This window comes from Prevotella communis (assembly GCF_022024175.1).
Classification (GTDB): domain Bacteria; phylum Bacteroidota; class Bacteroidia; order Bacteroidales; family Bacteroidaceae; genus Prevotella; species Prevotella communis.
In genome coordinates, this window is the sequence record NZ_CP091794.1 from 57,672 (window position 1) to 173,014 (window position 115,343).

A 115,343-nucleotide genomic window follows, 5' to 3' on the forward strand; every position below is an offset into this window, starting at 1 on the left:
ATGGCGGATGGATTGAGGCATCCACAAAATCCAATCCACAGAAGATGACGTTGATACCCGATGGAACAGGATATTATTCCATACAGGTGGACGGACAAAAAGCTTTCCTGTCGCAGTCGAGACAATGGAACACGGGTTTCGTTGCCGACTCTTCTCTGGCTGAGGCAAAATTCCTGATTGAACCAGGCATGAGCCAATACGTAAAACTGCGTTGCAAATCCAATAACAAATATCTGGGTACAGACAGTAACGACGGTCACCAGAAGGTGTTTTCCGACAAAGACGGGTCGGACATGAAGCACCTATGGTATTTTGGCAGCAAAGTCAATGCCACGCCCCCTGTTGATACCCTTACTTATATGGTTAATCCGCAGGTGGTGCGTCAGCATTTCGATGGCTGGGGCGTGTCGCTTTGCTGGTGGGCAGGCCAGTGTGGCAAGTGGTCGGACGAGAAAATCACGGAAATCGTGAAGTGGCTTGTCAGTCCCACCGGCCTTAATTACACCCATTTCCGCTATAACATTGGCGGTGGCGACGACCCCGAGAACAGTCATTGCGACCTGCACCATATGGGCAGAGGCAAGGGCCTGCGTGCTGAGATGGAAGGTTTCAAGGACTTCAGTGGCGATGAGTATCATTGGGACCGCGACGCTGCCCAGCGAAAGATTATGCTGAAAATCAAGGAGCTGCGCCCCGATGCCGTGTTTGAAGCCTTCAGCAACTCCTGTCCTTATTACATGACCTACAGCGGTTGCTGCAGCGGCAATGTGGATGGCGGAAAAGACAATCTGAAGCCAGAGTATTACGAGGAGTTTGCACATTATCTGGTGGATGTCTGCAAGCACTACAAGGACGAATACGGCATTGAGTTCAAGACCCTGGAGCCCTTTAATGAGTCGGTCACTAATTTCTGGTATGCCAACGGTCCGCAGGAAGGCTGTCATTTCGACTATGCCTCGCAGATAAAGTTCATCCGTGTATTAGAGCCTATCCTAAAAGCCTCAGGACTCAGCACGGTTATCTCGGCATCCGACGAGACCAATATAGGACTCTCCGTAGAGGGCTTCAAGCAATATAAGAATGCCGGTGTGCTGTCGAAGGTGGGCCAGTGGAACACCCACACCTATTCCGGCAATAATGCCGACCGTTCGCGCCTGGCATTCCTGGCCCATCAGTCTGATATGCCCCTTTGGATGAGCGAGACGGGTAGTGGTGGCAACGGCATTGGCGGCAATCTCAGCATGGCGCAGCGACTGCTTGACGATATGCGCTACATACAGCCTGAGGCGTGGATTGACTGGCAGTATATGGAAGAGGCCAATGACCAGTGGTGTACCATTCGCGGCAGTTTTGCCGACCAGACTTACGCCAAGGTGAAGAACTACTACGTGCGCCAGCAGTGCTCACGCTTCATTAAGCACGGCTACGACATCATTACATCGCCCTGTCCGAAGACGCTGGCTGCCGTTAATGCCGCCCGCGATACGTTGGTGCTCGTGGTGCTCAACGAAGGTACAAAAGCAATCCACAATATTGACCTGTCGCTCTTTCCCGACCTGCCTGCGCTTACAAGTATCAAGGCTTACCGCACTTCGGCCAGCGAGAATCTGACCAGCACGAAGAGTGGCGTTACCCTTAATGGCAGTGAAATGAAGGTCATCATGCCTGCCCAGTCTATCATGACATTTATTATACCTACCCAGTGTGCGGTCGCAGAACCAGACAGCCTGCTGCGCGACGGGTGTGAATATCTGATTATTCCTCGACATGAGACCTCGCGGGCCGTCTCGGCAACGGGCAGCAGGGTGACTATTCAGGACATAGACTACGGTGATGCCCAGCGCTGGATGCTCTCCGACCTTGGCAATGGTACCTATGGCTTGCAAAACGCACTCGGACTGCGGCTCACGGCTCATCGTAACCTGAGCAGCTCTACGCTTACCGCTGCGAAGAGCGAGGCCGACGAGCAAGATTTCTATATAGAAGTCGTTGACTATCCATATTATAAGATTCTGGCTAAGAAGGGGCATAGTCACGCCTTCGACCTCAATAATGAGTCAACAGCCCCGGGAACCGCAGTCTCTGTTTGGCAGTATCAGGACGGCAACGCCGCCCCCATTCATCGTCAGTGGATGCTGTTTCCGCTTAACGGTTCACAAAAGACTGATGCCATTTACGAACTGCCTATGTCGCAGGAAAGGATGATGCAGTCTGCTGAAAAACGAATCTATGACCTGTCAGGTCGCCGCATGGGCAACCGTGGCGGGCTGAATAAGGGACTTTATATTATAAACGGTCGTAAAGTGGTGATACCTTAGGGCATTTCCGTTTTCCCTCTGCGAAATAGGAAATTCCCTACTGAGGTTTAGGAAAAACACCTTGCGTAGCAGCTGCATAGTTTGTATCTTTGCAATGTGAACAAGAAGTTGAACCCTTTAAAAAGATACAGCTATGAAGAAGTTTTTTACCTATACAGCAATGATCATCCTGACGATGACTCTGTTTACCAGTTGCGATATTGAGTTCTGGGAGGATATGGAAGACCGCAGCGAGGCTCGTACACTCGACGGCACTTGGACTGGCTATATCGATACCTACTATTACGACCGTTGGGGACTGACTGGCGACAGCTATCGTACCACGATGTACTTCGAGCGCACCAGTGCCTATAGCGGATGGGGCTATGAGGTTGACTACGACCTGAACAGCCGCTATTCTGACTATTACTACTGCGAGTTCGAGTGGGATATCTACAAGGGAAGCATCCGCATTCGCTATGCCGACAGTTGGAACGACGTATATATCAACGACTACCGTCTGAGCAGCAACCGCTTCGAGGGCTATATGGACGACGGCACCTCAAAGGATATCATCTTCCGTCTGAACTATGACAGTAAGTTTGACTGGGGCTACTGGAACACACGCGGCATCACTCGCAGCGCCAGCGACAGCACCACCACCACTTCTACCAAGGTGATGGCCAGCGGAAAGTTTGCTAAGTAATCCTGCCGTTGTTACACAGAAAAAGCGTATCTTTGCAGGCAAAAAGGTGCAAGGATATGAAGATACCAAGTTTGCAATACTATCATATAGCTGAGGGCCTCACCGCCTTCAGCTCTATGCGTAAAGGGGGCTATAGCTCGGGGCGCTATGGCGAGTTTAATATCAACAGATACTGTGGTGATAGCGATGAGGCTATCCGCCAGAACCGCGAAGCGCTGTGCCGCCTTCTGGATATTACCGACGACCATCTGCTGATGCCGCATCAGGTCCACAAGGCCGAGATAGCCGTGATTGGCGAACAGCGGGATATAGACCTTGAGGGTTATGATGCGCTGATGACCAATGTGGAAGAGGTGTGTATCGGCGTCTCTACAGCTGACTGTATCCCCGTGTTGCTCTATGACCCCAGACAGCGTGCCGTCTGTGCCGTTCATGCCGGCTGGCGAGGCACGGTGATGCGCATTGTGGAGCAGTCCATAGCCAGGATGACGGAAGTTTACGGCACCAACCCCGCAGACCTTATCGCACAGATAGGCCCAGGCATCCACCTGGAGAGTTTCGAGGTGGGCGACGAGGTGTATCAGGCTTTTGAAGATGCGGGATTCCCGATGGAAAAAATCAGCAAGAAATATGAGAAATGGCACATCGATTTGCCAGAGTGCAACCGCTTGCAGTTGATTGCCGCAGGCGTGCCAGATGCGCACATCAGCGTGTCGCCCGTGTGCACCTATATGCAGGCGGACACCTATTTCTCAGCCCGCCGACTGGGCATCGAGTCGGGTCGCATCTTCACAGGTATTATCCTAAGAAGAAGAGGCTGACACCTACTACCGAGACTACGGCACCCACTACGGCGCGCCACGTAATCTGCTCCTTAAACAGCCAGTAGGACGGCAGGATAATGATGATAGGCGTCGTAGCCATCAGTGTAGAGGCGATGCCAGCACCTGTGTATTGCACAGCCATCAGTGAGAATCCCACACCCACGAAGGGACCGAATATCGTGGTAGCCGTTGCTACCGCCAGGCCCTTTCTGTCGTGCAGCGCCTCGCGCAGCGGAGCCATTCCCTGACGCACATACATCAGCAATGAGAAACCAATGATGCCTGCCACGCAACGATAGAAATTGGCACTAAAGGGAACAAGCCATGAGGGCATGTCTGCCGTCATCTCGTAGTGGTCCATACCAATCTTGCTCAGCACCAAGCCCACGCCCTGACACATAGCGGCGCCCACAGCAAAGAGCACACCGTTCAGGGGCAACTTCAGCGACACCTTATGATGCTCACCCCGGCCCAGCACGGAGATGCTGATACCAAAGAGCGTCACCAGCATGGCCACGATGCTCATCAGCGTCATCTGCTGACCCAGTGTGACCCATGCCATCAGCGCAGCCGCCAGTGGTGCCATCGTCATAAACAGTTGTCCGAAGCGCGAGCCAATGATGATATAGCACTGGAAGAGGCAGAAATCGCCTATCACATAGCCCACCAGACCTGATAGCAGCATCCATCCGCCGGCCTCCCATGAGGCCCCGGCGGGCAACGGACTGCCCGTTACCACCATAAACAACACTCCTGAGAACAGCAGCGCCAGCGCCATTCTCAGCACGTTCAACGTAAGGTTTCCCAGTCTCTTTGAGCCAAATTCGCTCAGCAGCGCCGTAGCCGTCCACGAGAACGCTACGCCAATAGATATCAATTCGCCAATGTAAGTCATAGTTTTCGTGCCGCAAAGGTACAAAATAATGTGGAAACAGCCAAATAGTTGGGAAAAAGTTGTTATCTTTGCAACTAATTTCTATCCCAAACTTTGGGATGTACATTTCAAAGTCTGGGATGTGTATCCCAAAGTTGGGGATGGAGATTTCAAAGTTTGAAACGTAAAAAGATAAGTGATATGGCTAATTATGTAATTAAGGAAATGCCTGAGGGTATGGGCAACGGCAAAAAAGGAAGGATATTCCCAAAGATGCAAGTCTATACGGAATATGACTACGATAAGGTAGTGGAACTCATTCACAACTATTCGCCTGCTTTCAGTGAAGGCACGGTGCGTGGCGTACTTGATACGCTTTCAGAGGTTATGAAGACATATCTTCCCATGGGTCACACCATGAAAATAGACAATCTTGGTGTCTTCTCGTTGGCTCTCCAATTTTCTGATAATCCAGCGGAAGACGATAAGCAAGACGAGCCCAAGATGAAGTATCGTCGTGTAGAGGCTAAGGGAGTGAACTTTAAAGTTGATAAGAAACTGGTAGATGATATTAACAGAGACAACACCTTTGAGCGTGCGTCCTATAATCCCGCTACCACCTCACCCTATACACCAGAAGAGCGTCTGCAGCGTGCGTTCCGTCATATCGATAAGCACGGATTCATCACCCTGCAGGACTATGCTAATCTCAACGGTCTCAGCAGCAGTTCTGCCTCGCGAGAATTGGCTAAGTTTGTCGCCGACCCTGCATCCGGAATAACTGAAAAAGGTGCCGGATCGCATAAAGTGTGGGTGAAGGGATAAAATAAGAGGATGTGTTGCACATCCTCTTTTGTATTTATTCCTTTTGTCTCAAATCGCCTATGATATTTTTAGCCATTTTTAGGTTTGATTGTATAGGTTTATCTGAAAGAAAACGCCATGCTTCCTCAGAACGTGTTGCAAATTTTGACGTCTGGTCTAACATCTCATCTACAAACTTTCTGTATTCCAAGAGTTTTTCGTGATTTCTTGGTATGGCGGCCTCTTTGAGGAATGTTTTCATAAACCCGTTATATAGTTCCTCTCCTTTTGTTCCTGCTGTGAAGAAATAGATTGAAACAAGCCCAGTAACGGGGCCACCAGTCTCTGCTTCTGCCGTCGTTTGAAGAGAATCGAGAATAATCCTGCTATATCGAGTTCCTAACTCCAGAATATCCCATTGTATCTGCGCTACCTCAAGGTCAAATGAATCACGTACTACTATGAATGACTGAAATTTGCTAAATGCAGCACAAAAATAAGCCTGCTCTTTTATTCCTTTCCGCCATCCAGATTTTTTCTTGGGAACGTCTAATACCTTCCAAAATCCCAAGTAGGGTAAGGAGTGACGATGTTCTTTCTCTATCGCAGCTAAATCATGCGCATTTGGGTGGGTGTTCTGAAACATATCGAAAGTCAGTTTCACACCAGGCTGCCATATAATATGTTTTTCATTTTCAGTCTGGTGAATAGGTTCTTCCTGAGCCGTTAAAGTCAGACAACAGAACAATAAAACTATTAATGATAAAGGTTTAAGCATCATTTATTAGCTGATTAATTTGTTTCTGTCGGCAAATATACGAAATCTTTCCGAATTATGAAACGATGTTGGGAAAAAGTTGTACTTTTGCATCTCAGATTATGGACAGGACAACATTTGATAGCCGGAAACCTTTTGCGGGAAAGAAGAAAGCCTCGATGCAACGACGCAGTGTGTATAATGATTATACGGCACGGCGTATGTATATGATAACGATGGTGACGGAGGGAAGAAAGCCCCTCTTTGGAAAAGTGGTAGGGAGAAGTGATGCTGAGGAGAAATCGGCAGAAGTGCCACATATTGAGTTGTCACCCTTAGGAGAGCGCGTTAAGGAGATATGGGAATCTATCAGCAGCTATCATCGGGAGGTGAAGGTGGTGGCGCTGCAGATGATGCCTGACCATCTGCATGGCATTCTCTTTGTTACGGAAAAGATGGAGCAGCCATTGGGCAAAGTGCTGTTGGGATTTAAGCAGGCCTGCAACAGGGCGTTTAGGGAGGTGATGCCAGTGGAGTTCGTCGCTGTGGCACAGCGACATGCACAACAGACAAGAGACCGCGGGCTGCTATTTGCCAAAGGCTATAACGACCAGATACTGCTGAGGGACGGACAGCTGGCGCGCTGGCTTCACTACTTAAAGGATAACCCTCGACGCCTGTTGATGAAACGTGAGAATCCAGAGCTCTTTCGTGTGCAGAGGGGACTCGAATATGCTGGTCTTTCTTTCTCGGCTATCGGCAATCGCTTTTTGTTGGAGCACCCAGTGAAGTTGCAGGTACAATGCTCAAGGCGTATTAGCGAAGAGGAGTTAAGAGCAAAGCTTGAGGCCTGTCTCAGTGAAGCCAGAAAGGGTGCTGTGCTTGTGTCGCCTGCTATCTCTAAGGGTGAGAAAGCGATTATGCGTGCTGCCTTTGATGAGGGGTTACCACTCATTTTTCTTGAGGAGAATGGCTTTACGGATTTGGCAAAGCCTGGGGGAAAGCTAATGGATGCCTGTGCTAAAGGTCAGTTGCTGATTCTGGCTCCCTGGGAGCATCATAACGAAAAACAGACTATTAAGAGGGGACAATGCTTGGAACTGAATGATATGGCACGAATACTTAGCGAGGGGGATAGACCTTGAATCTATCTCCCTCGCTATTTTGTGACCGCTCGACCTTTGGTCGCTTGCTACCAACGGAACGCAAGAATTGTGACAACTGTGACAGTTACTTCCGCTTCCATGTCTGCGTCTCGTACAGGAAACCGATGTAGCCGCGCACTTTCAATTTGCCGTCTTCCAGCCAAATAGAGCATTTATAGTCCTTGCCGTTCTTGGGATTGTAGATGCGACCGCCTTCCCACTTCTCCTTCTTCTTTGAGAGACCAGAGAGGATGTTTACGCCCATCAGTTTACGACTGCGCAATTTCTCGTCAGGGTTGTGGGTATCCTTGGTCTCAGGGCCCTGTTTCAGCCACACAATCTTACCGTTTACTTTGCCGTTGGCCTCATAGATTTCCACCTGGGCATCGCCTGCCTCAGTCAGCCATTTCCCTTTGATGTCTTGTGAATAACCAGTCTGGGCGAACACGGCCAATACTAAACTTAATACAAATTTTTTCATCATTTATTCTGTTTATATTGGTGATAATTTCGACCGCAAAGGTACACACTTTTTCTGAATAGTGGGGCGATATGGTATAAAAAAAAAAAGCACCGCAAGGATGATTTCCCTGCGGCGCCTCTTATATAAATAATGTACGTGCGTATTAGTCGGCGAGCTTTGCCTTAATCATCTCGCGGTTCAGGCGAGCGATGTTAGCGATGGTCTCGTTCTTAGGACATACAGCCTCACAAGCACGGGTGTTGGTACAGTTACCGAAGCCCAGCTCGTCCATCTTGGCAATCATGTTCTTCACGCGGCGGGCAGCCTCAATCTTACCCTGGGGAAGCAGGGCGAGCTGAGAAACCTTTGACGAAACGAAGAGCATGGCAGAACCGTTCTTACATGCTGCAACGCAAGCGCCGCAACCAATACATGTAGCGCAGTCCATAGCCTCGTCGGCATCCTCCTTAGGAATCAGGATAGCGTTGGCATCCTGAGCCTGACCGGTGCGGATAGTGGTGTAGCCACCTGCCTGGATAATCTTATCGAAGGCGTAGCGGTCAACCATGCAGTCCTTAATCACGGGGAAGGCAGCTGAGCGCCAAGGCTCTACAGTGATCACGTCGCCATCGTTGAAGCGACGCATGTAGAGCTGACAGGTTGTAGCGCCACGCTCTGTGCGACCGTGAGGTGTACCGTTGATGTAGAGTGAGCACATACCGCAGATACCCTCGCGGCAGTCGTGGTCGAATACGAAGGGCTCCTTGCCTTCGTTGATGAGCTCCTCATTCAGGATGTCGAGCATCTCGAGGAACGAGGTATCATCGGGAATATCGTGCATCTCGTGAGTGTCGAAATGTCCCTGGTCCTTGGGGCCGTTCTGGCGCCAGAACTTTATCGTAAATGAAATATTTCTTGCCATAATTTTAATTCATTAGTTATCTTACGATGACTAATGGCTTCGCCTCAGCAGAGTTCAAGCGAGCTTGACTCTGCCTTCGGCTTGCACATTAGTTCTTATAGTTACGTGTCTGTACCTTGATTGCCTCGTACTCCAGTGGCTCCTTGATGAGCTCAGGCTCGTTGCCCTTGCCTTTATACTCCCAGCAGCCTACGTAGAAGTAGTTCTCGTCGTCGCGCTTAGCCTCGCCTTCCTCGGTCTGGTACTCCTCACGGAAGTGACCACCGCAAGACTCGTTACGAGAGAGAGCGTCGAATGCTACGAGCTGACCCATTGTGAAGAAGTCGCGCAGGTGGATAGCCTTGTCGAGCTCCACGTTGAGACCTTCCTTAGTGCCAGGAACGAAGAGGTTGGTGTCGAACTCCTTCTCGAGCTCGTGCATCTTCTTCAGACCTTCCTTCAGGCCCTCAGCGGTGCGACCCATACCTACATATTCCCACATGATGTGACCCAGTTCCTTGTGAATAGAGTCAACAGAACGCTTACCCTTGATGTTGAGCAGACGGTCGATCTCGGCGTTAACGCCCTTCTCGGCAGCCTCGAACTCAGGCAGATCGGTAGAAACCTTTGGCCATACAGCCTGATCTGCGAGATAGTTCTGGATGGTGTAAGGCAATACGAAGTAACCATCGGCCAGACCCTGCATCAGAGCAGAAGCACCCAGACGGTTGGCACCGTGGTCAGAGAAGTTACACTCACCGATAGCGAAGAGACCAGGGATTGTGGTCTGCAGTTCGTAGTCAACCCAGATACCACCCATTGTGTAGTGGATAGCGGGATAAATCATCATGGGCTTATAGTATTTCACGCCATTGATTTCCTTACCGAAGTCACCAGGATAAACGTCGGTAATCTCTTCGTACATATCGAACAGGTTGCCATAGCGCTGCTTCATGGCGTCAAGACCAAGACGGTTGATAGACTCAGAGAAGTCGAGGAACACAGCCAGACCAGTGTTGTTCACACCGAAGCCCTTGTCGCAACGCTCCTTAGCGGCACGTGAAGCCACGTCACGGGGAACAAGGTTACCGAAGGCGGGATAACGGCGCTCCAAATAGTAGTCGCGATCCTCCTCGGGAATATCCCAAGCCTGAATCTCACCTTTCTGAAGTTTCTTGGCATCCTCGATATTCTTTGGAACCCAGATACGACCATCGTTACGCAGTGACTCAGACATCAGCGTCAGCTTAGACTGCTTGTCGCCGTGAACGGGGATACAGGTGGGGTGAATCTGAACGTAAGAGGGGTTAGCAAAGTAAGCACCCTTACGATAGCACTGAACAGCAGCGGTACAGTTACAACCCATAGCGTTGGTAGAGAGGAAGTAAGTGTTACCGTAACCACCAGTAGCGATAACTACGGCGTTAGCTGAGAAACGCTCCAGCTCGCCAGTAACCAGGTTCTTGGCGATGATACCACGAGCGCGGCCATCAACGATGACTACATCCTCCATCTCGTAACGGGTGTAGAGCTTCACCTTGCCAGCGTTAACCTGGCAGCTCAGTGAGCTGTAGGCACCCAGCAGCAACTGCTGACCGGTCTGACCCTTAGCGTAGAACGTGCGGCTTACCTGGGCACCACCGAATGAACGGTTGGCCAGCATACCACCATATTCACGAGCGAAAGGAACACCCTGAGCCACACACTGGTCGATAATATTGTTTGATACCTCAGCCAGACGATAAACGTTGGCCTCGCGAGCACGATAGTCACCACCCTTTACAGTATCGTAGAACAGACGGTAAACAGAGTCGCCATCGTTCTGATAGCACTTGGCAGCGTTGATACCACCCTGAGCAGCGATAGAGTGAGCACGACGGGGAGAGTCCTGAATGCACAGGTTGATCACGTTGAAGCCCATCTCACCGAGTGAAGCTGCTGCAGAAGCACCAGCCAGACCGGTACCTACTACGATAATGTCGAGCTTCAGCTTGTTCTTGGGGTTAACCAGTCGCTGATGAGCCTTATATTCCTTCCATTTCTCAGGCACTGGTCCTGCAGGAATCTTTGAATCTAATACTTTTGCCATAATAATATTCAGTTTTCTATATCCATTAAACAATTTACTGACAGCAGGCAGCTACAGCATCACAGCAAGCAGCATCGGGACAACAGTTGAGTGAAGGAGCACAACCGAAGGCAAAGCCCAGCACTACAACAGTGAAGCCCAGCATAAGGAGGGTCACATAGATGAGACCGAAGCACTGCATGCGCTTCTGCCAAATTTTACCGCTCAAGCCTAAAGTCTGCATAGCTGACCAGAAACCGTGTGCCAGGTGGAACCAGATGGCGGCGAACCAAACGAGGTAGAGCACTACCAAAGGCCAGTGTGAGAAAGTGTCAATAATGAATGCGAAACCGTCTGCGGGGCTGTGACCATTGGTGAAGCCTGCAATCTCGGCAAACATCATGTTGTACCAGAAATTCTGCAGGTGAACCAGCAGGCCAATCAGGATAATCAGACCCAGCACGAGCATGTTCTTAGAGGCCCACTCAACCTTACCGGGATTGACGGTAGTTGAAACCTCATAACGGCTGTTACCGCGAGCCTTACGGTTTTGAGCCGTGAGGATAAACGCGAAAACAATGTGAATGACAGCAAGGGCAGCCAAACCCATAGTAGCTACGAGAGCATACCAGTTGGCACCCAGCAATTCGCAAATGGTGTTGTAAGCCTCACCAGAGAAAAGCGCTACGATGTTCATTGCACAGTGGAATGTCAAGAACAGAATGAGCGCAATGCCAGTAACAGACATTACCACCTTTCTACCAATTGATGAATTAAATAACCACATAAATGATTGAAAAATTAATGAATGAATTATTGTATTTAGATTTATTTAGGGCACAAAATTAATCAAAAATCGTGAAATTACAAACGATTATATTAAGAAATATAAGAAAAATGTGTAATTTTGTAGCCGACAAGGACGATTCTTCGTCAAAAAACATCTGCTAAAAACGTATATGAAAATTCAATTATTAACTTTGGCACTGGCTGGCATATTGTCTGCACAAGCTCAATCGAGACAAGAATTTATTTTACAAGACAACTGGCAGTTCTCGCGTGATAAACAGGCGTGGAAAACGGTGAGAGTACCCCATGACTGGGCTATCAGTGGCCCCTTTGACAAGAAGTGGGACCTGCAAACGGTTGCCATTGAACAGAATGGTGAAAAAAATGCGACAGAGAAGAGCGGGCGCAGTGGGGCTCTACCTTGGATAGGTGAAGGATATTACAAAAGAGTTATCACGATTCCTAAGGATTTTAGCGGTCATGCAGAACTTGTATTTGATGGTGCAATGTCTGAACCTACAGTCTATATCAATGGCAAACAGGCTGGCTATTGGGCTTATGGCTATAATACATTCCGTGTGGATATCACGCCTTTTATCAAAAAGGGTGAGAACCTGATGGAGGTGCATCTGAAGAATGTGGAGGAGAGCTCGCGTTGGTATCCTGGTGCAGGCATCTATCGACCTGTGACACTTGTCCTTACTCCAGAGCAGGCCCGTATTGACGACTGGGGTATCACCACCAGGACAGTGTTGCACGCTCAGAGAAAAAATGGTACGGATTATACTAAATTGGTGGTGGAGGTTCCCATTATTAATGCTGGCCAAGGACTGCCTGTTGTCATGGAACTCATTTCGCCTGATAATAAAGAGAAAAAATGGGTCTCACCTGCACCTATGAAAAAAGGGTCGGGTAAGGCCGTTGGCACGTTCATGATTCCAGATGCCCAACTGTGGTCTCCGGAAACACCTCATCTTTATGGCTTACGTGTTACGCTTTGTGATGGCAATAGCACCCCCAGCGTATATGACGACTTCGGTAAGGCCATCGACCGGAAAACGATGAAATTGGGCTTACGCACCGTCAGAGTGTCGAAGGAAAAGGGTTTCCAGCTGAATGGTGTGACGCGAAAACTGAAGGGTGTCTGTCTGCATCATGACCTCGGACCACTGGGCGCGGCAGTCAACAAAGCTGCTTTGATTCGCCAGATAAAGATTATGAAGGAGATGGGGTGCGATGCTATCCGCACGGCTCATAATATGCCGAGCCAGTGGCAGATGGATATCTGTGACTCACTGGGAATGATGGTGATGGCCGAGAGCTTTGATATGTGGAAGTATCCTAAGTGTAAGAATGGATATGCGCGCTTCTTTGACCAGTGGGCCGACAAGGATATCACGAATCTGGTGAAGGCGAATAGGAATCACCCGTCCATCGTCATGTGGTCTATCGGCAACGAGATTCCTGAACAATGGAGTGAGGAGGGAAGAGAAATGGCCATTCGCTTGCAGGGACTGGTACATTCTCTTGATGCAACACGCCCAGTTACTCAGGGCATGGATCGTGTGGATAATGCACTGGCCAGTGGTTTCGCGCAGGCAATGGATATCCCTGGACTGAATTACCGATTGAATAAATACCAAAAGGCGCATGATACGCTAACGCATGGCTTCCTGTTAGGCTCGGAAACGGCCTCTACGGTCTCTTCGCGTGGCACCTATTATTTCCCTGTAACGCCTACGGATAAGGGTGTTCACCCTGATGGTCAGTGCTCGGGCTATGATGTGGAATGGTGCTCATGGAGTAACTTGCCCGATGATGACTGGCAATGGCAGGATGATAAGGACTGGGTGATTGGTGAGTTCGTATGGACGGGGTTCGACTATCTTGGTGAGCCCACGCCTTATGATGAGTACTGGCCTTCGCGCTCGTCGTATTTTGGTATCTGCGACTTGGCCGGACTCCCTAAGGACCGTTATTATCTCTATCGCTCGCATTGGAATAAAAAGGAACATACCATCCATTTGTTGCCTCATTGGACATGGGGAAAGGAGAGGGTAGGCAAGGTAACGCCTGTCTATTGCTATACCGATTATGATGAAGGCGAACTCTTTGTCAATGGTAAGAGTCAGGGGCGCATCAAGAAAAACAAAGATAGTCGTCTGGACCGCTATCGCCTGCGCTGGAACAATGTGAAATATGAGCCTGGTGAGGTGAAGGTGGTGGTCTATGATGACGAAGGAAGTGTTGCTGGAGAGAAGGTGATGCGTACAGCAGGCAAAGCTGCTGCCCTGAAGGCGGAAGTATGGACGCAAACCTCCAACCTCCAATCTCAAACCTCAAAGCTCAAAGCCGATGGTAATGACCTGGCTTATGTCACTGTCAGTTTGGTGGATAAGAATGGTACGCTGATTCCTGATGCTACAGACCAGCTCTCATTTGAAGTCAGTGGTGCGGGAAAGTTCCGTGCAGTCTGCAATGGTGACCCTACGAGTCTGGAGGTCTTTACTGAACCCACGATGAAGCTCTTCGCAGGACAGTTGGTCGTGGTTTGTCAGGCTGGAAAAGAAAAAGGTCAGCTCACGCTTACCGTCAAGGACAAACAGCGTAAACTGACCAGGAAAATAAGTATCCCTGTGGAATAATAAAGTCCCTCCGGAATGGAGGGGTTTTTATTTAGAGTTTTTCGCCAAAGCAGAGATCGCCGCAGTCGCCGAAACCTGGTACGATGTATTTGTGCTCATTCATGCCGGGGTCAATGGCTGCGCACCATAGCGTAACATCATCGGATACGCTCTTCTGTAACATTTCAACACCTTCTGGCGTGCCAATTACGCTGGCGATATGCACCTGATGAGGCTTGCCAGTTTTCAGAAGAGCCTCATAGGCAGCTACCATTGATCCACCTGTAGCCAACATGGGGTCAACGATGATGAGGGTCTTGCCTTTCACGCTGGGCGAAGCCATGTATTCTGTGTGGATGCCTACCTCGGTATGCTCACGATTGGTATACATGCGGAATGCCGATACAAAGCCGTTCTCTGCATGGTCAAACACGCGCAGGAATCCCTGGTGGAAAGGCAGTCCGGCACGCAGTACGGTAGCCAGCAGCACTTCGTCCTTAATCATGGGGATGTCGATAGTGCCAAGGGGCGTGGTCACCGTTTTGGGCTTGTAGGTCAAGGTCTTCGACAGCTCATAGGCCATCATCTCACCAATACGTTCAATGTTGTTACGAAACAGCAGACGGTTTTTCTGATAACTCTTATCACGAACCTCGGCCATGAAATGATTGATGACCGAATTTTGCTCTGAGAAATTAATGACTTTCATAAATTTAGATTTTTGATTGCAAAGATAGTTATTTTTGCACGATAATTGCTAACTGCGGGTTGCAAAACCTTTAAACTGACTCTTGTTTTGAGATACTTTAACATAAAAATGGTTGTGTGCGCACAAAATATTCACCTTTCACCTTTCACCTTTCACCAATTATTTGTACCTTTGCAGCCGTTAAAATAGTCGAAAGTATAATTTTTTAAATAAATCAAAAACAAATGGCAAAGTTAGATTTGACACAGTATGGCATCACAGGTTCTACCGTGATTGCTCACAATCCTTCGTATGAGACTCTCTTCGCAGAGGAGACAAAGGCTGGTCTGACTGGTTTCGACAAGGGTCAGAACACCGAGCTGAACGCTGTAAACGTGATGACTGGTATTTACACTGGTCGTTCACCTAAGGACAAGTACATCGTGAAGGATGCACAGAGCCAGGATAAGGTATGGTGGACTTCTGAGGAGTATAAGAACGATAACCACCCCATGAGCGAGGACGTATGGGCTAAGGTTAAGGAAATCGCTGTTAAGGAGCTCTGCAATAAGAATCTGTATGTTGTTGACGCTTTCTGTGGCGCTAACGAGGGTACTCGTCTGGCTGTTCGCTTCATCGTTGAGGTAGCATGGCAGGCTCACTTCGTTACCAACATGTTCATCCAGCCTACTGCTGAGGAGTTGGAGAACTTCGAACCTAACTTCGTAATCTATAACGCTTCTAAGGCTAAGGTTGAGAACTTTAAGGAGCTGGGTCTGAACTCAGAGACTTGTGTTGCTTTCAACACTACAAGCCGCGAGCAGGTTATCATCAACACATGGTACGGTGGTGAGATGAAGAAGGGTATGTTCTCTATGCAGAACTACTACCTGCCTCTCCAGGGCATCGCTTCAATGCACTGCTCTGCTAACACCGACATGGAGGGTAAGAACACCGCTATCTTCTTCGGTCTGTCTGGTACAGGTAAGACCACTCTGTCTACCGATCCTAAGCGTCTGCTGATTGGTGACGACGAGCACGGATGGGACGACGAGGGTGTGTTCAACCTCGAAGGTGGTTGCTACGCTAAGGTTATCAACCTCGACAAGGAGTCTGAGCCCGATATCTACAACGCTATCCGTCGCAATGCTCTGCTGGAGAACGTTACTGTTGACGAGGCTGGTAAGATCGACTTCGCTGACAAGAGCGTAACTGAGAATACTCGTGTATCATATCCTATCGATCACATCGAGAAGGTTGTAAAGAAGGTGAATGGTAAGAGTGCAGGTCCTGACGCTAAGAACGTAATCTTCCTGTCAGCTGACGCATTCGGCGTACTGCCTCCCGTTTCTATCCTGACTCCTGAGCAGACTAAGTACTACTTCCTCTCTGGTTTCACAGCTAAGCTGGCTGGTACAGAGCGTGGTATCACAGAGCCTACTCCTACATTCTCTGCTTGCTTCGGTCAGGCATTCCTCGAGCTGCACCCCACAAAGTACGCTGAGGAGCTGGTTAAGAAGATGGAGAAGAGCGGTGCTAAGGCATACCTCGTTAACACTGGTTGGAACGGTACTGGTAAGCGTATCTCTATCCGCGATACTCGTGGTATTATCGACGCTATCCTGGGTGGCGCTATCCTGAACGCTCCTACCAAGAAGATTCCTTTCTTCGATTTCGAGGTTCCCACACAGCTTGAGGGCGTAGACACCAACATCCTGGATCCCCGCGACACTTATGCAAATGCTGCTGAGTGGGAGGAGAAGGCTAAGGATCTGGCTGCTCGCTTCATCAAGAACTTCAAGAAGTATGAGGGCAACGAGGCTGGTAAGGCTCTCGTAGCTGCTGGTCCTAAGCTCTAAGCCTTAGGTCCTACGACATAACGATAAAACAGGCGTCTACACGGAATGGTGCAGATGCCTGTTTTTGTTTTTTACTAACCATTAGAAACAATGAATCTGAAAGAGAAATACCGTGTGTTCAAAGAGTGGCAACAGCGTCCTTATCAGGTGGCTCCACTCACACAGGAGGAACATACCTGTGCCACCTGCGGCACCAGTTATCAAGGTAATTATTGTCCGCGATGCGGACAGTCGTCACGTATCGGACGTTATTCGATGAAGACGGCTTTTCTGTTGTTTCTTGACGTCTGGGGACTGGGTAATCGTGGTATGTTTCGTAGTATTCGCGACTTGTTGTTGCGTCCCGGCTATATGATTCGCGATTATCTGGGCGGTATGCAGATGGCCTATTTTCCACCGTTTAAGATGTTTTTCCTCTTGGCAACTTTATCTATCGTGGTTAATAGTGGTCTTAATATAAGAGGTGAAAATCAGTTGGTGAAGGTTGTACAGGCTTACGAGAGAAGTATTGATATGGATATACGGACTGCCCCTGCTGAGCAGAAAGCTGGAGTGAAGTCAGGCACAGATAATGAACGTCTGGACTTCGGAGAAAAAATAAATGGTACGCTCAAGGTCTTCATCAGATTCCTTATCGACCATCAGACAGTGGTAGAACTGGTTTGGTTGTTGGTGCTCTCTTTGCCACTTTATGTGCTCTTCAGGAATTGTCCGGCAATCCCGGATCTGTATTATACTGAGTTCTTTGTGGCGATGATTTATATTACTAATATGATGAATATCGTCTCAATAGTATTCAGTTTCTTCTGCGTGAACTTGGATACCATCGGCTTTATATCCCCGATATTGAGTATTGTTGCACTCAAACAACTCTGTGGTTATTCGTACCTTCGTACCATCCTGGGCCTCGTTGCTTCATTCGCTATCATCACAATTGCGGTTTTGATTATTGTGGTGCTGGTTGGTATAGTTGTAGGGTTAACGATGGCAATGAACGCACAATAAAATGCAAAATTACACACATAAACTTGATTTAAATCAAGAATTGTGGGTGTTTGCGCAAACTAAAGCGTTTATCCTACACTTGTAATACAAAATAATTTGTACCTTTGCAATGTAGTCGTGATGATTACACACACGTTATTCATTAGGTTAGTAGTTTTATAGAATTAAGGTAAAGATTATGTTATTAGATTTTCAAACAACGTGTGTGTTGGTATTAGTGGTTATTTCCACAATTCTGAGTGTTATCACTCTGATGAATACTAACATCCGTTGAAAGGAGTGCGGGGTGAGCGATTCATACCGCACTCTTTTTTTATGCTCATTTTACCAGTAAGTCTGCCATATAGCGGTAAATAAACCATACAAAATCCTAAAAACAACTTAAAATCAGGGCAATAATGATATATTTTGTTTAATTAAGTGGTGAAAATGTCCGCTTTTTGCAGATTTGTGCTTAACTTTGCAACCAAATTGTTTAAACAAGATTAGATGAAAAAACTTTTTAAGCCGCTGTGTGTGATGCTTGGCGCATTAGTGACGATGACTTCGTGCCTTGGCAACGGCGACGATGATACAACAGTATATAGTGATATGGCTATTACGGCCTTCACTTTGGGTACGCTGAACAGATATACCCATTCAACCTCTTCTGACACTGGTAACGATACCATTATCAAGTCTACATTGACAGGCTCGAACTATAACATGGCTATCGACCAGAACAGTTATCGTATCTATAACCAGGATCTGTTGCCATCGGGTACAGACTTGGCTCACGTGACCATCAGTAGTGTCTCTACCCTGAATAATGCTATTGTAACCTTGAAGTCACTTACTAGCGACAGTATTCGTTTCTTCAGTACCAGTGACTCTATCGATTTCACTACACCTCGTGTCTTCCGTGTCTTCCCTACGAATATGGAGGGCTATCGTGATTATACAGTAACTCTTTTTGTCGATGAGAGTGCCGGTCTTTCTTTCGAATGGAATAAGGTGGATACGCGTGCTGATTTGCAGGGATGGAGCGAAAACCATCTGGTGGCTTTTGGAGATAGTGTCCGTTTGGTTGACCAGAACGTGGTGACTGCAGATAATTGTGCTTTCAGACTGAATGGTACCAATGTGGAGCGCTCTGAGGATCTGGATAACTGGACTGTCATGGGTACAGCAGCTTTGAAGCAGTTGGTTGGCGTAGGCACAAAGGGCCTCTTTGCTTTGGGTACCGACGGCATGATGAAGCGTTCAGAAGATAATGGCGCAACTTGGTTGGATGAGACGCTTGACGAGGATGCTTCTCTGTTGCCTGTTAGCGATATCGCTATGACATCATGGGATTATACTCCACTGGATTCTACCGATTACCTGCTGATGGTGGGTAACGATGCACAGAATCAGGTTCGTGTATGGCGTAAGATTAATCAGTATGGTGGTGTTTCGAAGGGTGGAAAATGGGTATATATGCCTGTTGACCTGAACAATCCTTATGCTTTGCCTGTGCTGCAGCATTTATCACTGGCCTATTATAATAATATGGTATTGGCGCTTGGCAGTGATAAGGTGATTTATCAGTCAGCTGATCAGGGCATCACATGGAAGGAATCTTCTAAATATGCGTTGCCTACAGATTTGCAGGGAACTGTGATGAGTCTTGCTGCCGATAGTCAGAACCGCCTTTGGGTGGTCACCGATGCTGGTGAGGTATGGCTGGGAAAGAAATGATGATGTAAGATATAAGCAGTGATGAGCGAAGGTAAATATCATATCTCAACAGTATGGGTGAAAATACTATTTGTATGCTTCACACTTCACTGTTCACTCTTCACTCAGACTATATTGGCTCAGGACGAGCCGGAATATAAGATGGAGTTGGGTGCCGGTGTTGGCCTGATGAACTATCTGGGCGATTACAATGGTAACCTTCTCAAGAAGATGCAGCCCATGGGGGGACTGGTGGCAAAATACAAGATGAACCCCCGTATGGCGTGGGCAGCTACGTTGAACTACGGACAACTGAAGGGTGAGGCAGAGAATGCTGGCACGTGGTATCCTGGTGGTACTGATGTCCCTACGTCGTTCTCTACGAAGCTGGTTGACTTGAACGTCAAGTATGAATATAACTTCTGGCCTTTCGGTACAGGACGGGAATATCACGGTGCACAGCCGTTGACACCTTTTATCACTTTGGGCGGAGGCCTCGCTTTTGCTAAAGGAGATAAGTCGGTAGTGGCTTTTCAGGTACCTATCGGTTTTGGTGTGAAGTATAAGTTGATGGACCGTCTGAACCTCACGGCAGAATGGTTGATGCATATCTCGGGCAGCGATAAACTGGATGGTATTCGTGATCCCTACGGCATCAAGAGCAGCGATCTGTTTAAGAATACCGATTGCTACACCACTTTGCAACTCTCGCTGACCTATGAGTTCATGGAGAAATGTAAGACTTGTCATAACGATAAGGACTAACGGAATTGATAATTGAAACTGTAATATAAATATGACAGCAGAACTGGATATGACGCGCATCCCACAGCACATTGCCATTATTATGGATGGTAACGGTCGCTGGGCCATGGAACGTGGCAAGGAGCGCACCTATGGTCATCAGGCCGGTGTTGAGGCCGTACGTCGCATCACGTCAGAATGTACACGACTGGGTGTGAAGTACCTCACGCTCTATACCTTCTCTACTGAAAACTGGAACCGCCCCGATGATGAGGTGGCTGCACTTATGGGATTGGTTCTCTCTTCACTCGAGGATGAGATCTTCATGAAGAATAATGTGCGTTTCCGTGTGATAGGCGACTTAGGTCGACTGCCTGAGGCTGTACAGCAGAAACTGCGTGAGACGGAAGAGCATACGGCAAAGAATGATGCGATGACAATGGTTGTGGCATTGAGCTATTCATCGAAGCTTGAGATTGTACGTGCTATGCAGAAGATGGCACAGGAGGTGAAGGATGGGACCCTCACTCCAGAGTCTATCGATGAGAAAACCGTCGATGAGCACCTGTGGACAAGTTTTATGCCCGATCCCGACCTGCTGATCCGTACGGGTGGCGAGGTACGTATCTCCAACTACCTGCTATGGCAGATAGCTTACTCAGAGCTCTATTTCTGCGACACCTACTGGCCCGACTTCGGTGAGCAGGAGCTGCGTAAGGCTATTCAGAGTTTCCAGAGCCGTCAGCGTCGTTTTGGTAAGACCGAGGCGCAGGTGGAAGAGGAGGAAAAGTAATAAGGTAAAAATGTTAAAGTCAAATTAAAGTGACCCATTATTATATTATAAATAAGGTGAAAGGATTGGTGAAAGGTATCTTGCCTCTTTGCCTTCTTACCTTCTTGCCTTTGTATGCTTCAGCACAGAATAAGATAGTAAACCCCGATATCTCCTATGCTGGTACTCCCCGTCAGTGTGAGATTGGTGGTATCACCGTAGAAGGTGTAGAGGGCTATGAGGATTTCGTATTGATTAACCTGTCGCAACTTCGTGTAGGGCAGAGTATCGAGGTTCCTGGCAGTGAGATTACGGAGGCTGTGAAGCGTTACTGGAAACATGGCTTGTTCTCAGATGTCTCAATCACCGCCGACTCTATCGTGGATTCTAAGGTCTATCTTTGTATCCATCTGTCCCTGCGTCCTCGTATCACCAATATTGAATATCATGGTGTGAAGAAGAGCGAGCGCGAGGATTTGGAGAACAAACTGGGTATGGCCAAGGGCATGAGTCTGACGAAGAACCTCATTGACCGTGCTAAGATCCTGGCCACAAAGTATTTTGATGATAAAGGCTATAAGAATGCTGAGATTGATATCCGTCAGAGCGATGATGTAACGGGTAAGAATCAGGTGGTGCTCGATGTCTATATCGATAAGAAAGCCAAGATGAAGGTTCGCCGCATTATCTTTGATGGTAATGAAAAGGTGGCTGACAAGAAAATCAAGGGTGGTTTCTTCTCTAAGGGTGCCTTTGGTAAGATTCATGAGGCAGGCAAACTGGGCAATTTCTTCAAGGCCAAGAAATTTACTCCAGAGCGCTATGGTGAGGCTAAGCAAGCCCTTATCGACAAGTATAACGAGATGGGTTTCCGTGATGCAACAATCGTTGAGGACTCTGTGTGGACGGTTGACGACAAGCACGTCAACGTGTATGTCAAGATAGAGGAGGGTGAGAAATACTATCTGCGTAATATCACTTGGGTTGGTAATACCGTTGCCAATACCGATGCTCTGAATAAGACGCTGGGAATGGTGAAAGGCGATGTCTACAACCAGCGACTCATGAACAAGCGCTTGATAGAGGATGATGATGCTGTACATAACTTCTATTATAATAATGGTTATGTGTTCTCTAGTGTGGAGCCAACAGATATCAATGTTGTGGGTGACTCTATAGATGTGGAGGTACGTATCACAGAAGGTCCGCAGGCTCACTTGAACAATGTACGTATCTTTGGTAACGACCGCCTCTATGAGGAGGTAGTGCGCCGTGAACTCCGTACCAAGCCTGGTGATCTCTTCTCAAAGGATGCCCTGATGCGTTCTGCTCGTGAAATCGCTTCTATGGGTTACTTCGACCCTGAGTCGGTGAGCCCAGACGTGAAGCCTAACTATCAGGATGGTACTGTTGACGTAGACTGGAACCTGGAGCAGAAATCTAATGACCAGTTGGAACTCTCACTTGGTTGGGGACAGACTGGTGTCATCGGTCGTGTAGGTGTCAAGTTCAATAACTTCTCTTTGCGCAACCTCCTTGGTAAGAACAAGCTGCGCCGTGGCTTCCTGCCTGCTGGTGATGGTGAGCAGATTGGCTTGAATTTCCAGACAAATGGTCGTTACTATAGCAGTTATAGTGCCAACTACTCTACGGGTTGGTTTGGCGGAAAGCGTCCTAACGCCTTCAACGTAGGTGTCTATTATTCTAAGCAGAGTGACGTGTCGAGCACCTATTACAACTCAGCCTACATGAACAATATCTATAGTTACATGTATGGCACGGGTTCATACAACAGCAGCTACTATAACTATGATAGTTTCCTTGATGACGATAAATATGTGAAACTGTTGGGTATCTCCGTTGGATGGGGTAAGCGTCTGCGCTGGCCTGATGACTATTTCCAGTTCTCGGCTACCTTGGCTTATCAGCGTTATATGCTGAAAGACTGGCAGTACTTCCTGATTTCCAATGGTAACTGTAACAATATCAACCTGGGATTGTCGCTGACACGTAATTCTACCGATAACCCCTTGTTCCCACGTCATGGTTCAGAGTTCTCACTCTCTGTAACCCTTACGCCACCTTGGTCTTTGTTTGATGGCAAGGATTATAAGAATCTGGCTACCCAGGATACTTATACCAACGATTATGAGCGCTACCAGAGCGAGCAGTCGTCAAAGTATAAGTGGGTGGAGTATCACAAGTGGAAGTTCAAGAGCCGTACCTATACAGCCCTCTCAGATGGTCAGAAATGCTTCGTGCTGATGACTCGTGTAGAGTTTGGTTTGCTGGGCTCTTACAATAAATACAAGAAGTCACCATTCGAAACCTTCTATGTGGGTGGTGACGGTATGAGTGGCTATAGCACCAGTTATGCTGAGGAGACCATCGGTCTGCGTGGTTATGATAATGGTTCTATCTCTTCTTCTGCCTATGTAAAGGGTGGTGAGTGGAGTGGCAGTCGCTATAGTGCCTATGATGCCTATGCCTACGACCGCTTCACGCTGGAGTTGCGCTATCCCTTTATGTTGGGCAACACTACTATCTACGGACTTGGCTTCCTTGAGGGTGGTAACGCATGGGCAAAGACTCGTGATTTCAACCCCTTTGATATGAAACGTTCGGCTGGTGTCGGTGTACGTATCTTCCTGCCTATGGTGGGTCTGATGGGTATCGACTGGGCCTATGGTTTCGACAAGGTATACAATGGAGGCTGGCAGCGTGGTGGCGGTCAGTTCCACTTCATACTTGGACAGGAATTCTAACCTATAAAATTAATGATAATGAAGAAACTGATAATCCTTTTTATCTGTGCTGTCTGTGGTCTCTCAACGGCCTCTGCACAGAAATTTGCTTTGGTTGATATGGACTATATCTTCAAGAATATCCCTGCCTACGAGCGTGCTAACGAACAACTGTCGCAGGTGTCGAAGAAATGGCAGGCAGAGGTGGATGCCATAATGACTGAAGCTCAGACTATGTATAAGAACTACCAGAACGAGGTGGTTTTCCTCTCTAAGGAGCAGAAACAGGCTAAGCAAGATGCTATTATGGAGAAGGAGAAATCTGCTGCCGACCTGAAGAAAAAATATTTTGGTCCTGAGGGAGAGCTCTTCAAGAAGCGCACAGCCCTAATGAATCCTATCCAGGAGGAGGTCTATAATGCTATTAAGGATGTTGCCGACCTGCGTGGCTATCAGCTGGTACTCGATCGTGCCAGCGATACAGGCATCATCTTTGGCTCGCCTAAGATTGATATCTCTGATGAGGTGCTGCGCAAACTGGGCTACGCCAATTAAACTCATACGACATGATAACGTCATAACGATATAATGTTCTAACGAAAATAACTTAATAAAAATAAAACAACAACAATGAAAAAGTTTATTATCTGCGCTCTTTGCGCAATCTGCGGTTTCACTACCGCCAACGCACAGGCTAAGTTTGGTCACGTGAACACACAGGAGATTGTCCAGGCTATGCCTGAGTTTACTACTGCACGTACAGACATCGAGAAGCTTACTCAGCAGTATGAGGCTGATTTGAAGTCTATGCAGGACGAACTCCAGAAGAAGGCTGAGGCTTTCGAGAAGGAGGAGGCTACCCTGCCCGAGAATATCAAGACTCGTCGTAATCAGGAGCTGCAGGATCTCTATCAGCGTATCCAGCAGACCTATCAGGACAACCAGCAGGCTCTTGCTAAGGCTCAGCAGGAGAAGATGCAGGCTATCACCGCCAAGGTCCTTGATGCTATCAAGGCTGTTGGTCAGGAGGGTGGCTATGTATACGTGATGGATATGAGCGCTGGCATTCCTTATATCAGCACTACACTCTCAAGCGACGTTACCGCTCAGGTTAAGGCTAAGCTGGGATTGAAGTAAAATCTATAAGACGAGATTATATAAAAGGCCGACATCACGAATGTCGGCCTTTTATGTTGGAGCATTTTGCTCACAGATATCATTGGTTATTTCTGTTCAGACGTGATGCCTACAATGTTGAGAAATACATAAATTCGACTGGGAATGTCTGTTTGGTTGCTGTTTTTGAGAATCTTGACCTTTAACTCATAGGCAGTATTCTCTGCGTAGAGAGAGTCAAAGCCGTCAATCTGCGACAATGTCCATTCCCCGGATTTATTCTCCCTGACCTGGTAATAGGACACAGGCAGCCCGTCAAGACTATAGCCCTCTGAGCGGCTGTTGGCAGCCACTTCAATAGTTCCAACTGTGTACTGCTCGTTTTCGGTGCTCTCATCGTCTGTGCATCCTGCAAAGGCTAGTACTAATACCATGAGCATTGGGATAATCCATATCCCTTTACTCCACTTCAATTTCTGTGTATTCATCTTCTATAGGATTGTTATTATAATAATGATCTTTGTTGTAAACACGTCCAATATATAGTAAGAACTATTTCCTGCTGGCACAGTAATATTTTGGAATTCAATATAATCACCATTGCCTTTTGAGTTTACAAAATTACATATTTTTATAGTATAAAACAAGAAATTGAAGAAAAATATAAAGCTTTCTCGTAGTTTTTCCTGTTTTATTATTGGTGTTCACTAGTGTCCACATATATATATAGTATCAGCAAATAAATGATGAAATAATTTGAACTCTCCCTGCAGATTATCCCCAGAAGTCCTTGATGCGCTCAATATAGCGTTCACCAATGGCACGACCTATCTGGTAGACGTGCTGCATCTGTTGGGGATTATGCGAGATATGACCAATGGGAATTTTCGCGTCAGGACGAATCACCAGACAGCGACCCTCACGCTCGGCCTGAGCCACATATTCCAGCTGTTTGTTATACATGATGTGACGATAGTCCAAGGCTTTGATCATCTCTGGATAGCGTCTTAGGGCAAGGCGCATCAAGGGCATCAGGCGGTTGTGCTCTTTCTGATACCCCAACGGTTGGGTGAGAACCACCACATTGCGGTCGTAACCAATCGATTCTGTGTAGGCCAGGGGAATAGAGTCAGCCACGCCTCCGTCAAGCAGTTTGCGTCCCTGTATGCTGACCACTTTAGAAACCAGGGGCATCGATGCCGATGCACGTATCCATTCATAGGTGTCATAGTTGGCTTCCGTCAGTGGTTGATAGACAGCTTCTCCTGTTTCCACATCCGTACACACCACGATAAACTCCATGGGGTTATGGTTGAAAGCATCGTCGTCATAGATCTCATACTGCTTAGGTACAATATGATAATCAAACTCTGCGTTGAAATAGTCGCCTGTGGTGAGTAGTGAGCGGATGCCACTGTAGCGACTATCCTTGGCAAAGCGCATGTTGTAACGGATGGCACGTCCTATCTGCCTGGATTTATAGTTACAGCCGAAGGCAGCACCAGCTGATACACCAATGAGCCCGTCGGGCCATATGTCGTGTTCCATCATCACATCGATGATGCCTGTCGTCCATAGTCCGCGCATGGCGCCTCCTTCTAAAACAAGTCCTTTTTTCATATTGTGTTGAATAGTCTGGTTCTTATGAATATTTCCTTGGATAACGGAACAAAATAGCCAATACAAGGGCTATGCCGATGAGCATGGGGTAGAACAGGTGAGGGATGATAATGATGGGATTCAGACCTGATAGCCCAGCTGCAATCAGCACTTGTGCGCCATAGGGCAGCATTCCCTGGGTGAAACAGGAAGCTGTATCAAGGATAGAGGCCGATTTGCGTGGGTCGATACCAAAACGCTTGGCCACATCCTTGGCTATCGGGCCGGTGGTGATGATAGCCACGGTGTTGTTGGCTGTACAGATATTCACCAGACAGGTCAGGACTGCGATGCTCATCTCGCCGCCACGTGTTCCATTGATATTCCTTGTCAGGGCTTTGATGATGAGGTTGATGCCACCGTTGTGACGGATAATCTCCAGCATTCCGCCTGCCAGGATGGTGACGATAATCAGTTCCGACATGCCCATCATACCTTCGTTCATGGCGCTGAACCAGCCAAAAAGGTCGTAGGTTCCATGACTGATGCCGATGATACCAGTGAGGATAATGCCGATAGTCAATGTCAGCAGGACGTTGATACCACATACGGCTAAGATGACAACAGCGAGATAGGGCAGTACGAGCCAGAAGTTCACCTCGCCCACCTCTGCACTTGTGTTGAGGCTGGTTCCCAGGAAGAAATAGACAACAAGCATCAGCAGGGCTACGGGTGCTACGATGCGGATGTTGACGTGGAACTTATCCTTCATGTTGCACCCTTGCGTCTGTGTGGCCACAATGGTGGTGTCGCTGATAAACGAGAGGTTGTCGCCGAAATATGTGCCGCCAACCACCAGTCCTACCATCAAAGGAACGCTGATGCCTGATTGTTGGGCGATGCCCACAGCCAGAGGCGTAAGGGCAGCAATGGTACCACAGCTGGTGCCGATACTCAGGGAGATAAAGCATGAAGCCAGGAAGATGCCTGGGAGGATAGCCTGCTCTGGCAGATAGTTCAGGGCCAGGTTCACGGTGGCATCCACAGCCCCCATTGTCTTTGCCGCTGCAGCGAAGGCACCTGCCAGGATGAAGATAGCCAGCATCAGCACCATCGTAGGATTGCCTGCTCCCTTCGCAAAGATATTGATACGCTCATTCATCGTCCCTTTCACCGTGAGCAGGGAATAGACGGAACTGACGAGGAAGGCTACGGCGATAGGTACTTTATAAAAATCCTGAGCAACGATACTTGTGACCAGATAGAGCACCAGGAATACGATTAATGGACTTAATGCTTTCATCTGCTTAGTTTTATTTCCTGTGCAAAGATACGATTAATAATTGATAAAAACGCTAAATCATTTCGTTATTTGGGAAAATATGCCTAATTTTGCGGCTGAATCATTAGACTGTTTATAATAAGGTATGAAAAAAATTCTCTTAGTGATATTTGCCTGTATCGCCATGGCAGCACAGGCACAGGACAATGCGCCAGCGTTGAAGTTTGGTTATCTGAGTTATGACCTGGCGTTGAAGTCAATGAAGGAATATGCCACCGTACAGATGCGTATGGACTCCCTGCGCAGTGCCTTTAATGCTGAGATGCAGCGTGTGGAGGACGAGTTCAACCGTAAGTATGAGGACTTCCTCGACGGACAGAAGGATTTTCCACGTACCATCCTCTTGAAGCGCCAGACGGAGCTGCAGGAGATGCTCCAGAAGAATGTTGCCTTTAAACAGCAGTCTGTTCAGGAGATGAAGGATACAGAGGCCCAGCTGATGGCACCTCTTCGTATTCATCTGAATGAAGCCATTGCTACGATTGCCCGTGAGCAGGGACTGGCCCTTGTCATCAATACCGATGCCAATGCCTGTCCGTTTATCGAGCCGGCAATGGGTGTCGATGTCAATGAACTTGTTGTTAAGAAACTGAATCGATGAAACTCTCGCAGGCTCCAGGTCCTATAGGTGTCTTTGACAGCGGATATGGCGGACTGACCATCCTGGATGGCATCCGTCAGTTGTTGCCCGAATACGATTATCTGTATCTGGGTGATAATGCCCGTGCCCCTTACGGACCGCGTTCCTTCGATGTGGTTTATGAGTTTACCCGCCAGGCTGTGCAGCGCCTGTTTGAGATGGGATGCCATCTGGTTATCTTAGGCTGTAATACTGCTTCTGCAAAAGCCCTGCGCACCATCCAACAGGTTGACCTTCCCAAATGGGACAAGGACCGCCGCGTATTGGGCGTGATTCGTCCTACGGCTGAGGTTATTGGCTCGCTCACAGAGAGCCGTCATGTTGGAGTGCTGGCCACCGAGGGTACCATCAAGAGCGAGAGCTATAACCTAGAAATCAAGAAGCTCTATCCTGATGTCCAGGTGTCGGGCGTTGCTTGTCCTTTCTGGGTGCCATTGGTGGAATACAATGAGGCCGATTCCCCAGGAGCCGATTATTTTGTGAAGAAGCGTATTGACCAGATTATGGCTCTAGATCCGCAGATAGATGCCATCATCCTTGGTTGCACGCATTATCCCCTGCTGATGCCAAAGATTTTGAAGTATCTGCCAGCAGGTGTGATGGTTGTGCCTCAGGGTGAGTATGTGGCCGAGAGTCTGAAGTCATACCTTGAGCGCCATCCTGAGATGGAAAGGCAGTGCTCTAAGGGGGGCACTGCCCATTACCTCACCACCGAGAATCCTGATAAATTCAAGGAACAGGCTCAGATATTCCTCCACGAACCCGTTGAGGTGGAGAATATCACCTTAGGATAACAGACGTTTGGAGAAATAATGTACGGGATACCAAACGCTGAGGAATCCTACAGCCAATACTGTGATAAAGATGATGATGATATCCAGCGGGTGTACGCTCACTGGATAGGCATTGATGACAAATGCACCCTCACTGCTGCCCAGTGAGATGATGCCGAATGTCTGCTGAATCCAGCAGAGCAGCAGACCTATCAGAATACCGATGATGGCACCGATGGCCGAGATGATACGTCCCTCAAACAGGAATACCTGTGTAATCTGTCGGTCTGTAGCACCCAGGTTGCGCAGCGTCACCACGTCATCCTTCTTGTCGATAATCAGCATGGACAGCGAACCGATGATATTAAAGCATGCCACCATCAGGATAAAGGTCAGGAAGATATAGGCAATGAGCTTTTCTATCTTCATGATGCGAAAGGTGTCATCCTGCTGTTCGTAGCGATCCATCACCTGATACTTCTCGCCTGCAATATCCTTGATTTTCTCTTTCACCGCCTCAAAATCGCAACCCTGTTTCAGGCGCAGTTCCAATGAGGATATCATGCCCTGCTGGTCAAAGATGCGACGGGCAAAGCCGATGCTTGTCAGGATGTAGTTGCGGTCGTATTTCGCCTGCATCACCTCAAACACCACGCCAGGCGAATAGAGTTCATCCTGCACAAACCCATCGGCAGGGTCACTCATATCCAGTTGTCCCTCACGTCGTGGCGCATAGATCTGCAGGGGTTCGCTGTAGCTGATACCCATGCCCAACTGGTCGGCCAGTTGGATGCCCGGCACACCATAATGCAAATCGGCTGCATGCAGTTCAAAGGTGCCGTCGCCGTATAGAATACTCCTGATATGCGTGAGCTGTTCGAAATTGTCCTCTACGCCCTTCACGTGAACCATCGCCTGCCTGCCGTGATAGACCGCCATAGCCTGATCCTCCACGCACTCCGTGGCCACAGCCACCTCGTCAAGTGTCTTTATCTTTATCAGCTTGGGGTCGTCGGCAGCAACCGTCTTTCCCTCTACGGGCACAATCTTGAGTTGTGGGTCGAAGGCCGTGAAGAATGAAGCCACCAGGTCGCTGAAGCCATTAAACACGCTCAGCGTCACCACCATCGCCATTGTGGCCACGGCAACACCAAGCACCGAGATGCCACTAATGATATTAATGGCATTCGTAGATTTCTTAGAGAATATGTAACGACGAGCTATATAGAAGGGAAAATTCATGTGGCGGTAGCAAATTTTTCACTCTTCACTCTTCACTTTTACTTTTTGAGCAATTCATCAATACGTTCGATATAGTCCAGCGAGTCGTCGATAAAGAAGCGCAACTCTGGTACGATACGCAACTGATGGCGTACGCGCTGGCCCAATGCATAACGTATCTGCTGACTGCTCTTCTCAATATTCTGTAGCAATTCCTCACCCTTTTCAGAAGGGAATATGCTCAGATAGGCTGTGCAGATGCTCAGGTCTGGCGAAATCTTCACTCTCGTTACGCTGACCATTACGCCATGCATGGCGCGAGTCTGCTCCTGGAATATCACGCTCAGCTCTTTCTGCAGCAGGCGTGCAATCTTGTTTTGTCTTGTTTCTTGCATTTTATAACATTAAAGATTAAACATTAAAGATTAAAGATTAAGCATGAAACATTAAATCTTTTACTCTTTTATTTCTTTCTAATAAGTGTCAGTCCGTCGCGCAGGGGCAGGATAACCTGTTCCACTCTTGTGTCCTGCGCTATGTGGTCATTAAAGCGGCGTATGCCCTGTGTCTGGTGGTCGCGGTCGTAGGCTGGGTCAGTTACGTGTCCGTCCCACAGTGTGTTGTCTGCCAGAATAAATCCGCCTGGCTTCAAGATGTTGAGCACCATCTCGTAAGTCTCTACATAAGTGCGCTTGTCACCGTCGATGAAGGCCATGTCGAATTCCAATCCCAGTTTGGGCGCCTCTTTAATGGCATCGCCGATGATGAACTCCACCTTGTCTGCCATTGGTGACCCCTCTATCCACGGTCTTGTAAAGTCTTCCTGTTCGTCGTTGATCTCGAAGGTATAGACCTTGCCGCCTTCCTCCAGTCCCTCGGCCATGCAGAGTGCGCTGTAGCCACTGAATGTGCCCACCTCCAGGATGCGCTTGGGACGTATCATCTGTACCAGCATCTTCAGCAGTCGTCCCTGCAGGTGTCCGCTGGCCATTCGTCCGTGCAACATATAGATGTTGGTGGCGCGCCACAGACGATACAGATAGTCGGGCTCCGGCTCTATGTGGGCCAAGATATATGTATCGAGCAATGAATTATTCACTTTTCACTCTTCACTTTTCCTTTATCGCCTCTATAGCCAGGCGATAGCTATCCAGTCCAAATCCACAAATCACACCCTTGCAGGCAGCAGAAATCATGGACTTGTGGCGGAACTCCTCGCGCTGGTGTACGTTAGAGATATGCACCTCTATCACAGGACATCTCAGCGAGCGGATGCAGTCGTGCAGCGCTATGCTGGTATGCGTATAAGCCCCTGCATTCAGCACGATGCCGTCGCAGCTGAAGCCCACCTCCTGCATCTTGTTGATCAGTTCGCCCTCCACATTGCTCTGATAGTAATCTATCTCAATATCGGGGTATCTCTCCTGCAGTTTAGGTAGGAAAACTTCGAACGACTCACTGCCATAGATGCCTGGCTCGCGCACCCCCAGCAGGTTCAGGTTGGGCCCATTGATAATCTGTATTTTCATCTTCTCTTGGTTTATTCGCTGCAAAGATACGAATTTATTTATAAAACCACAAATTATTTCTTTGCTATTGATATATCTGTTTTTCTTCTACGCTTCAATGTGTTGTAATATGTTGTTTACTGCGATAGGGCTTTTTTATTTGAAATAATTAGGTGGTATAAAAAATAATTGGTATATTTGCATCGTCTTTTAACATAAAATAAAAATGGAAAATACTAACCGATTATTGATTTGTGCTCGAGCCATTTCCCGTTCGACACTCCGTTTAGGTCACTTTTGCGCTCACTCAGTAGCAGTTTTTATCGTTATCATGTCCTGTGTCTTTACAGGAAGTATAATGACCTCGTGCTCTGACGATGATGATTCTGTATCCCAAGACTACCAAAAGAAATTGATTGGTGAGTGGATGGCTATGGTTAATCCTGATTTAGAACTTGGTGACGAGAATGATGTTGTGTACGTGCTGCTCTCCTTCAATGAAGATGGCGTGCTTTTTCAAAAAAATTACGATGGTAATACCACAGAACCTCTCAACTGTTGGGAGCGTTCGTGCCGTCATGGCATTTATACCGTGAACGAAGCAGCTCATACCATCCAGTGTGAGTTGTTTGAGGGTGAAGCAAAATTCAGTTTCGTAGGTGACCAGATGATATTTACCGATTCTTCCAATGATGTAGAGATGTCGTTAACCTTCCATCGTCCTTCTAAGGCAGAAAAGGCTCTTCTTTCCATGTATGATCTCTCTTTGGAGGGCAACGACTACTGTGGCAAGTGGTTTATGGTTCAGGAAGAGAATGGCAAATCCACTTATACCATGCTTGATTTTACAGAGGACAGCGGTCTGAAGACCACGCGTTATACTGTGACTGGTGACGAGTGTATTCGCACCGATTGTAGCCAGTTTTATGGTGAGAACAGCTCAGATGAAGATGGACCGATGCTGGAGATTTACAACTCCAATGACTATTTTCAGAGAGAACTGTACTGGTGGAAGGTGAGTGGCAATACGCTGACATTGGAAAAGTGTGATGATAGTGATGAAGAAACAGTCTCAACTTATCATGCTCTTACGAAGGCAGATGCTGCATTGTTGGCAGAACTTGAAAAGAAATGTCCTCTTATTGATAACCTTACAGAGAAGATTAAGGGAAAATGGATGATGGCCGAAGTCAATGGTAAGCCTGTGGTGACAAATTCCAAGCAGGTACTGACTTACGAGACGGCAACGAAATTCTATTATAGTCTTTCCATTAGTGCTATCAGTGACCTGAATGTATGGGTAAACCACTGTGAAGGTCGTTACAATGCCAATGGTACCACTTTGGTACAGTTGGTGAAACTGCCAAATGAAGACATCAAGTTTTCTCAGCAGTTTAATATCCTTTCCGTTACTGACGATGAGATGCAGGTTTACGCCATGAGTGAGACATTTATCGACGACCAGTCATACAGGCTGACGAAAGACTTGAGAGAGCGGAAAGTACGCGTGAAGCATGACTACAGCAATGATATTATAGGTACATGGGAAGGCCGTCTCACCAGCGATCAGGATACCTATAGTGATAACGAGTTGCATCGCTGGGAATACAAGGCCGACGGCACCTTTGTCTATTACCGACAGAATAGCCATGGTGAGTGGGTAGCCGATGTGAACACGATGGCTGAATATTTCGTTGATGGTGTGTTGCTTTGCTCGCGTTGGAAGAATGTGGGCGACGATACCGAGAAACGTGAGAGTTGGGAGATTGCATCTATAGAGAACGGCGTGATGAAATGGACTGCTCTACGTCAGAAAGAGGATGGCTCCACTTTTACTGCCCAGTTCAGTATGACTCGCGTGAATCCGTAAGAGTGTAAGCCTTTTTTTCAAGGCAAGTAACGCTTGCGAAAGCTGAGATACTTAAAAACAATGAGCAGAGTTTCCTTTTTCTGGGAAGCTCTGCTTTATTTTTAATAATTTTTGTGTATTGTGGGTATAATGAAAAACCCGTACCTTTGCACCCGCAAAACTGAACAACGACAATAGGTATTAGGATGACACAAAAACTATTCTTCGCATGTTTGCTGCTTGCAACATGCCAGAACATATTTGCCGACAATGATGATAACGGCAGTAAAAAGACCAACAGCAAACTAGACACATCAACTCCCATTCAACTCAAGGAGGTTACGGTAGTATCAAGTAGCGTGAAGCGTATCAACGAGTCGGCTTTCAATGCCGTCGGGGTAGATACCAAATCACTTCAGAACACCACGCAGAACCTGAGTGACGCCTTACGTCAGGTGCCAGGTGTCAAACTGCGCGAGACGGGTGGCGTGGGTTCCGACATGCAGTTGATGCTGGATGGTTTTTCTGGCAAGCATGTCAAAGTGTTTATCGACGGTGTGCCTCAGGAAGGCGTCGGCCAGTCGTTTGGTCTCAACAATATCCCCGTTACTTATGCCGACCATATAGAGGTCTATCGTGGTGTGGTACCAGTGGAGTTTGGTACAGATGCCATTGGCGGTGTAATCAATGTGGTTACGAAGAAAACTGCCCGCCGTTGGTATCTTGATGCTTCCTATAGCTATGGCTCTTTCAATACCCATAAGTCTAACGTTGATTTCGGACAATATTTCAAAAACGGACTGACTTATGAGATCAATTTCTTCCAGAACTATTCTGATAACAACTATCAGATTGACGCTACCGGTGTGAAGCATTTCCTGGAGGGCGGCGGCAGTCAGCAGAATGCTAAGAAAACAGAGCGCGTAGAGCGTCTGCACGATGCCTATCACAACGAGGCTCTGGTGGTTAAGTTGGGCGTGCTGAACAAGTCGTGGGCCGACCGCCTGATGCTGTCGGCTACACTATCACAGTCGTACAAGGAGATACAGACCGACACCCGTCAGACGGTGGCCTTCGGTGAGCGCCATCGCAAGGGATGGTCGGTGATGCCTGCCCTGGAGTATCGCAAGCGTGACTTGCTGAAGGGGCTGGATGTGGCGGCTACGTTGAACTATAACCGCAACATGACAAATAATATCGATACTGCTACCTACGAGTATAACTGGTTGGGCGATCGCCGCTATAAGAACGGACGTAAGGGTGAGGTGTCTTATCAGGATACCAAGGCCTATAATGACAACTGGAACGCTACCTTTCGTGCCGTCTATCGTCCTGTAGCAGGTCATACCATCACGCTGAACCACCTGATTCAGTCGGTGGACCGAAAGACCAATACCGCCATCGTGGACCTCTCCAATAGTATTAATAAGGTGACGGTGAAGCGCATCACGGGACTGTCGTACCAGTTGGCACCCAACGACCGCTGGAACGCTACTGTTTTTGTGAAAAACTACGACCAGCGTAACTCGGGGCCGCTGGCGCTGAGTGGCAACGACAACACAAGTTATGTGAAGACCCACAACGACGTGAGCACACTGGGCTATGGTGCGGCTGCTGCCTACTATATATTACGTGGTTGGCAACTGAAACTGAGTTATGAGCGTGCCTGCCGTCTGCCAACAACCGATGAATTGTTTGGCGATAACGACCTGGAGCGCGGTAAGTTCGAGTTGAGGCCCGAGCGCAGTCACAACTATAATCTGAACATGAACTATAGCCACACCTTCGACCGCCAGCATGCTCTCTATCTAGAGGGTGGTCTTATCTATCGCCTGACCAAGGACTATATCAAGCGCACCACAGAGAATGTGAGCGGCACCTACTATGGTGCTTACTCGAACCATGGACGTGTGGAAACCAAGGGTTACAACGTGGGACTGCGCTATGACTATCAGCGCTGGTTGAGCGTTGGAGGCAACTGGACGCAGATGGATGTGCGCGATGATGAGAAGACACAGGAGACGGGCTCAAAACAGGCCAACCTGACCTATGGGGCACGCATGCCCAACCTGCCTTACCAGTTTGCTAATGCTGACATGACGCTGCGCTGGCACGACCTGGGTGGCAAGGGCAACCTGCTGAGTTGCACCTACGACCTTTTCTATACACACAGTTTCCCGTTGTTCTCGGAGGTCTATGGCAGCGCATCGAATAAGATGACAGTGCCCACGCAGACGGCCCACAACCTGACGCTGACCTATGCCATGAAGCATGGTAAGTACAATTTCTCCTTGGAGTGCCACAACCTGACGGATGCCAAGCTCTATGACAACTTCAATCTGCAGAAGGCCGGACGTGCTTTCTATGGCAAGGTGCGTATCAACATTGGAGGGTAACAAGCTTTTTCTTCCGACCACGAATTTAATGAATTATTCGAATTGAAATTAATAATAAAATTAAGCGTTAAGTACAAATGAACTACAACATGATTTTCTCAAAGTCTGTACTGGCTGCGGTGGCTATGGCTGCCACTCTGACAGCTTGTAGCAGTGACGACGACACAGTAAACAATGATGAGAATGGCAGCGTCAGCTCGGCCTTCATCTTCAGTGCAACCAATAGCGAGGGCAATGCCAACTATATCGCTACTGTTGGTTCGCTCGACGAGGGTGAGAGTAGTGTGCTGAACAATGGTTTTGAGACCTTCACCGCCACGGAGTGGTTTACCTATAAGAACAAGTACCTGTTCCGCTTGCAGTACAACCAGGGAAATGCTGGTGGCACATCAGCTTACTTCCTGAACTGCAAGGGTGAGATTGAGCAGACCGACTATACCTTTGACATCCAGCGATTCACCACCTATGGTGTCTATGGTGATTATGTCATGACGGCTGCCGCTGCTGCCAGCAGTAAGGTGGATGCTAAGGGTAATGCTGCCTACGGCATCTCAGTGACCTATCTTGATGCAGAGAAGGGCACCACCCGCAACCGTGACATGATTATGTCAGAGAACTTCCTGGGCACAGGCGAGTATGTCACCCTGTCGGGTATGGTTGAGGCCAATGGCAAACTGTATTCTGCTGTGGTACCTCTGGGTCTGAGTGCTTATGGCAGTGAGGTGGAGAACGGAAAGTATATCAAGGCTGGCAATGAGGACCTGTTGGCTGTGGCTGAGAGCGGTGCACGCACGCTGAGCACTACCCAGTATCCTGACTCTAGTTTCGTGGTGATCTATGACAATGAGAAGATGGAGAATCCAACCATCATCCGTACCAACAAGATGAGCTATGCCAGCGGTCGTATGCGCTCACAGTTCTACCAAACCATCTGGGCCGCAGAGAATGGCGATATCTATGTGTTCTCACCTAGTTATGCCCGTCTTCAGACGGATGCCCGCCTGAAGTCAACCCACACGTCGAAGGTGATGCGTATCAAGGCTGGTGCCACCGAGTTTGACGAGACCTATGGTGCTGTGGATCTCGAGTCAAAGGCTGGTATGCCCCTGTTCCGCTGCTGGAGCATGTCTGGCGACTATTTCCTCTGCCAGTTCTATGGAGCCGGTATCAACACCATGGGTACTGGTGCCAATGTGTTGGGCATCTATCAGGGCTCTACCAAGGAGTTTAAGACGATTCAGGGTCTGCCTTCTACCGACGTAATCACTTCTTACAGTAAGCGTCCTTACACAGAGAACGGTCTGACTTATATCGCTGTGCAGACCAATGACGGTCAGAAGCCTGCTGTCTATAGCATCGACCCCAAGACGGGTATTGCTAAGCGCGGTATTGAGATTGAGTGTGGAACCATCAGCTATGCTGGTAAACTATTTGCAGTGAAATGAATATGAATAAGATTATAATGACGCTGGCTTTTATGCTGACAAGCATCGCCAGCCATGCTCAACTGAGCACAGAGGCACAGGCCGTTATCAATAATATTATGACACGTGCCAGCGTGCGTGGGTTTATTGAGAAACCTGTGGAGCAGGAGAAGATTGATCTGATGTTGCGTGCTGCTATGGCTGCACCCACCGATAAAAACAAACAGCCCTGGCATTTTGTAGTGCTTAATACACCAGAGACCATAAGCTCGTATTATGGTGATAATCCACGTGCCGAACGTATGAAGAAGACGCCTCTGGTTATCGTGGTCTGTGCTGACACCACCCGCATGCAGCAAGGTGAGGTGCGTGATATCTGGGTACAGGATCTCTCGGCCTCTACCGAGAACCTGCTGCTGGCTGCCCATGCACTCGACCTGGGTGCTGTGTGGACTACCATTTATCCGCTTGAGAAGCGCGTACAGGATGTGCAGCAGAGACTGAATCTGCCTGGTCGCCTAATTCCCATGTGTGCCATACGCATAGGCTATCCCAACCCAGAACGTCCTGCCCAGCCCAAGGATAAGTGGGACGAGCAGAAAGTAACCTATGGATTATGGAAATAATACTTAGGATGGCATCTCGCTGATAGCGACACGTCGTTTCGCTGATTGTGAAACGACGTGTCGCTCTTCTATTACTTTACATGAACCTTTCTTCCGTTAACGATGTTCAATCCCTTCTGCAAGTGACGGATTCGCTGACCCTGAAGGTTGTAGATTCCTTTCTTGTTTTCTGCCTTGTTATCGTTTATAACTTCTATCTCTTTTGTCTGCATTTCGTATAAGTTGAAATCATCAGCTGTGAAGATACACTTTCCGTCTTCATAGCAGGATAAGAAGTTTTCTCCATGAAGAATACCGTTATAAGGTACTAGGGCATATAGTTCCATGAAGTTCCAGCCTTTTCTACAACCCACACCCTCGACAATTTGTTCAGGACCAATGTACTCGTAAGGCTCTGTAGGGTCATATTGCTCTGATACGTCATAATGTAACACATTGAGAAGTTGATAATATTGGAACCGCATGGGTTTGATGTCAGTAAGCTGATAGCGAATAGGTTCGTCTGAAGGCGTATAGTCGTCGCCAACAGACATACCGAAATCATAGAGCAACTGGTCGCCATCATCACTGGTATACTGCCACACCTTTCTGTCCTCCTCACGAAGAGCGCAATAGTATTCACTGCCCTCTTCGCTTATGCGATACATTTTATAATATGCCTTGCCGTCTATTTCTGTGGTGCCGTTGATGACATACGAGACATCCTTCGTCCATTGCTCATCATCCAATAAGTTGTGATAATACTCTTGATAGTTCCACGTCTTTCCTTCTTTCAAGAAAGGATGGTAAGCCTCATACAGCGTTTGCTCGTCTGCCTTACAGATGCGTAACATCGATATGGCACCAGGCTTCATTCGCCCGTAGGCTCCTTGTACACCTCCATAGAGTGAGCCAATACCTTCAATCCACACATCGTCAGTTTCCTTTGAATCAGACCAACTTAGATACAGGCATTTGCGTGGCGTCTTATCAACAGAGGTAGCTATCACGGTGTCTTTCACGGCCGTTACGACAAAGTCCTCGTAGCCGTCATTCGGGTCACTAGTAAGCGTTTGGCGATAGGTGTCACCAACCTTTAATGTGAAATCCATGACTTGAATAGTATTCTTCGTCTGCTGGTTATAGAGATACACCTTTCCGTCTGCCTCACCCACATACTCATTGGTTTCTTTCCAATTGCTTGGGCCATCTTGGTCATACTGCCAGCTCGAACTGACTATTTGCTTGAACGTCATGCCATCTACCTCTATCGCAGAGCCAAGTTTAATCTGTTGATAACTGAAAGTATGTTGATACTCAGGACTAACAGTTCCCAAAGAAGCCATTGTCCACTCTTTACCGTCTTCTACAAACGGGAGGTAGTCGTTCTGAGCCGGCAGTGCCACGATTTCTTTGAAGTTCTTCCAAGGCTCTGTAGCTTGATATGCGCTGATGGATGCTGCAGGAACATGGAGGGTTACTTTAGAAAGGTTAACGTTGCCAAAAACATTTTGGCTTGTATTGGGTACTATCTTTGCCTGGCAGTATACATTTTTAAGGTTGGAAAGAGATCCAAAAGCAAAAAAATCGATGAAATTGATGCTTTCTGGCAATGAGATGGACTCCAATCTGCTGCATCCTTCGAAAGCAGAATAGCCAATGGTGGTTACTCCCTCTGGAATGACGACAGATTTCAGTTTTGTACAATCCTTAAAAAGGTAAATTGACAATTCTTTGATGCTTGACGGAAGAGTGACTTCTTCTAAGCTTTTGCTACTTGCAAATAAACTATAGCCTAGTGTTTCGATGTTGTCGGGCAATACTATTTTTTTCAGGTACTTGCTATTAAAAAAAGCCCCATCTCCCGCAGTCTTCACGCTGGCAGGCACGGTGTACAACTCTCGAGTAGCCCCCGCAGGATAACCTATAAGAGTTGTCGTGTCCTTATTGAAAAGCACACCGTCAACAGAACAAATCGCAGGATTCCCTTCCTCAACCTCTATTGATTCCACTGAAAAGCAATCTACAAATGGATTGTATTTAAATCCCTCATTACTGCCAAAATCAGTGTTCTTGACGGTTTTAGGTATAATAATTTTGGTGATTCTTGAATTCTTAGAAAATACACTCTGGTTAACACTGGTAACTGTATATTTCTCGCCTTCGTATTCTACTTCAGACGGTATTTGAAGTGTTGTCACATTATTATCCCATGTGTTTTGATATATCAGTTTGGCTTGATGTGAAACCTTCAATAATCTAAACTTCAAACCATCTATGACAACATCTTTTGTCTGATATTCCAAGACTAATGGCTCACCCTCGGTCAGTTCTACCTGTCCTTCATACCACCAGCACGTTAAATAGAAATTGTTTTTCTCCAGATCGCGCACCGTATAGGATATGTTGAAAGGGCAGGTACAGTCCATATAAGCAGGGATAACAGGTGTTACGTTGATGGCTACGGTGGGGTTTTCGTTGTTGCCATCAATTATCTTGTTTTCCACCTCGAAACCTGTTGTACCGCAGTTGCTTGTATAGTTAAGCAGTTCTACTGACAAAATGTTTTCCTCCTTCGTCAGTTTAATTGTTGGCGAAGTGGCAATTTCAGCTCCTCGGCTATGTGACAGACAACCACTGCTAATAGGTTCTGAGGCACTTAATTCCTGTTCTTGTGCCTTTATTGTTTTTATTCCAAACAATAAGACAACGATTAAGGCAAATGCGATCTTCTTCATATCTTTCTTTTTTAGTTATCAGTTTTTCTATGAATATGTACAACGACAGAGTTTATATTGTTATAGGTTATCATGAGTTCTCGGTTGCAAAGATACGATAATATTTCGAAAGTTGTACCAGTGGTCTATGGAAAAATTCTGTTGAGGCAATGGAAAGTCCCCCAAGCACCGATGACATATCTTTAATAAAAAAAACACAGGACCCAAATTTGAGCCCTGTGCGATAATGCAAGATATTAATGTGTAAGTTCTTGCTGTCCACCTAAAAGGAATTCCTTCACCCTTCTCTGTGATGCAAATTGGGGTTTTATCTTTTCGTATCCCTGCATCTGACTCTCGGAGAGAATTTTCTTGATGGCCTTGTCGTATTTCTGCTGTTTCTTGTCGTAGTCGTACGACTTTTCTGCGGCCTGACCTCCAGACATTCCGCCACCCATAGGTCTGCCCATGCCACCTCTGCCGCCTGGCATTTCACCTGGCATGCCTCCGCCGAAGCCACCGCCTCCGAAGTCGCCTCCGCCTCCGAAACCGCCATCAGGACCTCCTTGTGGCATATCACCCATGTCAGGGCGCTGGCGCTCAGGGGCTTTTCTCTCTTCGCCCTCTATCAGCGTCTTGTACTTCTTGTTGAGCTTTGCCACTTTTTTCTGTTGCTTGGCGTCCAGTTGAAGTTCTTTCGTCATCAGCGCCGTCATCTGTTCGTAGCTGACGTGTTTTCTCTTGGGACCCTTTTCCTGTGCCGTCATGCTTCCTGAAATCAGGAGCAGACAAACCAATAATAGTTGGATTCTTCGCATATCAGTATCGTTTTCGTTATTTTATGGTGCAAAGATATAAGGTTGCAACATAACAGCGAAATAACTTCAATGAAGCCTCCAATACTTTCAGCGAATCTCTTCTATTTCTTCATGGCCCATGTATTGGCCAGCACCAAAACGATGATGGTCAGTACAACGATGATGCCTGCAATAGTCAGCCCTAAAGATACATCGTTTTCATCGTTGGGGATGAAAAACAAAGGAGCTATGATAACTGAAAGACCGCCTATCAAGAGCCTCAGTCTCTTAATGTTTACCTTCTCCTTTTCTTCTTCTGATGCCGTATTATACCCTGCAATAAGCATATCGCCTTTTCCTGCAAGTATGATGACGCCTATTACAACCAGAATCGCTGCTATGATACTCTGTACAATCATAATTCTTTAGTTAAACAAATTTACAGGGCAAAGATAGTATATTTTTTTCAATTCTTATTCTCTTCGTGCAATATTTAACGATAGTTTAGAATTTAACCCTCACACCCTCACATTTCTCTGAAAACCCCAGTGTTTATCGGGGCTGAGGCGTGTGACCCTTTTCGAAAAAGGGTCACACGAAGGGTCACATGAACCCTCACATGCTGCCTCAGGCCGACTTCTTGGGAACGGCCTTGTAGAAGGCCACATGACTATGGTCCACAGATTCATAGCCCAGCTCCTTCAGCGTTCGTCCCAGATACATACGGTTCTTCATGCTGACGTCCACAGAACTGAACTTCTCATGAATGATTTCCAGTATCTGCGCACAACTGATAGACTTCACCTGTTCGCCCTCTTTGGGCTTGCGAAAGCAGACCTCCACAATCTTTGCCAGATCTTTCTCGCCCATAAATTGATGGTTGAGTTGCTGTATACGCGCCACCTCGTCGTTGTTAAACCAGTAAGGTGCCTTCTGCTCCCTCAGTTCATAGATCACCTGCGCATAGAGCTGGTCATAGTCTATCTCGCCAGCGTTATCGATATACTGCCCCTGCGGAATCTGCAGACAGATATAGCGGCGACTGCCTGTGACGTCCGACAGCGGATGAGGATTATTCGTTGTAGAGACGAACGAGGCAAAGCGGGCACGGTCTTCCTGCGCACATCCGTAGATAGGACGTCCGTTCACCTTACTCTTAGAGAGCGTCTGCTTCAGGGATGCCTGCTGACTGGGACGGATAGCCTCCAACTCATCCAGACAGACCAGCAGGTTGTTTGTCAGGGCCATCTCCTTATCGAACTTGTTCGACAGGTTCAGATGGTCCAGGAAATACTGGCGCAGGTTGGCTGGAAGCAGGCGCTTGAAAAAGGTGGTTTTACCACATCCCTGGGCGCCGATGAGCGTAGGCACAATCTCGTTGCCGTGCAGGGTGTCCATCTGGAGCCAGTGGGCCACCGTAGAGCGGAGCCAGATGGAGAGGAAAGCCAGCTGCTCAGAACTGAGTCCTGGCAGGCGCGAGAAGAGTTGGGCCACATGGTTCTGTCCGTCCCACTGTGGCAGGTTGTCCAGGTATTCGCGGATAGGATTGTACGCGCATACCTCTTCTGAATGGATAAATTCCACGATATCCGTCTTGGGATTGCTGCCCTCGCAGATATCCTCGCGCTTGGCACGCAGGATGATGCTGTTCAGGGCCTCCTGGGTCAGCGGACGATAGGCAGATGCCTGGCTATCAGCCTGCTTTGTGGCGAACTCCACCTTTCCGTTCAACAGGTTGCGACGGAAACAGTAGTTCTCGGTTAGAAACTGTTCTGCGGCGAGCGCAGACACGACAGGAGCATTGAGAGCCCCACCGTTGATGAGTACTTTGTTTTTTTGCATAAAAAGATTTTTAAATTATGTTTTAAATGGTTTTTTAAGGTCCCCCGTCTCAGGTTATCCTTGCACCCGCAGATACCCCCACGAATGCAACCGCAAAGGTACAAAAAAAATGGCCGGTTTGCAAGAGTTTTACCAAAAAAGTTGCAATTTATTTTGGTTTTAACACTTTATTCTGGACGAAAAAAACTGGGGAACGTCAGACTGGGAAAAATACGTCGTTGACGTACTCTGAGTACGTCGTCCGCGGACTCTCAGTACGTCCCCTACGTACGGGCTTATTGACTATCTTCCAACTTTCATCTGCAAAACAGGTTGAGACGGCATGTGAGGGTTCATGTGACCCTTCGTATGACCCTTTTTCGAAAAGGGTCACATGCCTTAGCCCCGATAAGCACTGGGGTTTTCAGAAAAATGTGAGGGTGTGAGGGTTATCACGCAAAAACTGTATTTGACAGTCAACCCAAATCAGAAAACGTCAGTCACAAAGCCTTTTTTGCAAGAAATCTCATGTCCAGTCAGAAACTATAGGTTAAGGCATCCCAAGTCAGGGATTAAGGACTCGTAAACCTATGACTTAGCAACTGGAAACCATTGAGTTACGATCACTAACTCATTGAGTTGCTACCCCAAACTCAATGAGTTGTAGATCACTAAAATACTGCTGCAATCTTTCGGATAAGCTCCAGGCGCTTCATAAAGGAGCGGTCTTGCTTCATTTTCTGCATGTTATAGTCTGCCTGTAACCCTAACCAAATATTAGCATCCGTGCCGAGAGCAGCCTCCAATAGCAATGCGTATTCTGTAGTCACAGGACGCTTGCCATTCAGTATTTCGTTAAACACAGTATATGACACTCCCATCTGCTTGGCCAAATCCTTCTGAGTAAGGCCACGCGCTGCAATCTCATCCTTTATCATTTCGCCTGGATGAATCAGCATAGATGACACCATATTGTTAGCAACTTTTTCTTTCATGTTATCAATCTTAGCCATACCTTATTATTTCGGGTCAAAGATAATAAGATATATTCAAATTCGCAAAAAATCAAATTCCTTTTTTAAGTGTTTAACAAAAGATTTTCTGAACTTCCAAAGTAATTCATGAAAATAATGAAGGGTAACTCAATGAATTTCAATCTCAAAGTTATTGTAATTTGGTTACAAAGTAATTCAGCTCAAGGTCGTCTGAACACGATGAGGGTGTAGTGTTAGGGGGAGTGTTTGGTGTAGTGTTGGGGTTAGAGTTTCACTAACACTAACCCCTTCGCTTTCGCTTTGTATAAAGGCTTTTCCATAGATTTGGTGGGGATGTAGGGCCAAAATCGAGAAGTATCATTCAAAAAGTCATCCAGAAAAAAGTCTCAGTAATATTTGCAAGGGAAAAATATTTTACCTATCTTTGCAGCATGCAACTGATTAATCACCTCCTAATCATAATATTTTGCATGGCTGTTTGGTCATGCAATGACCATCAGCAGATGCTGAGCCAGCTTGAAGAACTGGAACGACAAAACCTTGCCGACTCCCTGATGACCAATGACTCGTTGGCCATAAACCTCTGTGATTATTTCGACAATCATGGTACTCCCAACGAGCGATTGCGTGCCCATTATATGCTGGCTCGCACCTATACGGATAGAGGAGAAGCCCCACAGGCGCTGGAAGAGTTTCAGCGTGCTATAGAGAGTGTGGATACGACAGAAACGGATTGTGATTTCTCAAGACTTTCTAGAGTCTATGGTCAGATGGCATCATTACTTTATGATAACAATCTACCACGAAACGCTTTGCAGGCTTACCGTAATGCCTATAACTTCTCGTCTAAGGCTAATGAGGGTGCTATTGCTGTGGAATATTATGCTTTTCAGGCAAGTTGTTATTATGACCTAAATTTGCCTGATAGTTTTCTGTATATTTCAGAAAATGCCATTCGTATGTTTAAGGAATATGATGATACGCTTTCTGCTAATACGGGAAAAGGGCCGATTTCTTACCTTATGGTAAAGCGAGGTGAATATACAAAGGCAAAGGCTTATCTTGATAGCTACGAATATCATTCGCATATAAATAAGCAGACCATACAGACATCTGAAAATAGGAAACTGCTCTATTATTATAAAGGATTCTATTTTCAGAAAATTTGCTTATGTGATTCTGCTTTATACTACTATTATAAGACCCTTTATTCGAGTAAATCGCCCAACAATATCTCGCTGGCATGTCAGGGCTTATATGAAACTTATAGTATGCTGCATAAGAGTGATTCAGTTGTAAAATATGCTCTTTTGTATGCAAATCACATAGCAGAAACAGAAAAAACAGCTTCTTCGGCTGCCTTGTTAAGTATACAGCATCTGTATGACTATCACTCTTACAAATCTGCTGCAGAAAGTAAAACCATAGAAGCGATGAAATCAAGACAAAGAATAGTGGTTCTTACTTTGATTCTTGTATTAACCCTAATCGTTTCTGTGTATGTAGTCTATCGGCTTAGAAAATACATAAGATTGGTGAAACAAAGAATCCGTGCAAAATATTTCTCTGATATTCATGAGTATAGTGTGGTTAAAGACGCTTTACGAGAGGCTAAAGGCAAAAATGCTTTTCACGAACATCTTGCTATTCGGGCTCAGTCAAATTTAGAAGACTTCAAAAAAGACATAGAGAATACGCAGAATAAATATTCTGAAGAAGATTGTTGGGGACTTTCAGATGTATTGCAGAATTCTTCCATCGTGATGCTTTTAAGAGATAAAGCTGCAAAGGGTGAAAAGCCCACAGATCAGGAATTGGTAGAGTTTCGTAATAAGGTCTCACTGTTTCTTCCTGAAACTTTAACTACGCTTTTTATGAAAAAAAAGGATATTTCTACAAAAGAAAAGTATATCTGCCTTTTCGTTTTTGCACGTTTCTCTCCAAAAGAGATATGTGTTCTCATGGGTACGAAGTCTGCAAATCTCTCAAATACCCGAAAAAGACTCAATGGGAAACTATTCGGTTCTGACGGTAGTGCAAAGGAGTTTGATGAAAAAATTCTGGGTTTTTCACAAATTTCACATTTGTAACTTATTGATATTTTGGAGTTTGTGATTTTGTGAACTTTGTGAGGCGGCTTTCCGAGGTTCTTTTCTTTCTTTTTTATACTTTTGCATTCGATACAAAAAAAGTAATTTCACATGAGTAAATTTGAACTTCACGCTTTTGATGTAAAGTTAGACAAGACAACGAAAGTCTTGACTGCTATCGTGGTTTTTACTTTGGGCTTGACAATATATTTATTGGTAAATAGGGTGATTCTGTATAGTCATAAAGAGATGTTGCCTGAAAAAATTGGGCTGGCAATAATATGTTTAACCTTGATAACGTGCATTGTGTTTAGCCCACGGAAACTTATTCTTACGAACAAAGAGCTTATAGTAAGATGTCGAGCCTATAGTAAGCATATACCTATAAAGGACATTGTTTCTTTTCATTCAGAAATTATTGACAGTTCATCAATACGATTGTTCGCTTCTGGCGGACTTGGAGGGCACTACGGACTGTTCTGGAATAGTAAATATGGAAAATTTAAAGCTTTCTTTGGTGATCGTTCATCAACGTTTACTATTAAACTAATTACAGGAGAAGTTATTGTTCTTGGATGCGAAAACAGTCAGTCGCTGATAAATGAATTAACATCAATTATAAAAAAATCTCAAAGATGAAAACACGATTTGTTCTTCCGTTTTTTTTAGTCCAATTTTTGCTGATTCCTGTTATTGTGAATGCTCAAATTCACAAAGGCGACTGGAATGGAAAACTCAAAATTGGAATACTAAAGATGTCTCTTGCTCTTCATTTAAATGATGAAAACAAGTGCACATTAGATAGCCCTGATCAGGGGGCGTTTAATATAAAAGGTAATGTAATCTATAATAAAGAAGATTCTCTTGCTTTTGCGATAGAAAGTGTAGGTGCAAGTTTTTCTGGTAGAGTGCATGAGGGAGGCAAGATACATGGTATTTTCAAGCAAAATGGAGTAAGTCTTCCGTTAGTGTTAGAACCTACGAAAAGAGAAGTCAATAGACCTCAGACTCCTTCGTTTCCGCTCCCTTATAAAACAAAGGAGATAGAATTCTCGTCTGACAATACTGATTATCAGTTTAAGGGTATTTTGTCTTATCCGGTGCCAAATGTTGAGTCTTTATCAGCAGTTCCTCTTGTAGTACTTGTTTCCGGAAGTGGATTGCAGAATTGGGATGAAGAAGTCTTTGGGCACAAGCCATTCTTAGTAATAGCTGATTATCTTGCACAGAATGGTGTTGCTTCTTTCAGGTATAATGACCGTGGGTATGGTCAAGATGTCAAACTGGAGAGAGAACCCACTACTTATGATTTCGCTGAGGATGCAGAGGCAGCTGTAAGGGCTGTTAGAAGTCTTAATGAGTTTGGAAGCATCGGTATTTTAGGTCATAGCGAGGGGGCAAGTATTGGCTTTATTCTTGCAAGTAAGGGAGAGATTGATTTTCTCATCAGTATGGCAGGAATAGGAGTGAAAGGCGACAGTGCTTTGTGTGAACAATGCAATGCAATTAATAAATTACAAGGAATTGACCGTAAAATAAGTGTTGCAGAATACAGAGCGCAACCTGAAATAAGTGCTAGTAGATGGCTGGAGACATTTTGTGATTACGATCCTCTTAAAGATATTCGGAATGCCAAATGTCCCGTTTTTGCAATCAATGGTGAAAAGGACTTACAAGTGCTGTGTAATGTTAATCTGAATGGAATAAAAGCAAACTTGCCAGACAACAAATACAGTCTCGTTAAAAGTTATTCGAACCATAATCATTTGATGCAACATTGCAATACTGGCATGCCGTCTGAGTATTATCAAATTGAAGAAACTATATCAGGGGAAGTGCTGACTGATATTGCAAATTGGATTTTCGGAATTGTAAAGAAGAATAACTGATAGACATCATGATATGACAAATGCCTTGTTTCTGTATCCTGTAGAATTCGCCCCGGAGCTACTTAAATCTGCAGGACATTTCTTTGATTCCTCTCACATGATAAGAGATGAAGTAGATCCTCGAGGGCATTTCCTGCGTTTGGAGTGAGGGTTGAGGGTAAAACGTTTTTCTTGCGAGAAACGACGAGTTACATCGAGGCAATGTACATTTGCAAGAACGCAAAGATGTTTTTGAAGTAAAAATGAATAAAAGAAAAAGTGTAGAATAAAAAAGAAATCCGCAAGCTCAGCAGAGCCTGCGGATATTTTTTTTCTAACTAGGACGATGAAGCATCTCCATTGCCTTAGGATGATCTACAGAAAGTAAATTACCTCCTACGATGTAATATGCCCTTGCATCATCTGGATAGTTTTTCAGCAACAAAACAGGTAATCTTACTATATATAGCTGAATTCATGAATTGACCCGAGTGATTTCATGAATTGAGCTCAATCGATGATTTCACTCGAGTGAGGTTTTTGGGGGTATTATAGTACTTAACCTATTTAATTTGTCATTCTTTTTTTGGTGGCAGGTTCTCAGTAGTCGATTTATTTGAAATAAGTGGCCTGTTTAGAACTCCTAAACAGGCCACTTGTATTTTTCAGAATGTCACCGCATTCTTTGTGGGTCCAACCTTAATCACGGCGTTGGCATTGAACTCGAAACTGCGTCCGAAAGTGTATTCACCACTGTCCTCATCTTCCTGAGCTTCGAAATACTGAATGCTGTCGCCTATTTTCACGCCTACCCAGAAAGCTTCGCCATAATCATCTGATACGCTGATATAGAGCGTGGTTCCTGTAGCCACCTGAATACCCTCGCTGTCGATGGCACCATAATAAGCCTGACTCTGTGAGGTTACGCGATACTCCTCGTCATCATAGAAAGCCTTGATGGTGACGTTCGCGCCGCTATTCACATCTTCGAAGGTGGCAGAAACCGTTACGTTGGCATCGGGCATCGTGAAACTGCCGTAAGCACCGTCCATCGTGACAGGGACGTTGCTGCCCTTGGAATCAGCTGCACTTACTGACTTGATTTTCTTTCCTGATGGCACAGCCACGCTGAAGTGTACGGTTTCGCCAGCTGCGTAGTAGTGTCCTCCCTCGAAAACGATGTTGGCGCCGTCAGCGCGGTGGGCTGCTACTGCTTCAGCCTTAATGGTCAGCTTGCTGGCATCTTCAGGCACATGAACCTGAGCATAATAGCCGTAACGATCCAGTCCCTCACCATAAATCACGAAAGGAGCTCTCTCACCCTTGTTGTTGATGGCAACCGAAGGCTTGAAGCCGTTGTCAGCATTGGCAAACAGATAGACATATTCACCTGGAATGGCCTTCTCCGTGGGAACACCATAATAGATATCCTTGTCAGTATAAACCTGGGCATTCTTGATATGTGCACCCTGTTCTGTTTCTACAGCGATTTTCTCCTTGAAGTCGAGTGTTATCTCCACGTCCTGCTCAGGCATGGTGAATACCACGTAGGCACGACTCTTACATTCAGGAACAACGCCCTCAATGTTGGCCGTGGCGCCTGCCAGATAGTAGTCATCCTTGGTATAGAAAGACGCTACCACCTTATCGCCACCAATAGCGCTTTCAGGAAGATTGTTGGGCTCGTAGCCCTCAGGCACCTCGGTATTAATAAAGTCCGTGTTCTTCCATGTAATCTTGCAGCGCTTATGTTGGGTGCCGTTGATGCGTAGCGTCACGTCGGCTGTTACGTCTTGATAGTTGGGGCGCACAGTCACTTTATAGACATTGTTGACTGTAGAGCGCTCAAAATAGCATCCTTCTGTGGCGCTCAGGTCCTGCCAGTCGCTATCGCCCATTTTATATTCCACCTTGTCAATGGTGTAGGCCTCTGGCGTGCGAAGGTAGCAGTCGAAGTATTGGTATTTCTTTTCTGCGCTGACGCCAAACAGTTCGATGCCCTCTTCCTGATTCTCAAGTAAGAGTGTATGACCATCGGCAGCCAGTTTCTGCTGTACGGCGTAAGCTACCACCACAGCGAAAGGTTTGCTGGGGACGGGCACTTTCAGCGTAACCTGCTGCACATTTCCTTCTGCGCCAGCAGGAAACTCGGGCATATACACCTTGTCGCCTACGTGCACGTGGATATGCTCCATGTGATAGTCGGCAAATTCTCCCATAAGGATTTCTCCAGGCGTCAGCGTCAGGGTGATGGAGTCGCCAGGGTTGAACTTCTCTCCCTGCTCAATGCCGCTAATTGTTCCAATAAAATCAGGGGTAAGGTTTGTTACTTCTGTGGCCGTGATATCGACCTTTTTTGATTCATTACTCTCGTCAGAGTCCGAACATGATGCAAGTGTGGTACAAATCATCACCACAGTTGCCAATAGATACTTTAGTTTCATCTTTTTTGATATTATCAGTAAAAACAATCTAGTTGCGTGCAAAGGTACTTCTTTTCTTGTAAACAGCCAATGATAAAGTGATTTTTTTCAATTATTCCTATGCCCTTTCAAATTTTCTTTGTATCTTTGTGCGCTTGAATAAAAATACACATAATAATGAAGAAAAATTTAATCACTTTCCTTTTAACCATCATCGCTATCAGTGCTAATGCGCAATGTAAATACTGTAACACTTACGAGGATTTCATTGCAGACCGTTGGCAAAAACTTGACACAATCTACTGCGACAGTCATAGTAAAACACGACAACTGTGGTGGGGCGGCAATGACTATAAACTGACTACAGGAGAGAAGGCTATCGACAAGATTCTGAAGAAAAAAGCCTTCGCTGTGATGAGAGATGATACGCTATATGTTAACTGTCGCAACTTGAGATATGAAAATACCCGTTTTGGTAACGGATATACTAAAGCAATGCGCATAGGTCAGCGTAGTCTGCTTTTTGTTAATAAAATAATAGGTAGTGAAGCTCAAGGCAATGTCATGAGGTCACAGTTCTTGTTTGGAGTCATTGGAAGTATGATAACAGCCAGTGAACAGATGGACCAACAAGTATGTTATGTGATTTCCTTTGGTGCTAACAGCAATGGAGAGATTGGTATTCGTCTGATAGATGATAGACTGGTAGAACAAATGATAACTGATGCCCATCATTACGATCTGTATGATGAATTCTATGCTGAAAGAGACCCAGAGAAACGTCTTTTGGCTAAGCATGTAATCCCTATTTTGGAAAAGGCAGGACTATTCTCTCAATACTTAAAGAAACAACATTAAGCTCAAACATATCAACCAATGAAAAAATACCTTCTTTTTACAATAGTAGTTACCACGATGGTAAGCTGTGCTCCTAGGGTAACATCTGAGATGCTGACAAATGACTTTCAGGCGCAACCAACAAACAAAGTCATGATCTATGGCCCAAAAGACAATGTGCCAGAAACAGCTAAAGCCATAGGTCAGGTGACAGTTGACGGAAAGAATACCTCATTAAGAAAACAATATACTAGAGCCATCGACCTTGCTGTAAAAGAGACTGCACGTAAGGGTGGAAATGTATTGGTGGTTGATAATCGTGAACTCAAGGAGAACCGTCTGAAGGGTACGATAGCCTATACAAACGAAAAGATTATCGACTCCCTGACGCTCTCTGCCTATCGTGTAAGCCAATTACAGCATATGCCCCTATCCAAAAAGCCTGCGGATGTGAAACAGATGGGCGATAAAGAGCAGCAGGAGATAGCCCAGCAACAGGAAACGACAAAGGCTGTAGAGCAGGAAGAATTAATGTCTGTCTATCTGAAGCGTGATTCCATATACAATGCCAATCCAGAGGCATATTTTGATTTGTTAAATGAGTACGATGATAAAACGGGAAGTGGAACCGTTTCTAATGGTAAGTCAGAGAAGAAGTCTCGCGGTGGTATGATAAAAGTCGGTATTGGACCTGAGTGGAATACTTCGAAAGTATATTATGAAGGTAGTAACTATTTATCGTATATTCGAGGTAATGCCGTTTCCCTGTCTGTAACGAGTACGGAAGGAAAAGCGTATGGTTTTGGATTTGATTTGTATGGAAGTATAACTGAAGCAGACATCCCTTCATATAAATATAGTAGCTATGAAAAATATGATCTGACACTTTTATATCTTGGACCAAGTGCCGTGTTTGGTGGTCATATTACGGATAGGTTACGTATGGATATTGTTGTAAGTACGGGTGTTGCCTACTTTCAGGACAATGATTATACACAGATAGGAATTGGCTTTAAATCAGCTTTGGGTCTGGAGTATATGGTGTCAAAGAATGCAGGTATAGGTTTGGATTTATTGGGGATTACCTCTATCTTTGGTAACCCAAGTGGTGCCCGACTACCTAAGGATGAGTCCTATGGCTATCAGCAACTGGGTCTCATGCTAACTGGTCGATTCCACTTCTAAGAAAATAATAATCCGCAGGCTCTGCTGAGCTTGCGGATTTCATTTTTTTATGATTCTACACTTTCTCTTTTTCTTACTTTAAAAACATCTTTGCATTCTTGCAGATGTACATTGCCTCGATGGCTGCTACAGCCTCAACGGCCAGTGAAAAAATTGTCAACGTCATAATCTTTCCCTTTCTCTAACTTTTTAATTCTTAATATGTTATCCTGTCTTTACTGTTACAGCTCCTCTCTTTGGAGCTCTGTTATCCTTTTGACGATGCAAAGGTACGACACTTTCTGATACGTTGTATCTCTTTGGTGCTATTTTCGAAAGAAAAAGTTATTTTATTTGACGCTTGTCAACACTTTGACATAGGTCAAAACAAGAGAAATACCAAATTTATTCGTTCATTTCAGAAAAAGTACGTATATTTGCAGCCTTAACAGGAAACCAATGGACGAACAGACAAGTAAAATCAGGAAGGACTATCTGCGCTACCTGCGCCTGCAGCGCAGCGTGTCGCCGAATACGTTGGAGGCGTATGCCCTCGACCTGGATAAGTTGCTTGTCTTCCTGGGTCATGAGGGGAAACGGGTGACGGATGTGGAACTGTCGGACCTGCAGACTTTTGCTGCCGGACTGCACGATGTGGGCATAGGTCCGCGCTCACAATGCCGCATACTGAGTGGGGTACGCTCGTTCTATCGCTTCCTTGTGATGGATGGCTATATGGATAACGACCCCACCGAACTGCTGGAGTCGCCTGTGCTGGGCGAACATCTGCCTGAGTTCCTGACGCCTCAGGAGGTGGACCAGTTGAAAGACTCTATCGACCTGTCAAAACCTGAGGGCCACAGAAACAGGGCTATTATCGAGGTGCTCTTCTCCTGCGGACTGCGTGTGTCGGAGCTGGTGAATCTGAAATGGTCGCAACTCTATGCCGACGAGCGCTATCTGCGTATCCTTGGCAAGGGTTCCAAGGAGCGCCTGGTGCCGATCTCTAATACAGCTCTGAGGGAGATAGAGAACTATCTGCCCTGGCGCAACTCGCTGAAGATAAAGCCTGGCGAGGAGGATTATGTCTTCCTGAACCGCCGAGGGGCACATCTCACGCGAGTGATGGTACTCATCATGCTGAAGACACAGGCCGAGGAGGCTGGCATCAAGAAAACCATCTCGCCCCACACCCTGCGCCACTCCTTTGCTACGGCGCTATTGGAAGGTGGTGCCGACCTGCGTGTCATTCAGGCTCTGCTGGGCCACGAGAGCATAGGCACCACGGAGATATACACCCACATGTCCATGCAGACCCTGCGTGACGAGGTGCTTAATCATCATCCAAGAAATATTATTCATTAATCATATCTATTAAAAAACCATTAACTATGATGACCAAGAAATTTTTGCTGACTGCCCTGATGGCTGTTTTCGCGCTGGGTATCCATGCGCAGGTTGAGGCTCCTAAAGACACACCCCAGTTGGAGTTTGCCTTGCAACTGAAGGTGACGCTGGGTGAGACCTTTGGTATCAACAATACGCAACATGGGCGTCGCACGGTGATTCCTATCACAGGTGGCACGTTTGAGGGCCCTGGTATCAAGGGTACGATTATCAGTGGCGGTGCCGACTATCAGTTGGCTAATGCCGACGGACGTACGGAGCTGGAGGCTATCTATTGTATCAAGACGGATGACGGCGTGTATATCCATGTGCGTAATCGTGGTATCATTGCCAACACCAAGGATGCCGACGGCAAGCCTTCGTTCTATTTCCGCTGTGCCCCTCAGTTTGAGGCACCTGCCGATAGTAAGTATGGCTGGCTGAACAACTCGCTGTTCCTCTGTGCTCCCTCGTTCTCGCAGGGCTTCAACGGCATAGTGCTGAATGTATGGCGTGTAAAATAAAATATTAATAAGACAATGAAAAAGTTTTTGATGACACTCGCAGCTCTCCTATGCTGCGTCATGACAACGGCAGTGTTTACCGCCTGTGGCGATGAGGATACGCCAACCACTTACAGGTATCAGGTTGCGTTGGACAAGAGAAGTAGTCAATACGTTGACCAGGTCCTCTATAACGCAACGGAAGAGAAGGAAGTGCTGGATGCGCTCAATCAGGCCATCAAGTACGACGGCACGGTGTACACGCACTATTCTGAGAAGCAGGATGACCTGATGAAAGCTGCCTGCGAGGCTGTGAAGAAGGAGTATGCGGACAAGGTGCCCAATAGTATCTATATGAAGTTCGACCTCTATCGTATTGACAGTGAGACTGGACAATCGGAGATGGCTGAGATTATCGGTTCTTACGAACTGGGGCAGGCGCTTACCAAACCTTATGTGACTTATTCTATCGTCACCAACCACGACGAGGCCTACAAGGCGCTGAAGACAAAGCAGGCTTCGCTCGATACAAAGGTTTATGAAGCCACTTTTAACACGCTGAAAACGCTGGTGGGTCTGCACACTGTGGTGACCGACACGCTTTCCTCTGGTGCCATCTCTACCAAGTATTATGACCTGCACTCTGTTTTCGAGGATCATTTCAAGGATATGTTTGGTAATCTGTATCTAGATTCTGAAAATGGCAGCAACACGATTATCAGCTATTGTGACTCTGTGGCTGACAGTCATGCCAACGATACGCTGACTGTTGAGGCTGTCGTAGCTATCCAGAAGACCAATTTCCTTACCAACGAATGTGCCGATGTATGGCGTAAGACTTTCCAGTCTAACTATCATAAATAAGTAATTGGATTTCAAAAAACAAAGTGGCCTGTCTGGGAATTCCCAAACAGGCCACTTGCTGTTTATTGTGTTTCTAGTCCATGAGGTCTTCCTCTTCCTCAGGTCTGTCTTCCTCGATAACCAGGTTGTCGATGATGAAGTTCTGGCGCTCCATGGTATTCTTACCCATGTAGTACTCCAGTAGTTTCTGCACCTGGTCAGTCTTGTGCAGGGTGACCTGTTCCAAGCGAATGTCTGGACCAATGAAGCCTGCAAACTCCTCAGGTGATATCTCGCCAAGACCTTTGAATCGGGTGATCTCTGGATCAGGACCCAACTCGCGGATGGCATTCACGCGCTCTTCCTCACTATAGCAGTAGCGCACGATGAAGTCGCCCTTCTTGCCTTTGGCATCTTCTGCAGCCAGCACCTGCTTGTTGCGAATCTTCGTGCGACGGTTGCGCACGCGGAACAGCGGCGTCTGCAGCACATAGACATGGCCCTCACGAATCAGTTCTGGGAAGAACTGCAGGAAGAAGGTGATAATAAGCAGGCGGATATGCATACCGTCCACATCGGCATCGGTAGCCACAATCACCTTATTATATCTTAGTGTGTCCATGCCTTCCTCAATGTCGAGGGCTGCCTGGAGCAAATTGAACTCCTCGTTCTCATAGACCACCTTCTTCGTCAGACCAAAGGTGTTCAGGGGTTTTCCTCGCAGAGAGAAGACGGCCTGTGTGTTCACATCACGGCTCTTGGTGATAGAACCACTGGCAGAGTCACCCTCAGTGATGAAGATGCACGACTCCTCCTTGCGGTCGTTTTTAGTGTCGCTGTAGTGGATACGACAGTCGCGCAACTTACGGTTGTGCAGGTTGGCCTTCTTTGCACGCTCACGTGCCAGTTTGGTGACACCAGCCATCGCCTTGCGCTCTTTCTCGCTCTCCTGAATCTTCTGCATCATCACCTCTGCCACATCAGCATTTTTATGCAGGTAGTTGTCCACCTCCGTCTTGATGAAGTCGCCCACATACTTGTTGATGCTTGGTGGGGCGGGATGTTCGGCATCGACCTGTGCAGGCATTGGTGCCATGGTGAGAGAACCGAGCTTAATCTTCGTCTGACTCTCGAACATCGGTTCCTCTACGTTCAGGGCGATAGCTGCCACGATACCTGTACGGATGTCGCCATACTCAAAGTTCTTTTGGAAGAATTCCTTGATAGTCTTGGCGATATGTTCCTTGAAGGCACTCTGGTGTGTACCGCCTTGCGTGGTGTGCTGACCATTGACGAAAGAGTAATACTCCTCGCCATACTGGTTGGCATGGGTGAATGCTATCTCGATGTCCTCGCCCTGCAAGTGGATGATAGGGTAGAGGGCATCAGCGCTCATGCGATCTTTCAGCAGGTCTTCCAGTCCATGGCGGCTGAGGATGCGTCGGCCATTGTACATGATGGCCAGTCCTGTGTTCAGGTAGGTATAGTTGCGGAGCATGTTCTCCACAATATCATTGTGGAACTGGTAGTTGATAAACAACGTGTTATCGGGCTCGAAGTAGATATATGTGCCGTTCTCGTCGTCGGTGGGTTCTGTGGTGTCTGTCACCAGCTTACCTTTTTCAAAGGTAGCCTTGCGCACCTGTCCGTCACGATAGGAGTGTACCTCGAAGTGGCTGCTCAGCGCGTTGACGGCTTTCACACCGACACCATTCAGACCGATAGACTTCTTAAAGGCTTTCGAGTCGTACTTACCACCCGTGTTCAGCACGCTGACGGCTTCAATCATCTTACCTTGAGGGATGCCTCGGCCATAGTCGCGCACAGAGACGCGGAGGTTGTCGTCCACATTAATCTCAATGCGGTCGCCAGCCTTCATCTTGAACTCGTCGATAGAGTTGTCGATAACTTCCTTCAGCAACACGTAGATACCGTCTTCTGCCAATGAGCCATCGCCCAGTCTACCGATATACATACCAGGACGCAGGCGGATATGCTCCGTACCGCTCAGAGTTCTGATATTATCATCATTATAATCAACGGTAGAACCGTCGACCACTGTTGTGAGGTTGTTTTCTTCTGCCATTATAGTTGCTTTTTATAACACCTGCGGCGTTTATGCTGTTCGTGATCGAAGTACATCCACTGGCTCTGTACCTTGCCATTGGTTTCCATCTCCACGTGTGTCTCGCCCCATTTGAAGCCGTACTTCTGATAGATGGGGATGAGGTCGTAGAACAGGAGGGCGTTGGCACCCTTGGCACGATATTCTGGAAGTACACCAATAAGCAGACAGTCTACAACGTCGGTCTTCTTGAACTTCAGGGCACGGATGATGTGCCACCAGCCAAAAGGCCAGAGACGGCCGTTGCGGCATTTCTGCAAAGCCTTGGTCAGCGAGGGAATGGTGATACCCACGCCGATACAGTCGTGGTTGGGTGTGTTCCAGTCCTCGATGACGCAGATCAGATCCAGTTCAATGAACTTAAAGTACATATCCACATACTCGTCTATCTGTTTCTCCGACATCTGAGAGTAACCGTAAAGGTGACCGAAGGTCTTGTTGATAACCTCGAAGACACGGTGACCATATTTCTCAGGACCGAAGATGTCCTGTTTGGTCAACTTCCTGACGTGCAGGTTGTAGCGCTCCATGGTCAGCTCTGCCACGCGTTTCATCTTTTCGGGCATGCCGCTCTCAGGTACAAAGACCTTATACTCAACGTAGTCGTTATCTTTCTCGTAGCCCTCCATCTGCTCCATCAGACGGGGATAGTATTCATAATTATACAGGGTAGCCATGGTGCCGAGCTGGTCGAAACCGTAAGTTAGCATACCCTCTGGATCCATATCCGTGAAGCCCAGCGGACCGATGATTTCCTTCATGCCCTTTTGCTTACCGTATTCCTCTACGGCATTCAGCAAGGCACGCATCACCTCTGCATCGTCAATGAGGTCCAGCCAGCCAAAACGGACGCAGGGGCGCTGCCACTGCTCGTTGTATCTGTGATTGATGATGGCAGCCACGCGACCTACTACCTTTCCGTCGCGATAAGCCAGAAAATATTCTGCCTCACAGAAATCAAAGGCCGAGTTCTTGTCACGACTCAGCGTATTCACTTCATCTCTGTACAGGTTGGGTGCATCAAATTGATTTCCACGATACAGATCATAATGCAACTGAATAAAGGTGTCTAGACCGCGCTTGTCGGTCACACGCTTAATCTCTATAGATGACATTTTTACGGTTTTTTGTTAAATAATGCACAAAGGTAGCAATTTTTCGTGATATATCAACATAAAAAAAGGATTTTTAGCAACTTTTCTTGCCATTTCAAGATTATTTATTATCTTTGCACGCAGAAATTCTAATTTTAACAACAAACCTATAGTGTAATGAAAACCAAGAACCTATTGACTGCAGCTGTAGCGCTGCTCATGGCTGGTGCCGCACAGGCTCAGACCAACACGTGGACCTCGTATTCCTTCATTGAAGCACAGGGTGGTGTACAGCTGACTTCCACCAATGCTCCTATGGACAAACTGATCACGCCTACGGCAGCTCTGTCGTTTGGCCATTATTTCACACCCGTTGTCGGTGCTCGTCTGCACGTCAACGCATGGCAGTCGAAGAGTGGTCTGGCATCTACTGGGCAGTACTACAAATGGAAGTATGTGACTCCAGATTTGGACTTGTTGGTAAACCTGACCAACCTTTTTGGCAAGGGTTCTGACCACGCCCTGAATGTGATTCTGTTGGGTGGTGTAGGTTTGAACTACGCATGGGATAATGATGAGTTGAAGGATTTGAACTTGCCTGCTAACACAATGCCTTTGGCATGGGATAAGAATCGCCTGGGTCACAACCTGCGTGCCGGTTTGCGTCTGGAGACCAATCAGGCTAAACCCTTTGGCGTGTCTCTGGAAGTTAATGCCAACTCACTGGACGACCGTTTTAACTCGAAGACCAATGATAAAGACGATTGGATGTTCACTGCTATGCTGGGCCTGAACTTCCGTTTCGGTCATAAGAAGGCAGCTCCACGCTATGTGACCAAGACTATCGAGGTGATTGACACCTTCGAGGTCGATGAGCCTATCACCATCAAGGTGAAGGAGAAGCAGCCCAAGACAAAGACTGAGACTAAGCATATGAAGATGAATGAGGCTATCTTCTTCAAGATTCGTGAGAGCGATGCCAACGCAGCCAGCGGTATTGATGAGGCTATCAAGAAGGTGGCTGAGCTGATGAAGTGCAGCGACGACGCAATGTTTACCGTTACGGGTTATGCTGATAAGGGTACTGGCTCTGCTAAGATGAATAAGAAATACGCTAAGCAGCGTGCTGACGATGTGGCTAAGAAGCTGGTTGAGCAGTACGGACTGGATGCAAAGCGCCTGAAGACCGACTCAAAGGGTGACACCGTTCAGCCTTTCGAGGAGAACGATAAGAACCGTTGTGTTATCGTGACTGGTGAGGGTACCTTCCGCATCACAACCACTGAGATGGTTGAGGTAGAGGTTGAGAAGCAGAGCACCAAGAAAGTGCAGAAGACCAAGACCCGCGAGGTGCAGATTCAGGAAGAAATCAAGTAATATATTTTCTTAGAGGTGCTGACAGATGATCAGCACCTTTTTTCCTTCTGTGAGGGTGGTAGCGAAGATATAGTCGTTGCCACCCTCACTTAGTTTCAGGCGTTTACGGAGGTCGGCAACGGACATGGGGAAATTACGTACGGAGATATTGGCCTGACGGATATCTCTCAGCGCTTGTTTCAACTCTTGTTTGTTCATCGAGGTGACAGCGGTGACGCGGAATTTCCTTCCAGGGAAATCTTCGATGACCTGGTCTGAGGCAAACAGGTGACTGTTGGGCGCCAACTGGCTAACCTCGAATGCCTGTTCTATCTCAGCAAAACAGCCAGCCTTCATGATAGAGGCATTGGGCTCGTAGAGGAAGGATGAGGGATGAGGGATGAAGGATGAAGGATGAGGGATGAGGGATGAGGGATGGTATGAGAATACGGCATCGTCGTTGACGCAATAGACGGTGAAGGGCTTTGCAGGTTGTTGTTGCATGATGATAAGCAGTTCCTTGCACTCGTTTTGTACAGAGACAATGTGTACTTCCTTGATATACTGTTCTCCCAGGTCGCTGATAGCTTTATGCCAGTCGAGCATGGGCGATAGCTTCAGCATCACCACATCAGCCTTCTGAAGCAGTTCGTCTTTGATTTCCAATACATTGGGTGTGCAGTCGCTGATGCCGTAGGTGCGTGCGCCATGATGATCCCTGCGTGCAGGGTCCATGAAAATCATGGAGACATGATCAAGGCGATGGAGCACCTCCAGTCCGTCCTCGTTAAGACACTTAGCTTTAGGTGCCAGGATCTTCATGTTGGCCGACGATATAGCAAATAACTCACTATTCCTCTCCACATAAGTCGCCTCGTCAAATGCCTCACTCATAAAATCGAAATCCACCCCGAACCCCCCAGTTAGATCCACCAGGGTCTTAGGTGATGGGTGACTGCTGCATATTCTTGCTTTATACCTCGCCGTCTGTTCGCTGGAGCATTGCTCCATATTCAGGTGAGGCGGATAAAGAATGCCGTCGAGAGCTGCCCATGAGGGCAACTTCCGACGGGCTGTCTGTCTGCCCGCAATCTGCCGGATCGCTGCGTCAAGATCTACGTCCTTGTCGCGACACCCTTTGAGTGCCAGCTGACGGATATCGGCATTGAGGTTCTGCTCGATAAAATCGCGGGTCTTATCGTTCATTTACTTCAAAATCACTTTACGGCCGTTAATGATGTAAAGACCCGTTGAGGGGTTCTGTACACGACGACCCTGCAGGTCGAAAATCTTCTTTTCCGTTGACAGGTTAATGTCCTGAATGCCTGAGGGATCGTAGATAGCCAGCGTCACCTTCACAGAGAGCATCTTGATATGATTTGCAGCAGCACCAAATGTTACGCTGTTGGCCAGTCCTGTCCATGTGTAGCCATCGATGGCGCCACCACCATTCAGGAGCAATAGTTCCTTACTGCTATCCTTGGTGACAAACTCCAGTTTCACCATCTCGCCACTGCCAGACTCCACTTTCAGTTCATTACCACCATACATACGAATCTGTTCGCTGTTGCAGTACATATTAGCACTAGACCCCAGAGAGTATGTGATAGTGATACCGTTCTCGCTACCTGTCAGCACATCTGCGCCACTGCTGGGTCTTGACCCCGTCCAGTTGACACCAAAGAAAGTGTTGTTCAGCGCAATCTCACCATCTACCGGTTTATCGCCACTACCTGCCTCGATAACATACGTAGCAGTTGTGGTGGTGCTGTACATACCATCCAGATAGGCCACAGCCTTGATGGTGGTGGTCTCTGTCAGGTTAATACCATCGGTGGTGTAGAGCGTGCTGTTGACAGAAGGCTCTGTGCCGTCGAGCGTGTAGTAGATGCTGGCACCTGTTGTGCTGCACGACAGTTTCACGTTGACACTGTTTGTATAAGTGCCGGCCATGGGCGAGAACGCAGGATCCTCTACACGGTCAGGATCGGGCGGTGTGACGGTGCCCGTGCCGTCGTAGTTGTCATAGCTGAACGCCTCTTCCTTCTTACTGCCCCATACGTACTCCTCCAGTCCAGGGTAATCTACGTATGGGTTACGGTTTCCCTGCACTTCCTGTACCGCATTGTTACGGGCTGTTTCAACAGCATCTACAGGGTCGTTTTTGGACCAGCGCATCATCATATCCATGCACCAAGTCTTCAGACCTTCGTATTTGTTGGATGAGAAGACCTGCGTGGCACTGCCTTTTGTCCAGTTGGTGAAACGGTCCTCGTAGCAGGTCACCATATAGAAATAGATACGGGCGATATCACCTTTGATCTCATCGTTGGGCTCAAACACCGTGCCAGAGTAACCAGGTGTCTTACAAGAGCCCAGTTTTGAGTAGCTGTTATTTGAAGCGTAGGTGACGTTGCCCACCTCGCCGAAAGGAAAGCTGCTACGGCGATTGTTGACGTAACAGTCTGTAGGGAGCACATGCACGATGTCCGATTTCATTGGACTTGCTTCGCTGAACCAACTCTGTGGAACGGAGTGTTCGCGGTTCCACCCAGCCCCTTCACTGGCGTTGCCGTTGCGGTCGTTCCATGTATAATTCGTCGCATTCGAATACCAGTCACGTATTTTCCCGTCAGTACGTGTGTCGGTCTTATGGTAGGCATCAATCAGTCCGTTATAGCTCACCACATCGGGGTTCTTGATAATATTAAAAAGTGCTGTTTTCAGGGCTTCGCCTTTTTTGCCATTGGCTGCCTGATAGTAAGTACCTGAGTTGTTGGGCCCTTGTGCCCAGATGCTGACGACGCATAGTATCAGCAGAAGAGTTAGTGAAAATGTTGTTTTTTTCATAATATGGTTACAAAATCAATCTTTTTCCGTTCTTGATATAGACGCCCTTTGTCAGGTTGTTGTCGTTAATGCGTCTGCCTGAAATGGTATAGGTGCCTTTGTGCTGTGTGTCATGGTTGTTGATGGATTGGATACCTGTTGGCGAGGCAACGGTAATCTTCACCTTGGCTATCTGAATGTGCTTGTTGGCATTCGCCTCCGGCCAACTGCTGGTATAGGTCGATGTGAACATCACCTCGCTGGCTTGTCCTCGCCAAGTGTTACCCTCCATCTGTCCTGTCAGTGGAATCAGTTCTTTGTCGTCGGCCTTGGCAGGAATCGTGAACTCAATACTGGTTATCTCGTTTTTGTGGGCCCTAAAGGTCAGCACGTTCTTGTTGTACAGACGGATATGCGTGGAGTCGCTATACAACTTGCTGCCCTCGATGCCATAAGAGAGGATGATATCTATGCCGTTCTGACTGGCAACCAGCGGTGTGCGGGTATAGTAATTGCGCATGTTCTTATTGCCGGTCCAATCCACGCCGAAAGTTTTCTCATTCAGGATAATCTCACAGTTGGTAGCCGGTTCTCCTTCGTTGGGCGTATCGCCACCGTAGTTGAATGCCACTTCTTTCTTGCTGCCCCAGATATAATCCTCTAGTCCGGGATAGTCAACAAAGGGGTTGCGGTTGCCCTGCAACTGATAGATGGCTTCGTTGCGGTCTATCTCTTTCTGGCTCACGGGGTCTTCCTTAGCCCATCGCATCAGCATGTCAAAAGCCCACTGCGCAAAAGGCTGGTAGCCGTCTTCGCTCTCAGCGTCAAACATGTCACTGGTCCAAGTGCCAGCCACTGGCTCATAGCAGGTGACCATATAGAAATAGATACGTGCCAGGTCGCCCTTATACTCATTGTTGGGCTCAAACACTCGTGTCTTCGAGGCGTTTGCACCCATGTATTCTTTCCATCCTGGAGTGCCGCATCCACCTTTCTTGCTTTGCTTACTAAAGCCATTAGCCGACTGCCAGTCCACCTTTGCCGAGTCTGTAATCTCGCCATAGGCATTATTCGAACGCTTATTGTTCACCGTGCCGTCTGTAGGTATTACGTGCACGATATCCGAATACATCGGTTTCACGTCCGCATAGGTCAGTCCGCTACTGTTTCTCTCCGTGGGGTTAAACCAGCTCTTGGGCATGGAGTGCTCGCGCTGGAATCCACTGACGCCCTCGATGGAGTTTTTATGTGTGGGGAAGTCAATCCTATAGCGCGAGATATCAGAATACATATCCCAGATGATGAGGCTGTCGCCCATGGGTCGTGCATCGGAAATCTTATATGCGTTCCACAAGGAGTCGTAGTGTACCACATCCGGATTCTTCAAAATCTGGTGGAGAGCCGTCTTCAGTTCAGCACCTTTCTTTCCGTTGGCTTGATAGTAGTAATAGCCCGTATTGGCAGGTGCCTGTGCATAGGCCACGCCAACAATCGTCATAATGAGTGCTAATGCAAAAAAATTTTTTTTCATACGTATGGATTTTGAAGACGATGCAAATTTAATCAATTTATCTCACATGGAGAAACAAATATGTAAAAAACTAAAATATTACAAGGCTTTTGAAACATAAACAAAAACATTATTTGAAAAAAAGTCCTACCTTTGCACGCAAAATCGATATTAAAACTATAAAAAAACTATTGTAATGCTTAAATTAAACCAAACCATTTCTTGTCTGGCACTGACAGCTCTCAGTCTTTCGCCCCTGGCGCTGAAAGCACAGCTGTCCTCTAATCCTGACAAATTCTTAGGTAATATTACCACCCGCTATCAGATGGATGCCGGAGGCGGGGTTCCTGTTTATTATAAACTCTGGAATCAGGTGACCCCTGAGAATGAATCTAAGTGGGGCTCTGTGGAGGGTACACGCAACTCCTACAACTGGGGGTGCGACAATGCGTTCAATTATGCCAAGAGTCATAACTTCACTTACAAGTTCCATGCGCTGGTATGGGGAGCACAGTATCCCGACCGTTGGTTTAACAGCAACTTGTCTGTCACCGAACGTTTCATTGCTATTGAAAACTGGTTTAATCAGGTTAAGAAGAAGTACAACCATCTGCCCATGATAGATGTGGTCAACGAGGCTATCGATGGCCACCAGGCAGGCAACCCCCTGATGAAGGAGTCGCTGGGTGGCGGCGGTAAGACAGGCTACGATTGGCTGATCAAGGCTTTCGAGATGGCGGGAGAACGTTTCCCTAACTCTATTCTGATTTACAACGACTTCAATACTTTCCAATGGAACACCGACCAGTATATCACACTGGTACAGGCCATTCGTGACGGTGGTGCGCCTATCGATGCCTATGGTTGTCAGAGTCATGATCTGACCGACTGTAAAGTAGAAAATTTCAAGTCTTCTGAGACCAAGATTCAGAATGCCTTGAAGATGCCTATGTATAGCACGGAGTATGATATTGGTACTGCTGACGATAACCTCCAGCTGCAGCGCTATAAGGAGCAGATTCCTTATATGTGGGAGAAGCCTTACTGCGCCGGTATCACCCTGTGGGGCTATGTCTATGGTGCCACCTGGACAACAGATGGTAACTCTGGTCTTTATAAAAATGGTGTGGAGCGTCCTGCCATGACCTGGCTGAAGGAGTATATGGCCAGCGACAAAGCCAAGAGTGCCAAGAGTCCCTTCCCTGGCATGAAGAAACGTGTGGGCGTGTATATCAAAGCCAAGGACTTCAAGATGGCCAAGGGTGACACGCAGTCTATCAAGGTGCGCACCATCATTACTGACGATGCTAAGGCCGAGAAGGCCGATATCGCCATCGACTCTGTGAAGCTCTACGATGGTACTACGCTCATCGCTAAGATGACCGAGGAACCTTATATTGCTGAATATACTGGCAAGACAGCAGGTACGCGCACACTGAAGGCAGTGGTCTATACAAATGATGAAAAGACCTATGAGCGCACCTCACGTATCACCGTACAGTCTTCTACCATCAAGCGTGAGCCTTATCATGGCGAACCAGTTTCCCTGCCTGGTGTCATCAATGCTGCTGAGTTCGACAAGGGGGCTTCTGGCGTCACCTATAGTAATGCGCCGTTCAATTATAGCACACGTGCCTCAAACTCAGCCACAAAGACCGATGGCTGGATGGAATATACCGTTGACGTGAAGGAGACGGGCATCTATCAGTTTGATGCCGAGGTGGCTGCTGTCAAGACGGGTGGCGCCTTTCATATCTCTGAGTATGGACTCGATGACCTCACCTTCTACACCAGTATTATTGAGGTGCCTGCTACGGGTGCTACCGATAACTTCCAGCAGTTGCACGGCGTGTTCAGAAAAGAGCTTACTGCTGGTCGCCACACGCTTTGCCTGAATACCGACAAGGCTGGCTTTTATATCCGTAATATCAGCATCACTCCTTATGCAGAGGACAAGACGATGACCTGCACCGTGACGCGCACACCTACTACTGTGCAGGTGGGTGAGAAAACCACTATCAAGGTCACTGCTTCCTCGAAGACCAGCACCATTGCCCAGGTGAATGTTTATGCCAACGGCCTTCTTATCGGCACGCTGACCGAGGCTCCCTATACGTTGGAGTATGTGCCTACAGTCTATGGTAAACAGCAAATCACGGCTATTGCTATCGATGCTGATGGTAAGTCGAAGACTTCAACGGCTCAGGTGCTCACCGTCAATCCTAAGCGCGAGCCTTATGCCAGCGGTATCTCTATCCCTGGTACATTGCAGGCCGAGAATTTTGATGTTGGTGGCGAGGGCTATTCTTATCACGATACCAGCACGGCCAACGAGGGTGATGCCAACTTCCGTACCAATGATGGTGTGGATGTGGTAAAGGGAAACAACGGTAAGGCTATTGGCTATACAGAGGCTGATGAGTGGATGGAATATACCGTCAATGTGAAAGAGACAGGTAAATATACCTGCGAGGCTGTTGTCTCTTCTGGCGTGACAGGCTCAAAATTCATTATCCAGCGTGTCTTGGGCAGCTCAAAGACGCTACTTGCCACCATCAATGTGCCGCAGACGGCCAACAACGATTGGGGCACGTATAAATCAGTGACACAGGATATTTCTACCACCCTGTCTGCAGGTGAACATGTGTTACGCATCACCATCAAGGGTAAGCAGTGTAATATCGATAAGCTTATCTTCACCCTGAAACAGAGTACGGGCATTCATGATATCGAGGCTGATGGTCAGTCGACACCTATCTATAACCTGAGGGGTCAGAAAGTGTCTGAGGGCTACAAGGGCTTCGTTATCCGCAACGGCCGTAAGGTTCTGAAGCGATAAGACACCTGTACGGATGATATAATCTGATGGACAAGATAAAAAACAAACGGGTATTCGTTTTCAAGAGGTTACCTCTGAAAAAGGACTATTATGCAATCTGCTTGTTTGGCTTTATCTTGTCCATCAGACCTTTAAATGCCGTAGAGACCAACCATGAGTCCATCCATGCCGCCCAACAAAAGGAGTTGCTCTACGTTCCCTTTTTTATCTGGTATGGCATAGAGTGGCTGGTACTTTACCTTAAATATCGCGATGCCAACAAGGCCTACTTCCATATCCGTTTTGAGGAAGAGGCCTATGCCCATCAGTCAGATCTCAGCTATCTGAAAACCAGGAAGCATTACCGATATAAATAACCCTTTTTATCCTAATAGCTTGCGGGTGTCCTCAAGGATGCCCGTTAGTTCGTCCATCTTGGCAGCACGCAGCATGGCGATGCGTGTCTGACGGAAGTTGGGGATGGCCTTGAAGATGGGGGTGGCTGCAAGGTGGCGACGGGTGTGCAGGATGCCACGGGTCTCATCGATACGTTCCACGTTGATGCGCAACTGCTCTTCCAGCACGTCCAGTTTCTCGTTGAAGCCGAAACTCTCGTCCACTATGTTATGATCCAGATAGTCGCGTATCTCCTTGAAAATCCAGGGGCGGCCAAAGGTGGCACGACCCACCATGATAGCATCGACACCATAACGCTCGAAAGCCTGCTTGGCCTCTTCGGGTGAGGTGATGTCGCCATTGCCGATGATGGGGATATGAATGCGGGGATTGCGCTTCACCTCACCAATCAGGGTCCAGTCGGCCTCGCCAGTATACATCTGGGCACGCGTGCGACCATGGATAGTGAGTGCCTGAATACCACAGTCCTGCAGTTGTTCGGCCAGTTCGGTGATGATCAGTTGGTCCTGGTTCCATCCCAGTCGGGTCTTCACGGTAACGGGCAGTTTCACGGCATCCACCACCTTGCGCGTAATTTCCAGCAATTTGGGGATATTCTGCAACATGCCAGCGCCGGCCCCCTTGCCAGCCACCTTCTTCACAGGACAGCCGAAGTTCAGGTCGATGAGGTCAGGACCAGCCTGTTCCACGATTTTTGCAGCCTCTACCATCGCATCCACGTCGCGTCCGTAGATCTGAATGCCCACGGGGCGCTCTTCGTCGCTGATGGTCAGTTTTTGCTGGGTGGATTTTACATCACGTATCAACGCCTCGGCCGATACAAATTCTGTATATACCATTGAGGCTCCGAACCGCTTACAAAGCAGTCGGAACCCAATATCTGTAACGTCCTCCATCGGTGCCAGGAACACCGGTTGGGGGCCAAATTCTAAGTTACCTATCTTCATTCTGTTTGCAAAGGTAATGCATACCGAGTGAAAATGCAAATCTTTTTGTTACTTCTTCACAATTTTCTTGCCTCCTACGATATTCAAACCTCTCATCAAGCGTGTGCTGCGACGACCCAGAAGATCGTAGATTGTAGATTTGAGATTTGTGACTTGAGAATTGTGGTTAGAGATGTTGTCAACGATGGGGTCGTGACCAAGATACTCCAGGGTGAAGTGGTCGAATTTACAGTCGTTGCTCTGGTAGTCTTTTAATTCTACACCAATGGTGAGCATGCCGTCGGTAACCTCGGTTGTGACACTGGCAGTATTGTCGGTGAGCTTGGTCATATCGGCCTTGTCGCTATTGGCGATGAGTGAAGCACCCGGATGAATGGTCGATTCGCTGGTGCGCACGCCAACGCGGTATTTGCCTGCTGGCAGGCCAGAGAGCTGCTGCATGATAGAGCGATCGGTGAGGTTGCCTGAGCCTTGCCATTTGTTGAAATAGCTGCTGCCAACCTTAGCAGGCAGGTAGTTGGCATACTCGCACTCGAAAGCATCGTCTTGTGAGAGCGTCCAGCCCACGGGGTGCTTGGCGTGGAAGTTGTTATAGCGTGTGCCGTCGGCATTGGTGATGAGGTAAGAGACGTCAATGGGATTCTCTTCCGTTGCCTTGTCGATATTCTCAACGGCGGCAATGTATTTTCCACGCTTTATGGCATAGATATCGAAATGACCGGTATTCTCAGAGGTGGCGTCGCCGCTGATTTCCCTGGTGCCGTCGTAGCGACCCAGGATGCCGCCCTTGTTGTTGGTGAGGGTCCATGAGCCCGACGGAGATGCGTCGGAAGTGGTGGTGGCGGTGACGTAGGCACGGTCGGTCCAACCCTCGCCATTGTTTTCTGTGCGATAGTTCCAGTTGTTGGGGGCATCGTTAGACTGCAGACAAACATCGGGATTGCCGGCATTGGTGATGATGAGCCACTTCAGGTTATCGCCCTTAGCACCAGAGTAGTTGTTGGCATCAAAGGCATCAAGGGTCCACAGGGCGTTCTTGTTACCCTCGGGATAGACATCATCCTCGTACCACATGGTCTGATAGGCAGCCCCCTGCTTATTGCCTGTGGCCAAAACCAGTCCATTGTCTGTATTGTGATCGTAGATGGCAAAGAAAAACTGACTCACATCCTCGGGCAGTGTCTCTATCTTCTGCCAGCCCTTAGCCTCTGCATGGCGCTCGCCAACTTCTTTCGGCGTATAGAGTACCACGCGCTCAGCGCGGAACTCCTGTGTGCCGGAACCATTAAGCAGGTTGGCCTGGAATCCGATATATACCTCTGTCTCTTTATCGAGTTGGAAGTAGAGACCCTGGATCTTCATGTCACCTGTGCAACTGCTGATGGGATAATAGGCCAGGGCTTCAGCAGGGATGTCTTCGGTCTCAGAGAGTTGGGTGCTGACAAACATGTAGGCCTGCTGACTCATGTTATAAGTGGTGTTGTAGGCAGCACCGAAATAGTATTTGCCAGCGGGCATCGTCACCTTACGGTAGATGCGGGCATCCTTCAGACTGCCGGTAGTGTTGTTGCCGGCATCATTCCATACACCGAGCATCAGGGCATCCTTACCGGAATACTTATCCAGTCCGTGTTTGGTGCCGTCGCCACCATTCGGAATGTCGAAGTTCTCCACGGTCCAGTTCTTTGGTGCACCAAAACGACTGTTGCCACCAGCGGAACGGGTGAAGTCAGAACCCTCAATGAGATACTGTGTGGTGACATTCTCTTCAATGACGCCATTAAAGGCACCACCCTTGTTCAAACCATCGTTCTCCAGACTGCGATAGGCATCGGCCAGCGTCTGGCGGGCTGACTCGTAGTCAGCCTCAGGAGAACCGGAGGGCACGGCTTTCGCCTTCTCTATGGCTGCACGCAGCAGGTCGAGCTTGGCGCTGTTGATCTTACCTGTATTGTAGGGGTGAGTCTGGTTAGTGAGCAGAGGAAGGTCCTCCTCCAACTCACTAATCATGGACTGCAACAACTCAGAAGCTGTACGTACTTCTTTCTTGAAGATGATACGGAACACAGGAGCAATGGCATTGGGCTTGCTATCGGGTACGATGATGCTCAGTCCCTGGATGCTTTGTTCGAACGTGATGGGCTTGTCGTAGCCTAGGAGTTCCACTTTCTCCACGTCACCGCTATACGATGACTCGATGATAGAGAAGGCCTTGAAATCAAACTGTCTGGCTTCGGGCCATGCCATGATGGTGGCATAAACGGTATCGTTGCGCTGCACATAACGCACGTCCTGGGCAGAATAGGCCTGCCCCTCGTTGAAACCCTGAGCATTCATGGGGTTGGCAGCCTCGGCAAGAGGACCCTCCCCAAAGGTTTTCCACATACGTGTGCCATAGATACTCTCGCTGTTGATGTCCAACCAGGCCTTGATGTCAGCCAGAACCTTCTTTTCCTTGTCATCAATAGAGCCATTGCCCTTCACGGGGATAGAGAGCAGCAGGTTACCATTCTTTGACACTACGTCGATAAGCATACGAATCACGGTAGCACCACTCTTGTAGCCATTACCATTGTACACATTCTGGTCATAGTGCCACTGACCGATGCAGGTGCAGGTCTGCCAGTAGTCTTCCTGTGGACGATCGGGGATACCGCGCTCCACGTCCCACATCATATAGTCTTTCTGTTGGGTAGTGAGCTGTTTACCTGTGACCACCACCTGTTGTTTTCCATCATGATTGGCAGCGCTGTGGTTGTAGTAGTGCTGCAGGATATTCTTTCCAATCTGGTCGTCACAGCCATAGAAAGGCATAGCAGTGTCATCGAAATAAATCATGTCGGGGTTGTAGTCGTCAATGAGCTCCAGCACACGATTCTGGAACTTCTGCTTGTATGCAGTAGAGGGCTGACTGGCACCGTTGCCCCAGTCCCATTGTGAGTGGATAGTACCAGAACTCTCCCAACCAGTAGAGTGCTCATGATTCTGGGCGTAGAGCTCCTGTGGGTCGAGTCCTTCCCACCATGTTCCTACACCATCGGCCTTGGTCAGGTTGCCATCAAATTTCTGTGAGGGTTCCAACCAGGTCCAGGCATGAGAGGCATGGATAGACACACCGAGAGGCAGGCCTGCCTTCTTACAGGCTTCGCTCCAACCTTTCACGAGGTCTTTCTTCGGACCTACATTTACGGAGTTCCACTCCTGATAGGGTGAGTTCCATAGGTCGAAATTGTCGTGATGATTACCCAAAGCCATGAAATAGCGGGCTCCAACGCTCTTGTAGAGGCTTACCAGTTCCTCAGGATTCCACTGGTCGGCCTTCCACGCGTTACAAAGATCTTTCAGACCAAAAGTAGAGGGGTTGCCGAAATGGCTCACGTGATAGTTGTACTGTCCGCTACCCTCGTAATACATAAAACGGGCATACCAGTCGCCGTCCTCGGCCTGACATTGCGGACCCCAGTGAGCCCAGATACCAAACTTAGCGTCCTTGAACCATTCAGGGCACTCCCATGCGCTGAGCGATTCCCAGTCATTACCAAACGTGCCAGTCTTCACGGTCACGTCTGTCTGTTGTGCACTTGCTGACAAAGCAAATGCCGTCATCAACATAGTAAATAGTTTCTTCATTGTAGTATTTTAGTTAGTTAATATTCTGGCTGCAAAGGTAGAAAATATGTCGATGATAAGGCGTCATTATATTGCATCAAGATAGGACAAAATGTTAAAAAGATAATATAGTCCTACAAAAAGTTCGCTTTATGGTATACAACCAACGGGAAAATATGTTACCTTTGCATCGTCAGAAACTATAATGAATCATAATAAGTGGAAGGCTATATTCAAAAATTATCTAACGGCAAGTTGAAACGCTATGTGCAGTTTCTGGAGATCTCGGATGATCCGGAACTGATGGCGCAGTATCGTTATTGGCACTCAGAGGGACGTCACTGGCAGGAGATACGTGAGGGTATCCGTGCCGTTGGTATCCTTGAGATGGAGATTTATATGCGTCATAATCAGTTGGTTATGATAGTGGATGCTCCTGCCGACTTCAATTGGCAGGAGGCGATGAGTCGTCTGGCTACTTTGCCCAGGCAGGCAGAGTGGGAGGCCTTTGTGGCCCGTTTCCAAGGATGTAGCGCGGATGCTTGTAGCGATGAGAAATGGCAACCGGCAGAGCGTATTTTTCAACTTTATGAAGACTAAGAAATGATGCATTTACCCATAGAGTCATTTAATTTCCAGATGCTGAATGTGGGACTGGCTCACCACGATGGCGACTGGAACTGGAAAAATGTCAGTTCACCCTTCACGCGCATCTTCTATGTGAAGGAGGGTGAGGCACAGTTGCATCTTCCTCAGCAGGTTGTAAGATTGCGCCCCGGTTATCTTTATATCGTACCTGCCTATACGTTGCATTCCTATGAGTGTGAGGGATTGTTCGTACATTATTATCTACACGTGTACGAAGGGTTCAAAAGTGAGATGAACCTGATGGAGCAGTATGATTTTCCAATCGAGGTGGCTGGTTGTCATGATGACGAATTATTGTTGCAACGTATGTGTGAACAGCATCCACAGGCACAGTTGCCATCAAGTAATCCGCAGACGTATGATAATGCAGCGCAGTTTACGGACTATGTAAGGCGTTATCGGGATATACCGTTATGGCAGAAAATGGAATTGCGCGGCAGTATCCTGATGCTCTTTTCCCGTTTCTTGCGCGAGGCAGTACCACATGAATGGACCACGGATGAGCGTATGAAACGGGTTCAGGAGCATATCCATTCTCATATCTGCGAGAATGTGGATATCGAGGAACTGGCTGATGTAGCTTGCATCACCAAACCGTATCTTATCCGACTATTTAAGAAAGAATTTGGTACTTCGCCAGTACAGTATATCAATAGTAAGAAGGTGGAGCGTGCCCAACTGTTGCTTTATACCACCGATATTCCTGTGAAGGAAGTGGCTTATGAACTGGGATTCAATGACCATAGTTATTTCATCCGCATGTTCCGTAAGGTGACGGGCATCACGCCGCAGGAGTATCGCAGACAGTTGCGGGCATAGCAGTATCAGGGAAATGACAAGAGAGGGAGAGATCTATAAAGTGACGCTGGTGGGCAGCATTGGTAATCTGCTGCTCGTGGTGTTTAAGTTTATTGCCGGCATACTGGGAAACAGTGCGGCGATGATAGCTGATGCCGTGCACTCGCTGTCCGACTTCATCACAGATGTTATCGTGATTATCTTTGTGGGCATTAGTGCCAAACCGCAGGATGAGTCGCACGACTACGGTCATGGGAAGTTTGAGACGCTGGCTTCTTTCTTCGTGGCCTTGGCATTATTAGGTGCTGCTGGTGGCATCATTGTGTCAGGAGGAGGAAAACTGATGGATTGGCTCAGCGGCGCAGATTTGGAAGCGCCTGGTATGTTGGCTTTATGGGCAGCACTGCTTTCTATTGCTGTGAAGGAGGTACTGTATCAATATACGGCTGTGAAAGGCAGACAACTGGATTCGCAGGTGATGATAGCCAATGCGTGGCACCACAGGAGTGATTCGCTCTCGTCGATAGGTGCTGCCATCGGTATTGGTGGTGCCATCTGGCTTGGTAACCGTTGGACGGTGCTCGACCCTTTGGCTTCTGTTGTGGTGGGTCTGATGTTGGTGAAGGTGGCGTATGACTTGCTGAAGATCAACATCGGCGAGCTAACAGAATGCTCGTTACCAGCGGATACTGAGGAGGAGATAGTGAGAATCATCGAGTCAGAGCCAGGTGTGAGCGAGCCGCATCATCTGCGTACCCGTCGCATTGGTAACCGTATTGCCATTGATACGCATATCCGCCTGGATGGTAATATGTTGCTGAGTGAGGCGCATCAGAAGACAACAGCCATTGAACACAGGCTGAAGGAACGGTTTGGTGCACAGACGCACGTCACCATTCACATGGAGCCTGTGAAGAGGGCATAGCTAGATACGGATACTCCAGATGGCACGGCTATCACTTCAGCAGATGATAGGTGCCACCAGCCAACGGACGTATCACGCCTTTCATCTCCATTTGGAAGAGGAGGGCAGTAAGTTGACCGATAGGTATATTCGTCTTGACAGATAACTGGTTGAGTTGGAAATCGCCGAATTCATCGAGAATTCTGGCGATTTTCTGTTCTTCTTCGCTTAGTTCTGGGAAGATGCTGCGCTCAATGCCCTTGGCTTGCGCCTGTTTCAGTTGGGCGTCATTCTGCCACCCCATGGCTTTGACAAAATCCTCTGCACAGGTAATCAACGAGGCCCCATTATCACGGATAAGGTTGTTGCACCCCTCGCTATAGGGTGCACCTACTGGTCCAGGGAAAGCAAATACTGATCGGTCATAATCCATCGCGATGCCTGTGGTGATGAGACCACCGCCTTTAGAGGCACTCTCCACCAGGATGGTGGCGTCGCTCATGCCTGCCACGATGCGGTTACGCTTTACGAAGTTGAGCTTATCGGAACGGGTCTCTGTCATATACTCTGTGAGCAATCCGCCTTGTCTCAACATCTGTTTCGCCGTTTCCCGATGAGCACTTGGGTATATCTCGTCAAGTCCGTGGGCCAGTACACCTACGGTCTCGTAACCATTTTCCAGGGCCTGGCGATGGGCACAGATATCTACGCCGTAGGCCAATCCGCTGACGATAAGCATCTCAGGACAGAGACTCTTCAAATCTCTGACGAAGCGGCGTATCAAGTCTTGACCATAGGTGGTGCAGTGGCGGGTACCAATGATATTGATGACACGTCGCTGGTTCAGTGGCGCCGAACCCATATAGTATAAAAGGATAGGGGCATCGGGACACTCGCTGAGGCGCTGAGGATAATCTTCAGCCCCCAATAGTAGCGGTCTGATATCATGCTTCGTGATAAACTCCATCTCCTGCGCGGCACGTGCCAACGGGAGGGTCCAGTCTTTCAGACTCTCTGACAGTCGGTCGCTGCACTCGGGCATCACGTCCTTGATATCAAGGCGATGCTCATAAACGGCCTGTCCGCCTCCCACCTCTCTGTAGAGGTGCAGGGCAGTCTGGAAGTTGAAACCCGTCATACGGGTTAAGGCAATGGTATAGTAGACTTCCTGTTCGTTCATGCCTGGATATACTTCTCAAAAGCTGCGTCATACTCGGCACTATTGCCCAGACGACCATTGATGAGACATACCAATTCGATCTTTCCGCGGAAACAGAGCTGTTCGTCGCTGGCACGATAGATATCCTGATGGAACACGTATTTGATGCCTTCCTTCGTGAGGTTCAGGCGTGAGATAAACTCGTCATCAGGACGCAGGGGCACCTTGTATTGCAGTTGCATGCGTGCCACCACGGCATCCACACCCTTTTCGTGCATCTCAGCAAACGAGAGACCGCACTCCTTTAGGAACAGGTGACGTGTATGCTCACAATAATGTACATACTGCGCATTATTTACAATGCCTTCAATGTCGCATTCATAGTCGCGCACTTCCATGCGTGTTTCAAAGATATATTTCATTTTCTTATAAGATATTCATAACCTATTCTGCAGCGCAGACAGTCCCTGCGGTCGCAGTATTCCTTCTTCAGTTGGATAAGTGCCTGACTGTCACCTGCTGTCTGTACCTCCAGTCCGCATTCCTTCCACATACGTATGATATGATTCTCTTCTGCCTTGAGCTGTTCCAGCAAGTCGAAGGCGCGATCGCACAAATCCTCTCTCTGACGATGCCTGCCCACGGCAAAGAGCATGGGGATGGCGGTGTTGATAATCATCAGGTTTGACGACGTGATGGATGTTTTCTTCGTACTTCGTGGTCCCTCGGCACCAAACATATAGTGCGTCTCCCAATAGGGCGTCACATGCGTTTGCAGCAACTGGCGCAACTGTTCTATGGTCTCACATTCCAACAATGCACTCAGTCCGGCCTTGCGCTCATAGTAGAGGTTGGCCAGTTGGGCGATGCGGATATAGGGGAAGTTCTGCGGACGCAGACGAAGGAAGTGCCAGGGCGCAAAGTCCATTGGCGTCAGCGAGAATTTATGAGCCAGGTAGAGGTATTCGTTGCGCAGTTTAGTGAAGTAACCCTCGTTAAGTGCTGCTATCTGATAGCGCTCAGGGATGCTTTCCAGTTGCAGCAGTCCGGCCTGTCCCATGAAGATTGCCTCTATCTGAAACAAGTCATCACGATGTTTGTCAACAGCATGCAGGGGTATGTTTTTTGCCCACATCTCAAAGGCGTCGCCATTGATGCCGAAGCCATAGTTGCGTGCCAGGGTGACGAAATAGCCGTCTTCCCATGAACCATTACATTGCTCCACACGTTTGAATATGGCCTCTGTCTTCTGTTCCAGTCGTTCCGTTTGCAGGGCTGCCAGCCACGAGTGCACCTGCAGTCGTGTGAGGTCCGGGATGACTTTGTAGCAGGGTGGATACTGGTCGTTATGGAGCAGTTCGTCGTAGTTCTCTTTCAATGTGTCTGGAATCTGCAACACCATCTGTGGCAGATAGTTGCCGTCTTGTGTCTTCACATCCATATCGGCATTGGCCACCACATGGAGTATCACATTATTATAACGCACATCGCGATCGTGTCCATGACGATACCAGTCGCTTGAACTGAGATGTATTTCTATGTTACCTACCCATAGCGTGCCACTGATTTTTACCTTGGCATTAAAGAAGTCTGGCCCTGAATTGCGATTCAGCAATCCAGGATCCAGTATCTCGACGACGCGTCCGTCGGTGGTCTCTAAATCACCGAGAGGCAGCATCTTATGTTTCCAGACGTAATGAAGCAGTCGTTCCATAGTGATAAACGGATAACCCTTATAGCTCTATGACGCGCAAGGAGTACGGGGGCAACGTCGTAGGCTCGTTGGTCTCAATCTCTGTCGTTTTAGCTTTCTGGTCGTCAATAGCACCAGTGAACTGCTGACACTTCACCGTGGCAGGCAGGTTGATGCCCTCAACATGAATCTTCAGGGTAGAGGGGAGGGCGTTGACCAGTTTGAGATAACGCTTGCCGGTCTTGGAGTCGCGCACCACGCTTGCACCAATGCGATGGGCTAATTGAGAATCGAGATTTGAGAACTGCGATTTTATATACCTGTCGCCACCATAAACGCTGAAGAGGCGCTGTATCTCGTAGGCTGGTGTGGTGCGGATATGCGTGTTAGAGAAATAAATCATGTCGGGGTTCCAGTTGGAATGACCGTCCTTGCTGAGCATGGGAGCATACGACGTCATCTCCACCACGTCGCCATTACGCTCAATATCCGTGAGGTAGAGGGCTTCAGCCAGTGCCGTCTCCACGTTGGGACGCTTCACATTGGTAGAGGCTGCCCACTCACCCAGATAGACTTTCGCAGCAGTGCGGTCGTAACTATCATAGTAATCGCGGTTGTGCATAAACCATCCAGTGCTCTCGTAGTAGTGCTCGTCAACCATATATTGCAGGTCGGGGTGCTTCTTGGTGAAGTCCCAACCCTCGGTATAGTCGGCCGAGGGACTATGGAATGGACCTACTGTGCCACATATCTTGATATCGGGATAACGCTCACGCACAGCCTTACAAATCATCTCATAGCGCTCCTCGAAGACCGTAGAGATGATGTCCTCGTTGCCCAGACCCAGGTATTTCAGGTTGAATGGCTTCGGATGACCGGCATCGGCACGCATCTTAGCCCATTCGTTGGTGGCTGGGTCGCCGTTGGCCCACTCAATCAGGTTGCAGATTTCCTCCACATAGGCAGGCATATCTGCCATCGGAATACCTCCCTGCTGTCCACCGATACCCTCTGCGTTATTAGCTGAGTTCTGACAGGGTACGCCTGCTGCCAATACAGGAAGTGGTTCGGCACCGATATCCTCGCAGAACTGGAAATACTCGAAGAATCCCAACCCGCGTGTCTGATGGTAGTTCCAGATGTTGAAGTCGGGCTTACGACTCTGGAGTGGTCCCACCGTATGATTCCAATGGTAGATGTTCTCCAGACCCTGACCATGACTCATACAGCCACCAGGGAAACGCACGAACTTAGGATGCAGGTCGGCAATAACCTGGGCGAGGTCCTTTCGCAAGCCGTTCTTACGGCCCATAAAGGTCTCCTGTGGGAAAAGCGACACCATATCGATACCTACACGGGCCACCTTTTGGGGGATGATGACCAGACGACCCTTCTCGTCGCTGGCTTTAGCCTTGAGTACCGTAGAGAACTGTTGCCAGTCGGAGGCACGGGTCTTTAACTTGCTCTGAGCCAGCACCTGACCTTTCTGGCCAACCAGCTGAATGAGGAAGTCCTGCTTCTGACCTCCAGCAAAGACAAACATGGAAAAATTGTATTTCTTGCCCTTTTCAACGACGATACCATCCCATCCCTCGTTCCATAGTGTGTCAGGCCAGATAAGGGCATAGTGGGGATTGTTGGGATGCAGGGGATGCTCGCTGCTAATCTCGATAGGTTTGTTAGAGTGCCATGCGGTAGAGGCATTCCATCCCCGATGGTCCTTTGAGGTATATTCGAAGTCACGGTTCTGTATGAGTTCGGCATAGAGGCCGCCATCAGCCGCATAACTGATATCCTCGAAGAAGATGCCAATGAGTTTGTCGCTGATGTTTTTTTCCTGATTGGGAGAAACGGTCAGGGTGGTATTTATCACCGATGGAATCGATAATTTTTGCGCATCGTCGTGCATTCTCTCATTGGTAGGTGCCCATTTCTCTCCTTGCAGACGGAAGTCGTCACGTACACGTTGCACTTCAGCATCAGTCATCGTGAAAATCTGACCTGTCTGCTGTTCTCCCTTAATACTAACGGTATCGCGATGCCATAGTCTGACATCTGCCTTAACGGCTTCATCGCCGATGAAATGGCGGAAATCTGCATCTGCGCTGATGCGACGCGTGTCACCATTGGCTGTCTGGTAATACACCTTGAAAGCATCACCTTCAGCTACAACAACAGGGTTCTTGCACTTCTGACTGTTCACGCGGGGGTAGTCCTGTGGGCGCCATGTTACGAGGTCACGACTATATGAGGCGCCGAAGAGTGGAGCGATATCGTTGAGCTGGAACACCAGACGCCAAGAGCCGTCGTTAGCACGACAAAGCGAGGGATGGTACATCTTCTTCTCAGCACCCCATGTGCCATAATCCGAAGAACACAGTCGGCCAAGGTCGTCCCAAGTGTCATTCTCGAGCACGGCCATGCGCAGACCACCATTGGGATTGGGTGAGTAGAAGAATACTTTTTTCTGGGCGTTGAGGCTTGTGGCAGCCAGCGAAACTGCTACAAACAGTAGCATACTCCTGAATTTCATACGTTTTGTCGTTTTAGTCGTTATGGAATGCAAAGGTAATCAATCCTAATCAGACTAAAGGGGGTATTTAAGCAAGTTTAACATATACGTGATCCTACGTATAGAAAAAAATGCATACCTTTGCACCGATTTCTTTAATCTAATGTACACGTGTGATTGTTAAATTAAGAGATATGGAAAGAATTCTGAGATATAGCATGGCTGCATTGGCAATGGCCCTTTTCGTGGGTTGTTCACATGATATGGAGTATTCGCAGCCCTCCAAAGAACAAGTTCAGAAAAACGTTGCTGAGAAACTTGGCATAGAGATTGATCCCAATCAGAACTGGAACGCATCAACGGCTATCACAGCCAATGTGTCGGTAAACCTGGGACTTGATCAGGAGTACACCTTGGTGATTTACGATAAGAACCCGTTGTTTGAGGATGATGTGTTCTATTATGCCAAGACCGTGGTCAAGGAGGGTGATACAGCCACGCTGAAACTTGATGTTCCCTCAGCAGACAGTGTCTTCTATGCTGCCGTGTTCGACAGTAAGTTCCGTCGTCTTGTGCAGAGCGCCTATCGTGAGGATAGCGTGCTGACAATGAATTTCGGTACTGCTGCCAGCGAGTCACGATCTAACCGTGCTGCTGAGAATGATGCCGATGCTGCTCCTTATGCCAAGACATTGAACGACTATCTGAATCCTACAGGTGTAGAGTCATGGAAGACTGTACAGCAGATAAGCATTGCACAGATGAAGAACTACACCGTTATTGACGATGATATCGTTGGTAGCAAATTTGAAGGACGCGGTCTGCAGAATCCCACTTATCCTGGAGGTGTAAGAACCGTGTATGGTGATTTGCAGCACTATCGTGTGCCTGCAAATGTGGAATTGAGACAGTCGTTCAGTACGAACGGCTATTCCAATACTTATAATGGCTTGGTGCTCTATATCGAGGGTAAGGTACATTTGGTGGGTTCAAATAGCCTGAATGACATCACGCTGGTGGTGGCCGATGGCGGTGAGATTATCCTTGACGCTGCGGAAAACCATTTCAGTGGAACAGGTCGATTCGTCGTTTGCCCTGGTGGTAAGATTACAGGTATCAATAATGCCGTTTTCAACGTGAACAATGGTGGATGGTGCTATAATGCCGGAACGATAGACTATCAGGGTACGCTCAATCTCAATGGATCACATTTCTATAACAATAATACTATCAATGTGGATGTGCTGAAGGGTACCTCTCAGGGCACCTACTTTACCAACTTTGGACATATCACAGCCCGTACGAATGCGATGGAGGCTGATGCCTACAACCAGAATATTGTGAATGGCTGTTATATGAAGTTTACTGGAAACGCTGGCGTGGGTGGACTCACTATGCTGAAGAACAGCAGACTGGATGTGGGTGGTCAGCTCTACATCACTGGCAATGGTTTGTGGGGCGGTTTCCGTAACGAACTGCATCATCTTAGTCTGATTACAGCTGGTTCTATCAAGGCCAATGGTGCCACTCTCTATGGACCTACAGCCTATAATGAGTTTGCTGTGGTGAAGGTTGGTAGCGTTTATGCTAACAACGACACAGACCTGCAGACAGCCGATAATCTGTACATGGACTGGAACTCTGCCAATTTCTATATGCATGATGGCACTAAGATTGACCAGAACTTCTACAACTATTACTACATGCGTGGTATGGTGAATAAGATATCGAAGTGGACAAACGAAGACAATTCTACCTTCACCATTCCTCGTGGTGACTGTACAGGAAATGGTTATCATGATACAAGTGAGGTGCCTGCACAGGTTATTCCTGGCGAACCTGCCGTATGGACATACGCCTTCGAGGATACGCCCCTTGGCGACTACGATATGAATGATGTGGTGATTAAGGTCAGTGAGAATGCTGAGGATGCCACACGTCTGGATATCACGCTCTGTTGTACAGGTGCTGCCAATAACCTTACCGTCTATCTGGATGATATGGTCCTGTTTGCCGGTAGTGGCAAGGAGGTTCATCAGGTGTTTGGTCAGGCAGCAGGTAAGTTCATCAATACGGTGAATGATGGTATCAAGGTTGATCCTATTACGGAGACGATTCGCAAACCCGCTAATTTCTCGTTTGAGACAGCCGACTTCTGGATTAAGTCGCCTTCAGGTGATGTCCATGTGGCTAAGCAGGGTGAGGATCCTCATGGCATCGTGGTTCCTGGCAACTGGCGCTGGCCGCGTGAGTTCCAGTGTATCAAGGATGCTTATCCTAACTTCATCGAGTTTGCCAAGGATGCTGCTACCACAGACGATAATATTAAGAAGTGGTACGAGACCAGCAATGGCAATCCTGTAGAAGAGTATATCTACACACCCGCGAACTAACTGATAAGAAATAAATAAAAGTGGTCTTTCCTGTCTGGGGAAGACCACTTTTTTCTTGTTTAATATACCTGTGCCTTAGTGGCATTCTCGTAGAGCCACCAGTCTTTGGAGACGGTATGATTGCGCCCCCACTGTCCAAAGGAGTGGTTATATCGGCTGTAGGCTCCTGATATCTGTCCATCGCGATACATACCCATCGTGATACCCTCTACAGGATAATGGAACGTGGCATCGGGTATCAGCAGAGCCCAGGGCACACGGTCGTCCATGCCGGCAGAACCATTGGTATAGTGCCAGATGGCCTCGTCGTATTTATACCTATAGGTATGCACCTCCACACAAAGACCATTGTTGGATACGATGATAAAGGGATCGATAAGGGCCAACGACTGGTAGTAGGCATTGACATTTGACTTCATATTAATGGTATAGGTGCGCGACACTGCAGGCACGATGGCACTCTCGTTTTCCGCCTCGTATTTGCGGGTGTTGTAGTACATACGTACCACCTGTCCCATTTCCTCCTTGGCATTCATACACCAATGGGCATCGTCAAACAGGTTGATGACAGCCGAGCCGTCACGTCCGCGACTGTAGATCTCATCATTGGATATAAAATAGCGGTTGATGCCATAGTTCTCATCAAAGCGTGTCCCCTCGTCAATGGTCACACTCTTCACATAGTCGAAATTGATGTTGGGCAGGCGGATAGCAGCACCAACCTGTTTGGTGGCACCTACAGCGGCCAGTGTCACCGTGAGTTTCAGGGTGCTGTCGTTGGCAGCATGTTGCGAGATGCGCATCACCACATCATTGAAGTCAAAGTCGCCAGGGAAGGGGTAGTCTTCCTCAAAGAGGTATGTAAACGTCTGATAAGTAGGCTGATAGAGCGTACCATCGTTGATAACCCTGCTACCACCGATGGTCACATCGTTAGCCCCGTCAACAGGCACCACATAATATCTGCCATCGCTGTTGATAGCTGCTGCGTAAAGGGTGGGGGCTACGTTGGGCACTTTAAATGTGGGACTCACATAATGACCTGTTGTGCAAGGACGCTCAGCCAGTATCTCCACACTTTCTGTGATATAGGGATTGCCGTTCAATACCTGGACGGTGGTGATATTAGGGTCAGCAATCTTCACACGAACGGTTAATGCCTTGTCTTGCAGCAGATTCCACGTATGCTGACTGTCGATAGAGTCAACAGGATAGATATTCTGGATAATCTCCCGCCATTGGTCGTTGCTCATCTCCATGTGTCGACAGGATGATAGTGAGAATAATCCGCCTGTCAACAAAAGTCCCAATAAATACTTTCTACTCTTTCTCATGACTTTATTTAATTTGTGGGCGAAATTACAAAAAAACAATCGTTTTCGAGGTATGAGAGGTGATTTTTATCGATAATCTATGCGTATTTTGTACTTTTTAACGCATTTATAATCAAATGCATAGCTTTTTTGACTATCTTTGCACCAACTATTTCTATGGAAATGATATTTACGTAAATTATTTGTATGATAAAGAAATTTATTTTATTTGGAACAGCCGTTACTGCGATAGTAACAGGTCTTGTCAGTTGTTCGCATGACTTTGAAGGTAATAACCTGAGTCAGGCGGAGATAGCTTATCGCACAAGTTTTGTGAAGACATTCGGCGTGCCTGCTGCCGATCAGGACTGGGGCTTTGGCTCAGACGAGACAGCTGGTGCACGTATGACACGCACAATACAGCCCTCTTATAATTTCCCCTCTGATGCTGCTGCCACTAAGTTCCTGGCAGCCGTGCCTGACGGTGTCCAGAAACTGACCCAGAATGTAGGTCGTGCCAATAATTATATTGACGAGACCTGGCAGGGCGATCTGAATATCTGGGGCGGTGCTACTGCCGAGGGTAATTGGCAGGACCGCTCTGGTGGCGTGCTTTATATTAAGGGCAACTGCGACTTCTCAGACAGGTCATTCTATTTCGATGGTAACTCTGAGCTCTATCTGCTGGAAGGTGCTACCCTGACATTGAATGCCAACAATGCTGCTAACTTGCAGCAAAATACCATGATTTATATGGCTGCCGGCTCCAAGATTGTGACACCTGGTGAGCTGAAGCTGAATAATGGCTTGCATATCTATAACCACGGTTCTATCGAGGCTAATAAGTTGTCAACCAACAGTAATAGTCTGCTCTATAATGTGGGTAAGGTGACTGTGGCTACGAAGATTTCTGTGGAAAACAATCTCTCTGTTGTGGTGAACGACGGTATCATCATGGCTGCCGACCTGAACACAGCTGGTAGTGGTAAGATAGAGAACAACGACTCTGTACGTATCACAGGTACTACTTTCGTGAATAGTAACGACAACACATGGGTGAACAATGGTCACTACCACACGGGCAACTTTATCTATAACGCTGCCAGCGATGAGGTGATTAATAACTGTCGCCTTACTGTAGACGAGGACTTCAACATCAACCTGGGTGATAACCCTGGCAATGGTAACTTCAAGATGGACGCTGGTTCAGGTGTTGTCACTAAGAATTTCAATGGTGGTGGCAACTGGGCTAAGAACTACTCAACAGGCAGGAGTGCTTTCAACGGCGGTCCCTTCTATGTCTATATGGGCGCCAACTCTGTGTTCAAGGTTACTGGCACCTGTACACTGAACGCCACCAAGGCCGACTATGGCTTCTATGGTCCTGAGACAGGCGGCTATGCTGTGCTGGATGCCAAGGAAATCAAGAAGGGTGCCGATAACCAGGGCTATGAGGTGACCTATGGTAATAACCTCTATGTCTATACCGAGAACCACTTTGGTAATGGCTATTCCGGTCAGTATCCTTATATCGACTTCAAGGGTAATGCCAAGATTTTCGCACCTGGTTTCGAGGATGGCAAGCCTGCTATCACGATTCAGCCCTCACGTTGCTGTGCTGGTTTCGCCGGCAGTGGCAGCGAAGGTGAAGGCGAAGGCGGTGAATCTGGCGACACACCAGAACTGACGCCTGATGTACGTATTATCGCTGAGGACTTGAGTGCTTCTGAGTCGTCTGACTTCGACTTTAACGACGTGGTCTTTGATGTGACCTTCACCTCAAATACCTCTGCTCTTGTGACGCTGCAGGCTGCTGGTGGTACGCTGCCCCTGACAGTTGCTGGCGTAGAGGTTCACGATATGTTTGGTGTTAGTACCTCTACGATGGTCAATACCCTTGCAGGTCATAAGACTGATTATCCTTCTGTATCTTTTGAGATTACTGGTATCGACAAGTCTAAGCGTGGCCGTGATATTGAGATTCTGGTGCTGAAGGGGGATGAGTGGTGCCCGCTGGAGGCTCATCAGGGTATTCCTGCTGCCAAGATTGCCGTGAAGCCCACCTTCGTATGGTGCGACGAGTACGAGGCAATCGAAAGCAGATATCCTTTGTTCAGGGACTGGGTCCAGAACAGAGAAGTGATTTGGTACTAATAAATTTTACCATAGAATACACAAGGAGGGCGACCGTGAATGCGGTTGCTCTTCTTTTTTGTTAAAGAATTGGTTGAAATTCAATATTTATTCGTAACTTTGCAAGCTGTATGGTACTGAATTATATTTGGATAGCGTTTTTCGTCATCGCATTCATCGTGGCATTGGTGCGACTGATTTTCTGGGGCGACTTCGAGGTCTTCCCCGCTATGATGGATTCTACGTTTTCCTCATCGAAGACGGCGTTTGAGATCTCCTTAGGCCTGACGGGCGTGTTGTCGCTCTGGCTGGGCGTGATGAAGATTGGCGAGAAGGGTGGTGTGGTCAATGTGCTGGCTCGACTGCTGTCGCCTCTGTTCGTGCGTCTGTTTCCTGACGTGCCCAAGGGTCATCCCGTGACAGGCAGTATCTTCATGAATATCGCCGCCAATATGCTGGGACTTGACAATGCGGCCACACCATTGGGCCTCAAGGCGATGGAACAGTTGCAGGAGATCAATCCTAAGAAGGACACCGCCTCGAATCCCATGATTATGTTCCTGGTGCTCAATACCAGCGGACTGACGCTGATACCAGTCTCTATCCTTGTGTATCGTGCCCAGATGGGTGCTGCCCAGCCCACGGATGTGTTTATCCCCATCCTGCTGGCCACCTTCTTCTCTACCATCATGGGTGTGCTGATCACCTCTATCTACCAGCATATCAACCTGTTCAACCGTACCATCATCCTGACGCTGGGTGGTGCCTGTGTGCTGGTGTCTGCTGTTATCTGGGGCTTCAGCCGGTTGGATGGCGAGACGATGAATATCGTCAGCACCACCGTGGCCAATATCCTCCTGATGATGATCATCATGGCCTTTATCCTGGCTGGCGTCTTCAAGAAGGTGAATGTCTATGATGCCTTTATCGAGGGAGCGAAAGATGGTTTCACTACTGCCATCCGTATCATCCCCTACCTGGTGGCTATCCTCGTGGGTATCGGCGTGTTCCGGGCCTCTGGTGCTATGGATTACGTGATTCAGGGCATCGGTTCCCTGGTTGAGGCCTGTGGCATCGACAGCGATTTTGTGGCAGCCTTGCCCACGGCAATGATGAAACCCCTCTCTGGCAGTGGTGCCCGTGGTATGATGGTTGATGCGATGACCACCTATGGTGCCGACTCGTTCGTGGGTCGCCTGTCGTGTGTCTTCCAGGGTTCTACAGATACCACCTTCTATATCCTGGCTGTCTATTTCGGCAGTGTGGGCATCCGCTATACCCGTCATGCTGTGGCTTGCGGCTTGCTGGCCGATCTGGCAGGTATCATTGCTGCGATATTTATATCCTATCTATTCTTTGCATAAAAAGAAATGGCAAATCTTAAATCACTTGTAAAAGACACGGCCATCTATGGTCTTTCCAGTATTGTAGGCAGATTCCTGAACTATCTGCTGGTGCCGCTCTACACACACTACATGCCCAAGGCATCGGGCGACTATGGTGTGAGCACGAATATCTATGCCTATACGGCACTCATTCTGGTACTTCTCACCTTTGGCATGGAGACCACGCTATTTCGCTTTGCCAACGATGAGCGCCATAAGCCCGACACGGTCTTCTCGATGGCGATGGCGGTGGTGGGGTCGCTGACGCTGGTGTTTCTGCTGCTCATCTTTGGCTTTATCACACCTATCAGTAACAGTCTGGGCTATGCCGAGCATCCAGACTATCTGTTGATGATGGCGGTGGTGGTGGCACTCGATGCCCTGCAGGCTATCCCCTTCAGCTACCTGCGATTCCAGAAGCGTCCTATCCGTTTCGCATTGCTGAAGATGCTGTTTATCGTACTCAACATTGGTCTTAACGTCCTCTATTTCGTATGGTTGGGTAAGACATCAGTATTCTATGTCTTCTTCATCAACCTGCTGTGTACAGGATTCATTACCTTCTTCTTCATCCCAGGACTGTTCAGCATCAAGTGGCAGTTCGACGGCAAACTGCTCAAGCAGATGCTGGCCTATTCCTGGCCTATCCTTGTGCTGGGTATTGCAGGTATCCTCAACCAGGTGGCCGACAAGATTATCTTCCCCTTGGTCTATCCTGATGAGGCTGAGGCCAACGTGCAACTGGGTATCTATGGCTCGTGTGTGAAGATAGCTATGATTATGGCGATGATCACGCAGGCCTTCCGCTATGCCTACGAACCTATTGTCTTTGCCAAGAGCAAGGATGCCGACAAGACGGAATACTATGCCTCGGCCATGAAATACTTCTTGATATTCACCCTGCTAGCCTTCCTCTGTGTGGTGGGCTGGATGCCTATCCTGCAGCATATCATTGGCGAGGAGTATCGCGAGGGACTGGGTGTGGTGCCTATCGTAATGGCCGCCGAGATTATGATGGGTGTCTATTTCAACCTGTCGTTCTGGTATAAGTTGATCGACAAGACCATCTATGGTGCCTGGTTCTCCCTGGCAGGCTGTCTGGTGCTCTTTGCCGTCAATATCATCTTTATCCCCAAATATGGTTATTGGGCCTGTGCCTGGGGCGGTGTGGCCGGCTATGGCACGGCGATGGTGCTCAGCTATATCGTGGGTCAGATCAAGAATCCTATTCCTTATCCTATGAAGGAAATCGCTGTCTATGTGCTGATTACGATTGTTCTCACCGCTTTCATATATGGCCATGAGGTCTGGTTCCACGATGGAATCTTCGCCATACCTTTCAATACTATGTGTATTGTTTTCTTTGTGGCCTATATCATCCACAAGGACCTGCCTTTGAGCAGTCTCCCCGTTATTGGTAAAAAATTCAGGAAAACAAAATAAAAAAACAGTTCAACATGAAAAAGATTCTAGTATCACTAGTTACACTCGTAACTACTCTGATTCCCGCTCATGCCGATGAGGGCATGTGGACGCTTTACAACCTGCCCCATGCTGTCTATGAGCAGATGAAGGGCTATGGTTATAGTCTGCCTTACGAAAAACTTTATCAGGCCGACGATGCCATCATGCATGCCGTTGTCAATTTCTCTGGCTATTGCTCTGGTGTCGTTGTATCACCCGATGGACTGGTGTTTACTAATCACCACTGTGGCTTCGAGGCTATCCGCTCTCATTCTACTGTAGAGCACGACTATATGCTGAATGGTTTTTATGCCAAGAGCTATGAGGAGGAGTTGCCTAATAAGGATATGTTCGTGAGTTTTATGGTGGAGCAGAAGGATATCACCGATACCCTGATGGCGCATGGCTTTGATAAGATGACAAAGGAGCACAAGACCGTTTTCCTCGACTCCATCGAGAATGTGATGTCTAAGGAGGTGAAGGCCAACGACTCTACGTTACGTCTGGAAATATTGCCTTTCTACGAGGGTAACCGCTATTTCGCTACCACCTATCGCGACTTCACCGACCTGCGCCTGGTGTTCACCATTCCTAAGTCGATGGGTAAGTTTGGCGGCGAGACCGATAACTGGATGTGGCCCCGTCAGACCTGCGACTTCTCTGTGTTCCGCATCTATGCCGACCCCAAGACCAACGGGCCTGCAGACTACTCCAAGGATAACGTGCCTTATCATCCTGAACACTGGGCACGCATCTCCAACGAGGGCTATCAGGAGGGCTCGTTCTCTATGACCATGGGTTATCCTGGCAGCACCAGCCGTTACCTTTCAAGCTATGGCATTCAGGAGCGCTATGTCCAGAATGCTGTCCGTGCCCAGGTGCGTGGTGTGAAGCAGGAGGTGATGAAGCGCCACATGGATGCTTCTGAGGCTGTGCGTATCAAGTACGACTCTAAGTATGCCCAGTCGTCCAATTACTGGAAGAACTCTATCGGTATGAACAAATGTATCGATTCCATCGGCCTGATTCAGCAGAAACAGCAGTTCGAGGCACAGCTTCAGCAGTGGCTCCGCGAGAGTGGTTATCTGGCTGGAAAACTGGATTTTGCCAAGATGGAGCGTCTGTATAAGAAACGTATGGAGGTGATGGAGGCCTTGATGTTGTGGGGCGAGACTTTCCGTCGCACGGATGAGTTGTCAACCCGCGCCCTCTTCGTGCACAACGGTGCCAGTCCTAAGGGCACCGGCAAGCGTCAGACCATCACCATCAAGGATAATAGTGAGACCTTTGATGCTGCTACCGACTGCGAGACGCTGGGCACCTTGCTGAAGAACTATCGTGCTAAGTTGAATGATCAGCGATTCCTGCCCGATTGTTTTAAGACTATCGACAAGGACTTTGGTGGCGATTGTCAGAAATATGCCGATTACCTCTATACCAAGTCAAAGTTGATGAAGAAAAAGGCACGTCTTTATCCTAATAAGAAATCCTTTATGAAGGATCCTGGTGTCAGCTTTGGTCTTGACATCACCGAGGTGATGCAGGCGCTGCGTGTGGAGATTCAGGCTATCAACGACTCTATCGATGAGCAGGAGCAGTATCTCTGCGCTGCCAAACTGCGTATGGAGGAGGACCTGCCCCACTATAGTGACGCTAATTTCACCATGCGTCTGTCTTATGGACAGGTGAAGGAGTACAACCTTGGCGGAAAGCCTTCTGGCTTCCAGACCTATGCTCCCAGCATGGTGAAGAAGATGAAAACAGGTGACGCCATCGAGGATTATAAGGTACAGCCCGAGATGATTTCTCTGTTGGAAGGTGCTGGTAATATGCCGCTTTGCTTCCTTACCACCAATGATATCACGGGTGGTAACTCAGGTTCGCCTATGTTTGACGCTCAGAACCGTCTTATCGGTCTGGCTTTCGATGGCAACTGGGACAGCCTCTCCAGCGATATCTTCTTCGATAGCCAGTTGGCCCGTTGCATCGGTGTGGATATCCGCTATGTCCTCTTTATGATGGATAAGTGGGGCCATGCCGACCGACTGCTGAAAGAAATGGATAGAAGGTAAAAAGGTAAAAAAGTAAAAAGGTAAGATGGTGAACGTTCATACTAAGTTCGTATGGGTATTGAGTGTTTTACCTTTTTACCTTTTTACTTTTTTACCTTTAAATGCACAACTTGCTCGCTATCGTTATGATTTCACCCTTGATTGTGCAAATTTCGTCGATACCATCGCTATAGAGTGGGAGCGCGGACAGGTACTCCTGCCTGTAGAGATTGGTGGCAGGAGTTATCGTTTTCTCTTTGATACGGGTGCTGCACAGGCTGTGGTCTATGCTGACTCGCCCATCGATGGGTGTCGTCCTGCAGGTCTTATTCGTTCTCAGGATGCTACAGGTGCCATAGATACCGTACAGCTGGTGACGCTGCCTCCAGTCTCCTTGGGACACCTTACTTTGACGGGATGTCAGGCCACCATTCTTCGTCGCCCTGTAGCAGGTAGGAATATTGATGGAATCATAGGCTTTGATCTGATTAATCGCGGGCTGAGCGCAAAGATTGATGTAAACCACCGTCTGCTTATCCTTACCGATTGCAAAGATTTCTTTCGCAACGAACAGACTTTCCCTGCCCGTTATAAACTGAAGTATCACGTACCTTATATTAAGGTCTGTCCTGCAGGACGATTCAAGGAATTTACGCTCTTTGATACAGGCAGTCGTTCGCTCTATGGCATAAGTCGTCAGAGCTTTGATGCCTGTCGTGCAAAGATAGGTGCTGAGGCCGACTCTCTTATAGAGGGGCGCTCTCAGGGACGCCATGCTATCGGTCATTTTGGTAGCGAGCGGCTTAGTGAGGTGTTTTTCCTGCATCTGCAGCGTCTTAGTGCCTTTGATCATGCTTTCTGCGATGTCCATACGGTGACCACGCAGGGCGAGTCTCATCTTGGTGCTGGTCTTCTGAACTATGGTGCTGTGATATTCCTGCCCCACAAGAAGCGCATCTGTTTCCAGCCGTACAACCAGCAGGTGCAGACAACGGTCGGCAACCGTCAACAGGATATCGCCTTTGTGCCTGAAGGGGCTATGCCCTCTGTGGGTTTGATTTGGGAACAGGGTGAGCCTTATCGGTTAGGCTTCCGTCAGGGCGATATCATCACGAAGATAGATGATACTCCTATCCTCAGTTTCACGCAATTTGTGACCTATCCCTTTATCATAGGTCGGGAATATCTCTTTACTGTAAAAGACCCTCGTGGCTTCTCTCGTCAGATTCGTTGGACGCGACTGAGGAATCGCTAATACGCATAAAGAAATCAGGAGAACGCATCACTGCGGTCTCCTGAATAGCTAAGCTAAAACTAAAACTTTTGATGATTATTTACATTATTTGAAGATATTCTGCTTCATCATCTGCTGAACGTCAGCAGGTGGATTCTGTGTCTTGCAGCAGTCAATGAGGTATTTACGCAGCTTCTCAGGCATCTTGACCTTCTTCCAGATGTCGAAACGCTTATGCTCCCATACGCCTTTAAAGGTGTTCTTGTCTATCATTATCATAGCATCCTTGATCTTCTCACGTCCCATCTCGCTGTACCAGCCGTCTTTGAAGGTGTAGGTGCCGTACTCATGAGGAGACACCGCGCACTTGCCGTTCTTGTCCATCGTGATCATAGCACAGGCATACTCGCCATCAGGTCCGTAGTACTTAAACTGTGTGTAGCCCATTTCCTTGCCACATACAATCTTCTTCTCGCCCTTCCACTGCATAGACTCCATGATCCATGTGCCTACGAGTTCTTTGTCGTCAACTTTGGCGTTCTGGGCATCTGCCTGCATCACGCACATAAGAGCAAGTGTCAAAATGAAAAATACTTTCTTCATACGTTTTAAGTTTTTTATTTGGTTAAACATTGATAGAATTGACGCTGCAAAGATATGCACTTTCCAACGAAGAATCAAGTTTTTTATTTCGCATATCCTTCGCATTGTCGATGCGAACAGTTTGCGAACTGCCTTATACACCGATGCCTTGCAGGAAATCGTCCCATTCTTTTGCACCGCCCTTACGTCCGAATACCTTTGTATAAAGGCGACTGCGCATGGTGCTGATAGTGCTGGTGCTGCGAGCCATGACGCTGGCAATATCTGTGGGAGCAATACGCAGTTTGATGAGCATGCATACCTGATATTCTAATTCCGATAAAGGATAGAGGGCGTGCAACTGACTGGAGAAGGCAGGATAGACACGCTTCAGTTGGGCTTCTATGTCCAGCCAGTCCTGTTCTTTCAGTAGCTGTCCGCCTGCTATACGTCGTTGCAGCGAGATATAGTCGTCCGACGCAAAGAATTCTTTCTCCATCGTCTCTACGGCCTGTCGCACCACCTGCGGACGATTCTCCTGCATGTCCTGAATCTGCTGCAGCTGGAATCTCAGTTTGCGTTTCTCCCTGCGATAGACAATGGCAGCTTGAATGGCGATGATAACCACAATGGTAATCACGATCGAGAAGCCTATGAACCAATGAATCATGTTTTCCTGTTGTCGCTCTTTTGACGAGAGTACATAGCTGTGAAACTCTCCTTGATGGTCATCACTCAGGTCGTCTGATATAATCTCACAGATTTCTTTCTTCCATTCCTTAGCTATTTCATCGGCTCTGCGCCACGTGTAGAGGATGCCTCCTTGCTGGATGGTGATGGTGGAATCGTCCAGGATAGTCAGCGGAAACGGGTCCCCATCCTCCAGATAAAGTCGTTCCTTGTCGCCCGTGTCAATCACTTTCACGTCAGAGATCTCACTTGGCTGGATTACGAGTGCCGATTCTGAGCGTGTCAGCCTGCACTGGTACATGATGCTGTCGCCTTCGTAGATGCGCAGGTAGGTTATTCCTTCTGATGGAAATGATTGAGCTTGCCCCGTAGGAAACTCAGCCTCTGAAAGTTGCCAGACCCCCTGTAAGGTAAATGGTTGTTGACGTTCTTTGTGCAAGCTGCATCCGATGCAGACGAATGCAAGTAGAAAAAGGATTGTTTGTTTCATCATTTCTTTTTTTTCGAGACGAGGTGTCTGTATCTTTTGCGTACAAAGGTATGATAATCCGGGCTAAACGGTTAAGATGCCCCTTTGCATTTTGTTCGCATTAAGGGTTGACTATTCTTTAACGGGTACTCTCCTTGTCTTATTGTTTCCTGCTTGTTTTTATTTTGTCTCATGGCGCCAATCAGAAAATACAAGATGTCTGTACGTAGGGCACGGACTCAGAGTTCGCAGGCGTCGGAAATAGAATCCGCTAACTACTTTTTTTTATTCAAATTTGTGATTTTGGTTTTCAAAAGTAGAAAAACATACGTTTTATTTGGTGGTAACAGAAATAATCGCTACCTTTGCACGGACTACGAAAAATTTCGTAACGAAAAAATGCGTAATATGGAAAATCCTTTTAAATTCGGCACTATCGTAGAAGAAGAGTACTTCACAGATAGAGTTCAAGAAGTGGCCTACATTGAACAGTTTATACAAAGTGCAAACCATTTGGTACTGATTAGTCCACGTCGTTTTGGAAAAAGCAGCGTAGTGGCTAAAGCTGTAAAACAAAGTGGTCGTAAAAATATTACTGTAAACTTACAACAGGCTACCTCCGTCTCTGATTTGTCTGCAAAACTACTAAAAGAATTTTTCAAGGTACACCCTCTGGAACGTGTAAGACATCTGATTACTCATTTCCGTGTGATACCAACGATATCAACAAATCCTCTGACTGGGTCTATGGATGTTTCATTTCAACCAGGTGTAGACGGAATAGTGTTGATTGAAGATGTGCTGACTTTAATTGAGAAAGCGCATTCAGAACAAGATCGTATGATTGTGGTACTTGACGAGTTTCAGGAAATTCGTGACTTGGCTCCAAAACTTGATAAGCAACTGCGTTCTATCATGCAAAAGCAGAAAAATATCAACTATATCTTACTTGGAAGTCAGGAAAGCATGATGACGGATATCTTTGAGGATAAGAAATCGCCATTCTATCATTTTGGAGAACTGATGCGTTTAGGCAAGCTACCTCATGAGGATTTTCATCAATACTTGTCGGAGCGTTTGGCAAAATGTTTTGTAGAGACCCACGAAGAATTATCGGATAGGATTCTAGACTACACAGATTGTCATCCATATTATTCCCAGCAGCTAGCTGCCAACGTGTGGCAGATAGGAATGCTTCAGCCTGCTACTTCAGACCCTGTACAAAAAGCCATAGATTATATTGTAACAACTCATGGTCTAGATTATGAGCGTCTATGGATGAATTTTAATAGGACAAATAAATGGATACTCCAACGTTTGGTATCTAATAAGCCTTTGCAGTCAGGTGAGTATCGTACCAGTACTATTTATAGTGCATTAAAACGTCTACAGAAGGATGGTTATGTCATCTATTCTAACCATTACGAAATGGAAGATCCGTTCTTTAAAGAATGGATCTTGACTAATAATAAGTAAAACTATGAAGGAGTATGCCTATATTATTCCGTCCTGACGGAATCAGAGTCCGCTCCCTACGGACTGGGAGTCCGCTGGGGACGGAATTATTTCTCTAACTAGGCAGTAAAAATTCCCTAGTTAGGGAATAATTTTTTCCTAGTTAGGGAAAGAAAAATCTATGGTTAAGCAGTAGAGAAACGTCGAGTTGCTGATAGAGAAACGACGAGTTGCTCATCAAGACTCCACCTTTTAGCATAAAATCTTCAGAAACTACGATAAATGCTGGGTTTGCGCTGGGTGGGGTGTTATGCCAACACTCCCCCTAACACCCCACCCAACACTAACCCCAACACTCCACCCTCTGTAAGCGTATCCGCTTTGACGTCTTGACTCGTATCCCAAAAGTCGGTACCTTTGCATATTCTTAATTTAAATAGACTATGCAATATGGAATTACAGACAGCCGATGCCCGTCATGAGAAGACCTGGCATCAATTTCTTTCAGAATTAGAGAAGCAGCCTCGCTTGCGCCTTGCTGCATATCTTCGTTCTGTCCACGTAAAGCAACGATGTTTCGAGAAGTGGCTTTACGGTCGTGGCTACAGTGTGCACGATGCGAAGAGCCGCGTTCTCCAGTTTCGTAATGAGTCAGACACGTTGGATTCATCTATGTCGTCAGCACCATCGATTCTTCCAGTCCGTCTGGCATCTGAACCAGATGTTCCCATCCGTCCTTGTGACCTTCTTACGGGTATCAGCCTGACACTTCCTGACGGGACGGTGATCAATATTCGTCGCGGCAGTGCCGAGGCAGTCGTTTCATTCCTTAAACTTTATTCCGGGGAGGGCGTGCCATGTTCGGATTAGAGGAAAGCAGACAGTATTATGTGTGCCAGCGCTATGTGCGGATGAATATGGGAATCAACGGACTCTCAAAACTGGTAATTCAGGAACTGAAGCGTCCGCTGCTCAATGGTGATGTATTCATCTTCTTTGGCAAGAACCGTCAGATGGTGAAACTCCTTTGCTGGGACGGCGACGGTTTCCTTCTCTACCAGAAGCGGCTGGAGAGAGGCACCTTCGAGCTTCCCCGTTTCAGGCCTGGTCAGAAGGCCGTAGAGATGCCCTACAGGACACTTTCCGCCATCATGCGGGGTGTGAGCCTCAAGAGTGTCAGATATCGCAAGAGACTGAGAATTGAAAATTCTTGTGTTTTGCAATCGTCTGATTATCAGTAAATTAATTTAAAAATAGTTTGGTTTTTCTTTGGTGCTCTCGTCTTTTTTTTGTACCTTTGTGGTATGAAAAAGGACGAGATTATCAGTATGCTCCAGCAGCAGATTGCCTTTCTCCAACAGCAGCTTGGAGATGCCAACCGTAAGGTGGATGAGCTTCTCAGGAAGGTGTCATCGCTGGAGGACCTGCTCGTCCAGAAGAATGCCGAGGAACAGAAACAGCACAACATCATCAAGGGACTGACGAAGATACAGCAGAACAGGTCGGAGAAGCAGACTCCGTCAGTCGCTGCTTCCAATGAGCCTGCTCCAAACTCCAACGATGTGCAGGCAGATCCAGAGCCGAAGCCGAGGGAGAAGACCAACTACGGTGCCAGGCGTAAGGAACACTACGAGGTAGAAATAGAGGAAGAAGACGTCTATCCCACCGATGCCCGTTTCGACGAGATGAAGGCACGCCTGATCGATACCCGTGACGTGGTACGCTATATCCTCGTACCCATGCGCTTCATCAAGAAAATATATCACGTACATGTATATACCCAGGACGGAAGCATCATGGAGGGCAGGGCTCCCCTTGCTCCTCTGCAGGGCTCCAACTACGACGGCTCCTTCATTGCAGGCATCGCCCAGCTGCGCTACATCTACTCCATGCCCGTGGAGCGTATCGTGAAGTATTTTGCTGAGAACGGCTTCGATATGGACAAGGGGACGGCCCACGGACTGCTGCGCAAGACAGAGGCCATTTTTGAAAACCTGTACAAGGCGATGGGGCAGGCAGTCAAGGAGGACGACTATCTGGCAGGCGACGAGACCTATCACCGCGTGCTTGTCAAGGTGCCTGGCGGAAAGGGCTCGAAGAAAGGATATATCTGGGTAGTGACAGCGATACATACAGGCCTGGTCTATTACTTTTATCATGACGGATCAAGAGGACAGGACGTCATCCTTAACTATATAGGCGACTATGGAGGGACCTTCCAGTCAGACGGTTTTGCTCCCTACAGGAAGATGGCGGCACAGCTTACGAGACTGTCCTGCCTGCAGCATGTGAAGAGGAAATTCCTCGATTGCGGCGACGATGACGAAGAGGCACAGGCTATAGTCAGGCTCATCAATGAGCTCTATCAGATGGAGCATCAGCACAAGATCGGAACAGACGGATGGACAACGGAGAAGAATCTCCGCTGGAGGAGGAAGTATGCCCCAGGGATACTGAAGAAGATACGCAGGAAGCTCGACCAGATGGCTGCTGATCCGGAGATGCTGCCCAAGTCGGACAGGCATAATGCCGTGAACTATATGATCAACGAATGGGAAGCCATCGAGAATATCTTCACCAGAGGCGACTACAATCTGGACAACAATCTTGTAGAAAGACTCAACAGATACATATCCCTATCAAGAAGGAACTCACTCTTCTTTGGATCCCATAAGGGAGCGGAGCGTGCAGCCATATATTACTCGCTGGCATGCTCGTGCAGGCTCCTGGGGATTAATTTCTTTGAATACATCTCTGACATTATCAACAGGGCTGCTGCGATACCTCCTAAGAAACCTGTAGACATACAGAAATACAGGGAGCTACTGCCTGACAGATGGAAGGCACTATAGCCTGCAAGGCGTCAAAGCGGATACGCTTACCACCCTCTGAAAAAGCCGCAATTTATTTTTTTTGCTTTTTTCGAGCATTTAATATGCAAAAAAATCGCGTTTTTTGACAGGGAAATCTTGCAAACCGCATATTTTTTTTGTACCTTTGCACTTGCAAAAACTGATAGGCATGATGCTGTGAGAAACACTTACCAGCCAACCATTGCCAGAACCTTTAAATTTATATTAACCATGAGTAAAGAACTTACCATTCACGGTGAGGCTCTAGGAGCTTCACAGCAGGGAACCCTTGCCGCAGAGCAGTTCCTGAAAGACAATTACCTGTTCCGTTTCAACGAGTTGAGCGGAAAGGTGGAGTATGTAACCCTTCCTGCTAGCGAGAAGCCAGAATGGCGCGTGCTGACGCAGAAGGCACTTAACAGTATTATCATCCACGCTAAGCGCGAGGAGATCAGCGAGAAGGGTAGTCCCAAGACCGACATCGTGGAACTGTTGCAGTCGGACGAGGTAGAGGTTTTCAATCCTATTCAGCATTACCTGAAGAACCTGCCTAAATGGGACGGCCAGAACCATGTAGCCAAGCTTTTCGGACGACTGCCAGGTGTCAGTTCAGAGCAGATGGAGTTCCTGTTTGTATGGCTTCGCTCTGCTGTGGCCCACTGGCTTCAGATGGACACCCTTCATGGCAATGAGTGTGTGCCAACGCTGATTGGCAGTCAGGGATGCGGCAAGACCACCTTCGTGGCCCGATTGCTGCCTCCAGAGCTGCGTATGTATTTCCTGGACCATCTGAACCTGTCGAATAAGTTTGATAAGGAGATGGCGCTGACCAACAACCTGATAGTCAACCTTGACGAGCTGGATGCCATCCGTCCCAGTCAGCAGGCAGCCCTGAAGCAGACGCTGTCAAAGAGTAAGGTGAACGGACGTCCTATCTATGGCGCCTCGCAGGATGACCGTCCCCGCTATGCCTCGTTCGTGGCTACTACAAACAATCCTCATCCCCTGTCGGACGTCACAGGCAGTCGCCGATATATCTGCGTCACCATTCCAGACGGACAGTATATCAATAATGATGGCGATATAGACTATGAGCAGCTTTATGCGCAGGTGATGTATGAACTCCTGGAACTGAAATCGCCTTTCTGGTTTAATAATGATCAGGTGGCACGTATCCAGCAGCTGAACCTCAACTACATGGAGCAGAAGGATATCGCGGAAGTCCTGGAGGCCTGTATCCGCAAGCCCAAGGAGGGTGAGCAGGGCATCCGCATGAAGAGCGGCGAGATAGTGAGCCTGATTCGTCAGGAGTATCCCACGATCAAGGCCGACCACAGCACGAAGATTCATCTGGGTATGGCCTTGAAGGAACTGGGCTTTGAGGGCAAGACACATGGCGGACAAACCTATTACAAAGTCGTCCCGCTCAAGGTCGCCTGAACACGATGAGGGTGTAGTGTTAGGGGGAGTGTTGGGTTTAGTGTCGGGGTTAGTGTTAGCGCAACACTAACCCCTTCGCTTTCCCTTTGTACAAAGGCTTTTCCGGAGATTGGGTGGGGTGTAAGGCCAAAATCGAATCTACCAATCTCTTTTATAAATTCATTTTCGTTTTTACGTCTGTAACTTATTGGAACTAAAATAGTTGTACGTTTTGTGAACTTTGTGAAATAAATTTTTGAGGTTCTTTTCTTTCTTTTTAATAACTTTGCATCCGAAATAAATATAATTGAGAAGTGATATGAAATAGATTGTTCTTTGGCGCACCAGTATGATGTGGCATAAAATAAGGAATATGAGCCTTTCCAAGGCTAAAAACACGTGTTTGATGTATTTTGATTTAAAAGTTATCTAATTGGTTATTATTCAATCTGTTATGCTGAATAGTTTTCGTATTGTCTGACAAATGCGAAAAGAAATGAGCCATTTGTTTTGGTAGATAAGAATAAATGATATATCTTTGTCGCAGAAAAAAGAAATTGGGAACTTATATTATACAACCATAAGCAATGAGAATAATTATCCTACTATTTTTTGTACTATTTTGTATTTGTTCTTGTGATATCTCATCGAAATTCGTTGTGGATGGTAATCCTGAGAAACGAATATTAAGTGAATGTGGTGGTATCATATTGAGGGGGCATACGATGTCAGCTGATTATATTGAGTTGTCGTTTCATGGTGATTATATCGTGAATGTAGATTCAATAAAGATGTTGAAAAATGGTATCTATGTTCCTGCTTCTGAAATCAGATATTACATTAACAATAAAGAACTAAAAGATAGATGTTTCCAAACTATAAGCGATAGAGATAGTCTTAGTATAATAATTCATCAGGGTTATTCGCTGAATTATGGGCATAAAGGAAAAATAGAGCTTCTTCCTTCAGGATTTATCTATTGTAATGGGAAACCGGTTATATCTGAAACAATTAGTTTTGAGTGTAAAGCCAAGAGATAAATGAAATCATGGGGTTCCTGGTTTTGCGTCTTGATATTCTTTATCAGGGAACAAACTTACACATTTGGCATTTAATTGTTTGAGGATACAAAACCTATCGTCCCAAGATATTTTACAAAAAGATATGTAAATCGAACAATTATTAAATCAGCTATATGAGGTTTTCTATAATTCTTTATTTATTTGCAATCTGCATGACAACTTATTCTCAAAACAGTATATGCTTTATTGATAGCCTGGATATCTATAAAGATGAAATTGAGGAATTGGAAAGATATAATCTAAAAAAAATGCAGAAATTGTATCCTGTCTATCGGCAATATTCAAACTTAAAACAGTTGCATTTTTTTTGCTTGCATAAGAAAACCAACAATCCAATAACAAAAGAAGAGTATTTGGATTATTCTTTTTTAAAAAAATGCAGCTTTCTCGAGGAAAACTAAAAACATCTAGGTTCCGGTATAAACAATTATTATGTGCCTCCACTTTGGTGTTTACTTCAGAAGGGAAATTAGTCGGAAGTATACGCGATGGGTTTGTGGAAGATCCTAATTGGATGGAAGTTTATGACGTAGGTGATTTAGGTCGTCTAGTGGCAGAAAATAAGATTTCTTTTGCATTTGGTGGGGGATTACGTAGTAGACTTTACACTCGCGAATCCTGGAATAATGGGGGAGACATGGATTGTGTTGTAATAGATGAAAAGATTTTTTTGCTAAATAATTTGGATCGTTCATTCCCTGACGCTCCAGATACCCCTAATTTTCATTTACTTCCATTGGAAGATTTTATCGATAAAAAAGAGTAATGTAGTCAGTCCATGTGGTATTTGTGATTGAAGACAGTCCTGTCCCCGTGGCATTTTAAATGAACCAACAGTCACTCCTCAAAAGGAGAGGTTAGGGATAAATTAAATACAACAGAAGAAATATGGCAGAAATTATTTTCAAAAAAGCATTTCTCACATTTGTTTTGTATCTATGCTGTATAGGGGCATATGCTCAGAAGCCCATGGATATAGTGGCTAAACTCGGCATAAAGGAAGATATTGAAAAACTTGAATCCCTTGTGGTACGAAGAGCAAAGAAAAAGGGTTTATTAAAGGACTATCAAAATCTTCGGCAAATTCATGTCATTAAATTAAAAAAACGTTGTGATAGTAGAAATTTAACAAGGAAGGATTGGATGGACTACTCTTTTCTTAACTTCTTAGAACCGGAATATGTCAAAGTAAGAGAAAAATTTTGGGGTAAAAGAAAGAAATATCTTTATGCGTATACATTTCTGGTAACTTCTGATAGGTATAGATTGGACGAATATACAACAGGTTCAAACCATTTTAATTCATGTGCAAGTAATATGCCAAAAGATTTATTATCTTTAGATAAAAACGATTTGATCTTTATGAGCAGTTTTGATCCTAATCTATGTAAATCAAATTCTAGTGAATATATTTTTGTAAAAGATAATGCTTTATACGGCTTTGACGATTTTTCCAATTGTGACAAATTGATTCCTTGGGAAACTTTTATTTTGAGTAAAGAATGGGAATAACAAATGTAGAAACGTGAGGAAATGCCTTTTTTGCAAGAAATATCATGTCCAATCAGAAACCATAGGTTAAGGCATCCTAAGTCAGGAACTAAGGACTCGTAAACCTATGACTTAGTAACCGGAAACCATTGAGTTACGCTCACTAACTCATTGAGTTGCTACCCCAAACTCATAGAGTTACGGTCCCTATAGAAATAGTCTCAGTAATATTTGCATGGGAAAAAGATTTTACCTATCTTTGCAACATGAAACTAATTAATCAACTTCCAAATCATATTTGTTCGGTTATAGCATTACTGCTTTTAACAGTACTATATTCTTCGTGTGCCACAATCATATCAGGAACATCGGCCAAGATTCAGATAGACGGTGCTGTTGATGAACATGTGAATATTGTTACTTCCAAAAATGTTTATCGTGACATATCTCTACCAACTACTGTTGAAGTAAAGCGCCGCAATCTTGACGGACAACATATACAAATCAGTTCAGAGAATTATGCTTTTAGTGATATTGTATTGCGGAAATCCAATAACCCCTGGTCAATCTTAAGTGCATTATATGGCGTTCCTCTTCTTGTGGATCTAATGACGAATGCCGCTAGTGAGCCTGCGCAGGACCATTTCTTCATCACTCCCGATGCGCCGCGTTCACAGGCCGATTCGCTTTATCGGGCCGATTCTTTGCGATGGGCTGAAGCAGAAAGAGAGTCTCTGAGGCCAATACAGGCACGTCAACTCCCCCAACGCTATAAGAGACATGAGATACGTGGTAGTGTGGGATTTGGAGAATGTCAGGCCAGTCACGATAAAGATAAGATGATAAGCACGTATAAGGATTATTTTGACGTAACGAATGCCTTTGAATGTGGAGATATCTTTGGCGATGCTTTTGCTCAGGCTGGTATAGAATATCATTATCGACTCAACAGGAAATGGGAGATAGGTATGCTGGTCAATTGGGGTGTTTCGAATGATAACTATGACACCAGTAATGATTTCGATTACTACTATAGTTCTTATGGCTATCCTCATCTTTATGGTTATGCCAATGAGCATTGTAACTTTTTTGTCTTTGCCCCATCAGTAAGATACACTTGGTATGAAACCCCTGGTATTCGCAGTTATTCGCGCATAGCCTTGGGAACGATGCGTCATCACCTCAAATTTGACTACGCTAATTATTATTGGAGTGCTTATGACCCTTTACCTGACATCAGCACACAAAAGCCAGAGCAAACTGGTGGCGTGGAGATGATAAAATGGCGTATGGCCTACCAACTGACAGCAATAGGTGCATCTATAGGCGGTAATTCCTTTAATTTCTTTGGGGAACTGGGCTACGGTAGTCTTGGCATAATTCGCCTTGGAGTTGGCTTTGTGTTCTGACGACATGCGTGTGTTTATTGACTGTTTACTCATTGTTTAGTTTCTGTTTATTATTTCTCTCCTGAAAATTTGGAGACTAAATAAATAGGAATTATCTTTGCAGCGTGATTATCAATTAAAAGCCAAAGTAATATGGAACGCATAAAACCGCTCTCACTTGCAACCATCCTGTTATGTTCCGTGCTGCATTTGTTGGTCGACGGATTATGCGTATGCTGTCTTTACCTGATAGCATCATCATTTTCTGCGTTGCATCTTGTAGGCATCTTTCTTACCTATAATATATTGGCGTTTCTGACACAGCCGTTGACGGGATTGTGGGCAGACTGCATGAAGCGCCGTCACTGGATGCTGTTGGCATCTGTCCTATTGCTGACGGTGGCTGTCTTGGCAACGTCGATAGTTATCAGCTTCAGGTTGTCAACTGTGGGTATGATGGTGGTGCCCATATTACTGGGAATGGGAAACTCGCTGTTTCATGTGTGGGGAGGCAAACAAGTGGCCGTTACGACGGGTAATGATATGCGTGCCCTTGGTGCTTTTGTCTCAACGGGAGCTTTTGGCTTGGCCCTTGGCATTGTTTTCTTCTCGTGGCCTTTACTCTATACAGTTTTGCTTACTATCTGTGTGTTGTCAACGGCTTACGTGCACCTGGACCTCAAAGCGGGCATCTCTGCCATCAATAGTCAGGAGGCGGAATGTCGATTCTGTAAGCTGTTCATATGGATGTCGTTGTTGGTTCTGATGCTTGTGGTCATGCTGCGCTCTTTTGTGGGAGAGACGTTCAGTGGTGAGATGTCGAGGACCAGCAGTATGGTGCTTCTGATAGGGCTGCTCTCGATGTTGGGAAAGATGGCTGGCGGATGGCTGGCGCATCATCTGGGCATCGTCAGGATGTTGGCATTGGTCATCGTCTTAGTGCTGGTCTGCTTGGTGTTCAGAAGTCAGGAGATGGTGATAGCTCTTGTTGGCTTGTTCGCTGTCAACTGTACGATGCCCGTCACCCTTTATCTGGCAAATGTGGTGCTGCCTAAGCGCGAAGGACTGGCCTTCGGATTGCTGGCTGCTGCACTTATTCCAGGATATTTATTAGCTTTCATTTAGCCTATGATGATACTTCCGATGCTATTACTTGCCCTCGTGCCAACGATCATGATAGAATTCGTGGTCCTGTTGCTCTTACGCGAACGTCGTAGGCTGGTGCTGGGCTCGTCTGTTGTCATCAACATTCTCACAAATATTCCCTTGAATCTTTACGTCGTTTATGTTGATCGCAGCGTGATGACGATTATTATGGGTGAATTGCTGGTGGTTGCTGTAGAAGCATTATGGTACTATCTTTTCATTCGTATCTTGTCGCGCGCATTCATCTATAGTTTCCTGTGTAATGCCATCAGTTTCCTGACAGGACTATTGGTGCAGCTCCTTCTAGCGTATTTTCAATTTAATAGAATATAACCCCTTTAAAACTATTGTATTATGACATTATTAGACATTATCATTGACCCAAATGATTCCCTGTTTCGCTCACATTCAGAAACTCCAGTTCCTGCACCCGAACCTGAAGTTCCTTACTCTGTAATTCCTACTGAAACAATGGATACCATTACTGTAACATCTGATGTGATTTCAGGTAAACAGCAGTTGGCAGACATTGCTCCCGATCCTACGGAGACTGTGGGAATGGTAAGTGATAATCTTCTTCTGACAATCATCGTTGTTTTGGTTGCCTTGTGTTTGTGTTTCTACTTCGTTTGGAAATATCGAAAGAATAATGCTTAAAGAATTTTCGCTGGCATGCGTGTGCTGCCTTCTCTTATCGTCGTGTGCTATTATAAGAGGTTATAGGGCCGATGGAAAAGCGGGTCCGGATATCTATAGCTTTGAGCATCATGTACACGACACTATAGCAAACGGAACATCGACTTTCTCTTTTCCTTATGCCAGACAACAGGCAGAATGGATAGATACCCTGCATTTCTTTAGTCAGGGGAGGCGCTATAAGAACGTGACGCTATGGGAGGCCCTGAAGGGTAAGACGGATACGCAGGGTGTTCTCATCATCCATGACGACAGCATCGTCTATGAGCATTATGAGGGCGACATCACCATCGACAGGTTGGGCACGGTCTTCTCTGTGTCGAAGTCTATCACGTCGCTGATGTGTGGCATTGCTGTGTACGAGGGCTACATCAAGAGTGTGGACGATGTGGTGACTGACTATCTGCCTGAGCTCAAGAAGAAAGACCCTATGTGGCAGAGACTCACCATCCGACACCTGTTGGACATGCGGAGCGGACTGGACTTCGACGATACCTACTCGCTTCAGTTGAAGGGCCTGAAACGTCTTAATGCGATGGCGAAACTGAACTACGGCCATAACCTGATGAAACAGATCCGCGGTCTGAAGTTCAGATGTGAGCCTGGTAAGGAACATCGCTATGAGAGTATGACGGCCGAGATTCTTGGGATTGTCATTGAGCGGGCTACAGGCATGCGCTATGTGGACTATCTCAGCACGAGGGTGTGGCAGCCTTTACAGATGGAGTCGCCTGCCGTCGTCAATATCGACAGTCGTAAGCACGGGGTGGCTCATGCCTTTGGCGGCATCTCAACCTCGATGAGGGATCTGGCCAAGATAGGTCGTCTTTATATGAATGGCGGCGTATGGAACGGAAAACGCATCGTAGGCGAGGACTGGATACGGCAGACCACGGATTACTCGGAGGATAACGACGGCTATCACTTCAACTGGTATAACCTGAGCAATATAGGGGCCGATAAGGCGCAGTATCCTGGCTATTATGCCCACGGCATTCGCGGACAGGTGCTTTACGTGAATCCCTATAAGCGTCTTATCATGGTGAGAATGGGTAAGCAGGACAATACGTTTGCCTCCATTCCCTATGTTTTTGAACAACTGAGCAACTGCGGCTTCTAGCGACCTATCAGGGCTTTGATTTGTGCGGGGGTCATCTGGCCTGAGTCGATGAACTTCTGCATGATGTCCTGGAGGGCACGCTCTGTCTCAGGGGTGATGGTATAGTCCCATGTCAGGGCCTCTTCTATGCTGACGCGCACGCCGCCTTTATTATGACTGTTGTCCAGACAATAGAGGGTGACATCGGGATGTTCTTTCTGCAGGTAGGCAATACGTCCCTGAAAACGGGGATAGCAATAGACATAATAATAGTAGCTCATAGCACGATTGGACCTGATAAGGCGGTTGATCATGTTGGTGAAGCCAGTCACTGGGTCGTTGTGTACAAATACGATGCTTGCTTTGAAACCGCGGTCCTGAATCATCCTCAGGCGTGTCTCAAACGATGGGATGCTGATGAAGGCGCCATCATAGACCAATCCGGCGCTGTTGACCAGTTCCTTCAGGCCAGGATTGTTTCTCAAGGCGGTGGATTTGCCTGCTGCTGTGGAGCCCATCATGAAGAAGATGGTCTTGTTGCCTTCTGTCTCGGCACGGGTCAGGAGTTTTATCAGCACTAAGCTGTCTATCTGCCGGCTTGCCATGATATAATCGGTGACATTGAGTCCATTGTAGCCAATCGTTTTCAACTCCTCGCGTACATTGTCGGGGTCAAGAATCTTACCGCTTTTCATCAGATAGGAATTGGCCAGCGAGTCCAGATGCTCGGCTACCCATTGGTAAGCGGCATCGCCAGTGAGGACCAACTTGGCGGAGTCGACTTTCTCGTTGATGGTGCTTTTCTGGTCTGCTGCCGATACAACTGTCTGACAGAGCATCAGCGGTACTAAAAAGATGATTCTAAAAAGAGATGACATAGTGATAGTCTTTTTCGTTAGGTTAGTCTTGTTCATCGTTATTTCCTGTGCAAATATACTATTTTTTTTATTCACGAAGCCTTTAAATGGGGAAAAATTTTATTTTTTCGCTGTTTTTCTGTAACTTTGCCGTAACTTTTTATCAAGTGAATCGTCTTAATATTTAGAGAGGATGAAAGAAATCAGTTTTCGCACCGACGTGTTGCCGCTGAAGAATGAACTCTTCCGCATGGCTCTTCGTATCACTCTCAACAGAGACGATGCTGAGGACGTGGTGCAGGAAACAATGATGAAAGTCTGGAACCGCCGCGAACAATGGGCACAGATAGAGTCGATGGAGGCCTTCTGTATGACGATATGCCGCAACGTGGCACTGGACCACCAAAAAAGGATGGAGAACCAGAACGTGTCGCTGGAAGATGAAGACAGCGTGAGCACACATCCCTCTAACGTCAGAACACCTGAAGAGCAGGTTATGCAGCGCGACAGAGTGGAGCGCGTAAGGGGTCTGATGAATCGGTTGCCTGAGAAACAGCGCACCTGCATGCAGTTGCGAGATGTCGAAGGAAAGTCGTACAAGGAGATTGCCGCCGTGATGAATATCACTGAGCAACAGGTTAAGGTAAATATCTTCAGGGCGCGACAAACAATTAAACAAGAATTTTTGAAACAAGAACAATATGGATTATAAGTACATCGAACAGTTAATGGACCGCTACTTCGAGGCCGAGACGACCTTGAAGGAGGAGCAGATTCTGAAGGCTTTCTTCGAGCAGAGCGAGGAGGAGCTGCCAGAGAACCTGCGTGCCTATCGCGAGCTCTTCACTTCGTTCGAACAGGACGAGATGCTGGGCGATGACTTCGACGAGCGAATGTTGCAGATGATTGAAGAGAAGCCTCAGGTGAAGGCGCGCACCATCTCGCTGTCAGAGCGCTTCCGTCCGCTGATGCGTGCTGCCGCCGTAGTGGCTATCCTCATCACGCTGACTACTGCGCTGAACCAGTCGTTTAAAGAGGATAAGGTATGGACCGACCAGTCGGACTATGCGTTGAAATATGAAGCCACGGGCAATGAGCCGGCTATGGCATACGACCATAGCTCTGACTCGTTGGTGAGCGACTCGCTCTACAAGCCCACAGGCTATTTGGAGTGATACATTTCTATGCTTTCTCTATATTAAAACATTCATTTTAGGATTAAAACGTTGCTTTCTGGAAGTTGAGAAAACTTCGAAAGATAATAAAAAAGCCACCCGCGAAGGATGGCTTTTTTTGATGCTGTTATCTGATGTCTTGCTTTTAGTGCTTCTTCATCCACAGGTTCAACTGGTAGATGGCCGGGATGAAGATGAGCAGCGAGAATCCTACGGCCATCAGGGCGCGCGACTGGGAGCCGAAGATGTCTGTGATGCGCACCTCGGGATCCTGGTAGATGCGTGCCAGCAGATAGGCTACCGTATTATTGGCCCAATGGTAGATGATGCCTGGGATGATGCTGCCTGTGCGCTCGTACATCCAGCCAAGGAGCAGACCGATGAGGAAGGGATGGATAAACTGGGCTGGATTCATGTGGGCCAGGGCAAAGAGTAGGGCAGAGAGGGTTATCATGAGCCAGCGGCGCTCTGGCTTCCATTCCAGCAGTTTTCTTAATGCAGCACCACGGAACACCATCTCCTCGGCGACAGGGGCCAGCAGACAGATAACGGCATAGCCACCAGGGGTGTTCATCATCTGGAGCATCGTCTGGGCTGTCTGTTCTATGTATTGCTTGATGCTATCTGACCATTCAGGCATCTGTTCCTGAAAGAATACGGAAGGGATGATGGCACCCAGGGAGGCGATGAAGCACCAGAAGAGGGTTGTCCAGGGGCGCGACTGGATAAAGGTTCTTTTCAGTGGGGTCCATTTCAGCCAGGCAAAGAGTGCGATGGTAATCACGGAGAAACTGCCCATGGCGATAAGGAAACCGATACCGTCAAGTTGAGGTGTATCGCCCTTGATGGCCATCTCTGCACCCAGTACTATCAGTTGTACTACAGTCTGTATAGCCAGGAATGCAACGATATAGGCAATGGCGGTCAGGGGCTTTTTAAGTTCAAGATTCATAATTTACGATTATAAATGATAGTTTGAAAGTATTTGTTCTGCTTGTTCTTTGTCTTTCTGGATCTGGAGGGCCAGGGCATCGGCAGAGGGAAATTGCTGTTCGCTACGCAGACGGGCGATGAAATGGATGTTCAGGCGATGGCCATAGATATTGCCGATAGGTTCCAGGAGGTTGGTCTCGAGGGTACGGTTGGTACCATTGAATGTGGGGCGTGTGCCGATATTCATGATGCCCTGCTTGCGTATCTCGTCGTCAATATCAACCATCACGGCATAGACGCCATCCATGGGGATGAGCTTGTCGTCATCGGGTTGCAGATTAGCCGTGGGGAACCCGATGGTGCGTCCTATCTGTTCGCCGTGGACTACCTGTCCACCGAGGCTGTAGGGACGTCCCAGACAATAGTTGGCTTCCTCTACATTGCCTTCTTTCAGCAGTTGGCGCACGCGCGAGGAACTCACATTCTGCTTCCCTATAGCCAGTGCGTCGCCACACAGCACTTCGATGCCGAGTTCGCGTCCGTAGCACTGGTAGTCCTCGAAACCTTCTGCACGGTCATGACCAAAACGGTTGTCGTAGCCTGTGAGCAGCACCCGCACGCCCATGCGCTCATACATCAGTTGCATGAAGTCGCGGGCAGAGAAAGCGGCCATCTGCCGGTTGAAGCGCAGCACCACGACGGTGTCGATACCTGTGGTCTTCAGCAGGCGCAGTTTCTCGTGGAGGTCCGTCAGCAGTTCTGGTTTCCATCCTCCTTGTACCACCTGGCGCGGATGACTCTCAAAGGTGATGGCCATAGACCGCATACCACGTTCTGCAGCCTCTTTTCGCAGTTGCGCCATCAGGAACTGATGTCCTTGGTGCACACCGTCAAAGAAGCCGATGGTGGCAACGTATGTGTCATCATTGAGTGTCTGGTCAGGGAAGAATATTGTTTTCATTGTTTGCAAAGGTAGTGCAAACCGAGCGAAAAACCAAAGAAAAGATGCCGTTTTACGTCTTTTTACACAAATAATTTGGATATTTCACGAATATCTCGTACCTTTGCAGCCGCAAAAGAAGATTTTGCTCGGACTTGTAGCTCAGTTGGTTAGAGCAACAGACTCATAATCTGGAGGTCCCAGGTTCAAGCCCTGGCTGGTCCACAAAGAAGCCTCAGTACATTGCTGAGGCTTTTTTGTGTCTTATTCCTTCTTATTCGTAGATAAGTGTGGTGATATGTTCTGGGTCGAAGATATCGCGCGCCACCTGTTGCAGGTCTTGCGGCGTGAGACTATCAATATGTTGCATGATGTCGCTGAGGTCGCGCTCCTTACCCTGATGCAGGAAGTTTTTGGCGAAGTCGAGTGCAAACTGTTCGCGGCTGTCGCTGGCAATGGCAAGCTGACCTTGCAACTGCTGTTTGGCCTTTAGGAGTTGTGAGGTACTAAGCGGATTCTTGATGAGGCGGTCCAGTTCGCGACGTACCAGGCGACAGCAGCGTTTCACGTCGTGTGGGTCGCATCCGAAATAGGTGCACCAACAGCCGGTGTCACCATAGCATACCATACTGCTCTCTACACTATATACCAGTCCGTTGCGCTCACGGAGCGACAGGTTCAGGCGCGAATTGAGGCCAGGGCCGCCCAGGATGTTGTTCAGCAGGTAGAGGGCCCAACGGCGCTTGTCGTCGGCTGCATAGGCACGCGAGCCGATGATGACGTGGGCCTGGTGGGTGCCGCGATGGCGGATAAGGAGTCTTTCCGGCTGATTTTCCGGTTTCTCTAATATCTCAAGATTTTCTGATCTTTCTGAAATATGCGTATTATCTTTGCAACTAGCGCGCAGCCAGGTTGCGAGGCGCTTAAAGTTCACATTGCCGCTGGCAAAGAATACACAGTTATCTGGACGATAATAGCGGGCTGTGAAACGACGAGCATCCTCGCTAGTATATTGGCGTACCTGTTCGCTGGTGCCAAGGATATTATGACCTAAGGGGTGACCTTCGAACAGGATGTTCTCTATCTCGTCGAAGATAAGTTCGGCTGGCGAATCCTCATAGCTTTCTATCTCGTCGCATACCACTTCGCGTTCTTTTTCCACTTCGTTTTGAGGATAGGTGCTATGAAACACAATATCACAGAGCACATCGACGGCTTTTTTCATGTGTTTGGCCTGGATGGCACAATAGAAAACGGTGTCCTCCTTGTTGGTGAAGGCGTTCAACTCGCCACCCAGTCCCTCGATGGCATTGATAATCTGTACGGCGCTGCGATGCTCCGTGCCCTTGAACGACAGGTGCTCGCAGAAGTGGGCCAGTCCCTCTTCGCCAGGCAGTTCGTGGCGGGTGCCGGCCTTCACGGCAATGCCGCAATAAACCACCTGCGAGTAGGAGGGCAGGTGGATGATGCGCAAGCCGTTTTCCAGTGTAATCGTATTGTATCTTGTCATTTGCGATGCAAAGGTACGAAAAATAATTCATAGTTCATAGTTCGTAGTTCATAATTAATTCGTATCTTTGCAGCCAACAAAAAAACAAGAGACTATGAGAAAAGTAATAGGTATTGGCGAGACTGTTCTCGACATTATATTCAAGGACGACCAGCCCATGGCGGCTGTTCCTGGTGGCAGCACGTTTAACTGCCTGATTTCGTTGGGCCGTTGTGGCGTGAACGCATCGTTTATCAGCGAGACTGGTAACGACCGTGTGGGTCGCCGCATCATAAGCTTCCTCGAGGAGAACGGCGTGGATGCCAAGTCGGTGTCGGTGTATCCCGACTCGAAGTCGCCCCTGTCGCTGGCATTCCTCAACGAGCGCAACGATGCCGAGTATATCTTCTATAAGGATCATCCCAAGGACCGCCTGGACTTCAACTATCCTGAGGTCAATGAGAACGACGTGGTGGTCTTTGGATCGTATTATGCTGTGAACCCTGTGATTCGTCCGCAGGTGCATGGCTTCCTCGACTATGCCAAGTCGCACGGCGCCATCCTCTACTACGACGTGAACTTCCGTTCTTCGCATAAGGACGAGGTGATGAAACTTACACCCAACATTCTCGAGAACCTGGAGTTGGCCGACATCCTTCGCGGCTCAACAGAAGACTTCGAGGTGATGTTTCGCAAGACCGATGCCGACGCCATCTATCGCTCGCAGGTGTCGTTCTATACCAAGAAGTTCATCTGCACCAACGGCTCAGAGCCCGTGGAGCTGCGTGCCGACAACGGTTTCAAGAAGCAGTATCCCATCCAGAAGAACGACAATGTGGTGAGTACCATTGGTGCTGGTGATAACTTTAATGCTGGCTTTATCTATGGTCTTGTGAAATATAATATCACCCGTGAGCAGATGACCAACGGGTTGACGGAGAAACAATGGGACAACGTGATAGCCTGCGCTATGCAGTTCTCTGCCAATGTGTGCAAGAGCTTGAACAACTATGTTGACGAGGATTTTGCACGGGCAATAGCAGAGCACCCTATCTCATAAGGTGCTTCTTGCCATTGCGTATGATAATGCCACGATAGTGGTTGCCAACCTTCTGGCCATTCAGGTTGTATATCTGCGAATTGTCGCGATGTGCAACCTGAATGCTTTCTATGGCATCGGTATTCGCATCATCATCCTTGATACTCACGGTGATATCATCGATGTGGGCTACCGTGGCTGCGTTGCCGCCTTGTACGAATATCTGTATCTGATATCCCTTGGGAATCACCATGTTGTAGCTGAGGGTGGCGGTGGAGTTGGGAGAGATAATCTCAGTGCTCTTGCCGTTGTTGCTGGGGATGATGGTCCATGAGCTCGAATTCTCGACCTTGTATCTCGTGGTGACACGTGTCTGGTAATTCTCACTCCATACCTGGAAGGATAGGTTGCGCAGGGTAAAGGGCAGGGGAGAACTCTCAAGGGTGCCGTTGCGTTTTACCTTTACTGCCTGCTGACCGTTTCCATAGGTATCGGTGAGCCATTCTACAACGGCATTATTGAGATTCCAGTTGCAGAAGACGCCTTTCCCATCAGTAGCATCAGCTGTGGTGACGTCCATCATTTCGAAATCTTCTGTCAGGCGCTTGTATTTCAGTTCTTTCGTGGCCTCGAAGGAAATCACGCCATCGGCCGACTCGGTGATGTCATACAGATTGAATGGTGCATACGTTCGTTTTGATGAGACGAGAGCAGGTTGAGCGTCTGTAGTCAGGTCACAGACATTGCCATTGCCAGGGAATGGCGCATAGGCTGTTTCAAGACTTCTGCCAGGAGCCGCGTTGAGTAGTTCGAAATGCATGTTGTCAGGGGTTACGTTCACCAAATTATTCTCCCAGACATAGGAGTCTGATAAATCTGCACGCCATACCAGCATGCCGTGGCCTGGCAGGTAGCTATCCCAACCCTGCAGTTGGCGGTTCTCAATGAAGAAAAGCTCATCCTGTGTTCCTGATTGAAGGATAAGGCACTCGTTGGATGTGTCGAATGGATTAAGCGTGTAGTTGCCTTCCGCATTTATCTCTGCAGGCGTGGCAAAGCCTAGTACATAGCGTTCAAAGGCATTATAGCCAGCAGGGGTTATTCCATTATTGAGATAACTGCCTCCCGACATGATGTCCCATACCCCAGGATGCTCAGACTCTCCGTTTTCCTCATAGTCTACATCATAGTGATCTGCAAGGCCCAGTACGTGACTGAACTCATGGCACATAGTGCCTATACCGTCCAGATATTGATGCCGGTCGGCGTATGCTTCCTCATCCTGAAGTTCCACGCTGCAAGCATAGCGGCCAAAATATTTTTTGTCATAGCGAAGGCCATAGGATCTTGCTATGTGGGATAAATCATTGGCGTGCGGCCATAAGTAGTTTTCGTTATTACCTGGAACATAACTGCCATAGCCGGCAAAGATGAAATAGCACATGTCGATATAGCCGTTATTGTCGAGGTCATATTCGCTGAAATCTACTTCACTGTCAATTTTGGCGAATACTTTCTTGAAGACATTGGCCATGGTGGCAGGACTAACTTTGTTTCCTCCTATATCAGTTGATTTCACGTTGATCTGCACAGGTCCCACCACGTTAAATGTAGGGTCGAAAATACCTAGAGAGTTATCGTAGAAATAGTCGCGTGCACTGCCGGTGACATCCACGGGGTAATACTCACGTGATGTGTCATGGAGGTTTTTCTCGTTGGTAAGTCGCTGATAGAAGGATTTAGGATCGTCAAGAGAGAATTTGCGGTCACTGAACTCCACGAGGATGACCAGTCCCTTGAACGTGCTATAGTCAATGGGATCCCATAGCATGCCTGCCCTGTTCATACGCTTGCCTAATGACGTATAGTCTCTTTGCATCTGCAGAGCACGGGCCTTCATCTCTTTCTGGTATGAGGTCATCTCCGGAGAAATCATCTTTTTGCGATTTGCCAGAAAGGAGAGATGACTCTCATCACGCTCAGCGATATTTCTTGCAATGGTGTTTGTGGCTTTCAGTTGACCATCTGCACCTTTGTCGGCATAGCGGTAGAAACCGTCTTCGCCTTTCACTACGGTGAAGCCATCGGATGTTGTCATGAAATGACGGAACTCATCGCCATGCGTCAGCAGGGTGATGATGGTGCCATCGGGTTGTGGTATGTCAACGGATTTTGGATTGGCAGGGATTGCCATTAGTCGCGCTGCTGCAAACAGCATTGCAGTCATTATCAGAGTAAGTCTTTTCATTAGTCTTTTTACCTTTGGACTGCAAAATTACGAATAAAAATCCAATATGCCAAGAAAAAAGGGAAATCCCTGACGAGATTTCCCCTTTTATATAATATGTTAATGAAATTACTTCTTGATGAACTTCTTACCGTTGCGGATAACAAGGCCCTTATAGTCTTTGCTAATGCGCTGACCAGCCATGTTGTAAGTTACGTCAGAATTGCTGCGTGTAGTCTTAAC

The 115,343-nt window shown here is 47.4% G+C and carries 96 protein-coding genes and 1 tRNA gene (2 of these 97 cut by a window edge); 57 read left to right on the forward strand and 40 right to left on the reverse strand.

The window, feature by feature from the left end:
* The 3 genes from L6466_RS00255 to pgeF form a co-directional block, all read left to right on the forward strand.
* Positions 1 to 2,318 carry the 3' portion of a glycoside hydrolase gene (locus L6466_RS00255; protein ID WP_237802424.1) on the forward strand. The gene continues 136 nt to the left of window position 1, outside the view, so 2,318 of the gene's 2,454 nt are visible here — the last part of the coding sequence; its start codon lies off the left edge, out of view; it ends in the stop codon at positions 2,316 to 2,318.
* A gap of 133 nt (positions 2,319 to 2,451) precedes the next feature.
* Positions 2,452 to 3,003: a hypothetical protein gene (locus L6466_RS00260; protein ID WP_237802423.1), complete on the forward strand. Its 552-nt coding sequence runs from the start codon at positions 2,452 to 2,454 to the stop codon at positions 3,001 to 3,003.
* Positions 3,004 to 3,059: 56 nt separating this feature from the next.
* On the forward strand, positions 3,060 to 3,824 hold the full coding sequence (pgeF, locus tag L6466_RS00265; RefSeq protein ID WP_237802422.1) for a peptidoglycan editing factor PgeF: 765 nt from the start codon (positions 3,060 to 3,062) through the stop codon (positions 3,822 to 3,824).
* Here pgeF and L6466_RS00270 read toward each other — a convergent pair.
* Positions 3,802 to 4,722, reverse strand: coding sequence for a DMT family transporter (locus L6466_RS00270; protein WP_237793823.1), 921 nt, complete (start codon positions 4,720 to 4,722; stop codon positions 3,802 to 3,804). The two genes, pgeF and L6466_RS00270, sit on opposite strands and share 23 nt — an antisense overlap.
* 180 nt (positions 4,723 to 4,902) lie before the next feature.
* Here L6466_RS00270 and L6466_RS00275 point away from each other — a divergent pair, with 180 nt between their 5' ends.
* On the forward strand, positions 4,903 to 5,526 hold the full coding sequence (locus tag L6466_RS00275) for an HU family DNA-binding protein (protein ID WP_237813010.1): 624 nt from the start codon (positions 4,903 to 4,905) through the stop codon (positions 5,524 to 5,526).
* A 34-nt stretch (positions 5,527 to 5,560) separates the two neighbouring features.
* Here L6466_RS00275 and L6466_RS00280 read toward each other — a convergent pair whose 3' ends face one another.
* Complete coding sequence (locus L6466_RS00280) at positions 5,561 to 6,286, reverse strand: hypothetical protein (RefSeq protein ID WP_237813012.1); 726 nt, start codon at positions 6,284 to 6,286, stop codon at positions 5,561 to 5,563.
* Between the two features lie 98 nt (positions 6,287 to 6,384).
* On the opposite strand from L6466_RS00280, the gene L6466_RS00285 reads away from it, so the two are divergent.
* The gene (locus tag L6466_RS00285; protein ID WP_237813014.1) at positions 6,385 to 7,407 is read left to right on the forward strand and encodes a transposase; all 1,023 of its coding nucleotides are present in this window, start codon (positions 6,385 to 6,387) and stop codon (positions 7,405 to 7,407) included.
* Between the two features lie 85 nt (positions 7,408 to 7,492).
* Here the strand turns inward: L6466_RS00285 and L6466_RS00290 are convergent, their stop codons facing one another.
* The 4 genes from L6466_RS00290 to L6466_RS00305 all read right to left on the reverse strand — a co-directional run bounded on the left by L6466_RS00290 (position 7,493) and on the right by L6466_RS00305 (position 11,626).
* Positions 7,493 to 7,891 carry a DUF2147 domain-containing protein gene (locus tag L6466_RS00290; RefSeq protein ID WP_237793812.1) on the reverse strand — a complete coding sequence of 133 codons (399 nt, stop codon included), beginning with the start codon at positions 7,889 to 7,891 and terminating at the stop codon, positions 7,493 to 7,495.
* 142 nt (positions 7,892 to 8,033) lie between these two features.
* A complete protein-coding gene (locus L6466_RS00295; protein ID WP_091817599.1) occupies positions 8,034 to 8,792 on the reverse strand; it encodes a succinate dehydrogenase/fumarate reductase iron-sulfur subunit in 759 nt (252 codons plus the stop codon).
* Positions 8,793 to 8,880: 88 nt separating this feature from the next.
* Complete coding sequence (locus L6466_RS00300) at positions 8,881 to 10,860, reverse strand: fumarate reductase/succinate dehydrogenase flavoprotein subunit (RefSeq protein ID WP_237813015.1); 1,980 nt, start codon at positions 10,858 to 10,860, stop codon at positions 8,881 to 8,883.
* A gap of 34 nt (positions 10,861 to 10,894) precedes the next feature.
* A complete protein-coding gene (locus tag L6466_RS00305; protein ID WP_237813016.1) occupies positions 10,895 to 11,626 on the reverse strand; it encodes a succinate dehydrogenase/fumarate reductase cytochrome b subunit in 732 nt (243 codons plus the stop codon).
* A gap of 172 nt (positions 11,627 to 11,798) precedes the next feature.
* Here L6466_RS00305 and L6466_RS00310 point away from each other — a divergent pair, with 172 nt between their 5' ends.
* On the forward strand, positions 11,799 to 14,273 hold the full coding sequence (locus tag L6466_RS00310) for a glycoside hydrolase family 2 TIM barrel-domain containing protein (protein WP_237813017.1): 2,475 nt from the start codon (positions 11,799 to 11,801) through the stop codon (positions 14,271 to 14,273).
* 31 nt (positions 14,274 to 14,304) lie between these two features.
* Here L6466_RS00310 and upp read toward each other — a convergent pair whose 3' ends face one another.
* A complete protein-coding gene (gene upp / locus L6466_RS00315) occupies positions 14,305 to 14,961 on the reverse strand; it encodes a uracil phosphoribosyltransferase (protein ID WP_237813018.1) in 657 nt (218 codons plus the stop codon).
* 224 nt (positions 14,962 to 15,185) lie between these two features.
* On the opposite strand from upp, the gene pckA reads away from it, so the two are divergent.
* The 8 genes from pckA (at position 15,186) to L6466_RS00355 (ending at position 24,899) form a co-directional block, all read left to right on the forward strand.
* Positions 15,186 to 16,799, forward strand: a complete 1,614-nt coding sequence (pckA, locus tag L6466_RS00320) for a phosphoenolpyruvate carboxykinase (ATP) (protein ID WP_091853421.1) — start codon at positions 15,186 to 15,188, stop codon at positions 16,797 to 16,799.
* A 90-nt stretch (positions 16,800 to 16,889) separates the two neighbouring features.
* Positions 16,890 to 17,804, forward strand: coding sequence for a DUF3667 domain-containing protein (locus L6466_RS00325; protein ID WP_237793805.1), 915 nt, complete (start codon positions 16,890 to 16,892; stop codon positions 17,802 to 17,804).
* A 489-nt stretch (positions 17,805 to 18,293) separates the two neighbouring features.
* The gene (locus L6466_RS00330; RefSeq protein WP_091853424.1) at positions 18,294 to 19,523 is read left to right on the forward strand and encodes a DUF6242 domain-containing protein; all 1,230 of its coding nucleotides are present in this window, start codon (positions 18,294 to 18,296) and stop codon (positions 19,521 to 19,523) included.
* Between the two features lie 21 nt (positions 19,524 to 19,544).
* Positions 19,545 to 20,267 (forward strand): type IX secretion system protein PorG, encoded by a 723-nt coding sequence (gene porG / locus L6466_RS00335; protein ID WP_237802416.1) that lies wholly within the window; start codon positions 19,545 to 19,547, stop codon positions 20,265 to 20,267.
* Positions 20,268 to 20,298: 31 nt separating this feature from the next.
* Positions 20,299 to 21,039: an isoprenyl transferase gene (locus L6466_RS00340; RefSeq protein ID WP_091817572.1), complete on the forward strand. Its 741-nt coding sequence runs from the start codon at positions 20,299 to 20,301 to the stop codon at positions 21,037 to 21,039.
* Between the two features lie 65 nt (positions 21,040 to 21,104).
* Positions 21,105 to 23,783 (forward strand): BamA/OMP85 family outer membrane protein, encoded by a 2,679-nt coding sequence (locus tag L6466_RS00345; protein WP_431356526.1) that lies wholly within the window; start codon positions 21,105 to 21,107, stop codon positions 23,781 to 23,783.
* Between the two features lie 18 nt (positions 23,784 to 23,801).
* Entirely contained in the window at positions 23,802 to 24,317 is a 516-nt protein-coding gene (locus L6466_RS00350) for an OmpH/Skp family outer membrane protein (protein WP_091817564.1), read from the forward strand.
* Positions 24,318 to 24,392: 75 nt separating this feature from the next.
* Positions 24,393 to 24,899 (forward strand): OmpH/Skp family outer membrane protein, encoded by a 507-nt coding sequence (locus tag L6466_RS00355; protein WP_237793787.1) that lies wholly within the window; start codon positions 24,393 to 24,395, stop codon positions 24,897 to 24,899.
* A gap of 86 nt (positions 24,900 to 24,985) precedes the next feature.
* Here L6466_RS00355 and L6466_RS00360 read toward each other — a convergent pair whose 3' ends face one another.
* The 3 genes from L6466_RS00360 to L6466_RS00370 form a co-directional block, all read right to left on the reverse strand.
* Positions 24,986 to 25,312 carry a DUF4377 domain-containing protein gene (locus L6466_RS00360; RefSeq protein ID WP_237793785.1) on the reverse strand — a complete coding sequence of 109 codons (327 nt, stop codon included), beginning with the start codon at positions 25,310 to 25,312 and terminating at the stop codon, positions 24,986 to 24,988.
* A 340-nt stretch (positions 25,313 to 25,652) separates the two neighbouring features.
* Positions 25,653 to 26,498 (reverse strand): patatin-like phospholipase family protein, encoded by an 846-nt coding sequence (locus L6466_RS00365; RefSeq protein ID WP_237793783.1) that lies wholly within the window; start codon positions 26,496 to 26,498, stop codon positions 25,653 to 25,655.
* Positions 26,499 to 26,520: 22 nt separating this feature from the next.
* Positions 26,521 to 27,780 (reverse strand): Na+/H+ antiporter NhaC family protein, encoded by a 1,260-nt coding sequence (locus L6466_RS00370; RefSeq protein ID WP_237793781.1) that lies wholly within the window; start codon positions 27,778 to 27,780, stop codon positions 26,521 to 26,523.
* A gap of 124 nt (positions 27,781 to 27,904) precedes the next feature.
* Between L6466_RS00370 and L6466_RS00375 the strand changes: the two genes are divergently transcribed.
* Together L6466_RS00375 and murI are read left to right on the forward strand one after the other, a co-directional pair.
* Positions 27,905 to 28,420, forward strand: a complete 516-nt coding sequence (locus L6466_RS00375) for an OmpH/Skp family outer membrane protein (RefSeq protein WP_091817548.1) — start codon at positions 27,905 to 27,907, stop codon at positions 28,418 to 28,420.
* Positions 28,417 to 29,253: a glutamate racemase gene (gene murI, locus L6466_RS00380; protein ID WP_237793779.1), complete on the forward strand. Its 837-nt coding sequence runs from the start codon at positions 28,417 to 28,419 to the stop codon at positions 29,251 to 29,253. Before L6466_RS00375 ends, murI begins: the two co-directional genes overlap by 4 nt.
* Here murI and L6466_RS00385 read toward each other — a convergent pair.
* The 4 genes from L6466_RS00385 to aroQ form a co-directional block, all read right to left on the reverse strand.
* Entirely contained in the window at positions 29,245 to 30,474 is a 1,230-nt protein-coding gene (locus L6466_RS00385) for an FtsX-like permease family protein (protein ID WP_237802410.1), read from the reverse strand. The two genes, murI and L6466_RS00385, sit on opposite strands and share 9 nt — an antisense overlap.
* A gap of 38 nt (positions 30,475 to 30,512) precedes the next feature.
* Entirely contained in the window at positions 30,513 to 30,848 is a 336-nt protein-coding gene (gene rbfA, locus L6466_RS00390; protein WP_091817540.1) for a 30S ribosome-binding factor RbfA, read from the reverse strand.
* A gap of 68 nt (positions 30,849 to 30,916) precedes the next feature.
* Positions 30,917 to 31,552 carry an O-methyltransferase gene (locus tag L6466_RS00395; RefSeq protein WP_237813019.1) on the reverse strand — a complete coding sequence of 212 codons (636 nt, stop codon included), beginning with the start codon at positions 31,550 to 31,552 and terminating at the stop codon, positions 30,917 to 30,919.
* Between the two features lie 10 nt (positions 31,553 to 31,562).
* On the reverse strand, positions 31,563 to 31,982 hold the full coding sequence (gene aroQ / locus L6466_RS00400) for a type II 3-dehydroquinate dehydratase (protein WP_091853454.1): 420 nt from the start codon (positions 31,980 to 31,982) through the stop codon (positions 31,563 to 31,565).
* A 337-nt stretch (positions 31,983 to 32,319) separates the two neighbouring features.
* On the opposite strand from aroQ, the gene L6466_RS00405 reads away from it, so the two are divergent.
* From L6466_RS00405 to L6466_RS00420, 4 genes are all read left to right on the forward strand, one after another.
* Positions 32,320 to 33,831 carry a hypothetical protein gene (locus L6466_RS00405; protein WP_237813020.1) on the forward strand — a complete coding sequence of 504 codons (1,512 nt, stop codon included), beginning with the start codon at positions 32,320 to 32,322 and terminating at the stop codon, positions 33,829 to 33,831.
* A 185-nt stretch (positions 33,832 to 34,016) separates the two neighbouring features.
* Entirely contained in the window at positions 34,017 to 36,206 is a 2,190-nt protein-coding gene (locus L6466_RS00410) for a TonB-dependent receptor plug domain-containing protein (RefSeq protein ID WP_237813021.1), read from the forward strand.
* Between the two features lie 77 nt (positions 36,207 to 36,283).
* Positions 36,284 to 37,651: a DUF4374 domain-containing protein gene (locus L6466_RS00415; protein WP_237813023.1), complete on the forward strand. Its 1,368-nt coding sequence runs from the start codon at positions 36,284 to 36,286 to the stop codon at positions 37,649 to 37,651.
* A 2-nt stretch (positions 37,652 to 37,653) separates the two neighbouring features.
* Positions 37,654 to 38,256 carry a nitroreductase family protein gene (locus tag L6466_RS00420; RefSeq protein ID WP_237813025.1) on the forward strand — a complete coding sequence of 201 codons (603 nt, stop codon included), beginning with the start codon at positions 37,654 to 37,656 and terminating at the stop codon, positions 38,254 to 38,256.
* 71 nt (positions 38,257 to 38,327) lie between these two features.
* On the opposite strand, the gene L6466_RS00425 is transcribed toward L6466_RS00420, so the two are convergent.
* From L6466_RS00425 to L6466_RS00445, 5 genes are all read right to left on the reverse strand, one after another.
* Positions 38,328 to 40,973 carry a leucine-rich repeat domain-containing protein gene (locus tag L6466_RS00425; RefSeq protein ID WP_237813026.1) on the reverse strand — a complete coding sequence of 882 codons (2,646 nt, stop codon included), beginning with the start codon at positions 40,971 to 40,973 and terminating at the stop codon, positions 38,328 to 38,330.
* A 236-nt stretch (positions 40,974 to 41,209) separates the two neighbouring features.
* Positions 41,210 to 41,770, reverse strand: coding sequence for a DUF4890 domain-containing protein (locus L6466_RS00430; RefSeq protein ID WP_237813027.1), 561 nt, complete (start codon positions 41,768 to 41,770; stop codon positions 41,210 to 41,212).
* A gap of 101 nt (positions 41,771 to 41,871) precedes the next feature.
* Positions 41,872 to 42,168: a DUF3784 domain-containing protein gene (locus L6466_RS00435; RefSeq protein ID WP_237813028.1), complete on the reverse strand. Its 297-nt coding sequence runs from the start codon at positions 42,166 to 42,168 to the stop codon at positions 41,872 to 41,874.
* Between the two features lie 208 nt (positions 42,169 to 42,376).
* Entirely contained in the window at positions 42,377 to 43,591 is a 1,215-nt protein-coding gene (locus tag L6466_RS00440; RefSeq protein ID WP_237813029.1) for a VapE domain-containing protein, read from the reverse strand.
* 650 nt (positions 43,592 to 44,241) lie between these two features.
* Positions 44,242 to 44,583 carry a HigA family addiction module antitoxin gene (locus L6466_RS00445; RefSeq protein ID WP_091853183.1) on the reverse strand — a complete coding sequence of 114 codons (342 nt, stop codon included), beginning with the start codon at positions 44,581 to 44,583 and terminating at the stop codon, positions 44,242 to 44,244.
* 485 nt (positions 44,584 to 45,068) lie between these two features.
* On the opposite strand from L6466_RS00445, the gene L6466_RS00450 reads away from it, so the two are divergent.
* From L6466_RS00450 to L6466_RS00460, 3 genes are all read left to right on the forward strand, one after another.
* Positions 45,069 to 46,655 carry a tetratricopeptide repeat protein gene (locus L6466_RS00450; RefSeq protein ID WP_237813030.1) on the forward strand — a complete coding sequence of 529 codons (1,587 nt, stop codon included), beginning with the start codon at positions 45,069 to 45,071 and terminating at the stop codon, positions 46,653 to 46,655.
* 111 nt (positions 46,656 to 46,766) lie between these two features.
* Positions 46,767 to 47,294 carry a PH domain-containing protein gene (locus L6466_RS00455; RefSeq protein ID WP_237813031.1) on the forward strand — a complete coding sequence of 176 codons (528 nt, stop codon included), beginning with the start codon at positions 46,767 to 46,769 and terminating at the stop codon, positions 47,292 to 47,294.
* The gene (locus L6466_RS00460; protein ID WP_237813033.1) at positions 47,291 to 48,544 is read left to right on the forward strand and encodes an alpha/beta hydrolase family protein; all 1,254 of its coding nucleotides are present in this window, start codon (positions 47,291 to 47,293) and stop codon (positions 48,542 to 48,544) included. The genes L6466_RS00455 and L6466_RS00460 overlap by 4 nt, the downstream gene beginning before the upstream one ends.
* A 644-nt stretch (positions 48,545 to 49,188) precedes the next feature.
* On the opposite strand, the gene L6466_RS00465 is transcribed toward L6466_RS00460, so the two are convergent.
* Entirely contained in the window at positions 49,189 to 50,967 is a 1,779-nt protein-coding gene (locus L6466_RS00465; protein ID WP_237813034.1) for an InlB B-repeat-containing protein, read from the reverse strand.
* Positions 50,968 to 51,123: 156 nt separating this feature from the next.
* Here L6466_RS00465 and L6466_RS00470 point away from each other — a divergent pair, with 156 nt between their 5' ends.
* The 5 genes from L6466_RS00470 (at position 51,124) to L6466_RS00490 (ending at position 55,700) form a co-directional block, all read left to right on the forward strand.
* On the forward strand, positions 51,124 to 51,804 hold the full coding sequence (locus tag L6466_RS00470; protein ID WP_237813036.1) for a DUF6563 family protein: 681 nt from the start codon (positions 51,124 to 51,126) through the stop codon (positions 51,802 to 51,804).
* Between the two features lie 18 nt (positions 51,805 to 51,822).
* On the forward strand, positions 51,823 to 52,968 hold the full coding sequence (locus tag L6466_RS00475; RefSeq protein WP_237813037.1) for a hypothetical protein: 1,146 nt from the start codon (positions 51,823 to 51,825) through the stop codon (positions 52,966 to 52,968).
* A 438-nt stretch (positions 52,969 to 53,406) separates the two neighbouring features.
* Positions 53,407 to 54,312 carry a site-specific tyrosine recombinase gene (locus L6466_RS00480; RefSeq protein ID WP_237793715.1) on the forward strand — a complete coding sequence of 302 codons (906 nt, stop codon included), beginning with the start codon at positions 53,407 to 53,409 and terminating at the stop codon, positions 54,310 to 54,312.
* Positions 54,313 to 54,338: 26 nt separating this feature from the next.
* On the forward strand, positions 54,339 to 54,857 hold the full coding sequence (locus tag L6466_RS00485; RefSeq protein WP_237793714.1) for a DUF3237 domain-containing protein: 519 nt from the start codon (positions 54,339 to 54,341) through the stop codon (positions 54,855 to 54,857).
* Positions 54,858 to 54,872: 15 nt separating this feature from the next.
* Complete coding sequence (locus L6466_RS00490) at positions 54,873 to 55,700, forward strand: hypothetical protein (protein WP_143005729.1); 828 nt, start codon at positions 54,873 to 54,875, stop codon at positions 55,698 to 55,700.
* A gap of 73 nt (positions 55,701 to 55,773) precedes the next feature.
* On the opposite strand, the gene L6466_RS00495 is transcribed toward L6466_RS00490, so the two are convergent.
* Positions 55,774 to 57,765, reverse strand: coding sequence for a DNA topoisomerase IV subunit B (locus tag L6466_RS00495; RefSeq protein WP_091853191.1), 1,992 nt, complete (start codon positions 57,763 to 57,765; stop codon positions 55,774 to 55,776).
* Complete coding sequence (locus L6466_RS00500; protein WP_237793713.1) at positions 57,765 to 58,919, reverse strand: N-acetyltransferase; 1,155 nt, start codon at positions 58,917 to 58,919, stop codon at positions 57,765 to 57,767. Before L6466_RS00500 ends, L6466_RS00495 begins: the two co-directional genes overlap by 1 nt.
* Positions 58,920 to 59,075: 156 nt before the next feature.
* Between L6466_RS00500 and L6466_RS00505 the strand changes: the two genes are divergently transcribed.
* Entirely contained in the window at positions 59,076 to 60,275 is a 1,200-nt protein-coding gene (locus L6466_RS00505; protein ID WP_237793712.1) for an OmpA family protein, read from the forward strand.
* Between the two features lie 9 nt (positions 60,276 to 60,284).
* Here L6466_RS00505 and L6466_RS00510 read toward each other — a convergent pair whose 3' ends face one another.
* The 3 genes from L6466_RS00510 to L6466_RS00520 are packed head-to-tail and all read right to left on the reverse strand — an operon-like array spanning position 60,285 to position 64,614.
* Positions 60,285 to 61,460, reverse strand: coding sequence for a THUMP-like domain-containing protein (locus tag L6466_RS00510; protein WP_237793711.1), 1,176 nt, complete (start codon positions 61,458 to 61,460; stop codon positions 60,285 to 60,287).
* On the reverse strand, positions 61,461 to 63,104 hold the full coding sequence (locus L6466_RS00515) for an endonuclease (protein ID WP_237813038.1): 1,644 nt from the start codon (positions 63,102 to 63,104) through the stop codon (positions 61,461 to 61,463).
* Between the two features lie 7 nt (positions 63,105 to 63,111).
* Positions 63,112 to 64,614: an endonuclease gene (locus tag L6466_RS00520; RefSeq protein WP_237813039.1), complete on the reverse strand. Its 1,503-nt coding sequence runs from the start codon at positions 64,612 to 64,614 to the stop codon at positions 63,112 to 63,114.
* Between the two features lie 175 nt (positions 64,615 to 64,789).
* Between L6466_RS00520 and L6466_RS00525 the strand changes: the two genes are divergently transcribed.
* Positions 64,790 to 67,432: an endo-1,4-beta-xylanase gene (locus tag L6466_RS00525; protein WP_237813040.1), complete on the forward strand. Its 2,643-nt coding sequence runs from the start codon at positions 64,790 to 64,792 to the stop codon at positions 67,430 to 67,432.
* A 26-nt stretch (positions 67,433 to 67,458) separates the two neighbouring features.
* The gene (locus L6466_RS00530; protein ID WP_091853201.1) at positions 67,459 to 67,788 is read left to right on the forward strand and encodes a hypothetical protein; all 330 of its coding nucleotides are present in this window, start codon (positions 67,459 to 67,461) and stop codon (positions 67,786 to 67,788) included.
* A 6-nt stretch (positions 67,789 to 67,794) separates the two neighbouring features.
* Here the strand turns inward: L6466_RS00530 and dusB are convergent, their stop codons facing one another.
* Positions 67,795 to 68,775 (reverse strand): tRNA dihydrouridine synthase DusB, encoded by a 981-nt coding sequence (dusB, locus tag L6466_RS00535; RefSeq protein WP_091853203.1) that lies wholly within the window; start codon positions 68,773 to 68,775, stop codon positions 67,795 to 67,797.
* A gap of 48 nt (positions 68,776 to 68,823) precedes the next feature.
* Entirely contained in the window at positions 68,824 to 72,405 is a 3,582-nt protein-coding gene (locus L6466_RS00540) for an alpha-L-fucosidase (protein ID WP_237813041.1), read from the reverse strand.
* A 198-nt stretch (positions 72,406 to 72,603) separates the two neighbouring features.
* On the opposite strand from L6466_RS00540, the gene L6466_RS00545 reads away from it, so the two are divergent.
* Genes L6466_RS00545 through L6466_RS00555 form a run of 3 tightly spaced genes read left to right on the forward strand, consistent with a single transcriptional unit; the run spans position 72,604 to position 74,755 of the window.
* Positions 72,604 to 72,984: an L-rhamnose mutarotase gene (locus L6466_RS00545; protein ID WP_237813043.1), complete on the forward strand. Its 381-nt coding sequence runs from the start codon at positions 72,604 to 72,606 to the stop codon at positions 72,982 to 72,984.
* Between the two features lie 3 nt (positions 72,985 to 72,987).
* Positions 72,988 to 73,851 (forward strand): AraC family transcriptional regulator, encoded by an 864-nt coding sequence (locus L6466_RS00550; RefSeq protein WP_091853205.1) that lies wholly within the window; start codon positions 72,988 to 72,990, stop codon positions 73,849 to 73,851.
* Positions 73,852 to 73,864: 13 nt separating this feature from the next.
* On the forward strand, positions 73,865 to 74,755 hold the full coding sequence (locus L6466_RS00555) for a cation diffusion facilitator family transporter (RefSeq protein WP_091813262.1): 891 nt from the start codon (positions 73,865 to 73,867) through the stop codon (positions 74,753 to 74,755).
* 31 nt (positions 74,756 to 74,786) lie between these two features.
* On the opposite strand, the gene dprA is transcribed toward L6466_RS00555, so the two are convergent.
* From dprA to L6466_RS00575, 4 genes are read right to left on the reverse strand one after another with little or no spacing between them, the layout of a single operon-like run.
* Entirely contained in the window at positions 74,787 to 75,914 is a 1,128-nt protein-coding gene (gene dprA / locus L6466_RS00560) for a DNA-processing protein DprA (RefSeq protein WP_237813045.1), read from the reverse strand.
* The gene (locus tag L6466_RS00565) at positions 75,911 to 76,315 is read right to left on the reverse strand and encodes an acyl-CoA thioesterase (RefSeq protein WP_091813267.1); all 405 of its coding nucleotides are present in this window, start codon (positions 76,313 to 76,315) and stop codon (positions 75,911 to 75,913) included. Before L6466_RS00565 ends, dprA begins: the two co-directional genes overlap by 4 nt.
* On the reverse strand, positions 76,312 to 77,607 hold the full coding sequence (locus tag L6466_RS00570) for a DUF2851 family protein (RefSeq protein WP_237813047.1): 1,296 nt from the start codon (positions 77,605 to 77,607) through the stop codon (positions 76,312 to 76,314). Before L6466_RS00570 ends, L6466_RS00565 begins: the two co-directional genes overlap by 4 nt.
* A 19-nt stretch (positions 77,608 to 77,626) precedes the next feature.
* Positions 77,627 to 80,119 carry an alpha-L-arabinofuranosidase C-terminal domain-containing protein gene (locus L6466_RS00575; protein ID WP_237813050.1) on the reverse strand — a complete coding sequence of 831 codons (2,493 nt, stop codon included), beginning with the start codon at positions 80,117 to 80,119 and terminating at the stop codon, positions 77,627 to 77,629.
* Positions 80,120 to 80,292: 173 nt separating this feature from the next.
* Between L6466_RS00575 and L6466_RS00580 the strand changes: the two genes are divergently transcribed.
* Positions 80,293 to 82,491: a DUF4842 domain-containing protein gene (locus tag L6466_RS00580; RefSeq protein WP_237813052.1), complete on the forward strand. Its 2,199-nt coding sequence runs from the start codon at positions 80,293 to 80,295 to the stop codon at positions 82,489 to 82,491.
* 59 nt (positions 82,492 to 82,550) lie between these two features.
* Here the strand turns inward: L6466_RS00580 and L6466_RS00585 are convergent, their stop codons facing one another.
* A complete protein-coding gene (locus L6466_RS00585) occupies positions 82,551 to 83,825 on the reverse strand; it encodes an LruC domain-containing protein (RefSeq protein WP_237813055.1) in 1,275 nt (424 codons plus the stop codon).
* A gap of 186 nt (positions 83,826 to 84,011) precedes the next feature.
* Between L6466_RS00585 and L6466_RS00590 the strand changes: the two genes are divergently transcribed.
* The 5 genes from L6466_RS00590 (at position 84,012) to L6466_RS00610 (ending at position 92,092) form a co-directional block, all read left to right on the forward strand.
* A complete protein-coding gene (locus L6466_RS00590; RefSeq protein WP_237802396.1) occupies positions 84,012 to 85,958 on the forward strand; it encodes a hypothetical protein in 1,947 nt (648 codons plus the stop codon).
* Positions 85,959 to 86,068: 110 nt separating this feature from the next.
* A complete protein-coding gene (locus L6466_RS00595) occupies positions 86,069 to 87,301 on the forward strand; it encodes a nucleoside recognition domain-containing protein (RefSeq protein ID WP_091813286.1) in 1,233 nt (410 codons plus the stop codon).
* A gap of 6 nt (positions 87,302 to 87,307) precedes the next feature.
* Positions 87,308 to 88,765: a lipopolysaccharide biosynthesis protein gene (locus tag L6466_RS00600; RefSeq protein ID WP_237802395.1), complete on the forward strand. Its 1,458-nt coding sequence runs from the start codon at positions 87,308 to 87,310 to the stop codon at positions 88,763 to 88,765.
* Between the two features lie 14 nt (positions 88,766 to 88,779).
* The gene (locus L6466_RS00605; protein WP_237802394.1) at positions 88,780 to 90,858 is read left to right on the forward strand and encodes a S46 family peptidase; all 2,079 of its coding nucleotides are present in this window, start codon (positions 88,780 to 88,782) and stop codon (positions 90,856 to 90,858) included.
* A 25-nt stretch (positions 90,859 to 90,883) separates the two neighbouring features.
* Positions 90,884 to 92,092 (forward strand): aspartyl protease family protein, encoded by a 1,209-nt coding sequence (locus L6466_RS00610; RefSeq protein WP_237802393.1) that lies wholly within the window; start codon positions 90,884 to 90,886, stop codon positions 92,090 to 92,092.
* 84 nt (positions 92,093 to 92,176) lie between these two features.
* Here L6466_RS00610 and L6466_RS00615 read toward each other — a convergent pair whose 3' ends face one another.
* Positions 92,177 to 92,674 carry a hypothetical protein gene (locus tag L6466_RS00615; protein ID WP_237802392.1) on the reverse strand — a complete coding sequence of 166 codons (498 nt, stop codon included), beginning with the start codon at positions 92,672 to 92,674 and terminating at the stop codon, positions 92,177 to 92,179.
* A 133-nt stretch (positions 92,675 to 92,807) separates the two neighbouring features.
* A complete protein-coding gene (locus L6466_RS00620; protein ID WP_237802391.1) occupies positions 92,808 to 93,836 on the reverse strand; it encodes a helix-turn-helix transcriptional regulator in 1,029 nt (342 codons plus the stop codon).
* A 384-nt stretch (positions 93,837 to 94,220) separates the two neighbouring features.
* Between L6466_RS00620 and L6466_RS00625 the strand changes: the two genes are divergently transcribed.
* The 13 genes from L6466_RS00625 (at position 94,221) to L6466_RS00685 (ending at position 106,461) form a co-directional block, all read left to right on the forward strand.
* Positions 94,221 to 95,288: an AAA family ATPase gene (locus L6466_RS00625; protein ID WP_237793693.1), complete on the forward strand. Its 1,068-nt coding sequence runs from the start codon at positions 94,221 to 94,223 to the stop codon at positions 95,286 to 95,288.
* A gap of 429 nt (positions 95,289 to 95,717) precedes the next feature.
* Positions 95,718 to 96,137, forward strand: coding sequence for a hypothetical protein (locus L6466_RS00630; RefSeq protein WP_237802311.1), 420 nt, complete (start codon positions 95,718 to 95,720; stop codon positions 96,135 to 96,137).
* Positions 96,125 to 96,508 carry an IS66 family insertion sequence element accessory protein TnpB gene (tnpB, locus tag L6466_RS00635; protein WP_237802312.1) on the forward strand — a complete coding sequence of 128 codons (384 nt, stop codon included), beginning with the start codon at positions 96,125 to 96,127 and terminating at the stop codon, positions 96,506 to 96,508. Before L6466_RS00630 ends, tnpB begins: the two co-directional genes overlap by 13 nt.
* Positions 96,509 to 96,571: 63 nt before the next feature.
* Positions 96,572 to 98,119 (forward strand): IS66 family transposase, encoded by a 1,548-nt coding sequence (tnpC, locus tag L6466_RS00640; protein WP_237802313.1) that lies wholly within the window; start codon positions 96,572 to 96,574, stop codon positions 98,117 to 98,119.
* Between the two features lie 231 nt (positions 98,120 to 98,350).
* A complete protein-coding gene (locus tag L6466_RS00645) occupies positions 98,351 to 99,559 on the forward strand; it encodes a VapE domain-containing protein (protein WP_091853219.1) in 1,209 nt (402 codons plus the stop codon).
* Positions 99,560 to 100,125: 566 nt separating this feature from the next.
* Positions 100,126 to 100,578 (forward strand): hypothetical protein, encoded by a 453-nt coding sequence (locus tag L6466_RS00650; protein ID WP_237802390.1) that lies wholly within the window; start codon positions 100,126 to 100,128, stop codon positions 100,576 to 100,578.
* A 538-nt stretch (positions 100,579 to 101,116) separates the two neighbouring features.
* Entirely contained in the window at positions 101,117 to 101,386 is a 270-nt protein-coding gene (locus L6466_RS00655) for a hypothetical protein (protein ID WP_237802389.1), read from the forward strand.
* A 122-nt stretch (positions 101,387 to 101,508) separates the two neighbouring features.
* Positions 101,509 to 102,132 (forward strand): hypothetical protein, encoded by a 624-nt coding sequence (locus L6466_RS00660; RefSeq protein ID WP_237802388.1) that lies wholly within the window; start codon positions 101,509 to 101,511, stop codon positions 102,130 to 102,132.
* Positions 102,133 to 102,377: 245 nt separating this feature from the next.
* On the forward strand, positions 102,378 to 103,520 hold the full coding sequence (locus L6466_RS00665; protein WP_237802387.1) for a hypothetical protein: 1,143 nt from the start codon (positions 102,378 to 102,380) through the stop codon (positions 103,518 to 103,520).
* A gap of 132 nt (positions 103,521 to 103,652) precedes the next feature.
* Positions 103,653 to 104,624 carry an MFS transporter gene (locus L6466_RS00670; protein ID WP_237802386.1) on the forward strand — a complete coding sequence of 324 codons (972 nt, stop codon included), beginning with the start codon at positions 103,653 to 103,655 and terminating at the stop codon, positions 104,622 to 104,624.
* A gap of 36 nt (positions 104,625 to 104,660) precedes the next feature.
* Positions 104,661 to 104,978: a hypothetical protein gene (locus L6466_RS00675; protein WP_237802385.1), complete on the forward strand. Its 318-nt coding sequence runs from the start codon at positions 104,661 to 104,663 to the stop codon at positions 104,976 to 104,978.
* A gap of 21 nt (positions 104,979 to 104,999) precedes the next feature.
* Positions 105,000 to 105,302, forward strand: a complete 303-nt coding sequence (locus L6466_RS00680) for a hypothetical protein (protein ID WP_237793689.1) — start codon at positions 105,000 to 105,002, stop codon at positions 105,300 to 105,302.
* Positions 105,295 to 106,461 (forward strand): serine hydrolase domain-containing protein, encoded by a 1,167-nt coding sequence (locus tag L6466_RS00685; RefSeq protein WP_237802384.1) that lies wholly within the window; start codon positions 105,295 to 105,297, stop codon positions 106,459 to 106,461. The genes L6466_RS00680 and L6466_RS00685 overlap by 8 nt, the downstream gene beginning before the upstream one ends.
* Here L6466_RS00685 and L6466_RS00690 read toward each other — a convergent pair.
* Positions 106,458 to 107,318 carry a hypothetical protein gene (locus L6466_RS00690; RefSeq protein WP_237802383.1) on the reverse strand — a complete coding sequence of 287 codons (861 nt, stop codon included), beginning with the start codon at positions 107,316 to 107,318 and terminating at the stop codon, positions 106,458 to 106,460. The two genes, L6466_RS00685 and L6466_RS00690, sit on opposite strands and share 4 nt — an antisense overlap.
* Positions 107,319 to 107,490: 172 nt before the next feature.
* Between L6466_RS00690 and L6466_RS00695 the strand changes: the two genes are divergently transcribed.
* Together L6466_RS00695 and L6466_RS00700 are read left to right on the forward strand one after the other, a co-directional pair.
* Positions 107,491 to 108,009 carry an RNA polymerase sigma factor gene (locus tag L6466_RS00695; RefSeq protein ID WP_091853224.1) on the forward strand — a complete coding sequence of 173 codons (519 nt, stop codon included), beginning with the start codon at positions 107,491 to 107,493 and terminating at the stop codon, positions 108,007 to 108,009.
* The gene (locus L6466_RS00700) at positions 107,999 to 108,472 is read left to right on the forward strand and encodes a hypothetical protein (protein ID WP_091853226.1); all 474 of its coding nucleotides are present in this window, start codon (positions 107,999 to 108,001) and stop codon (positions 108,470 to 108,472) included. The genes L6466_RS00695 and L6466_RS00700 overlap by 11 nt, the downstream gene beginning before the upstream one ends.
* 145 nt (positions 108,473 to 108,617) lie before the next feature.
* Here L6466_RS00700 and L6466_RS00705 read toward each other — a convergent pair whose 3' ends face one another.
* Complete coding sequence (locus L6466_RS00705; protein WP_091813332.1) at positions 108,618 to 109,424, reverse strand: CPBP family intramembrane glutamic endopeptidase; 807 nt, start codon at positions 109,422 to 109,424, stop codon at positions 108,618 to 108,620.
* A gap of 9 nt (positions 109,425 to 109,433) precedes the next feature.
* The gene (locus L6466_RS00710) at positions 109,434 to 110,366 is read right to left on the reverse strand and encodes a bifunctional riboflavin kinase/FAD synthetase (protein WP_237802382.1); all 933 of its coding nucleotides are present in this window, start codon (positions 110,364 to 110,366) and stop codon (positions 109,434 to 109,436) included.
* 130 nt (positions 110,367 to 110,496) lie between these two features.
* Between L6466_RS00710 and L6466_RS00715 the strand changes: the two genes are divergently transcribed.
* Positions 110,497 to 110,570: transfer RNA gene (locus L6466_RS00715), tRNA-Ile, on the forward strand.
* Between the two features lie 49 nt (positions 110,571 to 110,619).
* Here the strand turns inward: L6466_RS00715 and L6466_RS00720 are convergent.
* Positions 110,620 to 111,855: a M16 family metallopeptidase gene (locus tag L6466_RS00720; protein ID WP_237802381.1), complete on the reverse strand. Its 1,236-nt coding sequence runs from the start codon at positions 111,853 to 111,855 to the stop codon at positions 110,620 to 110,622.
* A 94-nt stretch (positions 111,856 to 111,949) separates the two neighbouring features.
* Here L6466_RS00720 and L6466_RS00725 point away from each other — a divergent pair, with 94 nt between their 5' ends.
* Positions 111,950 to 112,894, forward strand: a complete 945-nt coding sequence (locus L6466_RS00725; protein WP_091853251.1) for a carbohydrate kinase family protein — start codon at positions 111,950 to 111,952, stop codon at positions 112,892 to 112,894.
* Here L6466_RS00725 and L6466_RS00730 read toward each other — a convergent pair.
* Both L6466_RS00730 and L6466_RS00735 read right to left on the reverse strand, forming a co-directional pair.
* Positions 112,884 to 115,121 (reverse strand): M6 family metalloprotease domain-containing protein, encoded by a 2,238-nt coding sequence (locus L6466_RS00730; RefSeq protein ID WP_237802380.1) that lies wholly within the window; start codon positions 115,119 to 115,121, stop codon positions 112,884 to 112,886. The two genes, L6466_RS00725 and L6466_RS00730, sit on opposite strands and share 11 nt — an antisense overlap.
* Before the next feature lie 108 nt (positions 115,122 to 115,229).
* Positions 115,230 to 115,343: the 3' end of a hypothetical protein gene (locus L6466_RS00735; RefSeq protein ID WP_237802379.1), read on the reverse strand. It continues 1,212 nt past the right edge of the window; only the last 114 of its 1,326 coding nucleotides appear in the window; the start codon falls outside the window, past its right edge; its stop codon occupies positions 115,230 to 115,232.

What these genes read in the sequence shown, in the direction of transcription:
- L6466_RS00260 (WP_237802423.1), top strand. Translation starts at nt 2,452, where the DNA reads ATGAAGAAGTTTTTTACCTATACAGCAATGATCATCCTGACGATGACT.
- pgeF (WP_237802422.1), top strand. Translation starts at nt 3,060, where the DNA reads ATGAAGATACCAAGTTTGCAATACTATCATATAGCTGAGGGCCTCACC.
- L6466_RS00270 (WP_237793823.1), bottom strand. Translation starts at nt 4,722, where the DNA reads ATGACTTACATTGGCGAATTGATATCTATTGGCGTAGCGTTCTCGTGG.
- L6466_RS00275 (WP_237813010.1), top strand. Translation starts at nt 4,903, where the DNA reads ATGGCTAATTATGTAATTAAGGAAATGCCTGAGGGTATGGGCAACGGC.
- L6466_RS00280 (WP_237813012.1), bottom strand. Translation starts at nt 6,286, where the DNA reads ATGATGCTTAAACCTTTATCATTAATAGTTTTATTGTTCTGTTGTCTG.
- L6466_RS00285 (WP_237813014.1), top strand. Translation starts at nt 6,385, where the DNA reads ATGGACAGGACAACATTTGATAGCCGGAAACCTTTTGCGGGAAAGAAG.
- L6466_RS00290 (WP_237793812.1), bottom strand. Translation starts at nt 7,891, where the DNA reads ATGATGAAAAAATTTGTATTAAGTTTAGTATTGGCCGTGTTCGCCCAG.
- L6466_RS00295 (WP_091817599.1), bottom strand. Translation starts at nt 8,792, where the DNA reads ATGGCAAGAAATATTTCATTTACGATAAAGTTCTGGCGCCAGAACGGC.
- L6466_RS00300 (WP_237813015.1), bottom strand. Translation starts at nt 10,860, where the DNA reads ATGGCAAAAGTATTAGATTCAAAGATTCCTGCAGGACCAGTGCCTGAG.
- L6466_RS00305 (WP_237813016.1), bottom strand. Translation starts at nt 11,626, where the DNA reads ATGTGGTTATTTAATTCATCAATTGGTAGAAAGGTGGTAATGTCTGTT.
- L6466_RS00310 (WP_237813017.1), top strand. Translation starts at nt 11,799, where the DNA reads ATGAAAATTCAATTATTAACTTTGGCACTGGCTGGCATATTGTCTGCA.
- upp (WP_237813018.1), bottom strand. Translation starts at nt 14,961, where the DNA reads ATGAAAGTCATTAATTTCTCAGAGCAAAATTCGGTCATCAATCATTTC.
- pckA (WP_091853421.1), top strand. Translation starts at nt 15,186, where the DNA reads ATGGCAAAGTTAGATTTGACACAGTATGGCATCACAGGTTCTACCGTG.
- L6466_RS00325 (WP_237793805.1), top strand. Translation starts at nt 16,890, where the DNA reads ATGAATCTGAAAGAGAAATACCGTGTGTTCAAAGAGTGGCAACAGCGT.
- L6466_RS00330 (WP_091853424.1), top strand. Translation starts at nt 18,294, where the DNA reads ATGAAAAAACTTTTTAAGCCGCTGTGTGTGATGCTTGGCGCATTAGTG.
- porG (WP_237802416.1), top strand. Translation starts at nt 19,545, where the DNA reads ATGAGCGAAGGTAAATATCATATCTCAACAGTATGGGTGAAAATACTA.
- L6466_RS00340 (WP_091817572.1), top strand. Translation starts at nt 20,299, where the DNA reads ATGACAGCAGAACTGGATATGACGCGCATCCCACAGCACATTGCCATT.
- L6466_RS00350 (WP_091817564.1), top strand. Translation starts at nt 23,802, where the DNA reads ATGAAGAAACTGATAATCCTTTTTATCTGTGCTGTCTGTGGTCTCTCA.
- L6466_RS00355 (WP_237793787.1), top strand. Translation starts at nt 24,393, where the DNA reads ATGAAAAAGTTTATTATCTGCGCTCTTTGCGCAATCTGCGGTTTCACT.
- L6466_RS00360 (WP_237793785.1), bottom strand. Translation starts at nt 25,312, where the DNA reads ATGGTATTAGTACTAGCCTTTGCAGGATGCACAGACGATGAGAGCACC.
- L6466_RS00365 (WP_237793783.1), bottom strand. Translation starts at nt 26,498, where the DNA reads ATGAAAAAAGGACTTGTTTTAGAAGGAGGCGCCATGCGCGGACTATGG.
- L6466_RS00370 (WP_237793781.1), bottom strand. Translation starts at nt 27,780, where the DNA reads ATGAAAGCATTAAGTCCATTAATCGTATTCCTGGTGCTCTATCTGGTC.
- L6466_RS00375 (WP_091817548.1), top strand. Translation starts at nt 27,905, where the DNA reads ATGAAAAAAATTCTCTTAGTGATATTTGCCTGTATCGCCATGGCAGCA.
- murI (WP_237793779.1), top strand. Translation starts at nt 28,417, where the DNA reads ATGAAACTCTCGCAGGCTCCAGGTCCTATAGGTGTCTTTGACAGCGGA.
- L6466_RS00385 (WP_237802410.1), bottom strand. Translation starts at nt 30,474, where the DNA reads ATGAATTTTCCCTTCTATATAGCTCGTCGTTACATATTCTCTAAGAAA.
- rbfA (WP_091817540.1), bottom strand. Translation starts at nt 30,848, where the DNA reads ATGCAAGAAACAAGACAAAACAAGATTGCACGCCTGCTGCAGAAAGAG.
- aroQ (WP_091853454.1), bottom strand. Translation starts at nt 31,982, where the DNA reads ATGAAAATACAGATTATCAATGGGCCCAACCTGAACCTGCTGGGGGTG.
- L6466_RS00405 (WP_237813020.1), top strand. Translation starts at nt 32,320, where the DNA reads ATGACCTCGTGCTCTGACGATGATGATTCTGTATCCCAAGACTACCAA.
- L6466_RS00410 (WP_237813021.1), top strand. Translation starts at nt 34,017, where the DNA reads ATGACACAAAAACTATTCTTCGCATGTTTGCTGCTTGCAACATGCCAG.
- L6466_RS00415 (WP_237813023.1), top strand. Translation starts at nt 36,284, where the DNA reads ATGAACTACAACATGATTTTCTCAAAGTCTGTACTGGCTGCGGTGGCT.
- L6466_RS00420 (WP_237813025.1), top strand. Translation starts at nt 37,654, where the DNA reads ATGAATAAGATTATAATGACGCTGGCTTTTATGCTGACAAGCATCGCC.
- L6466_RS00425 (WP_237813026.1), bottom strand. Translation starts at nt 40,973, where the DNA reads ATGAAGAAGATCGCATTTGCCTTAATCGTTGTCTTATTGTTTGGAATA.
- L6466_RS00430 (WP_237813027.1), bottom strand. Translation starts at nt 41,770, where the DNA reads ATGCGAAGAATCCAACTATTATTGGTTTGTCTGCTCCTGATTTCAGGA.
- L6466_RS00435 (WP_237813028.1), bottom strand. Translation starts at nt 42,168, where the DNA reads ATGATTGTACAGAGTATCATAGCAGCGATTCTGGTTGTAATAGGCGTC.
- L6466_RS00440 (WP_237813029.1), bottom strand. Translation starts at nt 43,591, where the DNA reads ATGCAAAAAAACAAAGTACTCATCAACGGTGGGGCTCTCAATGCTCCT.
- L6466_RS00445 (WP_091853183.1), bottom strand. Translation starts at nt 44,583, where the DNA reads ATGGCTAAGATTGATAACATGAAAGAAAAAGTTGCTAACAATATGGTG.
- L6466_RS00450 (WP_237813030.1), top strand. Translation starts at nt 45,069, where the DNA reads ATGCTGAGCCAGCTTGAAGAACTGGAACGACAAAACCTTGCCGACTCC.
- L6466_RS00455 (WP_237813031.1), top strand. Translation starts at nt 46,767, where the DNA reads ATGAGTAAATTTGAACTTCACGCTTTTGATGTAAAGTTAGACAAGACA.
- L6466_RS00460 (WP_237813033.1), top strand. Translation starts at nt 47,291, where the DNA reads ATGAAAACACGATTTGTTCTTCCGTTTTTTTTAGTCCAATTTTTGCTG.
- L6466_RS00465 (WP_237813034.1), bottom strand. Translation starts at nt 50,967, where the DNA reads ATGAAACTAAAGTATCTATTGGCAACTGTGGTGATGATTTGTACCACA.
- L6466_RS00470 (WP_237813036.1), top strand. Translation starts at nt 51,124, where the DNA reads ATGAAGAAAAATTTAATCACTTTCCTTTTAACCATCATCGCTATCAGT.
- L6466_RS00475 (WP_237813037.1), top strand. Translation starts at nt 51,823, where the DNA reads ATGAAAAAATACCTTCTTTTTACAATAGTAGTTACCACGATGGTAAGC.
- L6466_RS00480 (WP_237793715.1), top strand. Translation starts at nt 53,407, where the DNA reads ATGGACGAACAGACAAGTAAAATCAGGAAGGACTATCTGCGCTACCTG.
- L6466_RS00485 (WP_237793714.1), top strand. Translation starts at nt 54,339, where the DNA reads ATGATGACCAAGAAATTTTTGCTGACTGCCCTGATGGCTGTTTTCGCG.
- L6466_RS00490 (WP_143005729.1), top strand. Translation starts at nt 54,873, where the DNA reads ATGAAAAAGTTTTTGATGACACTCGCAGCTCTCCTATGCTGCGTCATG.
- L6466_RS00495 (WP_091853191.1), bottom strand. Translation starts at nt 57,765, where the DNA reads ATGGCAGAAGAAAACAACCTCACAACAGTGGTCGACGGTTCTACCGTT.
- L6466_RS00500 (WP_237793713.1), bottom strand. Translation starts at nt 58,919, where the DNA reads ATGTCATCTATAGAGATTAAGCGTGTGACCGACAAGCGCGGTCTAGAC.
- L6466_RS00505 (WP_237793712.1), top strand. Translation starts at nt 59,076, where the DNA reads ATGAAAACCAAGAACCTATTGACTGCAGCTGTAGCGCTGCTCATGGCT.
- L6466_RS00510 (WP_237793711.1), bottom strand. Translation starts at nt 61,460, where the DNA reads ATGAACGATAAGACCCGCGATTTTATCGAGCAGAACCTCAATGCCGAT.
- L6466_RS00515 (WP_237813038.1), bottom strand. Translation starts at nt 63,104, where the DNA reads ATGAAAAAAACAACATTTTCACTAACTCTTCTGCTGATACTATGCGTC.
- L6466_RS00520 (WP_237813039.1), bottom strand. Translation starts at nt 64,614, where the DNA reads ATGAAAAAAAATTTTTTTGCATTAGCACTCATTATGACGATTGTTGGC.
- L6466_RS00525 (WP_237813040.1), top strand. Translation starts at nt 64,790, where the DNA reads ATGCTTAAATTAAACCAAACCATTTCTTGTCTGGCACTGACAGCTCTC.
- L6466_RS00530 (WP_091853201.1), top strand. Translation starts at nt 67,459, where the DNA reads ATGGACAAGATAAAAAACAAACGGGTATTCGTTTTCAAGAGGTTACCT.
- dusB (WP_091853203.1), bottom strand. Translation starts at nt 68,775, where the DNA reads ATGAAGATAGGTAACTTAGAATTTGGCCCCCAACCGGTGTTCCTGGCA.
- L6466_RS00540 (WP_237813041.1), bottom strand. Translation starts at nt 72,405, where the DNA reads ATGAAGAAACTATTTACTATGTTGATGACGGCATTTGCTTTGTCAGCA.
- L6466_RS00550 (WP_091853205.1), top strand. Translation starts at nt 72,988, where the DNA reads ATGATGCATTTACCCATAGAGTCATTTAATTTCCAGATGCTGAATGTG.
- L6466_RS00555 (WP_091813262.1), top strand. Translation starts at nt 73,865, where the DNA reads ATGACAAGAGAGGGAGAGATCTATAAAGTGACGCTGGTGGGCAGCATT.
- dprA (WP_237813045.1), bottom strand. Translation starts at nt 75,914, where the DNA reads ATGAACGAACAGGAAGTCTACTATACCATTGCCTTAACCCGTATGACG.
- L6466_RS00565 (WP_091813267.1), bottom strand. Translation starts at nt 76,315, where the DNA reads ATGAAATATATCTTTGAAACACGCATGGAAGTGCGCGACTATGAATGC.
- L6466_RS00570 (WP_237813047.1), bottom strand. Translation starts at nt 77,607, where the DNA reads ATGGAACGACTGCTTCATTACGTCTGGAAACATAAGATGCTGCCTCTC.
- L6466_RS00575 (WP_237813050.1), bottom strand. Translation starts at nt 80,119, where the DNA reads ATGAAATTCAGGAGTATGCTACTGTTTGTAGCAGTTTCGCTGGCTGCC.
- L6466_RS00580 (WP_237813052.1), top strand. Translation starts at nt 80,293, where the DNA reads ATGGAAAGAATTCTGAGATATAGCATGGCTGCATTGGCAATGGCCCTT.
- L6466_RS00585 (WP_237813055.1), bottom strand. Translation starts at nt 83,825, where the DNA reads ATGAGAAAGAGTAGAAAGTATTTATTGGGACTTTTGTTGACAGGCGGA.
- L6466_RS00590 (WP_237802396.1), top strand. Translation starts at nt 84,012, where the DNA reads ATGATAAAGAAATTTATTTTATTTGGAACAGCCGTTACTGCGATAGTA.
- L6466_RS00595 (WP_091813286.1), top strand. Translation starts at nt 86,069, where the DNA reads ATGGTACTGAATTATATTTGGATAGCGTTTTTCGTCATCGCATTCATC.
- L6466_RS00600 (WP_237802395.1), top strand. Translation starts at nt 87,308, where the DNA reads ATGGCAAATCTTAAATCACTTGTAAAAGACACGGCCATCTATGGTCTT.
- L6466_RS00605 (WP_237802394.1), top strand. Translation starts at nt 88,780, where the DNA reads ATGAAAAAGATTCTAGTATCACTAGTTACACTCGTAACTACTCTGATT.
- L6466_RS00610 (WP_237802393.1), top strand. Translation starts at nt 90,884, where the DNA reads ATGGTGAACGTTCATACTAAGTTCGTATGGGTATTGAGTGTTTTACCT.
- L6466_RS00615 (WP_237802392.1), bottom strand. Translation starts at nt 92,674, where the DNA reads ATGAAGAAAGTATTTTTCATTTTGACACTTGCTCTTATGTGCGTGATG.
- L6466_RS00620 (WP_237802391.1), bottom strand. Translation starts at nt 93,836, where the DNA reads ATGATGAAACAAACAATCCTTTTTCTACTTGCATTCGTCTGCATCGGA.
- L6466_RS00625 (WP_237793693.1), top strand. Translation starts at nt 94,221, where the DNA reads ATGGAAAATCCTTTTAAATTCGGCACTATCGTAGAAGAAGAGTACTTC.
- L6466_RS00630 (WP_237802311.1), top strand. Translation starts at nt 95,718, where the DNA reads ATGGAATTACAGACAGCCGATGCCCGTCATGAGAAGACCTGGCATCAA.
- tnpB (WP_237802312.1), top strand. Translation starts at nt 96,125, where the DNA reads ATGTTCGGATTAGAGGAAAGCAGACAGTATTATGTGTGCCAGCGCTAT.
- tnpC (WP_237802313.1), top strand. Translation starts at nt 96,572, where the DNA reads ATGAAAAAGGACGAGATTATCAGTATGCTCCAGCAGCAGATTGCCTTT.
- L6466_RS00645 (WP_091853219.1), top strand. Translation starts at nt 98,351, where the DNA reads ATGAGTAAAGAACTTACCATTCACGGTGAGGCTCTAGGAGCTTCACAG.
- L6466_RS00650 (WP_237802390.1), top strand. Translation starts at nt 100,126, where the DNA reads ATGAGAATAATTATCCTACTATTTTTTGTACTATTTTGTATTTGTTCT.
- L6466_RS00660 (WP_237802388.1), top strand. Translation starts at nt 101,509, where the DNA reads ATGGCAGAAATTATTTTCAAAAAAGCATTTCTCACATTTGTTTTGTAT.
- L6466_RS00665 (WP_237802387.1), top strand. Translation starts at nt 102,378, where the DNA reads ATGAAACTAATTAATCAACTTCCAAATCATATTTGTTCGGTTATAGCA.
- L6466_RS00670 (WP_237802386.1), top strand. Translation starts at nt 103,653, where the DNA reads ATGGAACGCATAAAACCGCTCTCACTTGCAACCATCCTGTTATGTTCC.
- L6466_RS00680 (WP_237793689.1), top strand. Translation starts at nt 105,000, where the DNA reads ATGACATTATTAGACATTATCATTGACCCAAATGATTCCCTGTTTCGC.
- L6466_RS00685 (WP_237802384.1), top strand. Translation starts at nt 105,295, where the DNA reads ATGCTTAAAGAATTTTCGCTGGCATGCGTGTGCTGCCTTCTCTTATCG.
- L6466_RS00690 (WP_237802383.1), bottom strand. Translation starts at nt 107,318, where the DNA reads ATGTCATCTCTTTTTAGAATCATCTTTTTAGTACCGCTGATGCTCTGT.
- L6466_RS00695 (WP_091853224.1), top strand. Translation starts at nt 107,491, where the DNA reads ATGAAAGAAATCAGTTTTCGCACCGACGTGTTGCCGCTGAAGAATGAA.
- L6466_RS00700 (WP_091853226.1), top strand. Translation starts at nt 107,999, where the DNA reads ATGGATTATAAGTACATCGAACAGTTAATGGACCGCTACTTCGAGGCC.
- L6466_RS00705 (WP_091813332.1), bottom strand. Translation starts at nt 109,424, where the DNA reads ATGAATCTTGAACTTAAAAAGCCCCTGACCGCCATTGCCTATATCGTT.
- L6466_RS00710 (WP_237802382.1), bottom strand. Translation starts at nt 110,366, where the DNA reads ATGAAAACAATATTCTTCCCTGACCAGACACTCAATGATGACACATAC.
- L6466_RS00720 (WP_237802381.1), bottom strand. Translation starts at nt 111,855, where the DNA reads ATGACAAGATACAATACGATTACACTGGAAAACGGCTTGCGCATCATC.
- L6466_RS00725 (WP_091853251.1), top strand. Translation starts at nt 111,950, where the DNA reads ATGAGAAAAGTAATAGGTATTGGCGAGACTGTTCTCGACATTATATTC.
- L6466_RS00730 (WP_237802380.1), bottom strand. Translation starts at nt 115,121, where the DNA reads ATGAAAAGACTTACTCTGATAATGACTGCAATGCTGTTTGCAGCAGCG.